The sequence below is a fragment of the Hymenobacter lucidus genome, assembly GCF_020447265.1.
GTDB classification, from domain to species: Bacteria; Bacteroidota; Bacteroidia; order Cytophagales; family Hymenobacteraceae; genus Hymenobacter; species Hymenobacter lucidus.
In genome coordinates this window covers 230,687-346,029 of record NZ_JAJADR010000004.1, presented here as the reverse complement: position 1 = coordinate 346,029, position 115,343 = coordinate 230,687, and the positions used below count along the sequence as shown (strand labels likewise).

Sequence of the window (115,343 nt, the reverse complement as noted above, 5' to 3'; positions counted from 1 at the left end):
GGGCGAAACTTTCCCGCTGGTGCTAAGCCAGAACCCCGAGGCCAGCGCCACCAACACGCTGACCATTAAGCCCAACCCGGGCGTAACGACTACCATTACGGGTAGCCTGGCGGCCGGTGCTATTCTGAAGCTCAACGGCGCTGACTACGTAACCATTGATGGCGCTAACACCGCCAGCGGCACCACCCAGAACCTGACCATTGAAAACACCGCTACCACCGGTGCCGGCAATGCCGTAGTGTGGCTGGCCGCCGCTGCCGCCGGCGACGGCGCCACGTTTAACACGGTGAAGAACACGATTATTCGCGGCAGCGCGGCTACGGGCACGCCCCAGTTTGTGGTGTTCGTGGGTGGCGGCGGCGTAGGCGTGGCTTCGCCCACCACCAGCACACCGGCCGCCAACTCGAATAACACCATTACCAACAACCAAATCCAGAAGGGCTACTACGGCCTGTTCATGTTTGGCCCCTCGGCTACGGCCGCCGACCAGAGCAACGTGGTAAGCAACAACCAGCTGGGCCAGGGCGCCGGCAATGGGTTCGGCCTGGAAGGTATCCGGGCAGTGTACCAGCAGAACATCCTCATTGAAGGCAATGAAGTGCAGAACGTCAGCAACGGCAATTCTACCAGCAACGTCTACGGCATCTTCCTGGCCGATTCGAAAGGTGCCACGCTGAGCCGCAACTCAGTGCACAACGTGAGCTACACCGGTACCAGCACCACCAAGGCCTGGGGTATTTTCACCTCGAACGTGGCCTTCAACACGGCGGCCAATGCCAGTGCTGTTACGGTAGTCAACAACCTGGTGTACAACATCAACTCGTCGGCTACCAGCAGCACCTGGAACACGGTAGGCATCAACAACGGTGGCGGCTACGGCGACAAGTACTACTACAACACGGTGTATCTGAGCGGCCAACTGAGCGCGGCGTCGGGTACGGCGGGTTCGGCCGCCTTTGCCAACGGTAACCCCAGCGTTACCACGTTTGCTGCTAACATTGATGTGCGCAACAACATCTTCAGCATCATCGGGGCCACAGCCGGCACGGCTACCACGCCGCTGTACGCCCACTATACCCAGGCCACTACCTACGCGGGCAGCACCCTCGACAACAACGACCTGTACGTAGTACCCGGCACTACCGGCGCCGCCCGCATCGGCCGCCTGAACGCCGTAGACGCCGCCGACCTGGCAGCCTGGCGCACGGCTACGACGCAGGAAGCCAACTCGGTAAGCGCTGACCCGGGCTTTGCCCAAACCACCACTGTGCCTTACCTGCTCAAGCCTTCGGTGACGGCGCTGAACGGCGCGGGTGTAGCCATTGCCGGCATCAGTGTCGACTACCTGGGCACCACCCGCACCAGCCCGCCTGATATCGGGGCCTATGAGTTTACCCCCATTGCTACGGATCTGGTTCCGGTGGCCCTGCTTACGCCTTCAGCTTCTACTACCTGCTACGGCTTTACAGAAGCAGTATCGGTCAGCATCCGCAACGCCGGGTCGGCGGCCATCGACTTCACTCAGAATCCCGCCACGGTAACGGTGGCCGTAACGCCGCCCGGCGGCACGGTGCAGACCCTGACGGCTACCATCACGACCGGTACGCTGGCCAGCGGCGCCACCCAAACCGTAGCCCTGACCGGCACGGTAGATATGACGACGGTAGGCGCTTACTCCTTTGTAATTACGGCCACCGTGCAGGGTGACGGCAACACCAGCAACGATGTGCTGGCCGCCGTAACCCGCACCGTGGTTAACGCCACACCTACCCAGAGCATCACGGCTCCGGCCGCAGCCTGCGTGGATGCGCCCTTTACCATTGCCGTAGCCAGCAACAGTGCCGCCGGTTCCATCCGCGGTACGCAGGCACCGGCCCTGGCCATTCCCGACAACGCGCTGACCGGCGCTTCATCGACTATTACCCTGAGCGGTGCGCCAGCTACGGCTACCATTTCGGCCGCCAGCACCGTGCGCGTTACCCTCAACATTACCCACACCTACGACGGTGACCTGGATATCTATCTGGTAGGCCCCGGCGACGCGGGCACCTTGGAACTGTCGACCGACAACGGGGCGGCTGGTGCCAACTACACCAACACGGTGCTGGCTACCGGCACTACGGGCGCTATTACGACCGGCACGGCGCCTTTCACGGGCACGTACGCTCCCGAAGGTGCCATTGCCACTGCTCCTACCTTAAACAGCGGCACCGGCAGCGGCACGTACACGCTGCCAGCTACGGCCCTAAACGGTGTGGCCATCAACGGCGACTGGAAGCTGTATGTGTATGACGACGCCACCGGCGACACCGGCACGCTGCTGAACTGGAGCCTGACCATTGCCGACCCGGCTATTCCATCGACTACCATCACCGGCCCGGGTACAGTTTCGGCCCCGGTGGTAAGCGGCGGCACCAGCACCTTCACGGTAACCGGCGCCCCGACTGGCAGCAATGCCTACGTGGTAACCACGGTAACCCCAGCTGGCTGCTCGACCAGCGCTACGCAGTCGGTGAACGTGACGGCCCTGCCCACGGCCAGCCTGACGGCGGCTACGGCGCAGGTGTGCGCGGGCACTACCTACCAGCTGGCTGGTACGGTGGGCGGCTCGGCTACGGGCGGCACCTATACCAGCAGCGGCACGGGCACGTTCTCGCCTAATGCCACTACGCTGAATGCCGTGTACACGCCTTCGGCCGCCGACATCACCGCCGGCTCGGTGGTGCTGACGCTGACCACGACCGGTCCGGCCGCCTGCTCGGCCGCTACGGCCAGCACCACGCTGACCATCAACCCGGCCACTACGGCCACGTTCAGCTACTCCGGTGGCACATTCTGCCTGAGCGGCATCAACCCCACGCCGACTATTACCGGCACGGCGGGCGGCACGTTCAGCTCGACTGCGGGCCTGAGCCTGGATGCCGCCACGGGTGCTATCAACTTGGCTTCTTCTTCGACCGGCACCTACGTGGTGACTTACAGCGTAGGCGGCTCCTGCCCTTCTTCGAGCACGGCTTCGGTTACGATTACGGCGGCTCCTTCGGCTTCCTTCTCCTACGCCACGGCCACGTATTGCGCGGGCAGCTCGGCCACTGTGGCTCCGGCCTTCGGTAGCGGCAGCAGCGCGGGCAGCTTCACGGTTTCACCGGCTACCGGCCTCACTATTAATGCCACGACTGGCGTTATCACGCTCTCGTCGAGTACGGCCGGCACCTATACCATTACGAATACCATTGCTGCTTCCGGCGGGTGTGCCTCAGCTACGGCCGCAGCTACCGTCACCATCACGGCGGCCCCAGTGGCGACGCTGACGGCTGGCGGCGCCACCACGTTCTGTCAGGGCGGCGCGGTAGTGCTGTCGGTACCAACGGCAACGGGCAGCACGTATCAGTTCCTGCTCAACGGCACCGCCATTACGGGTGCTACTTCGGCTACCTACACGGCTACGGCCAGCGGCAGCTACTCGGTGACCGTTACCAACGCGGGCGGCTGCTCGGCTACCTCGGCGGCCACTACCGTAACAGTAAACCCGACGCCGGCCACGCCAACGCTGACCCTCACCGGGCTGCCTAACGGTGCGGTGCAGCTGAACTCCAGCGCGGCTACCGGCAACCAGTTCTACCGCAACGGTGTGCTGATTCCCGGCGCTACGGGCCAGACCTACCTGCTGCTGTCGAGTGCCCAGAACGGTTCTTACACCGTCGTTACGACCGGTACCGGCGGCTGCGCATCAGCCCCGTCCAACACGTTGACCGTTGTGGTAACGGCTTCGGGCACTACCAGCCTGGCTGGGGTTAGCTCGCTGCTCTACCCCAACCCGTCGCAGGACGGCAACGTGACTCTGGAGCTGCGCGGCTACACCAAAGCTACCCAGCTCACGTTGTTCAACAGCCTGGGCCAGGTAGTACGCGCCACCACACTGCATCCCGAGAAGTCGGCGGGCGGCGTGAGCACGCTGCCGGTTGATTTGTCGGCGCTGCCGGCCGGTATGTACTGGCTGCGCTTGAGCAGCCCCGATACCGGACTGCAAACCCTGAAGCTGGTGCGCGAATAAGTCCACTGCGTTTTCAGCAATGAAAAGCCCCGCCGGTTATCCGGCGGGGCTTTTTTTATGGCAATGATATACGTGTGTACACCAGTTATTTTGTGATGTATTCGGCGTAAAGTGCCTTTGCTGCGTCTATCCTCGGCTGTTTCAGATTGTTTCGATCACCAACTGCTTGTACTGCTTGCTCCCAATAGGGTAGTGGGCAGTACTTTTTGTTTGTGGGCTTTTCAGGCTTTAAGCCTAGCGCGTGACGGGTCTTGGATACGATACAAGGGGATAACTCCTTGCCGTTGTGCATGAATGCCATAATGCCTGTTGTAAAATTTGGTGTAAATTTCCACTCAAAGTATAGCGTTTCTGAAAAATGAGCGTATATTTACACCAGATAACCACTGGCGCTATGCTCCCCCACTTCAAAAGCCTGCTCGACCTCGTAAAAGCCTTCCCAACGGATGAGGCTTGCTTGCTGCATCTTGAGGCGCTGCGCTGGAACGGTACGCCCGTTTCCCCGTTCGACCCTACTTCGCGGGTGTACAAGTGCGCTGGGCACCGCTACAAGTGCAAAAACACCGGCAAGTACTTCAACGTCAAGGTCGGCACTATCTTCGAGGACACCAAGATTCCGCTGCAAAAGTGGTTTATGGCCCTCTATATCTTCTCGTCGCACAAGAAGGGTATCTCGTCGCACCAGTTGGCCCGTGATATTGACGTGACGCAGAAAAGCGCGTGGTTCCTGCTGCACCGCCTGCGCTATGCTTTCGAGCATCCCAACTTCAAGGCTACGCTTTCGGGCACCGTGGAAGTAGATGAAACCTACTACGGCGGCGTTGAGGGCAACAAGCACGAGAGCCGCAAGACTCCCGGCACCCAGGGCCGCAGCACCAAGACGAAGAAGCCAATCATGGGCGCTATTGAGCGCAACGGCAACATCGTAGCCGCCGTGGTAGAAGATACCAAGACGGGTATCGTTCAGTCGTTCGTGGAAAGCACTGTAGCTGAGGGCACGGTAGTAATGACAGACGAGTACGCTTCTTACCGTGGCGTTGCCAAAGTCTACGAGCACCAGATTGTACGCCACAGCGCCAAGCAGTACGTGGACGGTCTGGCCCACACGAACAGCATAGAGTGCTTTTGGAGCCACTTCAAACGCGGCATCGAGGGCATCTACCATTGGGTTAGCTTCGAGCACCTACAAGCCTACGTAAACGAGTTTACGCTTCGCTACAACACCCGCCGCTTTCACACCGCAGACCGCTTCAACCTGATTTTGGGCAATATCGCCGGACGTCTTACCTATAATACCCTGATTAGCCATGAGTAAAAAGCCATCTAAGCGCTCAGAAGAGGGTGCACAGCCTATAACTACCCCCATTATAGTTGAAAAGGCAGAACCGGAAGCACAGTCTTTATCTAAGGCTTTAAAAGACAAGAAGTTACGCGCAACCTACGAAGGCAAATTCACCATCGGAGAGATGGATTTGAGTTGTGCTGTTCTTGAAGATGGCAGTCGAATAATAACGTACAGCGCTGTTTTTGAGGCTTTTGGCAGAACTAAACGAGGTGCACAGAAAGATGATAGCAGGGTGCACACAATGCCAGCCTTCTTGAACGCCCGAAACCTTCAAGCATTTGTCGATTACCAACTTCGAGAGTTGCTTGTTCCGATTGATTATCTCGATATGGGCGGCAATGAGAAGCGGGGCTATAATGCCATGATTCTCCCCAAGCTCTGCAAAGTCTACTTGGATGCTCGCAGTACCCTTGACCCTGATACGCGCAAGCCTATCCTAACCCGCCAGCAGGAGCCACTTGCACGGGCTAGCGAGATTCTGCTTCTCGGCCTGTCCAACATCGGTATCATTGCCTTGATTGACGAGGCAACCGGCTACCAATATGAGCGGGAGCGTGACGAACTGCAAAAGATTCTCCAACTCTATGTAGCTGAGGAATTGCGCCCGTGGGCTAAGACATTCCCCGATGGGTTCTACCAAGAAATCTTCCGCCTCAACGGCTGGGACTTCACAGTGGGGGAGATTAAGAAGCGTCCGCCGATTATCGGCAAGTGGACGAATGAGCTTATATACAACCAACTTCCCAAGGGGGTGCTGGCCGAGTTGAAGGAGAAGACGCCTAAGAGCGCCGCAGGAAACTATGTGGCTCGCTTCTTTCAAAGTCTTACCAGCGACATAGGTGTTCCTGGATTGCACGCTCAAATCAACTCGATATGGGCGCTTATGCAAGTGTCCGATACGTGGGCCGAGTTTATTGCCCGCTTCAATAAGCTGGTACAGCGCCGCGCTGGACAGTTAGAACTAGTGCTCACCAAAGAATTGCCGAAAGCAAAGCCAGTTGTAATTCAGGAGCCTAAGTTTGATGACCAATTGAAAGCCCTGCTAAGTGTCCCACCACCAAGGAAGGAGAACAAAACCCTATTCGAGGATGAAGAACCATCACCTAAGCCCAAGAAGCATAAGAAGAAATAGAAACGGCCCCTCAAGCGAGGGGCCGTTTCTATTCAGTGCTTGTAGAGGGTAAAACCCCTGTCAACCCAAAGGATATGAAAAACTTGGCCTCGTCTGTGCCCAACAAAGGGGGCCTTACCCAAGAAACGAAAAGCTAAGAAGAAATCAATGTCAGCAGTCGCCCAACCAGGTGCTGGTGACTTGATCGAAGTTCGTTCTATCTTTTCTGCCCCCATCCCATGCCGGTGGATTAGACGGATTTGCTCCCAGGTCATTTGGCTAAGAGCAGCTAACTGCTTTACTAATGCTGTTGCTTCGTCATTAGTGCAGTGTGAAAGGTCATATGACTTAACTAGATACCTAAAACAAAACACCGGATGGTCTACATCCGGTGTTTTGTGAACAAGTTCAGGGGTTTTTAGCTTTACACCCTTCGTTGCTTTGGGATCTTTGATACCCTTTTTGCCTATGCTCACCTATTCTTCAATTAGTTGCTCCTTGAAGTAGGACTGCATGGTATAGGGGTTGATTTGCTGAGCTTTGGTTTCTATTGCTTCTATCCACGGGCGCTCCTCATGAGTCATATTCATCAGCTTCATGCCTGAAAACTGGCCGTAAACTTCATTTACCTCGCTAAGCAATTCTTCTTGTTCCTTGGTGAATTTGTCAGAGAATTCGTAAGAATTGGTAGGAGTGATGATTTGACTCCCGTTTTGCTTGTATGCGTGGTATAGCTCGCTTACCACTGGGCCATATTGCCAAGCCTCAATCGGGTCAGCAAACAACGGCTTGTCATACATAGCCAGATGGAAGCCCTGCGCATAGTAAACCAGCTTTTGAAGCTTCAGATTCGTGATGTCATTAGTCTCTGTGTCAGAAAGCTGAAGCAAGTACTCGGCAACGTCTCTAGCCTTCATAATCTTGTGGGTTAAAATGGGAGTGCAAAGGTAACACCAATCTCCTTAGCAAACGTGCCGAAAAAGTTGGCAAAATCTTCTTTACGAGCGAAGGAGCGACTAGGGGCATCAATGTAGCCTTTTTTTCTCACCTCGTTAGCCAGCGAAGGCAAAAGTAAGGTTGCTGGCTTGACCATCTTTGAGTAGGCAAGAACCATACCTCAAGATACACCTTTTCAAACTGGTGTACACACGTATATCATTGCCTTTTTTATTGGGCAGCACTTACGAAATAACTCTCCGGACCGGCAAGCTACTTACTCGCCATCTTCGTCGGGCAGAATATTCACATCCTGCACAAGCACCATCTTCTCTATTTCGCGCCCCCGGGTGGTATTGGCCAGGCCGCCGAGGGCCGTTTCTTTGTAACGGGTTTCCATGCTCTGGCCCACTTCGCCCAGCGCCGCCACGCACTGATCCACGGGAATAACCGGGTCGACACCGGCAATGGCAATCTGGGCGGAGGAGAAGGCAATGGCGGCGGCCGAGGCGTTGCGCACTACGCAGGGCACTTCCACCAGCCCCGCTACCGGGTCGCAGACCAGGCCCAGCATGCACTGAATGGTAATGGCTACGGCGGCGAAAACCTCGTCGATGGAGCCGCCCAGGCAGTAGACGATAGCACCGGAGCCCATAGCGGCGGCGCTGCCGGTTTCGGCTTGGCAGCCACCCACAGCCCCGGCCAGGGAAGCATTCTGCTCGATGATAAGGGCAATACCGGCCGCCACGAGTAGACCTTCCAGAATCTTGTGGTCGTCGAGCTTATGCAAGTCCTGAATGGTGACCAGCACGCCGGGCAGAATGCCCGAGGCTCCGGCCGTGGGCGCGGCTACCACCCGGCCCATGCACGAATTCACCTCTTTAGCTCCCAAAGCACGGGTGATAAGCTGCTTGAACTCGGGCGAAAGCACGGTGACGGGCGAGGCCGCAATTTTCTTGGCCCCATTGTTAATCATACCCGAACGGGAGGTCATGTCCTCGGTCAGGCCGGTCTTTACCGCGTCGCGCATCACATCGTAGGCGCGCTGTAGGCCGGGCCAGATATCGGCTTCGGCCCGGCCCTTCTGCTCGATTTCGTAGTCGAGCACGGGCTGGAAAAGCGGCTCGCCGGTAGCCTCGCAATGGGCTTGCCAGGAAGCAAAATCAGTGAATAGGAGCGACATGGTGGGTGGGAAAATGGGCGGGTGGAGAAACGTGTATCAGTAACAAACGCAGCCGGTGCGGTGCGGGTGCAAAATTCGCACTATTTCCGCCCGAGTTGGCAGGTTGGGAAGCAAAAAGGTCGGGGGCGGGCCCACAAAAAAGGAACGACAGGCACCCAATAAAAAAGAACGTCATTCCTCGCTTCGCTCGGAATGACGTTCTTTTCGAGGTTCCTATTCTTTTTCTTTCAGCGGCTACTTACGCTTCCTGCTTTTCGCTCACCAGCTTGATAGAAGCCGAGTTGATGCAGAGCCGCAGGCCGGTGGGCGGGGGGCCATCGGGAAAGGCGTGGCCCTGGTGGGCGTCGCAGACGTTGCAGAGCACTTCCACGCGCACCATGCCGTAGCTGGTGTCCTTCTTGTACTTGATGGCGTTTTCCTGCACCGGCTGAGTGAAGCTGGGCCAGCCCGTGCCACTCTCGAACTTGGTGCGCGAATCGTAGAGCGGGGTTCCGCAGCACACGCAGGCGTAGAGGCCGGCTTCGTGGGCTTCGCAGTATTCGCCCGTGAAGGCCCGCTCGGTACCGTGCTGACGGGTTACGTGGTATTGCTCGGCGGTGAGCTGCTGCTTCCACTCGGCATCGGTCTTTTCCACGCGCCGCTCGGGGGCGGGGCTGCCGTTGTTGGCCAGGCGGATTACGTCGTTCCAGGTTTGCATATATCGTTGGTTTGGGGAAGTAAAGGCGTATTCAAACACAACGCTAAACTCAGGCGGTTAGTTTTCAGCCCTGCCCTGGTCTGCTACAAGCTCGGCTCCCGACTACCTGAAGCCGCACGGCGGTAACGTAGCCTGGTATTGTTTTGGTTGGTGGACCTTGCTGCGCGAAGCACGCGCGCCGAATGAGGCAGATGACTACCTGCCCGGCAAAGCACCGCTATGAGCAGGCAGTGGTGAGCAGCGTCGCCTTGCAGGGCATAGTCTATGTAGTCCACGCCCTAGCGTGCTAGTGGTTACGCTAGTGTCCGCTGGCCGAGACAATTCGACCGGTGGTATCGTATTCCACAAAGTCGACCAGCTTTTCCTGCCCATCTACCAGGGCATACTTTCCCCGAATATGGATTCGGTACGCCGGCCTTTTGAAAAACTCCAGGTAGCGTCCCTGCCGCTTGCCATCAACCAGGCTGTCAATAAAATCGGGCTGGTTTTCCGGGTAAAACTCATAACTCAGCCCATTCGGCTTGTTGTCGCGCATCTGTTGGATGCGTTTAACCGTTGCATCTGGATAAAACCACCGTTGTGGTCCTTCCTGTTTGCCGGCCCGGTAGTAGAATATTGCCGCAATACCGCCATCAGGGTACAAAACCAGGCTACGGCCTTCCAGTACGCCGTTCACCGTGCGGAGCCGCCGCCGGGTTCCGTCCGGTCGGACTGACTCTTCGGTCGTTACCGAATCGGGCTTACACGACCCCACCAGGGTACTGCCAAGGCAGAGAATACTTGCTAGAAGGAAAGGACGCGCCCTTATCATAGTGCCTACTTTATTTCGGACGAATCGTATCCTGCCGGGCCCCATCACGCACGACATAGATACTGTCGCCGTTGGCATCCAATGAAAATTGGCCGCCCAGCGACGCTCTTTTGTGACTTGGGGCCGCGTAGGCGCTGTCGATCTGCTGTTCTGAGGTTTTCCGGCCAGAGTAGGTGACGCGGGCCGGCACGATGGCCCGAACCGGCAGGCGGGCTACGGCCGCCGAATCCAGCTGCTGGGGCACCCAGCCGGCTTCCTGCAGCTTCTTGTAGGCGTCCTGGGTAGTGCTGACGGTACTCTCGCCCACGCTTTTGGCGCCTATGCAGTTTTTAAATTGCTTGACGGCCGTTTCGATCAGCTCGAAGATATACTTGTAGGTTCCGGGTTTGGTCTTGAAAGCATCCTGAGCGTTCTTGAGCCATTTCTCCCGCATTTGCTGGGAAGGGTGCGGAATGCCCAGCCCTCCGTCCCAAGACGACGTGGTGACATCCATGACCCGTAGCAGCATGGTGATGTCTAGTACGCCTACTACGTGGCCCTGGCGGGCGTGCGTAGGAACCGAGCCGGTGGAGTGCGCGTCGTCGCCGTAGAAAATATAGCCGTCCTTGGGCTGGGGAAAGCTGGCCAGAACACGCTGCCAAAGGCGCCCCCAATCGATAGAGGCGGTTGGGTCCTGGGGCCGCCCTTGCCGGAACACGGCTTGGCTGCCCTGCACAGAAGAAGCCGTGGGCGGTACCCAGACAACGTGGCGGGTAAAAACTCCTCGTGGGTCCAGGGGTGAGGCAAGCGGAGTGTACACGCCTAGCTGTCCTTGGGGCAACGTAACAACCATTGCAAAGTACCCCGCTGAGGGCGTAGCAGCCGGCCCCGTATTCATTACGCGCCTACTGGCCACCGCTTTTGCGCGCGCTCCAAGCACCCGGCCCGGAGCCGTATTATCTTGAATACCCCCACGCTTCAGCAGGCTCTGATTTGAGGTCAGAGAGCCATACTGGGCCCGGGCGCCCGCTGCCCGACTGTGAGGCGGCTGGCCGCTCAGGCCGGCGGCCTGCTTGGATCGGGAGCTGTTGGAAGGGTTTGGCATAGCGCTATAAAACGAATTTTATGGACTTGCTTAAGGTACGTAACAACCCGCTGCCTGTTCAACTTCGGCTATGGAATATAGCCCGCGGCAAGTGTTGTTCCGGCGAACATACCATAAACTTTTCTACCTTGGCGGGCTACCACGTTATTAATATCATCCTATGGCTCGTCAAGTTACCGCCTCCGTGCAGTGTGCCGGCAGTTTGCTCGCTCCGGCTCAGGACATCCAATACCTGGTCTTGCACCAGGATTTGTTCGGACATCACCACTTCGAAATAGTGGTGCCATTCGACAACGTGGAAGGACCACAGGTCGCCTTTTTCTCGCAGGCCCACAAGCGGTTACTGGGTCAGCCGCTAAGCATCGAGCTGAAGGCCGACTCCTTCCATTTCAATCAAGGGCAGGTCTTCAAGTTCAAGGGCTTGGTCACCAACATTGCCACCAGCAAAGACACGGACTACGTGGGCAGCATCATCGTGCGCGGCTACAGTCCCAACTTTCTGCTGACCGACGGCCTGCAGCGCCGCACCTTCGTGAAGCAGACGCTGAGCAGCATTTTTAATAAAGTGCTGCAAGCCTACCCCGGCAACCTGCTCAAGCACAGCATCAAGCCCCAGCACACGGCGCCCATTCCGTTCGTGGCCCAGTACGACGAAACCAACTTCGACTTCCTGAGCCGCCTAGCCACGGAGTACGGCGAGTGGTTTTACTACGACGGCGAAACGCTGCAGCTGGGGGCCCCGGCCGCCGGCGCCGAGGAAGAATTCGTGGCCGATGGGGCCTACAACAACTTCACCTTCGGCATGGCCCTCAAGCCGGCCAAGGTGAAGATGTACGAGTACAGCTACCAGAAAAACGAGAAGTTCAAGAGCTCTACCAGCAGCCAGCAGGTGCCCGGCATTTCCAGCCATCCGTTCGGCAGCTTCGCCCTGGAGCAGTCCGAAAAACTCTTCACCGACGAGCTGCACGTATCGGCCGAAATGGTTATTGCCAGCGCCAGTGAGCTGGACGAGGAAGCCAAGATGGTGAAGGCCAACACGGCCGCCGAGCTTATTACCTTCGAAGGCCACAGCGACAATCCTTCCCTGCAGGTGGGTGGCGTTATCAATGTGAGTGGCGAAGGCCTGGGCAGCCGCCACATCACCGCCGAAAGCTTCGGCAAGTACCGCATCATCAGTATTTCGCACCACCTGGACGCGGAAGGCAACTACAGCAACTCTTTCACGGCCATTCCGCACTTTCTGAACGTGCCGCCCGTGCGCCCTGGCTACAACCCGCCGGCCGGCACGCCCGAGCTGGCCGAGGTTATCGACGATGCTGACCCCCAGAAGCTGGGCCGCCTGAAGGTGCGCTACCACTGGCCCGTGAATAACCCCAGCGACGCCGAAACCGACTGGATCCGGCTGCTGACGCCCTACAGCGGCGACGGCAAAGGCCAGCTCTTCAAGCCCGAAGTAGGCTCTCAGGTGCTCATCGGCTACCAGAGCGGCCTGGCCGAGCAGCCATTTGTGCTGGGCAATATGTTTCATGCCAATAACAAGCAGGGAGCCAAATACTCGCCCGACAAAAACTCGATGAAGGGCATCCAGACTTCGGGCGGCAACAAGTTTGTGATGACCGACACGCCGGGGCAGCAAAAAATCCTGATTTCCAACTCCAACAACAAGAACACGGCCGTGGAAGTCGGCTTCAACGGCGACGGCAGCATCACCATCAAAAGCAACGGCCCGGTTACGGTGCTGGGCTCCACCATCACGCTGGAGGCCGGCAAGGAGGGCGAAATCATGCTGCACGCCAAGAATATCACGATGGAAGCCGAGGAGCTGGTCCGCATCAGCTCGGTGACCAAGGACGTGGAGGTAGTGGCCAAGGAGAAGATGGCGTACCAGGGCCGCGAGGTGAATGGCAAGGCTTTGGAAAAAATGAGCCTGGACGGAGGCACCAAGCTCACGACGGATTCCGCTGATTCGCAATACCTGTAACCCCTTGCGCTATGGCCGACGACGCTGACGAGTACGTAATAACCGGGGCCCTGATGCATTGCAGCCAGGGCACTGTACCGGGCCTGTTCACCGCCACGCCCCGCACCACCAAAATCATGGGACTGGTGGCGGGCAACGAGCTGGACAAAGCCCCCCTGCTCAATATTCCTACGTTTGGCATCTGCCAGAAGCTTACCCAGATGGCCGGGGGCACGCCCGTGCCTTGCGTGCCGGCCTGTGCCGCCTGGCAGAAAACCTACCCGGCAAAAGTAGGCGGCGCCAAGCCGCTGCTCAAAATGTCGTGTGCCCAGTGCTCGGCTGGGCAGGGTAAAGTCGAGTTCATGATGTCGGGGCAGATACCCCTGTCCCTGGGAGAGCTGCAGGATTTGAACGAAGCCCGGCAGGAACAGGATGAGACGCTTGAACAGGCTGAAAAGGAAAAGAACTCCGTAGGCGAGGCGAGCTTTGCCGAAGGCCTGATTCCGATCTGGGGTTCGGGCCGGGACCTGATTCACGCGGCCCAAACCGGCGACAAGCTGGGCGTGGCCCTGAACGCGGCTTTCCTGGTCTGGGACGTAGCCTCCGTAGCGGCCGGGGTGCTGAGCTTCGGTACGGCCACGGCGGGCATGATGGCCGGCAAAGCCGGAGTGCGGGCCGCTCTGAAGGCGGGCACCAAAGTGGCGGGCGGACTAGCCAAGAAAAAAGCGGCGCAGCTAATGGCCAAGGCCGCCGCTACCAAGGCGGCCTTCAAAGCCGGCGTGTTGGCCACGCGCAAAAAGGCCGCCAAGCTTTGTGCCCGCGCCTGCTTTGCCGCCGACACGCCCGTGCTTACCCGCGCCGGCTTACGGCCCATTGTCAACATCGGTATCGGCGACGAGGTCTGGGCCTGGGACGAAGCCACCCAGGCCATGGACTGGAAACCCGTTACGGAGGTATTCCGGACCGAAGCCGAGGAAATAACCGAGCTGCACCTGGCCGACGAGCCCGCGCCCCTGCGCGTGACGCCCGCCCACTGGCTCTATGCCGAAGCGCGGGGCTGGACGGCCGCCGGCGACTTGCAGTCCGGGGACCAAATCCGCCGCCGGCAGGGCGAGGCCGTGGCTGTAGTCAGCAAACGGATTCTGGTGCAGGCCGAACCCGTTTTCAACCTGGAAGTAGCCGACTGGCACACGTATTTTGCCGGCCCCTGGCAGGTGCTGGCCCACAACAAGTGCGACGCGCTGACCGAGCTGGTCGATATCGGGGCGGGCGTACTCAAGAAGCGCCTCAAGCCCAACACCACCTACGTGCGCAACGGCTACGAGTACGCCACCGATGCCTACGGCCGTATTAAGCGGGCCGCCGGTGAGCTACGCCAGAGCCCGGCCGCGCGCGACAACTACATGCAGCGCACGGTGGGCAAGAAAGACGGCCGCCAGGCCGGCGACGCGGGCGGACACCTGATTGGCTCCCAGTTCGGCGGACACGGCAACAACTCGAACATGGTGGCCATGATGCACGATGGGGTTAACGCCTACCCCAACGGCACCTGGGGCAGCATGGAAAAATCCTGGGCTGATGCATTGGCTGATGGGAAGAAAGTACACGTGGATATCAACCCTATCTATAAGGACGCTACAGCTCGACCCCATAGTTTTGAAATATTCGAAACTATTGATGGAGTGAAAAAGCAGCGCATCATCAACAACTTTTAATAAGGAGCTTCATGACTGACGAAATTCAAGACTTACTTCAGCATATCGGCCAACTTGCCTTTAGTAGTGTGCCCAAGGAAGATTGGACTACAATTACGTTAGCGGTTAGAGCCATTACCTCTTATGTGGAACTTGATGCCAGTTATGTACACGATGAAAAACAAATTTCGTCGCTTACTTTCTTTATGAATGACAGGCATTTAGAATATGATGAGCGGACCGCTCATAGCTTCGAAAAGCTGCGCCAGTTGATGTACGACGAAGCGCCGTTTCGCGGGGCGTGGTACACAGCCGTAATGACCATTACACAAGACGGCAAGTTCGACACCGAGTTTGAGTATCAGGAGAAACCCAAGTTCGACCACATGCCCGTGCCGGAAGCTTTTGCCCAGGACTTCGAGCACTTCCCGCGCAACGAGGAAAGTACCCCGGACTGGCTGAAAGAAATCGTGCAGCAGTTCGGCCTTACCTACCACGAGCCCGAGCCTCTAGCTTAATCACACGAAAAAGCCCCGGCTCCCACCGGGGCTTTTTCGTGAGCCTCTAGGTCCATGCTGCACGCGACTGGCACACGTATTTTGCCGGCCCCTGGCAAGTGCTGGCCCACAACAAGTGTGACGCACTCACCGAGCTGGTGGATATCGGTGCGGGCGTGCTCAAGAAGCGCCTCAAGCCCAACACCACCTACGTGCGCAACGGCTACGAGTACGCCACCGATGCCTACGGCCGCATTAAGCGGGCAAAAGGCACTTTGCGCATTGAGCCTAAAGCCACTCGGGCACGCACCCAAAATCCGTCCTCTGCTGAGTACATGCAGGGCTTGGCGGGCAAGGGAGATGGCCGGCAAGCTGGCGATGCAGGCGGCCATCTGATTGGCGACCAATTCGGTGGGGCAGGCACCAATGCCAACTTGGTGGCCATGAAGCACGAAGGTGTTAATGCGTACCATACAGGCAAATGGGGGCAAATGGAGAAAGCCTGGGCCAAAGCACTTAAAGAGGGTAAGACCGTGGAAGTAGATATTGAGACTATTTATAAGGATGCCAGTGCCCGACCACACAGCTTCGAAGTAACGGAATGGATTAATGGAGTAGAAAAAACACACACCATCAACAACTTCTAATGACCTTCTAATGACCGACGAAATTCAAGAGTTATTTCAACATATTGGCCAACTAGCTGTCGACAGTGTACCGACCGATGAGTGGGATACCATTACGATAGAAGTAAAGGCAATAAGGAGTTTTGTGGAGCGGACTGTCTCCTACAGCCATCGGGAAAAACAGCCGGCTCCAAAGACTTTCGGCATAAAAGACAAGGGGTTGGACTACGATTTGCGCACTACCCCCAGCTTCGAGCGACTGCGACAATTGATGTATGATGAAGCGCCCTTTCGCGGAGCTTGGTACACAGCCGTGATGCGCATCAGCGAAAATGGGGAGTTCGATACTGAATTTGATTATGAGCAAAAACCAGCTTTCGATTATGAGGCAAGTCCCGAGGAATACAGTGTAGACTTCGAGCATTTCCCGCGCAACGAGGAAAGTACGCCCGATTGGCTGAAAGACATTGTGCAGCAATTTGGCCTGCACTATCACGAGCCCGAGCCACTAGCTTAAAACATGAAAAAGCCCCGGCATCCACCGGGGCTTTTTCATGCACCTCCGGGTCCATGATGCACGACGGTGTCAATGGCATACACCAACGGCACCTGGGGCAGCATGGAAAAATCCTGGGCTGATGCATTGGCTGATGGGAAGAAAGTACACGTGGATATCGAGCCGATTTATGATGTCGGCAATGCTACGGCGCGGCCCAACAGCTTTAGTATCATTAAAACTATTGATGGCGTTGCAAACAAACGGACCATCAACAACTTCTAACTTATTGCCTCATGACAGACGAAATCCAAAACCTATTTCAGCATATCGGCCAATTAGCAGTTGATAGTGTGCCTGCCAGTGAGTGGGATATGGTCACAGTAACTATCAGAGCTATTCGCTCCTATGTTGAGGAAAATGTTGTTTATGTGCACAAGGAACAACAGCCAGTACCCAAAACCTTCATCATCAATGATCGGGGCTTAGAATACGCGGAGCGCACAACTCCAAGCTTCGAAAAGCTGCGCCAGTTGATGTACGATGAAGCACCGTTCCGCGGGGCGTGGTACACGGCCGTGATGACCATTACCCACGACGGCAAGTTCAACACCGAGTTTGAGTATGAGGAGAAACCTAAGTTCGACCACATGCCCGTGCCGGAGGCCTTTGCCCAGGACTTCGAACGTTTCCCGCGCAACGAGGAAAGTACGCCCGATTGGCTGAAAGACATTGTGCAGCAATCCGGCCTGCACTATCACAAGCCCGAGCCTCTGGCCTAATTGACCACACTAAAAAGCCCCAACTCCTACCGGGGCTTTTTCATGCGCCTTCGGGGACATGATGCACGAAGGGACAACTCCTACTGGTTATTTTAAATAAGTTTATTCTACTTTTTAACTAAGCTCAAAAGTCTTTATGACAATAGACAATAACCTTTCAGAACTGAGAAAACATTTAGGCAGCTTCACCATAATTAATGAATTGCCTGAGCACTTGTTTGTGCCGGTAGAATGGCACCCATTTATTAAAGCATCAGCTAAGGAAAGCATTAAGCATATCGTTGACATTTGGAGCAAGCACTACCGGCAGGAGTTCAGTGTATTGCTCGAAACATTCGAAAAACACCTGACCTCAGTCCAAGTCATCGAAGTCAACAAGAGTGTAGCTCTGCTGTACATCTTCAAAAATCCCAAAGGTCAGTACGTTAATTATATTGGACATGCGCCTTTAATGCCGTATCAAATTCCTGAGGCCATTCAGAAATTTCCGTTGCCGGACAATTTTCTGGGATTTTATACCCGTATTCATAACGGATGGTACGAAATAGAATCTGGTGCCATGGGCCCGATGCCGTTAGAAGAAATATTCCCCCTGTCGGATATGGAATGGGGCATCCTGGATGAAATATCCATCGACTATTCCTTGGATAAAGTTCTGGCGGTATTCTCGAATAGTGCGGGGGGTTATTTGTGCTGGAATTTCAATACCGACGAACCATCTGGATTGGTCTGGTGGGATGATGAGGAACCGGATTTTGTTGATTTTTGGGATATTCTGGATGAATGGGCAGCCATGGGAATAAATGAATACTAACCCTTTTCCTGGCCCATAAGAAATTAGTTTGTAAGCGGCTTTCTTATTTATGCTCTGAAGGCGCAGCACAAAAAAAGCCCCGGCAACTATTGTTGCCGGGGCTTTTCTATGCAGACTCAGATGGATTTACACCCACTTATTGTCCAGAACCGCGCCGTTGGCGTTGATCTTGTTGGCCGAAATGGTCAGGCTCAGCGTCATGGAAGTGTTGGTGTCGGCGCCGCGGGCGTCGAAGTGCTCAGCGTAGCTCACGCAGTAGGCTTCCTCGAAGGAAATCTCCTTCAGGGTCGAGTCCTGGTCGATGCGCTTGAACTGGATTTTGCCGCTCTCCCGCTTGTAAGGGTCCAGCATCCAGCTCGTCAGCGAAGCGCTGTCGGTAGAAACAATCGTCACTTTGATAGTGCCGCCCTGTACTTTCGACGAAGGACGACCTTTGTCGTCGATGGCTTGATCGAAGGAGTAGCTGCAGCTTACTACTTCGCAGTCACCGCTACCAGCGGCATTGAAGAATGCACTAAATGAGGCCATAATACAATTGTTAAGGGGTTAAAAAAATGGTGGAAAGGAAAGGTTACTGTACTCAATGTCAGGTTATCAACGCCTCCGTTACAGCTTTCTGCCTCTGCCCACTTCTCGTAACTATCTATTGCTGTTTGTACTCAGCGTTCCAGTCGCGGCCGGGGTCGTTCGGGTCATCACCCTTGGTGCCATCGAGCGAAACCAAGAAGGTTTTGGCCGGGAAGTAAGGCACCATGTGGATGTCGAGCAGAATCCGGTCTTTCTGGTTGGGGTCGCGCTCAAATTTCTTGATGGAGAACTTCTCAATCAGCTTGCCAGGGCCGGCAATTCCGTCCAGGAACCGCACCACTTGGCTCTGAATGTCCATGCGCATGTTGTGGTCCCAGTTTTCGAAGGCCCGGCGGTTGAGGAAGTCAATCAGCACCTTGGTCACGTAGTCGAACACGCGCACGACCGAGTAGGTCTGCAGGCCGATGTTGTCGCCGTTGAACAGCGTTTTGGCCGAGAAGGCCATGACGCGACCATACTCATTTACCATCGGTACCAGCCCGAGCTTTTCGAGGTTGGCAATTTCGCTTTTGCGCAGCGGAAACCGTACCCCGTCGACCTCGTTCAGGGTGCCGTGCTTGCGGCCAGCAGTTACCTGCGAGGCCAGCGTGCTGTAGATACGGCCGGCCAGAGCCGATGAAGGCGGCACGAAGAGGTCTTCCTCCTCGCCTACTTCCTCCAGCTTGCCCCTGCCCACGAGCCAGTTGCAGGCCATGATGACATTGGACTTATGTGCATCAGCCCCCGTAAGGTTGGCTTCCTCGAACAGCTCAATTACGTCGTCGGGCGAGTCGTAGTGCTCGAAGTCGGTGACCATCATCACCTTGTTCTTGTGGGCAATCTTGGCCCACTTGTCGATTACCTTGTTGGAGCCCAGGTAGCCGGGCACCACGAGCAGTGAGTAGTTGTCGCGCAGGTCGAGGCGGTCAAAGTTCTGCTCCAGCTCGCCCGAAACGGCATCAATGAAGGTGGTATTGTCCAGGTCCTGCAGCTGATCCTTGTCGGCGTTCAGAATGGAAATGTTCTTGACCTCGTCCTGGTCGGTGTTGCGGTAAAATAGGGCCACCGAGCGGTACGACTGCTCCATATCGTGCGTGGCCTCTATGGCTTTGCGCAGGTTGTCGGTCAGCTGGTTGTTCGACGATTCCACCTGGGCTTCGCACTGTTCCACGGCATCGGCTACCGATTCGGCTTTACTGAGCATTTCGTGCCAGAGAGCCAGCCGCTTCTTCAGCTGCTGCCGGTCGGCCTTCTTGCTGTCTTCGGTAAGGAAGATTTTTTTGCGGGCCTTTTTCTCGGGGTTCAGGTTGGAAGCGCCATCAATGGTCGTTTCCAGCAGGTCAAAACCACCGAATTTGGCCAGGGCCTGCGCATTTTCTTCTAGGCGGGGAGCCAACTCCCGCTCGCGGGAATTGGCGGAAGAGGGTTGTTGTTCGGTTGCCATATAGGGAAAACCTATCGGTTAGGAGCGGATAGTAGGAAAGAATGGAGCGGAAGGCCAGCTAGTCCAGCTCGCTGATCATGGCCTGAATAGCCGCCAGGAAAGCCGCCTTGGTTTCGGGCGTATCGAGAGCGGACTTCAGGATCTTGTTGGACTTGAGCTGGCGCAAAAGCTTCTGCAGATCATCAGCCTGCGTGTTCAGGTCTTGTAGGAAGGTGCTTTGGTTGATGATACCCTTCTTGCCAAAATCGCCGAGCGACTCAAAATGCAGGGTTTCGGGCATCACCGTGCCATCTTCCTTGGCAAACTCTACCTCAACGGCCGGCTTGAAATGGGCGAATACCGCCTCCGGGGTTTTGAGTCCTTCCACAATCTGAGCCCGCAGGGGCGCATCGGAAGTGAGCTTCTGCACCAGTAGGGTGCGGTTCAGTGGGATGTCGGAAATAGCCTCTGACGCGCCGTCTAGTTTACGCTCCTGACCCCCGATTCCGTAGTTAAACATAAGCAGAATTTTTTAGCTAAACCGACCACAATCAACCTGTTCGGATGAGCTCTATACGTCCCATCGAGGCCGTAAGGTACAGTAATTTAAAAAATCGACTAGGAAAAAAGCAGAAATCTTGGTTTAATAATATGCAAATTCCTATATACTAGAATGTTGCCAATAGCATACTTCATGACGAAAAAATTATGCAATAGGCATTTCGCCGGGGGCAAAAGGATATTATCCTACCTTACCGCCCCAATCCTACCATTTCAGGGGAGCCGACGCTTGTATCCCTGAGCGGCTCCGGGCCGTTCCTGCTTCATTCCCTATCTTATTCCCTTTATGGCCTACTCCGAAGAGTTAAAGCGCGCCCTGCATATTGCCCAGGCCGTAGCCCACGAATACCGCCACGAATACTACGCCGCTCCCCATCTGCTGACGGCCCTCTTGCACAACGAAATAGGGCTGGCCTCGTGGCTGGCCGTGGAGCTGGGCAAGGATGTGCACTACCTGCGGGAGTGGGCTGAAGTACGGCTCGAAGGCCTGCCCAAAGCAGTGCGCCCCCCCGAAATGCCGGCGGCTGACAAGGAGTTGAAGCCGATTCTGGAAGTGGCCGACCTGGTGGCGTTGCAGCTTTCCAAGGACCAGACCGACCCGCTCTGCGCGCTGGCGGCCCTGCTGCGGCCCGGGCTGGCCTACACTACCGAGCAGCTGAAATCGTTGCCCCTCACCCAGCGCGAGGTGATAGAAGCTACCGAGCCCGATGCCATGCAGCCCGTAGCCGTGGGTGCCGACGGGCAGGAATCGGCCCCGCTGACGGACCGCGCCGCGCCGGCCGGCAAAGCTGGGGCCCTGGCAACCTACTGCGTCAACAAAACGGCTCAGGCCGAAGCCGGCAAGCTCGACCCCATCGTGGGCCGCGACCGGGAAACGCGGCAGATGGCCGAGATTCTGGGGCGGCGCACCAAGCCTAACGTGCTGCTGGTGGGTGAGCCCGGCGTGGGTAAGTCGGCCTTGGTGGAAGGCTTTGCCCAGCAGATCGTGCAAAAGAAAGTACCCGGGCATTTGCAGCAAGTGGTGCTGTTTGAGCTGGATTTGGGCACGCTGGTAGCCGGTGCTTCCTACAAAGGCGAAGTGGAAGACCGTATCAAGAGCGTGCTGAGCGAAATCAAGCAGTATACCCGCGCTATCCTCTTCATCGACGAGATTCACGTGCTGCTCGACCCCAAAGGCTCGGCCGGGGCGGGCATTGCCCAGCTGCTGAAGCCCGAACTGGCCCGGGGCGAAATAACGGTTATCGGGGCCACGACCAACGATGAGTACCGCCAGTATATCGAGGCCGACGAAGCCTTCAACCGCCGCTTCGACGTGCTGCGGGTGGAAGAGCCCAGTGTGGTAGTGGCCGAGCGAATGGTGGACAGCGTGCTGCCCTACTACGCCGCTCACCACGGCCTGCAGGTGGGCGAAGGCACCGTGGGCGAAGCCGTGCGCTTGGCCAAGCGCTACATCAAAGACCGGCAGCTGCCCGACTCGGCCATCGACCTCGTGGACCGCACCATGGCCGCTATCCGCATGCTCGACGAGCATGCCAGCGCCGAATTGCTTGGGCTCCAGCAGGATTTTGAAGCCCTGGTGGCCCGCAAGCCCGAGCTGGCCGAAGCCGACTACCTCAAGGAGCTGCGCTGGTTTTTGTACCAGGTGCAGAATCAGGTGAGTCACCTCTGGCTCAACCAGCTCGACCAGGAGCAGCAGCCCGACACGCTAGAAACCGCCGAAGCCCTGGAAAGCTACATCCGAGAGCTACTGGCGGCAGTGGTAGTGCTGTCGGCCACTAAGAAAGACAGTGTGGAGCGCACCGACATTGCCGCCGTGGTATCGGGCAAAACCGGTATTCCGCTGGGCAAGCTGCAAAGCAACGAGCGGGACAAGCTGCTGAACATGCACCAGACGCTGCAGCAGCGGGTGGTAGGCCAGAACCACGCGGTGAAGGCCCTGTGCGAAGCCATTCTGGAGTCGCGCTCCGGCCTGACCAAAGCCGGGCAGCCCATCGGCTCGTTCTTTCTGCTGGGGCCCACCGGCACCGGCAAAACCGAGCTGGCCAAGTCCCTGGCCGACTTCCTGTTCAACGACGAGTCGTTCCTGATTCGCTTCGACATGTCGGAGTTCAAGGAAGAACACTCGGCCGCGCTGCTCTACGGCGCGCCTCCCGGCTACGTAGGCTACGAGGAGGGCGGCATGCTCGTGAACAAGATTCGGGAGAAGCCTTACTCGGTGGTGCTGTTCGATGAAATCGAAAAGGCCCACAGCTCCGTGTTCGACATCTTTCTGCAGATTCTGGACGAAGGCCGCCTGCACGACCGATTGGGCCGGGAAGGCGACTTTTCCAACGCCGTTATTCTCTTCACCTCCAATATCGGCAGTGAGCAGATCATCCAGGCCTTCGGGGCCGGCCAGATTCCGGCTACTAACACGCTGATGGAAACCATGAGCCGGCACTTCCGGCCCGAGTTTCTGGCCCGCCTCACCGAAATCGTGCCCTTCGCGCCTATTTCGGAGGAAAATGTGGTCCAGATCTTCGACATTCACCTACGGCCATTGCAGGAGCAGCTCAAGCGCCAGGGCATCACGCTGGAGCTGTCGGCGGCGGCCCGCGAGCATCTGGCCTTATCGGGCTTCACGCCGCGCTACGGGGCCCGGCCCATCAAGGGCGTGATTCGGCAGCAGCTGCGGCGGCCTATTTCCCGGATGATTATTGCCGGGGAAGCAGGCAAAGGCACGGTGATTTCGCTGAACAAAACGCCGGAAGCCGAGGAGCTAACCTGGCAGGTGCAGACCGGCGAGGAGCTGGCTGAGCCGGCCGCCACCGCCGCCGAAGCCGTTGGCTAGGTACGGTTTGGCGGGAGTTTTCAATTCGTGCTAGCTGCTACTCTATGACTTACATCAATGCTGAGCTACGGCTGGATGGCCAATCGTATCCGCTGGCGGCCTGCTCCTTCGGGTTTCGCCAGAGTACCGATGCGCGGGGCCGCCCCAACTCAAAAGTAGTGGGTGTGCCCCTGCAGCTGCTCCTCGATGGCGAAGAGGGCCCCGCGCTGGCCGAGTGGGCCAGCCTGCCCGACAGCCTGCGTAGCGGCGAAGTCGTGTTTTTCCCCGACGAGGCCACCTTGCCCCACCGCACGCTCACGTTTACCGACGCGCGCTGCATCCACCAGCACGTGCAGCTGCTGCCCGGCGCCGAAGAAGCAGCCCACCAGTGCCTGCTCGTGCTTTCGGCCCAGCAACTGGAAATAGACGGGCAGGTGCTGGAGCAGCGCTGGAACAAGCCGCCCAAAACGCAGGGCGCTGCCAAAAAGCCGGCGGCCAAAGCCGAAACGCCAACTCAAGCATTGGCCGCCGCCCAGCAGGCAGTAGCGGAGGCCAAGCCAGAACTTTCGAAAAAAGAGCGTTACACCGCCCGCCGTACCCTGATGCAAACGGCCAGCACCAAACTGGGCCTGGTACCGCCCGAGCTGGCCGGTGAGCCCGAGGCCAATGTGCAAAACGCGCTGACGCGCTTGGAACGCAATAACTGGGCCGTGGAGCGGGCCCGCCTGAGCCAGCACGTGTACGACAGCCACAAGATTCCGCCGGTGGAGGAGCCGCCGGGCTGGCACAAGCTCGACCCGCAGGAGCTGGCCCAGCTGGGCGTGTCGCCGGAAATGCTGCTCGACGACAAGTCGGGCTTCAAAGCGGCGCTTTATAACTCCTCCTTTGAGGACCCGCCCAAGATTGTTATTTCCTACGCTGGCACCGAAGACAAGCCCGATATTATGGCCGACCTCCGCCAAGGCATCGGGCTCCGGGAAAAGCAGTACGACCGGGCCATGGACCTAGCTAAAGCCGTGGTAAAAACCCTGGGCAAGGACGACGTGGAAACGACCGGCCACTCGTTGGGCGGCGGGCTGGCTTCGGCGGGCAGCGTGGTAACGGGTATGAAAAGCTACACCTTCAACGCGGCGGGGCTGCACGCCAACACCGTTAAACGGGCTCCTTACAGCATCTCTCGGCAGGCCATGCAGGAAAAGGCCGCGCTGATTGATGCTTACCGCTCTACCGCCGATCCGCTCAATAACTTCCAGAATGGCTTCAACTTCCCACGCGGCTATCTGGCCCCCAAAGCGCTGGGCGTTTCTCACCCCGTGCTGCCGGCTCAGCCATGGGTGCACCAATGGAAGGAGCTAGTAACCGGCAACCCCCTGAAGGCCACTAAAAGCATGCTGCTCGACGGCCACGGCATTTCGCCTCAGATGGTGGACCACATCGAAGCCGAAAAAGACCAGGACATTGGCGTTCTGACCAACTACATAGCCTCTTGAAGCGGCTATTTGTCTCATACCAAGCTGGGCAGCGCGCCTGTGCTCCCCACTGGGTGTGGGTGCTCTGGGCGCTGGCTCTCTTTACTCACTGCACCTCTATGGAATCTACGGCTAACCCGATTTACAAACACGCCCCGGAGGAATATTTTCTCACCGCGCCGGCGCTGGACGTGGCCAAAGCCATTCGCCGCGACGATGTGGCCGGGCTGGACCGGCTGTTTGCCGAACACCCCACTCTCGACCCCAATCTGGAAGGCAAGCAGGGAGTTACGTTTCTGTTTTGGGCCTATGCTCATCACCATGTAAAGTCGATGCGCGCCCTGGTAGCGCATAAGGCCGATGTGAACCGCCCCCTGCACCTGCCTGGCAACGACGGCGGCGTGGGCACTACTCACCTGATCAATATTGCCGCAGAAGGCCCTAAGGATGAGTTGCTGGTCGCGCTGCTTGATTTGGGCGCCGACCCCAATGCTCGGGATGAGCGCAAGGAGCCGGCGCTGCACAACGCTATGGCCGCCCATCAGTATCAGCGCATGAAACTGCTGCTGGACCGGGGAGCCACTATTGATGCTCCCAACAGTGCCGGCGCTACGGCCGCCGTCGTGCTGGCCCGGCTCAACTACTTTGAAATGGTGCACTACCTGCTGGAGCGGGGAGCCGACTGGCGCAAAACCGACGGCGAAATAGCCCTCTGGACCCAGGAAAACGACGTAGGTAATGCCGAAGCCGTGCAGTGGCAAATCAAGGTGAAGCACTGGCTGATGGCACACGGCGTGAAGTTTCCGGTGCCCTCGTCGGGTGCCAAGCGCTACGCCGCTATTCGGGAGCGGTGGGAGCAAACGCCCGAAGGCCGGACCTGGCGCGAAAAGCTCGATGCCCTGGGCGCCCGGCCCGACGTGGTAGGCAAGCCCTGGGTACAGCAGGAAGATGCTGCCCGGGCTGCTATGAAAGCCTGGATGAAGCAGCAGGGCATTCCCGAGCCGCCGTTCTTCACGCCTTCGCAGCCGGGCAGCAAGTAGCCCGCAATGCCGAGCGCTGCTTACAGCCACTCCTACCAGTTGCTCCTGCGAAAGGCCGGTGACCTTTATGAGGCCTTGCTGGCTCTGTACAAACCGGATATCCAAACGGAACACGACTTTGCCGCTCGTACCGTTCTGGCTACCGAGGCGCAGCGTACCGGAGTAGCTTGGCATTTGGCTCGCACCAACGAACTGTCGCCAGCCTCCACGGCTTTGCTCATTCAGTCTATGGGGCGTTACCTGGATAGTCATTGGGATGACTACCGCGAAATTCCCACTGCTGATCCGGAGAAGTTTGTGCGCCGAGAGCACCTGCACGCAGCCCTGGAGGGCGTGATAAGCAAGATCAGTGAGTTGCAGAATAAGCCCGAATCCTGAGTTTGCCGGCAACCTAGTGACTATACCAAACCGCTGAAGCTGGCAAGAATTGTGGTGCCCGTCGCCTGTAAGACTTGCCTACAAGGTTGCGCTAGCTACGCTCACCTCATAGGGCAGGTTCATGGCCGACTGGCTGGCCAGCAGCACCTGCAATTCCTGGGCCGTGCGCTGCCACTCCGGGGCCGACAGGCGGCTGCCGGAAGCGGGCGTGAGCACCACCCGAATGCAGCGTACGAAGCCCGCGGTGGGCGTGGTGCCGTTGCGGAAGCCCTTCTCGATGTGCACCTGACTAAGCTGGCTGCCCAGTTCGGCCCAGCACGCGGCCCGAATGTCTTCCAGCGTCACGATGCGGTTGCGGCTAAGCAGGTTTTTGCGCAGCGTATGCACCCGCTCTTCCGGGCGGGGCCGCTCCCGGCCGCCGGTGGTCGTCGTTACCAGCTGCACCCCATCGAGGTAGTGTCCGTCGTATACCTGCAGGCGGCTGCCGTTGGCAATGCGGTTGCCGGCCTCGCCGTCGCTCGACCAATACTCCAGGTACACGCTGTCGTTGGCGTCGCGGGGGCGCAGCATCACGTAAGGCGCCGGGTCGCCGGCCAGCTCGGGAGCCGTTTGGCTGAGGCGCTCCTCCAGGCGGGCCAGGTTCTGGTTCAGCTCGCGCAGGGTGTTGGCCACGAAGTCGGTGCCGGTGGCGGTGAAGGCCCGGCTTTCGTCGCGCAGCAGCTCCAGCAGCTCCAGCAGCGCCTCCTTGCCCGAGCGGGCATCGAAGCGGCCGGCTCCGTAGCGCAGCGTATAGGTGTCGGTTTCGTTTTCCTGCAGGCCGGTCAGCGTGGTCGAGCGGAACACCACGTTGCGCAGGCTGTACACGTCCCGGATGGCCAGAAAGGCCTCTTCTGAAGCCAGGGGAAAGATATTCAGCGCCGGCTGCAAACGAAACAGCTGCTTGTTGAGCCGCCGGTTGAGTACCGGAAAACAGTTGAGCGCGCAGGTAACCGAAGTCAGGGCTTCCGGGGGCAGCGCGTGCGAAAAGCGGACTTCCAGCCAGATCAGCGGCTGGGTAAACGTAGCCAGCACTTCCGGCGCGAAGCGCGGCGCCAGCGCCGCCGGAAAAGTTTCGCGCAGATAAAACTGTAGCTCCGTGCCGGGCGTGGGCAGCAGGCGCACGAAGCTAGGCGCGTAGAGGTGGCGCACGTGCTGCTCGACGCGCTGCAGAAAATCGTACTCCTGGTGCAGCAGTGGCACCGCATCGGACGAGGCACTGCCTAGGCCCTGCGTGATGGGCAGCACCCGGTCGGCGAGGCGCCAGGCTTCGCCGGGCAGGTAGGCTAGGTAGGCTTCCCGGTGCGGCTCATTGAGCCAGTCGAAGTAAAAGGTGAGGTCGGCTAGGGAAACTACTTCCGGATTTAGCTCCAAACCCAGCCAGAGGCGGCGGTACTCGGCGGGCTCGGCCCGGTTGGAAGCCGCCAGAGGGCGTTTTTGCCCCCCGGCCTCGGTGCGCCAGAGCTGGTCGTCGGTGGCCAGGTAGCGCACGGCCCCATCGGTGAGACGAGTAGCTTGCAGGGGCGAAAAAAAGGTAGCCGGACCGGCGGCGGCGCGCCCCACGGCAGCCCGCTGAAAGGCAAACTGCGCATCGGCGGGCAGCTGTAACTGGGGTTCCCGGGGCTGGGCCTGGGCAATGGCGTGGGCCGGGCGCGGAGCATCCACCACGTCGGGGTTGAGCAGGCTGGCTAGGCGCTCGACGAGCCGGTACTGGGTGTTGTTGATTTCCTGGCCGATTTTTTCCAGCTCCACGGCGCAGGCTTCCAGCAGCAGCTGCACCAACGGGTCGAAGCCTTCCATGTCGGCTTCGCTGTAGCCCCACATTTCGGCCGCCTTCTGGGTAAGGCGACTTTTAATACCGGCGCGGGTGAAATCTTCGGAAGCGTGCATCAACTAAGAATAAGGAAAAGAGAATAGAGAGCCTACACCACCGACAGCGGGGCCACAAACAGGCTGGCGCGGAAGGAAAAAGGCTCGTTGGTGCGGTGCAGTACGGCGCGCACCGTTACTTCCAGCCGCTTACGGATGCGCTGGTTTACGCCTTTCATCTCGAAGTCTTCGATGCCAACCAGCACTTTCACCTGCTCCAGGCGGGGCTCCCGGGCCGCAATGGTCAGCTCCACGGAACGCTGCACGTTGTCTTTCCAGCGCATGTTAGTCATGGCCTCAAAATCCTGCTGCCACACCACGCACCCAAAAGCCGGGTCGAAGCGCGACTCGCCGAAGTGGGTAGTCAGCATCAGGTAGAGGTGCTCAGCAATGGATTCCTGTACCGAGCAACGGGCCAGGGGCCGGCGCTGCAGCAGCTCCTCGAAGTTCAGGGGCAGGCGGTAGTATTCGTGGCTCATCGGGCGCGGGTTGGCACAGCAAAAATGACGCGGAACGCACTGGCGGCGCTACCCGCCAAACAGGCCCCGCTTGCGGCCCAGCTCTTTGTCGATGGAGTCAATCATCTTCTCCACGCTGGCCTTCATGTCTTCCGAGCTGGGATTCTGCAGAATAGCTACGAAGCCTTTGCGGGCCTGCTCCAGCATTTCCTTGCGCTGCTCCTTGCTCATATTCACGGCCCGCAGCCGCAGGCAGTCGGCATTCACGAAATTGACCTGATCGGAAAGCAAGGCCACCTGGTTGTTGCTTTCCTGCAAGCGGCGCTGCAAGTCAGCGGCGCGTGGGCTGCTGCTGCCACCGCCGCCTCCCCCACCGCCGTAGCCGCCACCACCGCCACCGCCAGAGGCAGGAGCGGGCCGGTTGGCGGCTGCGGCCTGGTAGGTAGCTAGCAGCTGCTTGGTTTGGGCCAGCTCGGCCGCAATCTGCTCTTTACCCGACACGTCGATGCCCCGCTTGTCGAGCGACTGGCGCAGGAAGTCCACGGTGCTGCGGTTGCTGCGGAACAGGTCGAAGTCGCGCAGCACGTTGTGGGCCAGGCGCTTGTTGGTCAAGAACTGCATCTGGGTTGAGTCACGGCGCAGCTCGCTGAGCGTCACGGCAATGGCGTTCAGGTAGTCCTGGCTGCGCTTGTTGAGCTCCCCTACTACCAGGTCGTTGCTTTCGGTGCGCAGCTGCCGGTCGGTTTGCTCGATGCGCTGCAGGTAGCCGGTCAGGGTGTCGAGCTGGGCCAGCAGCTTGTGCTGCTCGTCGCGGGTGCGGGCCAGCTCCCGCTTCAGGTTCTGGTTTTCATCGGCAATGGTGCCGTCGGAGAACAGGTAGTAAGAAGCCAGCAGCGGCAGGGCCAGCGCCAGCAGGTAAAAAAGCGTGAATTTCCACAGACGGGTGGTGCGTTCAGCGTGGTTGATAGGCTTCATGCGGGCGGGAAAGGAAACGGGCTAGAAGAAGGTTAGAAAGGATTCCACCGCGTAATGGGCTTTTCGGGGGCCGCGGCCGGGGCCACCGGATTCTCGTTGATAAAGGTTTTCCAGCCTTCCTTGTTCTTGCCGATGTACTCGAGCTGGGTGAGCTGACGAAATACGTTGGCCACCAGCTGCCACAGCGCCACCTGCTGCTCCAGGTGCTCGTGTACCCGGTGGTGGTCGTAGCGCAGCGTTACGGTGCTCTGCAGGGCGCCCAGCAGCGCGGCCGGGGCCGTTTCCGACCACTGCTCAAAGTATTTCAGCATTTCTTCCCGCTCTATTTCAGTCAGGCAATCCAAGGCCGTTTTTACCTGCTTGGCAATGCGCAGCAGGGTATCGAGCAGCTGAATGGGCGGCTGCTCGGCCGCACTCAGGTGCAGCGTGGTCAGGTGCTGGGCCAGGGCAAACACGGTGCGCTCGGCCAGAAACTGCACCTGCTCACTCAGGGCGCTTTTCTTATCGGCTCGCAGCTTCACCTTATGAATCACCTTAAAGGCATCCGTCTCGATTTCCTGGAGCAGGTGCTCAATCTGGTGCAGCCACCGCAGCAGGCTGGGGTGGCTCGACAAGGCCGTGCTAGGCGGAATAAACTGTGGCACGGGGCGCAGCGCGCCTTCGGCGTACAGCAGCTCGCCCACTACGAGGTGAAAGGAGCTAACGGCGGCCGTATTTACCTGTTGGGTAGGTACGATGCTCAGCTGATACTCGGGCCGGGTGTAGGGGTGGCGGGGCGGTATCTCCTCGGGGGCCGGCTGGCCCATGGGCACCCGCACGTAGGGGTTCACCGTAACGACCACGCTAAAGCGCAGCTGCTCGGTGGCCGTCAGGTTGAACTCGCTCAGGAGCTGGGCCAGACTGGTGCGCAAGGTGAGCGGCTCGCTGCCGCCGGTAATTTCGATGCGGGCTCCGCCGGCCGTAATGGCCCGGCAGTGCGTGAGACGGGCCTGCACGCTCTGCTGCTGATCAACGTTGAGCAGCAGCTCAAACGAGGAAAGGCCGTGCTCGTCAGTGGGGAGCAGGCCGTAGCGGTGGGCGCTCAGGCCTACGGCTACGGCGTCGCGCAGGTGCTCGGTGGTAAACTGTTCAAGCTCGGTGAAATGCCGGCGGGATATTTTCATCCCATCAACCCAATTCACGGGGTAATGCTTGATTTCGGGTAGCATAGACAAGGACAGAAAGGAAAGAATAGATGGGGCGGCAAGTTAGTCAAGGATGCCGGCGCGGCCCGGCCTAGCCAGCCACGCGCTGCGCCACGATAATGTCGCCCTGCTTGAGGAAATTGTCGCGGAAGCTGTAGTCGGGGTTGATGTAGCGCCGGGGCTTCCACCAGGCCTGCTTAGCGTAGAAAACCCAGCCGTAAGGCTGGCCCTGCTCGTTAAGGTACTGAATGGCCTGCTCGGGCTTGAGCACGTTATAGTCGGTCAGAAAGATGTGGAACAAGTCGCTGAAATGCATTTCGTAGGGCGCCTTGGAGGAAAAGTCGTGGTAGAGCGACTCGCCGAAGCGGCGCGACATCCAGAAGTGCACCACCATAAAGTTGCTCAGATCCATGCGGGCCAGGTCGGGGCCGGTGGCATTGGGCTGGTAGAACCACAGCTTATATTGCTTGCCCGGAATCTGGAGCCAGGAGCGGTAGGCCTCGTAGAAGAAGAAGGGAATGACGGCCGGCAGCGTGGCCATGATAAAGGCCGTGGGCGCTGTGCGCTCTTCCAGCTGCGGCAGCCACACCAGCAGGGCAATGCCGGCGGCCCCGGCCATCCAGCTCAGCCCGGTCATCACGGTACCATGCACCCAGCCTTCAGCGTCGAACCAGGGCAGCCACTGGCTTTGGGCATACAGGTGAAAGATGCCCAGCAGCAGCGCGGCGGCCTGCACCAGCAGAAACGTAACCTTGTAGGGAAGCGGGCTATAAACGGCCCCGGCCCCCAGCAGCGCAAACAGAAATAAGCTGGCTAATAAATATAGAAAAATACTGATGAAGGTTGGACTCTGCTGCAGCCCGGAGCGGGCATTGGAGACCATATTGCTGGCCGCGCTACGAGCGTGTGACTCCGGATTGAGGTTCAGCATAGGGGGCTAGGGTTAATAAATAAGACAGGAAAACCGATGCGGCCGGAACAGGAAATGGCTGTTTCTTAGTCCAGATTAGATAATATTGGCAGAACGGAAGCTGTTCAGCTGGCTCTGCGTTTACCCAAGTTGTGCCAATTGGGTTACTGCCTCAGCCTTGAGCACCGCCGCCAATCGGTCGTAAGTTGTCAGAAAAAACATAGTATGCCAAACCCAAGCGCGTATGGACGCTTCTTCGAAACGGTGCCGGTAGCCCCCGTCGCGGCGGCCTGGCCGGCTTCGGCTACCACGCCGCGCCAGTTGCTCGAGCAGCTGCGGCGCCGGCCATTCGACTTGCGGCTGGAAGTGGTGCTGGCCGATCTGCTGGCCCACGGCTACCGCTTCGACGACTTCATCGTCCGGCCCGTGGGCCTGTTTGCCCGCCGCTACCGCCGCGACATCGGGGTCGTGAGCGAAGAGCAGCCCGAGCGGTGGCTGGGCGTTAAAACGGCCATCGAAACCCACCGTGAAGGCCTCTACGATGCCCTGCCTCAGCAGCTGTTTCATCACCCCGGCGACCCGACGCAGCAGGGCGTCCGGTCCATGATTGAGGACATTCAGGCCCAGCGCCGCCGCGAAAAAGCCACCCGCCGCTTTTTTCTCCCCTTCGAGCAGGAGTTCTTCCGCTTCCGGGTGCTGCTCGAACAGGAGGAGCGCCGCTACATGACCAACCTGTCGGCGCAGTGGTACAACGAGGTGCTGGCCCGGTTCTGGGAGCTTTCGGGCTACCTGCCGCCCCGGCAAGTCACGACGTTGCTGTACCTGCTGCCGCTGGCCCACCGCATCGTCGGTGATTTGGAGCAGACCCAGCAGGTGTTTGAGAGCGTGCTGGAAGTGCCGGTGCAGCTGCGTACCGTGGCGCCCCTGCAATTTTCGCCCGCCGCTATGCAGACTGCCAGCGCTAGCGGGGGAGCCGTGCTGGGCCAGGGCGAGCTGGGCCGCGACTTCGTGCTGAGCGGAGCCTACCAGGAAACGCTACCGGCCCTGGAAATCAGGTTGCACTCCCTGTCGACGGCCGCGCTGGAGCTGTACCTGGCGCCCGGTACCTGGCAGGCCCGCGCCCTGGCCCTGCTGTGCCAGTATTTCGTGGCCTTCGAAACAGATGTGGTGCTGCACTATGAAGTAGCGGCCGGCAACCAGTCGTTCGTGCTGTCGGATGAGGGCGAAACCGCCGTACTAGGCTATACCACTTCGGGCCTGTAGCCGGCCGCAGCCTACTCGGGGCCGGGCTGCACGGCCCAGCGCCGCCACTCCTGCCGGGCAAAGCGCAGAAAGGCCGGCGGGGCCCCACGAAAATCCTTTTCGTTCTGGTAGCGCCCGTCGTAGGCCGTAAAGTTGCCGGTGGCTTCCACCCGCTTCTCATCCACGGTATCGAGGCAGCAGATGTCGGTGGGCATCCGCTGGCTGACGGGCACCGAGTCGTACTGTACCACATTGTTGCCGCGCAGCGCGTACTTGGCGGCGTCTTCGTGCAGGATGAGCTTGAGCTCCAGGGGGCTCACGTCGCCGCGGCAGCCCAGGGCGTAGATAAGCATCGTTTCGGTGTGCTGGTCGCCGTCGAGGTCGGTAATGGCCGTTGAGCCGGGCAGAATTCCCAGGCTGAGGTCAAACGGACAGTCAGTTACGTTATCCTGCAGCTTCCACAGCAGCTCATATTTCCCGTTGCGGCGCACGTACTGGCGGGCATACAGCTCCCGGTGGCTAGAGCCTTCGGTCTGGTCGGGGGTCGGCGGGTCGTCCTGCTCGTCGGTGCGGGTAATGACGAGCAGATTGGTACCGTTGGCGTCGGGCCACTCTTTGGCTTCCACAAACTTGCCCTTCGGCAGCACCACACCCTTTGGCAGTTGGGCCACCGTCAGGGCACGCACCTGGCTGGTTTCGAAGCCGGCCGTGGGCGGCTTTTGTGCCGGGGCAATTGCCGTTTCAGTGGGTTTATGTTGAGACTCGGAGCAGGCGGCCAGGGCCAGCAGGCCCGCCAGCCAGGAAAGTTGACGCATTGTGTATGCTTATGTATCCGGTAGATTCGGTTTCAAGTATAGTCAACCTATGCGCATTCTCACCGCCGCTCAGACCCGCCAGGCCGATCAGGCTACTCTTCAAGAACAAGGCCTCACCTCCACTGCCCTGATGGAGCGCGCCGCTACGGCCTTCTCTGAGTGGCTCATGGAGCGCCAGTCGCCCACCGAAGCCGGGGAAATCCTGGTGTTCTGCGGGCCGGGCAACAATGGCGGCGACGGACTGGCCGTGGCCCGGCTGCTGCATCGGGCCGGTTACGCGGTGCGGGTATTGGTGCTGCCAGCCGATAAATACTCCGCCGACTTTGAAGCCAACCGCGCTCGACTGCCCGCCGAAGTCTCGGCCGAGCTGTTGGCTGCCGCTGCCTTGCCGCAGGTCCGGGCAAATGCACTGGTTATCGACGCGCTATTTGGCACCGGCCTTTCCCGGCCCTTAGCTGGCCTGGCCGCCGCCGTGGTAGAGCATATCAACCAGGCGCGGGTGCGCGTCTTGGCCGTTGATATGCCCTCGGGTTTGTTTACTGATGCCCCGCAGCCCGCCAACAGCGCCATTATCCTGGCCCGGCACACGGTCAGCTTCGAATTGCCCAAATTGGCCTTTCTACTGCCCGGCAACGCGGAATATGTGGGCCGGTGGCATCTGGTGCCCATCGGGCTGAGCCGAGAGTTTCAGCAGCAGGCTAGCGGCAAGCTTTACTTCGTGGATGCCGCGCTGCTGGTGGGCCGCCTGCCCGCCCGGGCGCAGTTCGGGCACAAGGGCACCTACGGGCATGCGCTGCTACTGGTCGGGAGCCGGGGCAAGATGGGCGCGGCGGTGCTGGCTACTCAGGCCTGCCTACGCGGCGGCGTGGGCTTGCTCACGGTGCGCACTCCGGCCGTAGGCTACGATATTCTGCAAACCACTTGCCCCGAAGCCATGGCCCTCACCGACCCGACCCCCGACTTTCTCAGCGAATTGCCCGACCTGAAACCTTATTCGGCCGTCGGCATCGGGCCGGGCATGGACAAGGCCGCTACCACGAAGCAGGTGCTGGAAAAGCTGCTCCGCGAAGCCAAAGTGCCCCTGGTGCTCGATGCCGACGCGCTGAACCTGCTCGGGGCCGCGCCCGGGCTGCTGGCCCTGCTTCCACCCGATTCCATCCTGACGCCCCACCCCAAGGAGTTTGAGCGCCTGGCCGGACCCGCCCGCGACGATTACCACCGCCTGGAACTGCTCCGACAGTTCTGTCACGACCACCGCTGCTACGTAGTGTTGAAAGGAGCCCACACCTGCCTGGGCACGCCCACCGGCGACCTGTACTTCAACAGCACCGGCAACCCCGGCATGGCCACCGGCGGCAGCGGCGACGTGCTGACGGGCCTGCTCACTGCCCTGCGCGCCCAGCACCTTTCACCGCTCGATGCTGCCCTACTGGGCATCTACGCCCACGGCCGCGCTGGCGACCTAGCCGCTGTGCACACCGGCCAGGCCGGCCTCATTGCCGGCGACCTTACCCGGTTTATTGGCCCCGCCCTGCAGGAGTTAACAACCAAAGAAGAGTTCTAGCGCCAGCATCGTTGCGGGTAGAGACGCAACCCTTCGCACCCCCTCGTTGAACGAATTTGTTGCAGTGGTGCCGACGACGCGACGTGAATACGCGCCTCTACACCACCCAATATACCGCCAGAAACTGCACCACCATCACCCCATCGGCCAGCAGGGCGAAGTAGTAGTCAGGGCGGGTTTCATCGGCAAACCACACGATGAGGCCGGTGAGGACGATGGGAATGGTGAGTACCAGCAGGTGCACGGGCGTAATGCCGGCCGGAATCAGCAGGGCCGAGACGAGCAAGCAGAGTAGGGCCAGGGCTTTGGCGGCCTTCACCCCGAAGATGCCCGGAAAGGTGCGCGTGCCGCTGAGCCGGTCTTTGGTATAGTCGCGGATGTCGAAGACGAAGGCCAGGGCCAGAATAAAGAAGAAGCGCCGGCCGAAGAGCAGCAGCACGACCGGGGCCGTAAGCGCCTTGCCCAGATACAGCGCCGGCACCCACACCGTAATGGCGGCCCAGACGTAGGCAATGAGGAACACCTTGAGCAGGGGAAAGTCGCGCAGGGCCCGCCACCGCCCGTGGATTTTGGCTACCGGAAACGAATACAGCAGGGAAATAGCCGCCAGGTGGCCCAGAAACAGCATCAGGTGCCGCCAGCCGTCGAGCCAGAACAGCAGCGTGGCCACGGCCAGCGCCACCAGGGCCAGGGCAAACAGCTCCCGGCGGTGCTGCATCATCCAGAGCTTGCGGCCCGAAAGCACAGCCTGCTGCCGGAACTTGTAGGGCAGCACGCTGTCGATGTTGTAGAGAAAGAGCGTGGCGGCGAAGATAAGCCCAGCCAGCCGCCCCGGAATATGCACGCGCCAGAACAAAAACGTGGCCCAGGTGAGGCAGGTGGCGGCCACGGCCACCAGCGTACTGCTGTATAGCACGGCATCAACCCAGCGCCGCAGCCCGGTGGTGAAGGAAGAAACGGCTGCCGCTGGTTTGTCGCTGACTTCGCGCATAACTCCGGGCGTTTGGAGAAGAAGGAAAAAAGCCGGAACGCCGCGCTGCAAAGATAGGGTCCCGGCCGGGCCTTTTACTCGCCGGTTTCGTCGTGGCTGGCGTCCACGGGCTTCGACTGCGGCGAGCCTTGCTGGCGCAGGAATATGGACAGCCCCACAATCGACACAATCGACAGAAACTCGCTCTGCCAGTTTTGAAACGACTCGAACCAGAACCGCGACGTGCCCAAGTACTCCACCGTCGTCACCCGGGGCTTTCCCTGCTCCTGCTGCTCGATGCTGTATACCTCGGCTCCGCCCCGGGCGTGCAGCCACACCGAGGCGAAAAAGAGCAGAAAAAAGGCCAGACTCAACGACTGCTTGTACAGCCACAGGGCCAGGCCGCCGCGCTTCACGGGGCCGGGCGCGTCGGACTTGCTGGGGTCAGGCTCCCGGTCTACTTCCTCTTCCTCGTAGAGCTTCTTCGACTCCGACGAGCCTTTCTGGCGCAGCCAGATGGTGAGCATCACGTAGAGGCCCATCTGCAGAAACTCACTTTCCCAGTTTTCGAACGTGGCTTCCAAGAAGTGGCCCGAGCTGAGGTACTGGCCCAGGGAAAGCAGCGGCCGGTGCATTTCCTCCAGGTCGCTGTTGTACTCGTGCCAGCCGGTGAGGGCCTGGCCCACCATCGTAGTCAGCACCAGGGTTGTGCCCACGAGCAGCAGGCTGTTTTCGTAGAGGAAGCGGATAACCGGCGAATCAGAGGGTTGTTTCGGCATATGCGGCCCTACGTAGGCCGCGCCCTATTGGGTACGGACGAGCTTCCCAGCTTCCTACTGCTCAGTCCCCTACAGAAAAGCCCCGCCGACCAGGCTGGTCGGCGGGGCTTTGGAAAAAGCGGAGTGCGTACGGGTTTACAGCTCCACGCCGGTCGAGCGTTTCACCCCGGCTTCGTCGAAGGTTTCGTTGTAGAGCTTGATGCTGTCCTCGATGATGCGGTAAGCATCTTCGCGGCCCAGAAACTGCTCTACGGTCACCTGCTTGTGCTCCAGGGCCTTGTAGTCTTCAAAGAAGCGGCGCATTTCCAGCAGCGTATGCGGGGGCAGGTCGGCAATGTCGTTGTAGTGGTTCACCGAAATGTCGTTGGCGGCCACGGCAATGATTTTGTCGTCTTCCTCGTCGCCGTCAATCATTTGCATCACCCCGATTACCTTGGCATCAACCAGGCACATGGGCACGATGTCTACCGAGCAGATAACGAGAATGTCCAGGGGGTCTTTGTCGTCGCAGTACGTGCGGGGAATAAAGCCGTAGGCGGCGGGGTAATGCACGGCCGAGAACAGCACCCGGTCCAGCTTCAGCATGCCGCTGTCCTTGTCGAGCTCGTACTTGCCTTTCGAGCCTTTCGGAATTTCAATGATGCCGTTTACTACTGCGGGGGCGTTTTCGCCGCGCTCCACATCGTGCCAGGGGTTAAAATGAGCCATTTGTTCGTTGTTGGTTATTCGTTGTTGGTTGTTCGTTTGTTGGTTTGCCGCGCGGCGGGCGGCGCATTTGTCATCCTGAGCCCAGCGAAGGACCTTCCTGGCCTGAGTGCTATAGCTCAGTTCAAGGTACCAAAGCCCTGTAACGCGCCGCAAGAAAAGGCGTTGTCACGTTGGCAAAAGCTACTGTGGGCTAGGTAAGAAAGGTTCTTCGCCGGGCTCAGGATGACAGGTAAGAAAGACTCTACCGGCCCAGCACTTCCGGCAGCGGGGTGCCGGTGCAGCCGTTGGGCTCCTGAATGTGCAGCCACCGGGCCAGCGTGGGCGCAATATCCGTGATTTTGGCCGGCGCGTTGGATTCGCCGCGCTTCACGTGCCAGCCCCAGAACAGCAGCGGCACGTGGGTGTCGTAGTTGTTCAAGGAGCCGTGGGTAGTGCCTTTGTTTACCGGAAAAGAGTACGACTCCAGCCAGCCCGGTTCCAGCACCACCATTACGTCGCCGCTGCGCTTGGGGTAGTAGCCGTTTTCGAGGTACATCAGCATCCCGCTTTCCCAGTGCGACTTCTGCAAGTCATCGGCCGTAATGGCGCGGTTGACGCCGAACAGGCTGGTGGCAATATCGACCACCTCGTCCTGCACCTTGCGCAAGTCCAGCTTCTGCTGGGCAATGAGGGGGCGGTTGAGGTACACCTGCTGGTTTTCGTAGCTCAGCACCCATTTGCCTTCCCCATGCCGCCGCACCAGGGCCCGCTGAATAGAGTCGCGCATGATGCGCGGGCCCACCGAGCCGGCCGGCAGGTGGTGCTCCAGCATAAAGTTGGGCGACTGGGCCGCCGCGTGGTCAGCCGACAAAAACACGAGCACCTGGCCTTTGCCCACCGTCTTTTCGAGGGAGCTCAGTACGCGGGCAATGTCCTGGTCGAGGCGCAGGTAGGTGTCTTCGGTTTCGATGGCCGTGGTGCCGAACTGGTGGCCCACGTAGTCGGTCGAGCTGAAGCTGAGGGCCAGAAAGTCGGTTTGGCCGCGCTGGCCCAGCTGCTCGGCCCGCACGGCTTCCAGCGCGAAGTCGGCCGTGAGCGAGTTGCCGAAGGGCGTGGAGCGCACCAGGTCCAGGTTGCGCGGGGTGGCTACCGGCGCTTTTTCGCCTTCCGCCTTCAGCGCGCCCTGCACGGCGGCCGGCGCGGCGGCGCTCAGCGTGGGCAGGTCGTGCGGGAAAACGGGCTTGGCCTCGCCCCGGAACGCCGATTCCCAGGCCACGTCGTCGGGGGTGCTTTCGGTGTACTGACTGATGGGCAGCAGCGTTTCCCAGGGCTTGTCGAGGTACTTGGCGGCCCGCTGCTCGCTGTTAAACTTGCTTACCCACTCGGGCAGGGCGTTCTGGTAGAAGGTGCTGGTAATGAAGGCACCATTGGAGCCGTCGTACCAATAAGCCGCGTTGGCGGCGTGGCCCGCCGGCAAAATCGAGCCCCGGTCTTTGATGCAGACGCCGATGACCTTGGACTGGAAGTTGGTAGCCAGGCGCAGCTCGTCGGTGATGGTGGTCGTCTGCATGTGGCGCGGCGACATCTGCCCCTCCGGCCCGTTGCTGCCCACGCCCTTCACCGATTTATCTTCCGTGACGTAGGTGCCCTTACCTTCCTCGCGCACGTACCAGTTGTTGCCCACGATGCCGTGCATGGAGGGCGTGGTGCCGGTGTAGATGCTGGCGTGGCCCGGCCCGGTGTAGGTAGGCACGTAGTTGTAGTGCGTGTTTTCGTAGCTGAACCCCTCGCCCAGCAGCCGCTTGAACCCGCCGTTGCCGTACTTGTTCCAGTAGCGGTACAAATAGTCGTAGCGCATCTGGTCCACTACGATGCCCACCACCAGCTTGGGGCGCTCCAGGGGCTTGGCTTTTTTCTGGGCAAACGCGGGTACCGACAGCGCGGCGGCCCACAACAGGAACAGACTCTTTTTCAAATCAGTAACAGGTTTATTCAGCCGGGTGGCGGCCGTTACATTTCCGGACCAACAACAGGGGCCGCAAAGGTAACAGTCAGCGCCCGTAATCCTGGCGCGGCCAGCCAAAATAGCCGCGCGGGCGTAGAGCGGGTGTTGCTTTTATAAGAACGGCGGGCCAAACCCGTGACAGAAAGCAGACCGTCATACTGAGCGCAGCCGAAGCATGACGGTCGATGGTAGAACTCATTTTCTTCTCTAACCTATGCCTTCCAACCACCCTTCCTACGCCCTCATCTTCGACATGGACGGCGTGTTGATCGACAACACACCCGAGCAGGCCAAAGCCTTCCAACTGCTCTTCCGCGACCTGGGCCTGACCACCAACGCCCGCCAGCTGCTGCGCCGCCTGAACGGAATGCCCGCCACCAACATTCTCAAAACGGTTTTTACCAACCCTGTGCCGAAGAAAAAGCTAGAGGAGTACGCCGCTCAGCGCGAGTTGCTCTACCGGGTGCTTTACTGGAATAAGCGCCGGGAGCTGGCCGGCCTCACCCGCTTTCTGGAAGCGGCCCGCGCCGCCGGGCTTAAAATAGCGCTGGGCACCGGCTCGGCACCCGAAACCATCGGCTACATCATCGACCACCTGAATCTGCGCCGCTTCTTCGACGTGGTAGTGGGCAAGGCCGACGTGGAAAACGGCAAGCCCCACGCCGATACCTTCGCGGCGGCGGCCCGCAAGCTGGGCGTGCCGCCCGAGCGGTGCGTGGTCTTCGAAGATGCCATCCTGGGCGAGCAGGCCGCCTACAAGGCCGGCATGCGCTGCATTGCCGTGCTTTCGTCGCTGAAAGAAAAGGACTTCCAGGCCCCGCTCACCACCATTCAGGACTTTACCGGCATCACGCCCGCGCAGGTACTGGAGCTGCTAGCGCAACAGCCCGAAACCCCGAAGCCCAGCAAGGCAATGGCGCAGCGCAATTACATGAAGCTGTAGCATAAGCCATTCATTCTGCACTATGCCCCGGAAAGAAGGCCGGCCGCACAAGCGGCCGGCCTTCTTTCCGGGGCATAGTGCAGAAGCGCCCACTATTGCCGCACCAGGCGTATAGTCTGTGTACCGCTGCGCACCAGATACACGCCGGCTGGCTGGCTGGCCGACAGCGTGAGCTGGGCCGTGCCCACCGCATCGGCCGCAATTGTCAGTACCAGACGACCCAACGCGTCGAAGACCTGCACGACCGCCCCGGGCGTGGTGCCTACTAGTGTAGCCGTGGCGCGCGTGGGATTGGGGTACAGGTGCAGCACCGACGAGCCAGCCACTGCTACTACCCGTACGGGTGAGAGCGAGGCTGTGCCATCCTGGTCGAGCTGCCGCAAGCGGTAATAGAGCACCGAGGCGCCGGCGGGCAGTTGGGTGTCAACTACCGCGTAGCTGCGCCGGGCGGTGCTGGTGCCGGCGGCCGCTACCGTGCCGATGGGCGTGAAGAATTTACCATTCAGACTGCGCTGCACCTCGAACGAAGCGCTGTTGGTTTCCGAGGCCGTCGTCCAGGCCAGGCGAACGGCCGTGCCTCCTTCCAGCGCCGCCGTAAACTCGGTCAGTTCCACCGGTAGCGGCGTGGCGCTGCCGTAGATGCCGAGGCGCAAGGTGACCTTAGTTCCGTCGCCCACGGCAGTGAAGCTGCCGCCGGCCACGACGACCTGGTCGCTGGTGACGACTAGGGCCCGTACAATATTATTCAGGCCCGTGCCCAGCGTGCTCCAGCTCGTGCCGTCCCACTTGGCGATGCGAGTGGCTGCTACCGCGCCGCTGCTGGTGCGGGCACTGGTGAAGTTGCCCCCCACGTAGAGGGTGGTGCCTGCTACGGCCAGGGCAGAGACGGAACTATTCATGCCGTTGTTGGTGCTGGTGGCAGCGGCCGGGCCGTTGCCCAGCCCACTCCAGGCCGTGCCGTCCCACCTCGCTACCCGATTGGCCAACACGGCCCCGCTGGCACTATTGACGGTAGTAAAGTCGCCCCCCACATAAAGGTCTGCCCCTAGCATGGCCAAGGCAGATACTTGGTTGTTGACTCCATTGTTGGTGGTGGTTGCAGTAGCTGTGCCATTGCCCAGCCCGCTCCAACTCGTGCCGTCCCACTTCGCTATTCGGTTGGCCGCCACCAAGTCGCTGCCATTGCGGGCGCTGGTGAAGACACCACCCACGTAGAGGTCCGTGCCCAGCCCTACAAGGGCAAAAACCTGGCTATTGACTCCGTTGTTGGTGGCGGTGGCCACGGCCGGGCCGTTGCCCAGCGCGCTCCAGCTCGTGCCATCCCACTTCGCCACGTAGTTGGCCGCCGTTGGGCCGCTGGCACTGTTGACGGCCGTAAAATAGCCGCCCACGTAGAGGTCGGAGCCCACCACCGCCAGCGTAGTGGCGGTGCCATTCACGCCGTTGTTGGTAAAGGTGGCGGCAGCCGTGCCATTGCCCAGCCCACTCCAGACCGTGCCGTCCCACTTGGCTACGAAGTTGGCCGTCACGGAGCCGCTGGCGCTACTGGCAGAGAAGAAGCTACCACCCACATAGAGGTCAGTACCCAGCACGGCCAGGGCCTGGACTTGGCTACTGACTCCGTTGTTGGTGCTGGTGGCTACAGCCGTGCCATTGCCCAGCGCGCTCCACTTCGTGCCGTTCCACTTCGCTACCCGATTGGCCGTCACACTACCCACGCTCGTAAAATCGCCGCCTACGTACACGTCGCCGTTGCTGGCGCGCGCTACGGCGCGCACCACGCCATCTGTGCCGTTCTGGTCCGTGCCTAGCTGGCTCCAGGCCGTGCCGTCCCACTTCGCTACATAGTTGGTCGGCGTCATACCGCTGGCGCTGTAAGTGGCAAGGAACGCCCCACCCACGTAGAGGTCGGAGTCCATCACGGCCAGGGCCAGTATACCGTTGTCCACTCCGTTGCTACTGTTGTTACTGCTATTGCCCACTCCGCTCCAGGCAGTGCCGTCCCACTTCGCCAGGTTGGTAGTATACACGGAGCCGCTGGCGCTGTATGATGATCTGAAGAGACCTCCCACGTAGAGGTCGGTACCTATCACCGCCAGGGCTTCGGCAGTGGCGCTTAAACCGTTGTTGGTGCTGGTGGTCACGTCTGAGCCATTGCCTACTCCACCCCAGGCGGTGCCGTCCCACTTGGCTATTCGGTTGGCTAGCATGGGGCCACCGGCGCTATTGGTGGTAGTGAAGGCTCCAGCTATGTAAAGATCGGGACCCAGCACGGCCAGGGCCAGCACGGTGTAGTTTACCCCGTTGTTGGTACCGGTAACGGCAGCGGAGCCGTTGCCTAGCGCGCTCCAACTCGTGCCGTCCCACTTGGCTACGTAGCGGGCCAATATATCGCCGCTAGCGTTGTGGGCGGAGACGAAGAAGCCGCCCGCATAGAGGTCATTGCCGTATATGGCCAGGGCGTAGACTCGTCCGCCCAGTCCATTGTTGAAGTAAGTAGGGGCAGCGGAGCCGTTGCCCAACCCACTCCAGGCCGTGCCATCCCACTTGGCTATATCATTGGTATACATGCTGCCGGCGGCACTATAGACGGTGTCAAAGCTGCCGGCTACGTAGAGGTCGGTGCCGCGCACGGCCAGAGCATAGATTTCGCCGTGTGTTCCAACTCCACTGTTGGAGGTGGTAGCAGCAGCGGAGCCGTTGCCCAGCCCGCTCCAGGCCGTGCCGTCCCACTTGGCTATCCGATTGGCTAGCATGGTACCGCTGGTACTGTTGGCGTTGGTAAAAAAGCCGCCCACGTAGAGGTCGGTGCCCAGCACGGCCAGGGTACGCACTAGTGGGGAAAACCCACCCGTCACGCCATTGTTGGTGGCGGTGGCCAGGGCCGTGCCGTTGCCCAGCGCGCTCCAATTTGTGCCGTCCCACTTCGCCACATGGTTGGCCGCCACCTTGCCCACTTTGGTAAAATAGCCGCCTACGTACAGGTCGCCATTGCTGGCCAGCGCCACGGCACGTACCACATCATTGGGGCCGTTCTGGCCGAAGCCGTCCTGCCAGTTCTCATCCCCCGCCCCGGCGGGGCGGAAGGCAGGCTCCCCCGAGGCCGGATCTAGTATCATGCGGTAGCCTGTGGCATCGAAGGAGCCTGCCCCACCGGGGCGCAGCGTGCCATCGGCGTTGAGCATGGTCCCTAGCGCGGGAGCCGGGTCGCCGGCCGGGGCCTGCGCCCACGCCACCGCGGGCAGCAGGCTAAGCACTAGCCAGACACAGGCCAGTAGGTGCAGGCAGCGGGAGTAAGCCGTGCGCCCGGCAAAGGAGTAGGGATGTTGCATAGAAGGGAAGCGGAGTGCTACGCAAAAAGCCGGACGCACATAGCGTGTGCCGGGAGTCCGATAAGATACAGAGCAATAAGAGTAATGATTGAAAGTAACCTAACTCCGCTACCCTAGCACTATAGATGGATAATAATCTTCTACGCAAGCCCCAGCGCAGAATATGACCACCCTACCGCACCCAGGAGTGGAACGCCGCTATTGGCCACCGGACAAAGCCTACACCTCAGCCTTTTCTGGACAGCAACGATAGGTAGAAGGCTAAGTTTTTTTCTGCTGTACTTCTACCCAAACAGGTAGAAGGATATGCAAAAACCTTTAGACCTTCTACCTGTTTGGGTAGAAGGCGAAGACATATTTTACTTGCCTTCTACCTGTTGTTTATTTCTATCACGTTGTCTTGGTCGTCACCCTATGATTGATGCCACTTCCCCGCTCCTACTCAGCCTGACGGCTGCCGTGCGTGCGCACTTCGGCTTGTCATTGCCCCAATTGGCCCGCTACCTGGGCGTGTCCACGGGGTTCATCTCGCACGTAGAGGCCGGGCGCAAGGGCCTGCCGCCGGCTCTGGCCCCGCGCCTGCTGCAGCTCAGCCGCCTGTTGCCCCCGCCCCTGGGCCAGGGGCTACCAGCTGCTCCTGCGCCTGATTCTGCTGCTCACTACGACCCGCTGGCCCCGCTGCCCTCTCCCGATGCGCTGCTGGCCCCGATAATGTCGGCACTGGCGGCAGCCCCCGAAACACTACGCAGCCGCCTGCGCGACGTACGCCTGCGGCTGCTCACCCAGGGGCAGCGCCTGGCGCAACTGCAACGTAGCGCCGACGCGCTGGCCCACCGCCGCCGGGGCCTGGCTCAGTTGCAGGCCTCCCCCGCTCCCACCGAGCCCGCCGAAACGGCCCGCTACGCCCGCTGGCTGGGTGAGCTGGCCACCGACCTGGCCCGCGACGAGCCCGACCCTGCCGCCACGACGGCCGCCCGCCTGCTGCTGGCCGCCCGCGTAGCCGGGTTGCGCGCTGAAGCTGCCTCCCTAACGGGCATAAGCCCTGCTGCCTGAGGCCGCCGGTGTTGGGCACACCAGCCGCAACAAACGCCAAAGACCGGCCGCTTGCGCGGCCGGTCTTTGGCGTGCTCCCTACTATAATAGCAGTGTCGGTTATTGCCGCACCAAACGCGTGGTGTGCTGACCGGCCCGCACCACATACACGCCCGCGGGCAGGGCGGTCGGCAGCACTAGCAGTGCCTTGCCGGCCGCGTCAGCTACCGTCGTCAGCACGAGGCGGCCCCGTACATCCAGCACCTGCACTGCCGCGCCGGGTAGAGCGCCCGTGAGCGTGGCCGTGGCCGTGACTGGGTTGGGATATACACTCAGCATGGCTGGGCTCACGCTCACTGCCCGCACGGGCGAGAGCGTGGCCGTGCCGTCGATATCCACCTGGCGCAGGCGGTAGTAGAGTACCGGGGCGCCGGCCGGCAGCTGGTGGTCCAGCATCTCATAGGTGTGGCGGGTGCTGCTAGTGCCGGCGGCGGCCACCGTGCCGATGCCCCTGAACGTATGCCCGTCGGTGCTGCGCTGCACCTCAAACGAGGCGCTGTTTTTCTCCGAGGCGGTGGTCCAGGCCAGACGCACGGTGTGCGGGTTCTCGGCCGTGGCCGTGAAGGCCGTCAGCTCTACGGGCAGTGGGTTGGCGCTGCTGCCCAGTGTCCAGATGGAGAAGTGGTCCACGCCGGTGGCCGTAACGGTGTTGGCCGCCGCGTTGCGGGCACTGGCCGGCACGTTCTGCCAGGGGCCGCTGGTGCCGGTGGCCGAGCGGAACAGGCCCAGCTGGGCCTCGCTCAGGCCATTTAGCTCCGTTTCGAAGTAGCCGAACTCCAGCGTCACGTTCAGGCCTGCGTTGGTGGTGGGCACGATGTCGTAGTAGCGCTTGATGCTGACGCTGGTGCCCTGGCCGGTGAGGGCCGTGCCCGTGGTACGGCGCACGGTGGTGCTGCCCGGCAGCGTGGTGCTGCCCGCGGCTGGCGTCAGGGCCAGGCCCAGGTTGCCGAAGGCGTAGCGCGTGCCGGCTGTGGTCAGGCCGGCCCGGCTTACCACGTTGCCCAGCACGTAGCTATTTTCCCGCTCGTTGAGGGTAGCCCCGGTGGTGGTCAGGTCGTAGGGACCGGTGATGAGCAGGCCGTTGGTGGTCATGTTCAGGGTGCCCGTAACGGTGGTGGCCCGCTGGAGCGTGAGCGTGAACGAGGGGGTCTTGTCCACAGTCAGAGTGGAGAAGGTGGTCTGGCTGCCGCCGCCTAAGGTCTGGTTGGTATTGCCCCGGAAGTTGACGGGGCCGGCCAGGCTGGCCGTGCCGTTGTTTTCCCAGTTGCCATACACCTGTAATCCGGCGCTGCCCAACGTGAAGCTGGCCCCGTCGGCGATGGTCAGGTCTTGCACCGTGAAGGTGCCGGCGGTCAGTTCGGGGTAGCGGCTCAGGCCGGCCGGAATCACGGCGTTGGTGAAGGCATCGGGCACTTTGCCGAAGCTCCAGTTGGCGCAGTCAGTCCAGACAGTGCTGCTAGCCCCGTTCCAGGTGGTGGTGGGCGTGGCGGGCACGCTCACGGTTACCACGGCTGAAGCGGTGGCGGTGTTGCCGCCGGCATCGGTCACGGTCAGCGTCACGGGGGTGCCATTTGTCACGGGGGCAGCGTCGGTGGGGGTCCAGGTGGGGCCGTTGGTGAGCGTGCCCACGTTGGCGGCCGTGCCGGTGGCATCGGCCGTGGTCAGGCCGCTGCCTTCGTTGAGGCGATAGTAGACCATCAGGCCGGCCGTGCTGCCGGGCAGGCCCGCGCCTTTGGCGGCGCTGAGCTGGGCAGCCGTGCGGGCCACGCTCCACACGCGCACCTCGTCGATGCTGCCGGAGAAATACTCACCGGTGCCGGTTGGGTTGCCGGCACTGGCCAGGTTGGTGGAGCCAAGACGCAGGTTGCTGGCATTGGGCACGACGTGGCCGGCGCCGGGCGTGTTCGAGCCCATGGCTACGCCGTCGACGTACAGCGTCCGGGTGGTGCCGTCGAAGGTGGCCGCCACGTGGTGCCAGGCCCCGGCCAGGTTGGCCGTGGGCAGGTCCAGGTCGTTGCCCCACCAGTAGTTGACGAGGCCGGTGGTGGTGAGGCGCAGGGCATTCACCTGATTCGTGGTGCCATAGTTGCCCCAGCCGATGATGCCATAGTTGCCCATGCTGGTAGGCTTAATCCAGGCCTCGATGGTGTAGGCGCTATTGCCCACCGGCACGGTGGCCGTGCTGCCAATGGCCACGTACTGATTGGTTCCGTTGAAGCGCAGGGCATTGGTCACGGAGGCCGGCGTCACGTCGGTGCAGCTGAAGCTGGCCGGGCTCACGCTCAGGCTACCGGCCGCGGCCAGGCCGCAGTCGGCGGTGCTGCCGTTGTTCAGGGCCGTGGCCGCTACCGTGGCGTTGCCGTTCACGTCCAGCGTCACACTCACGTTTTGGGCCAGGGCCACGGGCAGGGCGCACACGGTGAAGGTCTGGGCGCTGGCGGCGCTGGTACCGCCGGGCGTGGTCACCGTCAGGGTGCCGGTGGTGGCCCCGGCCGGTACGCGCAGCACGATTTCGGTGGCGCTGTTGCTGATAAAGGTGGTCTGGGCCGTACCGTTGAAGCTCACGCTCGTGGCCCCGGCCAGGTCGGTGCCCGTGAGGGTGACGCGGGTGCCTACCGGCCCACGGTCGGGCGTGAAGCTGGTGATGGTGGGCGCCACCACCCCGTCGCGCAGCTCGCCCAGGAAGCTGGTGTTGCCGCCCACCGGGGTGGCGATGGTGAAGCTGCCAAAGGTGGCGCTGGGCACGGTGTAGCCCGCGGCATACACCCTCGGGCCGCTCACGGCAATGCCCAGGCCCCGGTCGTCGCCGGTGCCGCCACCCACCTGGGTCCAGTCCAGCGTGGAAATGGCCCCGTTATCGGTGTACTTGGCCACCAGCAGGTCCGGGCTGCTCGTGCCCGAGGCCCCGCTCACCTGCACGGCACCGCTGAACAGCACGGTGTTGGTGTTGGCCGTGGTGTTGGTGATATAGCCCGTCACGTACACGCTGCCCCCGCTCACGGCAATGCCCAAGCCCTGGTCGATGCTGGTGCCCCCGCCCCTCTGGATCCAGACCAGCGTGGCCGTGGGGCCGTTATCGGTGTACTTGGCCACCACCAGGTCCTGGCTGGCCGTGCCGCTGGCCCCGCTCACCTGCACGGTGCCGGGCGTGGTGCCCGTGCCGCCGAAGAGTACTCCATTGGTGTTGCCCGTGTTGTTGACGATAGAGCCCGTCACGTACACGCTGCCAGTGCCGCTCACGGCGATGCCCAGGCCCCGGTCGTCGCCGGTGCCGCCGCCCACCTGGGTCCAGCCCAGCGTGGCCGTGGGGCCGTTGTCGGTGTACTTGGCTACCACCAAGGTAGTGGAGGCCGTGCCCGAAGCCCCGTTGACTTGTACCGTGCCGGGCGTGGTGCCCGCGCCGCCGAAGAGCACCCCGCTGGCGTTGGCCGTGTTGTTGGTGATGTAGCCCGTCACGTACACGCGGCCGCCGCTCACGGCGATGCCCTGTCCCTGGTCGAGGTTGGTGCCGCCGCCCACCTGGGTCCAGCCCAGCGTGGCCGTGGCCCCGTTGTCGGTGTACTTGGCCACCACTAGATCTGAGCTGATTGTGCCGCTGGCCCCGTTCACCTGCACGGTGCCGGGCGTGGTATCCGTGCCGCCGAAGAGCACCCCGCTGGCGTTGGCCGTGGTGTTGGTGATATAGCCCGTTACGTACACGCTGCCGGTGCCGCTCACGGCAATGCCCAAGCCCTGGTCGTTGCTGGTGCCGCCGTTCACCTGGATCCAGCCCAGCGTGGCCGTGGTCCCGTTGTCGGTGTACTTGACTACCACCAGGTCCTGGCTGCTCGTGGCCGCGGCCCCATTCACCTGCACGGTGCCGGGCGTGGTGCCCGTGCCGCCGAAGAGCACCCCATTGGTGTTGGCCGTGGTGTTGGTGATATGACCCGTCACGTACACGCTGCCCCCGCTCACGGCAATGCCAGAGCCCAGATCGTTGTCGATGCCGCCCCCGCTCTGGGCCCAGGCCCAGGTGGCGGTGGCCGGCACGTACTTGGCCACAAACAGGTCGTTGTTGCCCACGGCGCTGAGCACGGTGCTGCCAAAGGCCACCGTGCCCGAGAAGTTGCCTGTTACAAACACGTTGCCCGCGGCATCTACCGCCGTGGCCCGCGTCTGGCTCGTGCCGCCGTTGGTGGCGGCCGCCAGCACCTGCCAGGGGCCGGTGCTGCCGTTGTCCGTCAGCGTGGCCAGCACGGCCCGGTTGCCGGTCGTGCCCAGCAGCGGAGAGCCCGCCGCCGTGCCAAACGTTGCCGCGCCAAGTGCCGCTACGTAGCCCGCCACGTGCACGCTGCTGCCGCTCACGGCGATGCCCAGGCCCTGGTCGTCGTTGATGCTACCGCCTACCTGGGTCCAGCCCAGCGTGGCCGTGGTCCCGTTGTCGGTGTACTTGGCCACTACCACATCCTGGGCGACCGAGCCCGAGGCCCCGTTCTGCGGCACCGTGCCGGGCGTGGTGCCCATGCCGCCGAAGAGTACAAATCTGGAGTTGCCCGTGTTGTTGGTGATATAGCCCGTCACGTACACGCTCGTACCGCTCACGGCGATGCCAGAGGCCCGATCGTTGCTGATGCCGCCGCCCACCTGGGTCCAGCCCAGCGTGGCCGTAGTCCCGTTGTCAGTGTACTTGGCCACCACCAGGTCATCGCCGATTGTGCCCGTGGCCCCGTTCTGCGGCACGGTGCCGGGCGTGGTGCCCGTGCCGCCGAAGAACACCGCGCTGGCGTTGGCCGTGTTGTTGGTGATGTAGCCCGTCACGTACACGCTCGTACCGCTCACGGCGATACCAAAGCTCTGGTCGCTGTTGACGCCGCCGCCCACCTGGGTCCAGCCCAGCGTGGCCGTAGTCCCGTTGTCAGTGTACTTGGCTACCACCAGGTCCTGGGTGGCCGAGCCCGAGGCACCGTTCTGCGGCACCGTGCCGGGCGTGGTGCCCGTGCCGCCGAAGAGCACCAATCTGATGTTGCTCGTGCTGTTGGTGATATAGCCCGTCACGTACACGCTGCCGGTACCGCTCACGGCGATGCCAGAGCCCACGTCGTTGCTGGTGCCGCCGCCCACCTGGGTCCAGCCCAGCGTGGCCGTGGGGCCGTTATCGGTGTACTTGGCTACCACCATGTCGGTGCTGCTCGTGGCCGAGGCCCCGTTCACCTGCACCGTGCCGGGCGTGGTGCCCGTGCCGCCGAACAGCACGGTGTTGGCGTTGGCTGTGGTGTTGGTGATGTAGCCCGTCACATACACGCTGCCCCCGCTCACGGCGATGCCAGAGGCCAGGTCGGTGCCGGCGCCGCCGCCCACCTGGGTCCAGCTCAGCGTGGCCGTGGGGCCGTTGTCGGTGTACTTGGCTACCACTAGGTCGGCGCTGTTCGTGCCGCTGGCCCCGTTGACCTGTACCGTGCCGGGCGTGGTGCCCGTGCCGCCGAAGAGCACCCCGCTGGCGTTGGCCGTGTTGTTTTGGATGTAGCCCGTCACATACACGCTGCCCCCGCTCACGGCGATGCCGTTACCCTGGTCGGCGTTGGCGCCGCCCCCGCTCTGGGCCCAGGCCCAGGTGGCGGTGGCCGGCACGTACTTGGCCACAAACAGGTCGCCACTGCCCACACTACTGAGCACGGTGCTGCCAAACGCCACCTGGCCCGTGAAGTTGCCCGTCACGAACACGTTGCCGCTGGCGTCCACCGCCGTGGCCCGCGTCTGGCTCGTGCCGCTGAGCTGGGTGCTGCTGCCGATGGTGGCCGCCGACCAGGCCGGGGCCTGGGCCCGGGCCGCCCAGGGCAGCAGCAGAGTCAGCAGCAGGAAGAGGTGGGCCGCTACGGTAACATAGCGGGAGTGGGCCGCGCGGGCGGCCAAAGGGTAGGGGTGTTGCATGCAGCGTGCGGAAGTGCCAGGTCCAGGGGTGAAGGCCAGGACGAGAGCAGTAGCTGCTAGAAGCCCAGTAGAAGATTGGTAGTGAGATAGTCGGACTACAAATGTACGCCCGCGAAGTGCCGTTTACCAAGCATTGTTGAGCTTAGCTGCTAAAAAGCTGGACTTCGCCGGGAATTGACGCGGGGCTGGCCCCTACCGGGCGGGTAGTAGCCCGCGCCAGCAGTGGAGCCGCCCGCTCGTAGGTAGGCACTTCGGGCAAAAGGGCGAGGGGTGCCTACCCAGTCAGATAGGCACCCCTCGCCCTTTTGCCCGAAGTGCCTACCTTACGGCCTATGGCTTCTTTCCCACTTTCCGCTACCACTGCCGATGTCAGCCTGACGGCTGCCGTGCGGGCGCACCTGGGCATATCGGTGCGGCAGCTGGCCCGCTACCTGGGCGTCTCGATGGGGTTTGTGACGCACGTAGAGGCGGGGCGCAAGGGCTTGCCACCCACGCGGGTGCCCCGCCTGCTGCACCTAGTTCTGCTGCTGCCCCCGCCGCTGGGCCAGGGGCCACCCACCCCGCCGCCCCCACCCGCCCCCTACGACCCGCTACGGCCCCTGCCCGCCCCCGACCCGGCCTTGCCCCCGGCGCCACCCGCCCCGCCGGCCCCCGAGCCCCTGCGCCGCCGCCTGCGCGACGTGCGCCTGCGCCTGCTGCTGGTGGGCCGGGAGCTGGTCCGGCAGCAGCGGCTGGCCGCGGCCCTGGCGCACCGCCACGCGGGCTTGCGGCAGCTGCAGGCCGCCGCTCCCCCGCCCGAGGCCGCCGAAGCGGCCCACTACGCCCGCTGGCTGCACGAGCTGGCCTCCGACCTGGCCCGCGACGAGCCCGACCCTGCCGCCACGGCCGCCGCCTACCTGCTACTGACAGCCCGCGTGGCCGGCCTGCGGGCCGAGGCGGCCCTGCTAGCCGCCCTGGCAGGCAGTGGCTCCGTGGGAGTGTAGTTCCCTGGCACTTGGGCCGGGGCTTGGGCTCGTCTCAAAATGGGGCTGAAATAGCCGAATATTCTCGAATCAAGATATTTATACACTGTACCTTACGCCCGGCAACTCCGCCACCTTTATCTATTTCACTTATATGCCGTTTCCAGTAGAATTACTCACTACCTGGGCCGAGTGCGACGCCGCTCTCACCGCCCTGAACCGCGAGCTGCGCGAGTTCACCCTCAACGACCAGGTGCTCGATCTGCGCGCCGATAAGTCGGCGGAGCGGGTCAGCGACCGGGCCGCCGCCCTGCAGCTGGCCAAGGATGAGGTGACGCGCCTCACTCCGCAGGTGGCCGCCATGACGGCCGGCACCCGGGAGCACCGCTTCCTCGACCGGCTGCTGATCCAGGCCACGCGCCGGGTGCAGGACCTCAGCCTGCCCCCCGCGCCCGGTACCCAAACGAAGGTAGATGTCTTCCTGCAAGCCGTAGATGTGCGCCAAGTAGCCGTGCAGGTGCCCGAGCTGGAGCAGGCCATTGTGGAAGTAACGGCCCACCGCCCCACGCTCACGGCCTAACTGCCCCGATGCCGTGCGGGCCGCACCAGGTGCCCGCCCCGGTATTATTAATACTCCTATTGCAACTAGAAGAAACGCCCCACCCGGCTCCGCGCCAGGTGGGGCGTTTCGATGCTACCCGGCTGGCAGTAGGGCCAGCAGCGCGGGCCAAAAGCCGAGTAGCACTACACTTTAGCGTCGAGCCGAAGCTGTTTTATCATTTCCTCGCCCAGCTTCCAGGCCTGGGGCCAGTCTTTTTCGGGACTCTCAAATACCAGCAGGTAAAAGGTATCGGTAACGGTGTTGGCAATGGCCCATTGCTGAATGATTTTGGAGCCAGCCGTGCCGCCCGTCACGCGGTAGCGCACGCCAAACAGCCGCAGCGGGCCCTGCGTCTTGCTTTCCTGACCCAGCACCTGCTGCCCAGCCTTTCGCCCGCTGCTGGCACTGAAAGCCTGGGCATATGCCGCCGCCGACTGCTTGGACTTGGCCTGCATTTGCCGCACCACGTTCAGCGACATGCCGGTCTGGAACTGGCCGCCGGCCACGATTCGCTCCCGCGTCAGGAAGTAGGCCTGGGCGTCGCGGCTGGTTTCGGCCTTGTAGTTCCAGGTGTAGGGCAGCAGCATGGCCGCTTTCACCTCCGGCAGCAGCTGCCACTTAAATCCCATGGGGGCGGCAACCTGGCCGGTAGCCGGGGCGGGCGTTTGGGCAGCGGCCGGGCCAGCCAACAGCAAACCGCAGAGAATGAGCAAAGAGGAACGGACCATAAGGCGTTGAGCAATGGTGGAACACTTCTTATACGGGGCGGCCCGGCAGTAGTGGTTACCCGCGTATGCCACTGCAGCCCGGTATAGGGGAATACGTAGTGCTACTTATCTGTAGTACCTCCGCGCCCAGTATTAGTTGCCCATCGAATTTCGCCCAACAAACACGGCCCGCCTCCTTGCGGAAGCGGACCGTATATCCTCCTTAGAAAGGCAGCTCTAGCTACAACGATTCCCTTAATTTGCACCGTTCGGCGGGTACATCTCAGGCTATTCTACTACCAGCCGCTGCACTCTTCCCTCCGACTGCACCACGTATACGCCCGGTGCCCAAGCGGCCGATAAGGTAAGTTGGGCTGTACCGGTAGCATTAGCCGTAGCCGTAGCTACAAGGCGGCCGAGTGCATCCAGTACTTCAAGTGTTGCCCGGGGTGCCACACCTGACACTGTTACCACATCACGAGCCGGATTAGGATACATTGAGAAGGCAGGAGCAGCATTGGCCGCAGCCGAGGCTAGCGTTATGGGTTGGTTCACGCAAGTGGTAATATAGCCAACTGCGTAGCCCACAAAATCGAGGTCCCCATCGGCATCCAAGTCACCCGAGGTTACCGCCACGTGACTGAAGCCGGCACTTACCATCACAGTGGCAGCGGGAGATGAAAACATGCCGGCTCCATTGTTGAGCATAACACTTACCCGGTCGTTGAGGGGTAAAAGCAGATCCAAGTCCCCATCAGCATCTAGGTCGCCCAGTGCCAGGTTACGATTAGACCAAAAGGGACTGCCCAATAGTATTACCCGTTCATTTCCGAACACCCCAGTGCCGTTATTCAAAAACAGACTTACGTTATTGCCAGTCCTTGTCATGTAGATTACCAGCAGGTCCAGATCACCGTCACCATCTACGTCACCCAGAGTTGTTGCGTAGGGGCCTACAGCCGGGCTAGGTACCGTGGGTCGCACCGCAAACACGGCGGCGCCGTTGTTGAACAGAATATTCACCTTTCCGCTGGTATTGGTAAAGTCGGTAATGGTCATATCCAAGTCGCCGTCACCGTCTACGTCACCTACCGCAAAGCCCGATGCGTCGCGTGCTACACCGGTGATTTCAGCATTAGCGACGGGGGCAGTAAAGAGGCCAGCCCCATTATTAAGGCGAATGCTGCCACCGGTCAGCAAGTCCAGGTCGCCGTCACCATCCAGGTCAGCCAGCACCAAGGTGCGCTGAAAGACTGGAACAGGCACTTCAGCACCTACCGTGGGAGCAGTAAATACCCCGCTGCCGTTGTTGAACCGGACGCTGGAGCTGCCGCCGGTACTGGTCTGGCTAGCGTTAGCCGTCACGCAATCAAGGTCTCCATCCCCATCAATGTCGCCCAGAGCCAGACCATAGGGCGACCCGCCTGTTGCCACAGTGGCATTGGTCGGCGGAGCAGCGAAGTTGCCCATTCCGTCGTTGAGAAGAATAGTAGCCGCATTTAACTCGTTGGGGCCCACAGCATCGAGGTCTCCGTCTCCGTCTATGTCCCCCAACACGATGTTGGACGCTGCTGCCGGCACTCGGCTGCGCATTTCGAAGTTGCCGCTTCCGGTGCCACCTACGGCCGTCGTAAACTGCAGCACGCGGGGCGTGGCCAAAGCTCCCTCAGCACTGGCAGCGGCCGTTGTTATGGTAGCGTGCACCGTTTCGCCGGGTAGAAATGCGTAGGGTGCGGGCATGAAGCTGAGCGTATTGCCGCTAACCACGGCGGGCGCTGCCGTGGTACGCAAGCCCCCACGCTGGTTGCTGAACACTTTAAGCGCCGCAGCTGAGGCTGACGTCAGTGGCTGGCTGAAGGTGGCCATAACTAGTCCCGTGCGGGCGGCAGCACGGGCATTGGCAGCGGGAATTACGTTAGTCACCAGTGGGGCCTGGGCCAGCACAGCTCCTGAGGGTATCAGCAAGATGAGAGCCGACAGATTGTGGTAAAAAGATTTCATTCGCGTGTATACAATAGAGATGAATAGCACTCACGCATGATACCATTACCTGATATTGAGAGCTAGGTAAAGCTACATAAATCACTTCCACAAATTTTAGTGTAAAGCAAAAAGGCCCGCCTCCTTGCGGAAGCGGGCCCTTCAGGTTTAGCGGAAACCAGGTAGTTACTGCACCACCAACCGCCCCACGGCCTGCCCGGCCCGCACCAGATACACGCCGGCCGGCAGCCCGGCCAGCGGCACCAGTACCTCGGCCTGACCTGCGCCTACGGGCTGGGTGCGCACTACCTGCCCCAGCGGGCTGATAAGCTGCACCTGCGCCGTACCGGCTGGCACCTGCACGCGGGTGGTCTGGTAGGCGGGATTGGGAACCAGCTGTAGGCGGGCCGCGGGTGCCCCGCCTGCCGTGCTCGACGTGGGCACCCCGGCGTTGGAAAGCCAAGTACTCACGATGTTGCTGCCGATGTTGGCCACCAGAATATCTAGGGTGCCGTTGGCATCGATATCGCCGGTGGCTACGCCAATGGGTTCGAGGGCCGTGGAGAGGAAGTTGGTGCGCGAAAGCTGGCCGAGGCCGTTGTTGACGGCCACTATCACCTGCTCCCGGCCCTGGCTACTGGTTACCACATCGGGGGCGCCGTCGCCGTTCATATCGGCGGGCACTGCCATGCGGGGCTGCCCCATGTTTGGCAGCGTACTGGCCACCGCGAATGCGCCCTGGCCGTTGTTGCGGGCCATAACCAGCGTGTTGCTACCAATATTGGTGATGAGCAGGTCCTGGTCGCCGTCGGCATCCATATCGGCCGTGCTCACGCTGCTTAAAGCGCCGCTCAGGCGCAGTACCACGGTGCGAGTGAAGGTGCCAAAGCCGTCGTTGCGCAGCAGGTCCACGGTGCCATCGGCGTCGTTGTTAGCCACCAGCGCATCTTGGTCGCCGTCGTTGTCTACGTCGGCGGCAGCTACAAACCACGGGACGCTGCCCACGGCCAGGGCCACCGGGGCCGCGAAGGAGCCCGCGCCGATGTTGCGCAGCACGTTCAGCCCCGGATTGCTCCCTTCGCCTACACCCAGAATATCCAGGTCACCGTCGCCGTCGATGTCGGTTAGGGCCAGGTGGCGGACCTGGATGCTTACCGGCAGGTTGCTGCCCGCCCCAAACTGGCCCAGCCCATCGTTGGGCCGGATGCTGATAGTGCTATTGCCGAGGTTGGCGGTAAGAATATCCAGGTCGCCGTCGCCGTCGATGTCGCCCAGCTGCACCCAGAACGGCACCGGCCCCACTCCTACCAGACCTGTGCCGCCAAACGTGCCTTGGCCGTTGTTGAGGCGCACACTCACGTCGCCACTACCCAGGTTGGCGGTTACCAGGTCGAGGGAGCCGTCGTTGTTTAGGTCGCCGGTGGCCACGTTGAAGGGAGCATTGCCCACGCCCACCGTCACGCTGGGCGGGAATGGACCGCTGCTGCCCAGCGCGGCGGCCGTCAGCTCGTACACCCGGGCTCGGGCCAGGGCAGTACCGGTGCTGCTGCGCACGGTAGTGGGCACGCTCACCAGCACTTTCTCACCGGGCCGGAAGCCGCTGGTGGGCCGGAACGTGAGGGTATTGCCGGCCACGGCGGTAGCACCGGACAGCCGGCCCGCATACTGGCTGCTGAATACCGTCAGCCCGCCGGCCGTGCCGGCATCGGCGGCCAACGGCAGCGAAAATGCAACCTGCAGGCTGCCAGTGCGCGGTATAGCGGTAGAATTGGCGGCGGGTTGCAAGCCCGTTATGGCAAAGCTCTGAGCCGAAACAGCGGCGGCCGGCAATAGCAGAGCCAGAGGCCCCAGGAAGTAACGCTTCATCAATAGCGAAGAATAAAAAGATGGTTAAGGATACCAAAGGTACTGTGGCCACCGCAATTGGGTAGCCAAATTTGGAGCGGGCAGCACCGGGTTTCGGCGGGCCGTTATACGCCACCCCGCTCACAGCACGCATAAGAAAAGGCCCGCCTCCTTGCGGAAGCGGGCCTTTTACAGATTCATTCAGCGTATCCTTAGCCGCGGCTGGCCGCCAGGGCTTCGGCCCCACCCACGATTTCGAGAATCTCGGTGGTAATAGCCGCCTGACGCGTGCGGTTGTAGGTCAGCTTGAGCGACTTGAGCAGCTCGCCGGCGTTTTCCGTGGCTTTGTCCATGGCCGTCATGCGGGCGCCGTGCTCCGAAGCGTTGCTTTCCAGTACGGCCTTGTAGAGCTGCACCTTCAGCGACTGGGGAATCAGGGTCTGCACGATTTCCTCTTTCGAGGGTTCGAAGATGTAGTCCACGTTCGAGGTAGCGGCGGCAGCAGCCGGAGCCTCAGCGGCTACCAGTGGCAGCAGCTGCTCGGCCCGTACCACCTGCGTGGCCACGTTCTTGAACTCGTTGTACACCATTGTCACCTCGTCGAACTGACCGGTGCGGAAACCTTCCATTGCCTGCTCGGCCGCCACGCGCACCGTATCGAACGAGAGTTGTCCGAATACGTGGGTGTAGTTGCCCAACACCGGACCGCGCTTCGAGAAGTACTCGTGGGCGCGCTTGCCGATGGCCATTACCGTAATGGTGCCGGCAGCAGCCTGAGCAGCATAACGCTCCGCAATCAGGGCATTCACCCCTTTGAAGATGTTGCTGTTGAAAGCTCCGGCCAGGCCCCGGTCGGAAGTAACGGCGATGATGAGCACGCGGCGCACGTCGCGCTGCACCCCATACTCGCTCACTACGTCGTCGCCGGCCAAGCTGGTGAGGTTGCTCAGAATGCTGTTGAGCCGCTGGGCGTAGGGGCGCATGCGCAGGATGTTGTCCTGAGCGCGCCGCAGCTTAGCCGCCGCCACCATCTTCATGGCTTTGGTGATTTGCTGCGTACTTTGCACCGATACAATGCGGTTGCGGACTTCTTTTAAGCTAGCCATTTAGTTGAATGTTGATTGTCAGTTGCTGATTGTTGATTGTTGAACGACCCGGCCTGTGGCGCGACTCATTTAACAATCAACAACCAACAATCAACCAATTACTTAGAAGCGTAAACCGCCGACAGGTCTTTGGCAACCTGACGGATGGCGTTGGTGATGTTGTCATCCAACTTACCGGCTTTCAGCGCCTTGAGCTCCTCGGGGTGGCGCGACTGCATCACCTGGCGGAACTCGGTTTCGAAGGCCCGAACCTTGTCTACGGGCACCAGGTCAAGCAGACCGTTGGTAGCAGCGTAGATGATAGCCACTTGGTCTTCCACCTTTACGGGCGAGAACTGAGGCTGCTTCAGGATTTCGAGGTTACGACGGCCCCGCTCGATGGTGAGCTTGGTGGAGGCGTCGAGGTCGGAGCCGAACTTGGCGAAGGCTTCCAGCTCGCGGAACTGGGCCTGGTCGAGCTTCAGCGTACCGGCCACCTTCTTCATCGACTTGATCTGGGCGTTACCACCTACGCGCGATACCGAGATACCTACGTTAATAGCGGGACGCACACCCGAGTTGAAGAGGTTGGTCTCAAGGAAGATCTGACCGTCCGTAATCGAAATTACGTTCGTTGGGATGTAAGCCGAAACGTCACCAGCCTGGGTTTCGATGATCGGCAGAGCCGTCAGCGAGCCACCACCTTTCACCAGGTGCTTGATGCTAGCGGGCAGGTCGTTCATGTCGGCCGCAATAGTGTCGGAAGCGTTGATCTTCGCGGCACGCTCCAAGAGGCGGCTGTGCAGGTAGAATACGTCACCGGGATACGCCTCACGTCCGGGAGGACGACGCAGCAGCAGCGACACTTCGCGGTAGGCCACAGCCTGCTTCGACAAGTCATCATAGACAACCAGAGCAGGACGACCCGTATCACGGAAGAATTCGCCGATGGCGGCACCAGTGAAGGGAGCAAAGAACTGCATTGGAGCCGGGTCGCCGGCGGTAGCGGCCACTACTACAGTGTAGTCCATAGCACCGCCCTTGGTCAGGGCCTGCACGATCTGGGCTACGGTCGAGGCTTTCTGACCTACGGCAACGTAGATGCAGAAAACCGGCTCGCCACGCTCAAAGAATTCGCGCTGGTTCAGGATGGCGTCAAGCGCAACCGTCGACTTACCCGTCTGACGGTCGCCGATGATGAGCTCCCGCTGGCCCCGGCCAATTGGAATCATGGCGTCGATAGCCTTGATACCGGTCTGCATGGGCTCGTTTACGGGCTGACGATAGATTACACCGGGGGCCTTACGCTCCAGGGGCATGTCGAACGTTTCGCCGGCAATAGGACCACGGCCGTCGATAGGCTGACCGAGCGTGTTCACAACACGACCGATGATGCCTTCGCCAACCTGGATCGAAGCAATTTTGTTGGTCCGCTTCACGGTAGCACCTTCCCGGATGTCGCTGTAGTCGCCGAGCATTACGGCACCTACGTTGTCTTCTTCCAGGTTGAGAACCAGCGCTTGCAGGCCGTTTTCAAATTCAATCAATTCCCCCGCCTGGGCATTGCCCAGACCGTAGATACGGGCTACACCGTCACCAACCTGGAGAACCGTACCAACCTCTTCGAGTTCGGCTTCGGTCTTGAAGTTGGACAGCTGCTCCCGCAGAATGGCGGATACTTCATCCGGACGCACGTCTGCCATGTTATTAGTTAATATGGTGTTGGTAGGGGTTCTCTTTAAAGGAATTGCGCAGCTTGCGCAGGCTGTTGCGCACCGACTCGTCGAGCTGACGGTCGCCGACGCGCAGGATGAAGCCGCCGATCAGCGACTCATCAACCGATTCCTGAAGCGTAACGTTCTGCAGGCCCGACTGCTCACGCACAATCGTGTTGAGCTGCTCGCGCAGGGCCGGGGCCAGCGGCTGGGCCGTGGTAACCTGGGCTACCTGCATACCGCGCAGCAAATCGTACTGGCTTTGGAACTCGGTAGCTACCCATTCGAGGGCACTTTCGCGGTTGTGCTGGGTCACGATGGAGAAAAACTTCTCCGTGATATCCGACACCTTGCCGCCGAAGATTGCCTTCAGAATAGCCAGCTTCTTATCGTGCTTCACGATGGGATTGCGCAAGAGCAGGCGCAGGTCACGGTTTTGCTCCAGCGTTTTGCGGAACAGATCCATGTCGAGCTTTACTTGCTCCAGCGTTCCGCGCTCCTCGGCCAGATCCAGCAGGGACTTGGCGTAGCGGGAGGCAACTCGTTGTTCAGACATACTTGTAGAAGTTAAGGAGCCAGGAGGTAGGAGCCGGCCACGACACAGGTCATGGCCGGCTGCTAGCCACTAACTTCTAGTTCAGTTTAACATCCTTCAGGTACGAGTCCACGAGTTGCTGCTGGGAGCCAGCATCCGCCAGCTCACGGCGCAGGATGCGCTCAGCAATATCGATGGAAAGCTTGGCGGCCGTGTTTTTCACCTCGGTCAGCGCAGCGTGTTTCTCGTTCTGGATGGCTTCGCGGGCCTGCATAATCATGCGGCTGCCTTCCTCGGTAGCTTTGTTCTTCGCCTGCTCGATGAGCTGGTTGGCCATTTGGGTGGCTTCCTGCATCATCTTGTCGCGCTCCATACGAGCTTCGGCGATGAGTTTTTCGTTACCGGCTTTCAGCTGCTGCATTTCCAGCTTGGCCTGATCGGCCATGCGCAGGGCGCTTTCAATCGAATCCTCACGCTCCTTAAGGGAGCCAAGAATGGGTTTCCAGGCAAATTTGGCCAGCAGGAACAGCACGATGAGGAAAATCACCAGCTGCCAGAAAATCAGGCCAATATTGGGGGTTATCAATTCCATATACTCAGAGTAGGAAGTGGGAGTATCGAGGAGAAGAAAGGCCGCGTACGAGCCTTTCCAGCAACCCAAAAAAGCCAAGTCAGCCCGCCGCGCCGTGCGCCGAAGCGATGCGCAGCGGGCTGCTTAGGCATTGCCCCTAGCTCTAGAGGTTGAACGAAATCAGCAAGCAGACTACTACTGCGAACAGACCCAGACCTTCGATCAGAGCCGCTACGATCAGCATAGCCGTTTGAATTTTGCCGGAAGCTTCTGGCTGGCGGCCGATGGCCTCCATAGCGCTACCACCGATACGGCCGATACCCAGACCAACGCCCAGAGCAACCAGACCAGCACCGATACCGGCACCCATTACAGCCAGACCAACAGAATTCGCAACCTGCAACAACAGAGAAAGAAGCATAAAACAGAAATTAGAGAGAAGTGAAAAACGAAAAATTCAGGGGTGAGAAAACTTAGTGAGCCGCGTGGGCTACGTGGGCCTCATCGGCACCATCGCCGCCGCCCATCTGGTAGTCGGCATCGTGGTGCTCCTCTACCGCGCCGCCGATGTACATGGCGGTGAGCAGGGTGAAGATGTAGGCCTGCAGAATAGCAACCAGCAGCTCGAGCACGTTAATAAACAGGCCGAAAGCCAGAGTAACGGGGCTGATGAAGATACTCTTGAAGATGAAGATGAGCGAAATGAAGCTCAGCACCACGATGTGACCGGCCGTGATGTTGGCAAACAGTCGGATCATCAGGGAGAAAGGCTTTACCACTACGCCAATCAGTTCCACCGGAATCATGATGAGCAGCAGGGGCTTCGGTACGCCGGGCGTAGCAAAGATGTGAGCCCAGTAGTTTTTGTTGGAGCTGGCCAGGGTGATGAGCAGCGTCATCAAGGCCAGGGTCATGGTAACGGCGATGTTACCGGTGAGGTTGGCGGCACCCGGCATCAGGCCCAGCAGGTTGTTGAACCAGATAAAGAAGAAGATAGTCAGCAGGTACGGCATGTAGCGCTCGTACTTCGGACCGATAGACTTCTTGGCTACTTCGTCGCGGATAAAGATGACGATGGGCTCGAAGAACGACTGGATGCCGCGGGGGGCACCGCCGTGGTTGCGGCGGTAGCCGCGGGCCACGGCCGTAAACACGAGCAGCAGGATGGCGGCGCTCAGCAGAAGCGAGGCCACATTTTTAGTAATCGAAAAATCGTATACCTTGCTGCCGTCTTCGGCTACGAGGTGCTCGTGCTCCAGCTTCAGGCCGTTGTAGGCTTCACCGTGGGCCAGCTTGGACGAGGAGAAAACACTCAGCCCTTTGGCAGGTTGGTAGGCAATGACGGGCAGCGGAATGGTGAAGTGCGTGCCGTGTTCTTCGTCGCCGAGCGTGGCGAAATGCCATTCGTGCGAATCCCCGATGTGGTGCAGAATCATCTCGCCGGGGCTGAAAGCCTCCTTGTCGGTTGCTTCGGCCTGTGTTGCGGTGGGTTCGTTGGCAAACACGGGAAGCGAAAGAATGCAGAAGAGAGCTATCAGTAAACGCTTCATTCAAAGAGGGTTAGGGTGGTGCTCACAAAACCTTCACAATTGGCTTTCACCCGGTTTTGAAAACGGGCGCAAGTTACTCAGGATGCTCCAGATTTCAAACCCGGCAAACAAGAAATACAGGAGGAAGAAGCTTCCGAGGAAGGTCCAAGTGCCGTGACCTTCCTTCGCGCCTCCTTTATATAGGTATATCATCACCATAGCGACCGACAAGAGCAGGCGCACCACCATGCCCCCAAAGAAAGCCACCATAAACCCGTCGGGGTTGGCTTTGAGCAGCACGGCCGTGAGCCAGTAGGTAATGGCGGTCAGCACGGCGAAGAAGGCCAGCACGTAGTAAGCCAGCGGGTGAATGACGGCCGCGCCGAACTGCATCTGCAGGCCATACATGATGGCCCAGACGATGACGCAGAAAATCAAAAAGTTGCGAAGGAAAAGCACTGGGCAGTAATTAGTCGTTGCGGGAAAGGGAGCGGATAACCTGGTAGGTGGCGGCAATCAGGCCGAAAACCATCAGGCTGATGGTGTACCAGGGCTTGTCGTTGTGCACATATTCGTCCAGCTTCAGCCCACCCCAGGTGCAGACGCCGATGATGGCCAGCATCTGAAAGGCCAGCCCGGAGTATTTGGCAAAGGCCCGCAGCCGGTCCGAGTCGTTGGAGTCTGGGGGTTGGGGAGCAGCGGCGGCCATGGCAGGTGAAGGTTTGGGGGTGCGAAAGTATTGATTTTCCGGCCACTGACCGGTGCTTCGGTTGCCAGATACGCAGGCAAACCGCTACGGCTACGGAAAAACCGTAATTTTACCCAAAGTGCTGCGTTGTAGATACCGTGCCCCGCTGCCGAACGAACGAATCGGCGCGGGATGCGCGTTAAAACCTGTACTGCGTGGCCCCGACCCTACTATCTGCTTTGACGAAGTATCCGCTTTTCCGCCTGCTTTTCGCTTCCGCTGCCCTGCTGCCCGTGCTGCTGGGAGTGGGCGCCTGCTCCTCGGAACGTAAGTCCGTGCTGGGCCATGCCTACGAAAACGTGGTAGCCCGCGACAACGGTTTCTTTCTGGCTCGCGAGAAGCTGCGGGCCACGGAGGAAACCCTCTACAAATCCCGCGTGAGCGACTACAACCGGATTCTGCCCCTGTTTCCGACCCTGGACGATGCCACGGTAGGCCGCATCACGGCCGACCTCGACGACATTATTAAAAAAGCCTCGCTGCCGATTCAGCACCGGCCGGGCTCCGACTGGACCGATGACAGCTACTTGCTGATCGGGAAGGCCCGCTACTATAAGAAGGAGTATGAAGACGCGGGCAAGACCTTTAAGTACGTGAATACGACCAGCAAGGACCTCAACGCCAAGCACGAGGCGCTGATCTGGCTGATGCGCACGTTTTTGGCGCTGAAGGAGTACGAAAACGCCGCCGCCGTATCGGACCTGCTGGACAAGGAAAAAGGGACAGAGCCCAATGCCCGGGAGCTATTTTTGGTGCGGGCCGAGTATTTTTTGCTAACTGGCGACCAGAAAATGGCTATTACTAACCTGGAAAAGGCCATTCCCTATATCACGCCCAAGAACGAACAGTCGCGTACCCGCTACATTCTGGCCCAGCTCTACCAAGCCAACGGCGACGACAAGCAGGCATATGCGCAGCTCAATAAGATTCTGAAGAAAAACCCACCCTATGAGTTGGATTTCTTTTCCAAGCTGATGCTGGGTCAGGTATCGGATTTGAATGCCAACGACCGGGCACGGCTGGATAAGTACTTTGCCAAGCTGCTCAAGGACACCAAGAACAAGGAGTATACCGACAAGATATACTACGAAATGGCGCGGCTGGAATACCGGCAGCAGCACTACGAAAACGCCCTTCCCCTGCTGCGCAAAGCCGCCCAAGCCAACAAGAACAATGCCGCCCAACGGTCTTATACTTACTTGCTGGCCGGCCGCATCTACTACGAAAATCTGCAGCGCTACCGCCTGGCCGCGGCTTACTACGACAGTACCGTGCAGAACATGGCCCGGGAAGCACCCGAGTACGCGGCTACGGCCGAGCGGAGTGAGATTCTGAAGGAGTTTGCCAAGCAGATTACCACCGTCGAAACCCAGGACAGCCTCCAAACCCTGGCCCGCCTCGACTCGGCCGCCCTGCGCACCCAACTGCTCGCCTTTGCCAATACGGAGCTGGCGGCCCGTCGCAAGGAAGCTGACCGGCAGGCCGCCCAGCAAGCGCTGGCCGCCCGCCGGGAGCAGCAGGCTACCAATGGCAGCGTAAGTGCCCTGCGGCCCGGCGACTCGCAAATAGACCCACTGGCGCTGGCCAATGGGGCCGGCGGCGCCCTATTTTACTTCGACAACCCCACGGCCCTAAGCACGGCTAAGTCCGACTTCATTCGGAAATGGGGCGACCGGCAATTGCAGGATAATTGGCGCATCAGCAGTCAGGCTTCGGCTTCGCCCACTACGGCGCAGGGCGGCAATGTGCCACTGTCTATTGCCGGCAATGGCAGTACGAGTGTGAATCCGGCGTCGGATGCCACGCTGGCTCCGGCGGTAGACCCGGCCGTGCAGGCTCAGGAACTGGTGAAGCAATACCGGCAGAACATTCCCTTGACCGACGCCCAGATGCAGGCCTCGGAAAAGCAGGTGGAAGAGGCACTGTTTGCGTTGGGCGCCATCTACAGCCAGCAGCTGAAAGAGCCGGCGCGGGCTGCCGAAACCTACGAGAAGTTGGTAACGCGCTTTCCGAAAAGCAGCCACTCGCCTGAGGTTTTCTACAGCCTCTACCTCCTGTACAAGGAGCAGAATGACCCGAGAGGCGAGGCGTATGCCCAGCGGCTGCGGCAGGAGTACCCGAACTCCTCATATGCCCGCCTGGTAGCCGACCCCGAATACTTGCGCCGCACCTCCATTGCCAACGAGCAGGTAGCCGTGCAGCTTGATTCGGCTTTTGCCTTCTACAAAAAGCAGGAGTTTAAAAAGGCCACCGCCGTGCTAACCCGCACCCGGAAGCAAAATCCAATCAGTGATTTGAACGACCGAGTGGCTTATCTCAGCACGCTGCTCGTGATTCGGACCCAGCCGCCGCTGGTAGCCAAGGCAGCGGTGGAGAAGTTTCAGAAGGAATATCCGGAAAGCGCATTAGTGGGGCAGGCCCGCGAACTGCTGGCCAGCTACAAGCGCTACGAGGAAGGCCAAGTGGCCGGAGCCCTGGCTTCGACTGAGAAACCGTCGGTATCGATGTTCCGGCCGGGCGAAGTAGACAACCGGCTGCGGATTTTCTACGGGGAGAATGAATCCCCGGCCGCCCCGGTACCTGTGATGCCCGCCCCTACCGCGCCGGCTACGCCTACTACGCCAGTTCCGACCCTGACTAATCCTGGTCCTAAGACCACGCCGACCAATAAAGCACCGACCAAAACGAAAGCCGGCAAACAATCCAAAACTACCGAGGCCCCGGTAACTCCGGCTCCGGTGTTACCCCCACCGACTGAGCCGAGTACGACGGCTCCAGCTACTACTGTTCCCGCCCCGGCCCCGGCCAAGCCCGCTACTGCGTATGCTTCCAACCTAAACGCCAACCACGTTGTAGTGCTGGCTTTTCCCAAAGGTGCCGCGCCGGTAGAAGCTATGCCCGCCCAGTTGACGGCCTACAACAACCGCTTCTTCCGGGCCAACAACTTGCAGGTATTGCGTATGCTGTTAGGCGACTCGCTCGACTTAGTGGTGGTACAATCATTGCCGGGGGCCAAAGTGGCTCAGAACTACGCCCTGAAGCTGCGTGGGCCCCAGTCGCCGATCAGCAAATTGCGCGGCGCGGGTTACCAAACCCTCATTATTGGTATTGATAATCTGCCGCTGTTGCTCCAAAGCAAGGATGTAGAAGAGTATCAGCGCTTCTACCAGCAAACTTACCGCCCGTAGTCCACCTTCATGGCTTATCCCGCCACCAAGTCCAAAACCGCGCCCCGCAAACCCCAGCGTCCGGGTCGTTTTAGTGCTTTCACTCGCCTGCTCTGGGTTCTCTTCGGCGGCGGCGTGCTGGTTGCTATTCTCTATACCCTGGCCGTAAGCGTCAATTTTCTGAACCTGTTTGGGCGCATGCCCAACCTGAAGACGCTGGAAAATCCCAAAAGTGAGCTGGCCTCCGAAGTCTACTCGGCCGATGGAGTCCTGATGGGCAAATACTTTCGGGAAAACCGCACGCCCGTCGACTACGAAGACCTGCCCCAGACGCTGGTAGATGCCCTGATTGCCACCGAAGACGTGCGCTTCGAGGGCCACTCCGGCATCGACTTCAAGGGCTTGGCCGCTATTCCTTACTACATGGTGAAGGGCAACGTGCGGCGCGGCTCCAGTACGCTCACCCAGCAGCTGGCCAAAATGCTGTTCCGCACCCGTGAAGACCTCAACGACGGCAGCCTGAGCCATGTACCGGGCCTGCGTACTCTCATTATCAAGACCAAGGAGTGGATTGTGGCCGTGCAGCTGGAGCGCAACTACACCAAGCGCGAGATTCTGCGGATGTACCTCAACACCGCCGAGTTTGGCTCCAATGCATTCGGGGTGAACGTAGCTGCCAAAACCTTCTTCAACAAGCCGCCCCGTACCCTTACGCTGGAAGAATCGGCGCTGCTGGTGGGTTTGGTCAACGGGCCGTCGTGGTTTAACCCAGTGCGCAACCCCGAACGCTCGAAGCGCCGCCGCGACTGGGTGCTGAGCCAGATGAACAAGTATGCCTTCATCGACCAGCCCGCCTACGCCGCTGCCGTAGCCAAGCCCATTGTGCTGCACTACAGCGTGGAGAACTCGAGCAAGGGCATTGCGCCCTACTTCCGCACGGAGGTCAGCAAGTCGTTGCTGCAGTGGGCCAAGGAAACCGACCACGACCTGTACGCCGACGGCCTGAAAATCTACACCACGATTGACTCGCGGATGCAGAAGTACGCCGAGTCGGCCATTGCCGAGCACATGCAGCAACAGCAGAAGATGTTCGACGCCCACTGGAAAGGCCAGCTGCCCTGGCGCGACGAGAACGGCAAGCTCATTCCCAACTTCCTGCAAACGGCCATCAAGCGCACCGAGCGGTACCGCTCCCTCGACAACCGCTTCGATGGCAACAAGGACTCCATCAACTACTACTTGAAGAAGAAGTACAAAATGATGGTTTTCTCGTGGAAGGGCGAGAAGGAAGTCATGATGTCGCCGCTCGATTCGCTGGCCTATTACAAGCGCTACCTGCACGCCGGCTTTATGGCCATGAACCCGCTCAACGGGCAGATCAAGGCCTGGGTGGGCGGCACCAACTTCAAGTACTTCAAGTATGACCACGTAAAGCAGGGCAAACGCCAGCCGGGTTCCACGTTCAAGCCAATCGTGTACACCGCCGCCATCGACCAAGGCTACTCGCCCTGCTACCAGCGGCCCGACGTGGCTACTACTTTCCCCGCCGTCGCCGGCCGGGCCCCTTATACACCTAAGAACTTTGAGGGCGGCTTCTCAGGCCGCACTTTCACGATTCGGCAGGCCCTGGCCCGCTCCATGAACTCGATTACGGCATGGCTGGTGCAGAAGCTCGGTCCCGAAACCGTGGTTTCCTACGCCAAGCGCCTCGGCATTACCTCGCCCATTGAAGCCGTGCCCTCGGTCGGTTTTGGCTCCAGCGACGTGAGCATCTACGAATTGAGCGGGGCATACAGCACATTCGTCAATAAAGGCGTGTGGACGGCCCCGATGATGGTAACGCGCATCGAGGACAAGAATGGCAACGTGCTGCGCGAGTTTGTGCCCCAGACGCGGGAAGCTCTCAGCGAAGAAACCGCCTACCTGATGACCTATATGCTGCAGGCTTCCACCACGGAGAAAGGCGGCACCTCGGTTATCCTGAAAACCGGCTTCAAATTCCCCTACGAAATCGGAGCCAAGACTGGTACCACCTCCAACTATTCCGACGCCTGGTTTATGGGCATGACGCCGGACCTGGTATGTGGCATGTGGGTGGGTGGGGAAGACCGCAGCATCCACTTCCGCTCGGGTTCCTTCGGCCAGGGTGCCCGCGCCGCGCTGCCCATCTACGGCATATTTATGCGCAAAGTATACGCCGATAAGAGCATTGGCGTCAGCACCGCGCCCTTCCCCAAGCCGGCCCAGCCCCTATCCATCGAAATCGACTGCAGCCGCTACTACGGCGGCCAGCGCGACACGATTCCCTACGACCAGAAGCTCAACCAGACGGATCTGCAGGATATTGACGACGAGGATATTTAAATCGGTCGGTAGCTGGTGCTAACCGCTAAAATATAGTGGCAGGTGAGTTTCACCTGCCACTTTTTGTTTGTTTGCAGAATAGTTGCGAGTTGCTTCGGCTCGAATTATCCTAACCTCCGCTCTGTTTTAGGAGTTAAACCTACCTCCGCTCTTGCCTCATTTCCTATGGCTGCCAAAGACCATTTAGTAGAACAAATCCGCCACCTGCCCCACCGGCCGGGAATCTATAAATTCTTCGACGACGAGGGCATCATCTACGTCGGCAAGGCCATTGATATCCGTAAGCGCGTCAGCAGCTACTTCAACAAGCAGGACCACAATAAGAAGACCCAGCAACTGGTGCGCAACATCAAGCGCATTGAATTTACCATCGTGGATAGTGAGTCGGACGCCTTTCTGCTGGAAAACAACCTCATCAAGGAGAACCAGCCCAAATACAACATCCTGCTCAAAGACGGCAAAACCTACCCCTACCTCTGCCTGACCAATGAGCGGTTTCCGAGGCTGCTGCCCACGCGCAAGAAGATCAACGACGGCTCGCGCTACTACGGCCCCTACGCCAACCTGACGGCCATGAACATCCTGCTGGAGCTGATCCGGGCCCTCTACCCGCTGCGCACCTGCACTTACAACCTGTCGCCCGAGAACGTAGCCGCTGGCAAGTTCAAAGTCTGTCTGGAGTATCACCTGGGCAACTGCAAAGGCCCTTGTGAAGGGCTGGTAGATGAGGACAGCTACAACCAGAACATCCAGCAGATCCGCAACATCCTCAGCGGCAACCTGAGCGTACCGAAAGCCTACTTCAAGGAGAAGATGATGACCGCCGCCCAGGATCAACAGTTCGAGCTGGCCCACAGCTTCAAGCAAAAGCTCGACCGGCTCGACGACTTCCAGGCCAAGTCCACGGTTGTCAATGCTTCCCTGTCCAACATCGACGTATTCAGTATTGCCGCCAACGAGAAAAACGCCTTTATAAACTACCTGAAGGTGATGAACGGCTCTATTATCCTCACCCAATCGGTGGAAGTGGTGAAGAAGCTCGACGAAACCGACGCCGAAATTCTGGCTCCGATGGTGATGCAGATGCGGGAGGAGTTCGAAAGCCAGTCCCGCGAAATCCTGGTCAACGTGGCACTCCCAGAGCTGCCCATTCCCAACGCGGTGGTCACCGTGCCCCAGATTGGCGACAAGCGCAAGCTGCTGGAGTTGTCCATCAAAAATGTGATGTACCTGCGCAAGGAGAAGGAAAGCATGACCGACCGGTCTAAGGACCTGAACGAGGTGCGCATCATGGAAACCATTAAGAAGGATTTGCGCCTTACGGAGCTGCCCAAGCACATCGAGTGTTTCGACAACTCCAACTTCCAGGGCGACAACCCGGTGGCCGCTATGGTATGTTTCCGCAACGCCAAACCCAGCAAGAAGGACTACCGCCACTACCACATCAAAACCGTAGTCGGCCCCAACGACTTCGACTCGATGTACGAAGTCGTCACGCGCCGTTACCGCCGCTTGGTCGACGAAGGTGCTTCCCTACCCCAGCTCGTCATCGTCGACGGTGGTAAAGGCCAGCTTAGCATGGCCGTCAAAGCCCTGAAAGACCTCAACCTCTGGGGCCAGATTCCAGTTATCGGCATTGCTAAGCGCTTGGAGGAAATATACGTCCCCAACGACCCGCTGCCGCTCTACATCGACAAGAAAAGCGAGTCGCTACGTCTGTTTCAGCGCATGCGCGACGAAGTACACCGTTTCGGCATCACCTTCCACCGTAACCGCCGCGACGCGGCCACGCTCAAAACTGAGCTGACCGACGTCAAAGGTCTGGGCCCTGCTACTGCCGAGAAGCTGCTTAGCAAGTTTAAGTCGGTGAAGAAAATTCGTGAGCTGTCGGAAGCCGAGTTGGTAGCGGAGATTGGCAAGGCTAAGTCGCGGGTACTGCTTTCCTACTTTCAGCAGCAAGAAGAGCCCACCGAGTAAAGCCAGGAAGGATAGGTATTCTGTAGCCCGGATAAAACAAAAAAGGCCCTGCTCGTGAGCAGGGCCTTTTTTGTTACTGTCAGGAGACGCTAAATGCTTAGAAGCTCCAGAGATTGTATTCATACTCAATCAGGTCGGAAGCAGCTTGCTGAGCAGCCAGAACGCCTTGCTGCGGCCCGCCATATACTTCGTCCAGACGCGAGTCGTTCGGGTTCGAAACCTTTACGATGTACGAGTTGAACAACCAGAGCTCAAAAGCATCAGCAAGGTTCTTATGCTGAGCATCGTTCTGGGAGTTGAACCAGATGGCTTTGTCCGGATTAGCACGGAATACCCGTACCAAGTCGCTGTACTTGAACGTACCAATGGGTGATTCAATACCCGAAACGTTGGTGCTGAGCGTTGAAGGAACCAGCAGCGTAACGGTTTTGATGTCGTGATACATTCTCGACCGTTTCTTGTCGAAGATCATATCCTCTTTCAATTCCATCTGGTACAAGTCCTTGTAGCGGTACTCGTAGCTTGGTGGCGCGGCGGGTGCTTTCGGCTTGGCCTTAGCGGTAGACTTGCCCTTCTTCTTGGGAGTGCCCCAGTCATCGTCCGAAGTCTGCTCACTGAAACCAGCAGCTTTTTCCTCTTCGCTCAGACCGGCGCTGGCTTCTACGTACGACATCCGACCGGAAACTTCGGCGGGCGTGTACGTCGTCGTCAGCGAGTCATTGCGGTAGGCCTGCAGCTCACCACGCTTCACCGCCTCCATAATAACGCGGCTGATTTCTTTGCCTTCGGAGAACATCGGCTTGTTCTGCTTCTCGCGAAGGTCAACAGCACGCCAAATCGTTTTCCGGAACATAATGTCCGAGTTAGGAATCGGGCGATACGAGCCGTTGCTGCTGGCGGTCGTAGCTTGCTCCTGAGCCGATGCAGAGACCGACAGCGTCAGGCTGGCCGCCAAAGCGGCGAAGGAAAAGAATTTGTTCATACCGTGGTAATCAAAAAAGCGCTGCGGTTAGTTCAGAAGAGTAACGCTTACAGCAACGGAATATTGAACTGCTTCGCAACGTTTACTTCTTCCTGCTGATCCTGGAAGTTCAAGCGCCGAACTTCTTTCACTTCGATGTAAAGACGGTCGCCTTCGCGGGCCGAGTTAACTACATCGTTCAGGTTGGCTTCCGGACCGTTGATGGTGCGGGTTGGCAAAGCAGGGCGCTTGCCACGTACCAGCGTCACTTCGTAGCGAGTTACGCGGTAGCGGGCGTCATCGGGTAGGAAAGTAGCAAAACCAGCATCCGGCACTGCCTTCAGGCTCATGTTACGTACTGCCGTGATGGGCGTACCCTGCTTCTCATTAGCCTCGCGGCCACCTACGATGCATTTGATTTCGGGCTTAGGAATCGGACGAACCTGGAAGGTTTGTGAACCGATGGCGTTGCCACTGCTGCTTACGTTCAGGGTTACTTCACGCGAGTTAGGCACCAGCGTTACGTCGCCCGTTTTGGCACCGGAGATAACCGAAGCACCCGAGGCCGAGAAAGCCGGCTTGTATTGGGCACCCAGAGCAGGAACCTGTACGCTGAGTTTGTTGCCGCACTTGAAATACAGAGCTTGTACCGAAGCCGACTGAATCTGCATTACTGGCTTGGTAACCGTGTAAGGAACCGTAACCTTGAAGGTCGTATCGCGGCCGTTCTGCTTGAAGCGAATGGTACCGGTCCACTGAGCTTTGGCATTGCCGGCAGCATCAAACGAGCCGGGACGAGCCGTAAACTCAACTTTGCCTTTACCGTCAGGGCCAACTGTGAGTGGGCTGCCGTTCAGAGTCATCGAAGGCTTAAGACCCGTAGCCGAAGCCGTCAGGAACAGCTCAGCCTTATACTTAGTACCAGCAGCTACCGTGTTCGACTCAGCACTTGCGAAAGCACCTACTTTATCAAATACGATAATGCTGCCACCTACTTTAGCAGCCTGAGCAGCCAAAGCATCCGACTCATATTTCAGCACTTCTGCTTCTTTCTGAGCCAGTGTAGCCAGAGCAGCTACTACCGGGGTGTTTTCAAAGTTCAACTCAGCAAAGTTCTTGTTGCGCTGCTCTTTGTCGGTAACCATTGGATCATCCTTGGCATCGAGTGCCAACGGAGGAATACCGGGAACGTATTTCTGGATGTATGAGGAATAAGCATTCAGCTTGTTCTTCATGTCGTAAGCAACGCCGTCTTTCTTGCCGCCGAGCATTGTGCTGGCAACCTTGTCTTCGGCACTCATGTTTTTGAACTCGTTCTTGCCCTTGTTTTCAGTGGCAGCCAAGAGCTTCTCACGAACAGTACCCAAGTAGGTTACCATTTCCTGAGTTGTCTTACGAATATCTTCGCTTTGCTGCAGAACTGCTAAGTCGGAAGCCTGATTACGGTTCTTTTCAACCTGAGCCTTAATTCCTTTTACTGCGCCATCGTTCGACTTCGACACCTTGTTGTTGATAGCCGAAAGGCTGTCGTCGAGGAACTTGAACTTGAGCAGTATTGCTGAGTTTACCTGAAGGGCCAGAAGTGCAGTCAGTACTAGGTACATCATGCCAATCATCTTCTGCCTTGGAGTTTCTTTTCCTCCCGCCATCGTGTCTTGCCTAATCTATATGTATTGGACGGAAAATTAGTAGTGCTGTTCCAGACTTAGCTGGTAGCACGCATGGCGTTCAGCATATTACCGTACACCCGGTTCAACGAACCCAGGTTGCTGGTCAGCTGCGTCACCTCCTGCTTGAACTGGTCGGTTTCTTTGCCAGCCTCGGTCAGGTTTTCCATAGCCTGGCTCAGCGTGCCATAGAACTTGTTCATAGATTTCAGGTGCGTGTTAGCATCCTGCAACTCCATTTCGTACACTGCATTCAGAGCACCAAGGTTTTTGGTTACATTCTGAACTTGCAGATGATACTCTTTAGCGTCAGCCGTAGCGCTCGACATAGCCGTGATGGCCTCTACCGTGTTCGAGTAAGCGCTGTTGATCTTCTCCAGCGACTGAGCAGCCGAACGAACCTTGGTGGTGTACTCCTCGGTAGCGTTGGTAGCGTCACCCAGCGAAGAAAGCTGCTGCGTGGTTGTCGACAGACGGTTCAGGCCGGCACCCAGCGAAGAAATTGCCTCGGGAGTTACGTTGGCATCCTTCAGCATGTCGTCCAATTTCTTGGTCAGGCCTTTGCTGTTGGTGTCAGCGGCAAAGCTGTTGCTGTTAGTGGAAGGATCGTATCCTTCGCTCAATTCTGGGTAAACCAGCGACCAATCCGGCTCGTGCGAAGCAGGCTGGAATGCGCTGAGCAAGAAAATAAGTGCTTCAGTACCGAGACCTACGATGAGCATTTCGCTAGCGCCATCCCAGTGCTGAATTTTAAACAAAGCCCCGACGATTACGACTGCGGCCCCGATGCCGTACACCTTGGGCATAACCACGTCATACAGGAAACTACCGCCTTTTGCTGCCATTTGAGTTGTAAATTGAAAGAATGTGTTGTGTGATGAAGTAAACGGGGGGGATGCTTGAATTGCGTATTCTAGAGTGCCGAGCCAATCTGGATCATAGCAGTCCGGAAACCAATGTAAGAGCGGGCTGAATCCTGGTATTCGAAGTTGCGAGTACCGGTTTCGAGGAAATAGGAGATGTCCTTCCACGAACCGCCACGCACTACTTTGCGGGGCTCGTTGTCATCCGGGTTAGTTGGGTTCATGTCCCAAACAACCGGCACAGAAGCTTCCATGTAGGCATCGTCGCACCACTCGGAAACGTTACCCGACATATCGTACAGGCCAAAGTCGTTGGGGAAGAAAGCACCAACTGGGGCGGTGTAAGCATATCCGTCGCTGGCGTAGTCGCCACGACCAGGCTTGAAATTAGCCAGCATGCAGCCTTTCGAATTGCGCAGGTAAGGGCCGCCCCAAGGATAGGTAGCAAGGTCACGGCCGCCACGGGCAGCATATTCCCACTCAGCTTCGGAAGGCAAGCGGAAGTTTGGCGTTGGGGCCAAACCAGCTTCGGCATTGGCCGCGTTCTTGTTTTTGGTACGCCAGTTGCAGAAGTACTTGGCCGCAAACCAATCGACACCAACTACCGGGTAGTCATCAAAAGCTGGGTGGGTGTAGTAGTACTCCATCAGAGGGTCGCCCATGTGATAGGTAAAGTCACGCACCCATACCGTGGTATCGGGGTAGAGCTCAGTCATCACATACTCTTCGCCCAGCACATCGATAGAGTCCTGGCGAATAGCGTTCATAAACTGACGGTATTCGTTGTTGGTAATCTCCGTCTCATCCATGTAGAAGCCGGCAATAGTTACCTGCTTGTTCATGTTGACCATGGAGGCCGATATATCCTGGTCGGTCTGGCCCATGTGGAAGGTACCACCGGGGCAAGGAACCATACCAAAGGGCACCTCCTGGGGATTGAACTCGGGGCGGTCCTCCGCTCCGACCAAATCGCCTTGCGGTCCTTTGCCGAAACCACAGCCTCCCAAAAACAGCGCCGACAGGGCTACGAGAGGCAATACGAGAAACTTGTTCATGTTAAGGAAAAAAAGACTGTTCAGGCGGCGATACCCTAAGATTACAATTTAACGATCCGGCAAATCTAGCGAATATTACATTCGTTCGCAAGCCTGTCGCTCAATGCTTACCTTTTGTCTACGAACCGGTACGGATACCGGTTAAACGATGGAAAGCAGTGAGTTAGTGTAAATGCCCTGTAAATTCAGCATACATACATCCAACCACCAAACAATCTTTGTTACACCCCCTAAAATCAGAAGCTGTAACGGGGAGTGCGGATAGCTGGACGGGTGGCCGGCCCAGGCTTGGGCAGGCGGTAGGAGAGCATAATTTCGTGGGAGCTGAATGCACGCGCAGCTTGGTTAAATGCAATAAAGTCGAATGCATAACCGAACCGCAGGGCATTGTCCTTAGCAAAGCTCATGCCTAATAAGCCCGTGATGGACTCATCGTACCGATAACTTACGCCACCCCAGAACTTATCGTTCAGCGTAGCCCGAACACCACCTTCGTAAGAGTTGTTCTTGAAAGAGAGTTTATTATTGTCGCCGAATTTGCCGGGCAATACCATCTTCACGAGCACCGTGGGGGTAACTATAACGGAAGAAGACGCTTCGATATTGTAGCCAGCCGTCAGATACGCGTGATTTTCGCCGATTACCTTCGCGCTGTTGGTACCGCCTTCGCTCTTGAACTGGTATTCGGAACGCAAGAGGTTGTTGAAGCTCAGCCCGCCATACAGCTTGTCCGATTCGTACCAAACCCCGATTCCGGCGTCAATTTTCTGATCAGAACCATCCCGGGGTACGCTGTTGTCGCCAGCTTCTGCGGGGCGGTATACACCTTTGCTCAAGTGGTTGAAAATACCCTGCACGCCCAGACCAAGCCGTCCTTCGCCAACTTGGATATGCTTGGAATACGACAACTGCACGTTGGTGATACTGGACTCAGCAATTTTGTCGCGGAAGACGCTGATACCCACACCACCACCAATAGCAGCTACTGGCAGCGAAGCACTAAGGCTATAAGTTTGGGGCGAGCCGCCGTCATCAAACGAAGCCTTATAGCCCAAATACTGGTAGCGGCCCAGCGTAGTTATCTCTCCCTGACCTTTAATTCCCGCATAGGCTGGGTTCAGATACATCCCATTGAAGCCATAATGGCTAAACTGGGGCTGTTGCTGAGCAAGAGCAGTGGCGGAAATTGCTGAAGTCAGCAATAAAGAAAGTAGAGTTCTCTTCATGGAACTGGTTGATTTGTGGTCTGTTAGGGCTTGGGTGGGCCAACGTAGGGGTTTCCAAATGTATGCAAAAAACCCTCCCTAACAAACCACCGCAAAAAAACAAACGGAAGAGCATTTGATTGCTCTTCCGTTTGTTTTACGCGTTAGGCGCTTTGTTTGCCACTTTTATTTTTCTCCTTGCCTACATCCGGGCCATGATGTAGCCGGATGTAAGCCTCGATGGCTCCGGTCATGGAAGGAGCATTGGGATGAGGAGCTTCAATATCTAATTCCAGTCCGGCGTCAATAACGGCCTTAGCCGTCGTGGGGCCGAAAGCGGCTATACGAGTGCCGTTTTGCTCGAAATCAGGGAAGTTGATGAACAGCGAGCTAATGCCGGAGGGACTGAAGAAGGCAATGCAGTCATACTTCACATCGGAGAGGTCCGACAGGTCGCTCGCGACGGTATGGTAGATAACGGCTTCGCTAAACTTGAAGCCATTGGCCCGCATAAACTCCGGAATGTCATCCTTACGAATATCAGAGCAGGGGTACAGAAATTTCTCTCCCTTGTGCTTCTTGATTACGTCGAACAGATCGGCAGCAGTGCGCTGACCAACGAAGAGCTTGCGCTTGCGCAGCACAATGTACTTCTGCAGATAGTTAGCCGTCTGCTCGGAGATGCAGAAATACTTCATTTCGGCCGGCATCTCCAGCTTAGCTTCCTGGCAAATTCGAAAGAAATGGTCTACTGCATTGCGGCTGGTGAAAATGACAGCTGTATGCTCCGCAATATTGACCTTCTCTTTGCGGAAATCCTTATACGAAACAGGGTCGACCTGGATAAACTCGCGGAAATCGACTTTAATCCCGTACTTCTCAGCAATTGAAAAGTAGGGGGAAACGTCGTTTGCGGGCTTAGGCTGGGTAACCAGAATACTGGAAATACGCTTAGCGTGACGGCCCGTCCCCGGTTTGTCTGTGCTCTCGGCCATAGGGTAAAAAAAAGGGGGTAAATCTAAGGCAATAAGGGGGCGTTGGGAGTAATAGAAGAGCTTCTGCTACAGGTCGATTAATAAGTGAATACAATCAACTTAAGCAGAATGATTAAGGGAATCACTTCTGTGGCGCAAAGGTACGAAAACAAATGCAGATTTAGTAAGGACGCGCGTCTGTGCAATGTGCGGGCGATGCGAACAACGGTACCAATCAACATCAAGGAAACCACTCCATTGGACACCCATAGGACTGTTTCAGGCAAGGTCTGATTCAGCCCGAGATAGAGTAACATTACTCCCGGAAGAAAAAGACCCATAAACAGAATGGTGCGCATAAACTCTCGGTACTGCACCATAACCAGTTGAGCTACGTCGAAGATATAGCCCATGACCTCCAAGAAGATGTATTTACCCAGGACGAAAACCGCTATAAGCACGGCATAGAACAGTACCCGTACAATGATGGCTGACTCCGGAACATCAAACAGGCGCCGCAAAATGACGATGCTCTGAATATTGGTATGAATTGCTACCAGCAACAAGGCAAATGAAAGCGAGAAAACCATGACCAACAGCAAGTTGAGCCAGGTAACAGTGGGTTTAGTCAGGAAGTCTTGATCATTGGAAGGCTTGCCCCACAAGCCTTCCAAATGATAGATACGGGCGAAGCCAGGTTGGTATGCTGATCGGATGCTACCGTATAACAAGCCAATCAGCAGCAGAAAGCACAAGAATACGTTCTGTCCTTGGTGACCACGCGGTAAGGGCTGCACGGCTACCGGCTTTACCGGGGCTTTGTTGGCCTGCACGGCGGGCAGGGAGTTAGTAAAGGTAGCGAGGTTAGGGGGCGTAGTAGGATGCCACACGCATAGCAGATGCAGCCCAGGAACCGATCCTGCGGGCAACAGCTTTGCCAGATCTAGCGTGTAGGAAGCAGAGGTAGCCGCCGTAAATGCTAGTCGGTTGTCTAAAAAAATACTCAGGCCCTTGGGGGCAGCAAAGGTAACCGGGAAAGCGCGGCCGGTTCGAACCGACACCCACTGGTAATAGGCCAATGCCGGAGTGTGGTAATCAGGCAAGTAAAGCACGAGCCGATTGTGCGGGGCATCATGGATAAGCCAATCGGCTGACAGACCGCCTTTGGTGGCAGGTGGCAAGGGCCGATACTCGGCAGCGGAGGCCACTGATAAAGGCAAAAGGCACAGCAGTAGCAGTAGCCATTTTATCTGCTGCCAACTACTTGTGTCTTTCTTCCCTGCCCGTTTAAGCACTTTTAGGAGGCTACGCGCTGCTGAGCACTTCGGCTCTGATAAACGCCTAGGAATATGCTAATCAGAACGGAAAAGGCCACCAGAGCCCCGATCAGCAGGGTATTGCCCAGTGCCGCGAAGTTGATGACAAACAGAATAACTACCAGATTGAGCAGGCCCAGCAGCATGACAGTGCTGATCTGCTGAAAGCCCATAGCCAGAATGCGGTGATGCACATGGTTTTTGTCTGGAGAGAAGGGCGAGCGGCCAGCCATCATGCGCACGATGAACACCCGAAGCGTATCGAAGAGGGGCACGAAGAGGATACCAATAGCTACAGCGGGCGACGAAGCAGCGAAAGGGCCACCAACTTTGAGGCCCATTTCAATGAACTGAATAGTCAGAATGGAAACGATGAACCCACAGACCAAGGAACCGGTGTCGCCCATGAAGATACTGGCCCGGTGGAAGTTATAGCGTAAAAAGCCCAGCATACCGCCAATGAGGCAGACCGAGACGAAGACGTAGTTGCCGTAGCCAGTACCACCGTAGCGGGCAAAGTAATAACCGTAGGTGCTGGTAATAATCAGAACGATGGTACCGGCCAGGCCATCGAGCCCATCAATGAGGTTGATGGCATTGGTGATGCCTACAATAGCCAGGAACGTGAAGGCGTAGCTGATACCGATGGGCAGTTCGTGAATGCCAAGAATACCCTGAAAGCTGGTAACACGGATATCGGCCATAATCATGACCACACCGGTGGCCAACAGCTGGCCCACAAACTTCTTGGAGACGGAAATGCTGACCAAGTCGTCTTTCAGGCCCACGAAGAACAGTACGATACAGCCGGCTAGCAGCTGCTGGATACCATTGCTGAGGTCAGCGAAAATGGTGAGAGCCGACATAAAGCCGGCAAAAACCGCCACCCCGCCCAGGCGAGGCGTGAGAGATTCATGCACAGTACGCACATTGGGCGTATCCAGCATGTTCTTCAGATGGGCAATGTAGATAATGGAAGGCACCGCGAAGAGTGCCACCAAAAATGCCCATAGGAAGGACAAACCCAACTGAATTCCGAGTGCATTCATCACGTATCGGCTCAAAATTAAGCAAATAGCCCGAAAATATTATTCTCCAGGCGGTCTGCAAATTGGTAGTTAGCTATGCAACACACCTTCACGGTCGAGCAGAGCAATGTGGATCAGATTGGCGGCAACAATGGAATCGGGGACGAAGATGAACTTCTTATCGAATATCTGCGAGCCCCGGTAGTAGCTTACCCAATATTGGTTGTTGAGGTGAAATAAATCGGGGTCAATGGGTTCGATTGGAACGGCCGTTTGGGGGGCTACTTCCAGTATGACGTGGCGCAGTGTGGAGGTTCGGACACTTTCCCCGCTGCTCTGCACACCGTAACCGTTGGAGCTGACAATGACATTGTCGAGGGGAAAAGGGTTATGATTCAGCAAATATACCATCCACCCTGCTTTTCCGTCTTGCGTCACGGCAGCCTCATCCGGCACGATGGCAACGGAAACGCCCTCTACAGGGTCGAAGGTGATGTGCTCTTTCATAGTTACTCAACGATAAAATCGGCCGCAAACAAGTCGGCCAGATGAGGTAACAGTCGCTGCTCTACTTCGGCTACTGGTACGGCGTGGCCCAGCTCCTGCTGGAGCGAAGTAACGGCCTTATCAGTGATGCCGCAGGGTACGATATGCCCGAAATACGTCAGATCGGAGTTGATGTTGAAGGCAAAGCCGTGCATGGTGACCCAGCGGCTGCACTTCACTCCTAAGGCACAGATTTTACGCGGATTAGGGGCACCCTCCTCAAAATCGAGCCATACCCCGGTGAGCCCGGCAATGCGCCCGGCCGCGAGGCCATAGTCGGCCAGGGTGCGAATAACAGCTTCTTCGAGCAGCCGCAGGTAGCGGTGAATGTCGGTGAAGAAGTTGTCGAGGTCGAGAATGGGGTAGCCGACAAGCTGGCCGGGACCGTGGTAGGTGATGTCGCCGCCGCGGTTGATGCGGTGAAACGTGGCACTGTGCCGGGCCAAGCCTTCGGCATCAAGCAGCAGGTGCTCGGGCTTGCCGCTTTTGCCCAGCGTATACACGTGCGGATGCTGGCAGAGCAGTAGGTAGTTGGGAGTAGCTTCGGGCAGGCGGCCCTCATCGGCAGCCTGGCGGTTGCGGACTTTCACGGCCAGCGTAGCCGCCAGCAACTCTTCCTGCAGGGCCCAGGTAGCTTCGTAGTCGGCCAGTCCTAGCTTCCTGACGATAATCTGTCGGTTGTGGCCCGCCGCCCCGGCAGCGGGAGCTACGGCAGAAGCCGGAGCGGGGTCGGGAGTGGCGCAGGAGCTGTATAAAGACATGGCAAACTCGTTGAAAAACCGATTCGCGGAACACCTTCGCCGCATACGTATATATAGGCAACAAAGCAGACTGCGGCAGCTTCTGGTATATTCCGGACCAACAGTCTGGATTGAGCATTCCGGCGGCGCAATCCGGATAATTCCAAAAGCCGCCGGGCAATCCAAATACTTTTCAGGAGTATACGGAAAGTCCGCAAAGGTACTAGATTTAGTCCCAACCCCAATTCTGACAAGGTTACGGTTCAGCTTATGGCATACGCAGCACACGAGCTAGGACAAGCCGGAGAACAAGCCGCCGGGGCATTTCTGACCAATCTGGGCTTCACGGTAGTACGGCAGGGCTACCGCTACCGCCGGGCTGAAGTAGACCTTATCGTGCAGCGCGGCCAGGAGTTGCTGGTGTTTGTGGAAGTCAAGACCCGCTCCTCAGCCCAGTTCGGCTTTCCGGAGAAATTCGTGACGGAACGCAAGCGGCAGCTGTTTCTGCTGGCCGCCGAGCAGTACCAGCTGGAAACCGACTGGCAGGGTGACATCCGCTTCGACATCTTGGCCTTAAGTCAGATCAGTACCGGGTTCCGAATCGAGCATTTTGAGGATGCTTTCTATTAGGCTAGTCACAAAAAAACCCATCCGGCGAAGAATGGGCTTTTCTATATTGCTGCGGTAAAACGACGAGCTATTTTTTCGTGCCGGGCCGGTCTGTTACGGCGTCGCGCTTGTCGATGCCCTTCTCCTTATCATATATCAGCACGGAGTTGCGGTTGTATTCCCGCACCAGCTCGGGCTCAGCTACTTCCGGGTCGTAGCCCGACTCACCGTACTGGTACTCGTAGTGGCGACGGTTGCGGAAACCCCAGTACTTGGTCCAGGTACCGATTTTGCGGCCATTCTCAAACTGCCCGTCCCAGTCGCGCTGGCCGTTTTCGAGGTAGCGCACGTAGTCGCCTTCCACCTTGCCGGCCACGTAGGGAATGACCTCCTTTATCTTCTTCTTCTCGGCATCATAGTAGCTCACGGCCGCGTCGCGCGGGAAGCCCATTTCGTAGTGGGTTTTGGTAAGCAGCACGTTGTCCTTGTTCGACCGTTCCCAGCGTAGGTGGCGCGTGCCGAGGGCGAAGTAGCCGGTTTCTATCACCTTGCCGCCCTGCAGCTTCTTGTAGGGCCCGTGCAGAATCTTGTCGGTGGCCGGGTTCAACTCAGCCGTCGATTTGAAGATCTTGCGCTTCTTAGGGTTGAAGTAATACAGCGCCGGCGCGTACTCGTTGGGCTGCCGGAAGGTTTTGAGGTAGTAGAACTGCTCAATAACCTGGTTGCGGCCCTTGGGCCCCGATTTAGTGAAGCTCTTCTTGATTCGCTCCCCCAGAAAAACGTTTTTCTTCTTTTTGGGCTTGCGCTGGTCAGCCTTCTCCTTTTCCTTGGCGGCCCGCTCCTGCTCCTTGGTCATGGCCAGCCGCTTGGTATCCAACGACGGCGCGTTGGTAGTGTCGCGGGCTGTGGTGAGCGAATCCGAGAAAAGCGTGGATAGCCCCGGCTGCTCGGGCTTGCTATTAAAGGAAATCGTCTTTTTGCTGCACGCTCCTACCAGGAACAGCACTAGCAAAAGAGGAAGAACGGTAAACCGGAGTGGGCGCATCAACGAAACAGGCAGAATTCGTAGGGTCGAACGTAAAGATATAGGGAATTAGTGCCGGGCGGTGAGATAGTGAAGTTGTGAAAGGTGAAGTTGCGGGTTCGACGGGCTCTAAAAACACAAAACGGCTCCGGCAGCAAATGCCACCGAAGCCGTTTATTCGTCAGCTCAGCTGCAAGAAGAGGCCGCAGCCCAACTTCTTCACAACTTCACCTGGCACAATTTCACCACTAAGCCGTGAGCAAGTCGGCGCTGCGCTTCACGAAAGCCGTCAGTGCCTCGCCTTTCAGCAGGCCCTGGGCCAGCAGCGCTAGGTCGAAGGCCTGGCGGGCCAGCTTCTGGCTGCCTTCGTCGTCGGCGCTGAGCACGCGCTGGGCCACGGGGTGGTTGGCATTCACGCTCACGGTGTAGCTGTCGGGCAAAGAGCCAAACATTTGCATACCACCTCCCCCACCGGCGCGCTGCATATCCTTCATGCGACGCATAAACTCGGGCACTGTGATGATAACCGGCGCATCCTGGGGCGACAAAGCCTCCACCTGCACCTGCATCTGCGGGTTGCTGATAGCCTTGCTGAACAGTTCCTGCAATTTGGTCTTGTCGTCGTCGCTTAGTACGCTTTCGGTGGTTTCGTCCTTCTCGATGAGCTTACCAATGGTGTCGGCGTCCACGCGCTTGAAGGTTACCTTCTCCAGCTTCTGCTCCAGCTGCCCGATGAAGTGGGAGTCGAGTACCGCGTCGAGCTTCAGCACGTCGTATCCGCGGTCCTGGGCAGCCACCACGAAGCTGTGCTGAGCTTCGGCATCGGTGGTGTAAAGCACCACGGTCTGCTCGTTCTTATCCTTCTGGTTGGCCTGCACAAACTCCTGGTATTCGCTCAAGGTAAAGAACTTACCGGCGGTGTTTTGCAGCAGCACAAAGTCCTTGGCCTTCTCGTAGAACTTGTCGTCGGAGAGCATGCCATACTTCACGAACAGGCCCACATCCGACCATTTTTCCTCGAAGCCCGTGCGGTCTTTGCGGTAGAGCTCGGCCAGCTTGTCGGCTACCTTCTTGGTAATGTAAGTGTTGATTTTCTTCACCGCCGCATCGGCCTGCAGGAAGCTGCGCGACACGTTCAGCGGAATATCGGGCGAGTCAATCACGCCGTGGAGCAGCATCAGGAACTCGGGCACAATGTCCTTCACCTCATCGGTAATAAACACCTGGCGTGAGTAGAGCTGGATTTTGTTGCGCGAGAATTGCAGCTCGTCCTTCACCTTGGGGAAGTACAGAATACCCGTCAGGTTGAACGGATAATCGACATTCAGATGAATCCAGAACAGCGGCGCCTCCGAAAACGGGTACAGCTCCTGGTAGAACTTCACGTAGTCCTCGTCGGTCAGCTCGGCCGGCTGCTTGGTCCAGATGGGCTGGGTCTGGTTGATGACCTCGCCCTCGAACTCGATTTCGATGGGCAGGAATTTGCAGTACTTATTGAGGATAGTGCGCAGGCGGGCCGGCTCCAAGAACTCGTCGGAATCAGCGGCTACGTGTAGCACGATGTCGGTGCCCCGGTCGGCCTTCTCAGCAGTTTCAAGCGTGAATTCGGTACTGCCGTCGCAGGTCCAGTGGGCGGCTTCGGTGCCTTCCTGGTAGCTTTTGGAGAAGATTTCGACGTTGTCGGCCACCATAAAGGCCGAGTAGAAGCCCATGCCGAACTTACCGATAATCTGGTCTTTGGTGGCCGCGTCCTGCTCCTTGTACTTCTCCACAAACTCGGAGGCGCCGGAGAAGGCAATCTGGTTGATATACTTCTTGATTTCCTCGGCCGTCATGCCCAGGCCGCGGTCCGAGATGGTGATAGTGCGGGCTTCTTTGTCCACGCTCACCTTCACTTTCAAATCGCCCAGCTCCCCTTTGAACTCACCGAGCTGACCCAGGCTTTTCAGCTTTTGGGTGGCGTCTACCGCGTTGGAAACCAGTTCCCGCAGGAAGATTTCGTGGTCGGAGTAGAGAAATTTCTTGATGATGGGGAAGATATTCTCGGTATGAATCGAGATGCTACCTTTCTCTTGCATAGCGCGTTGGCAAAAGGGTTTGAAATAAGAATCCGGACGAAACGCCAGCTTTTTACAGCGGCTTTTCGCAACCCAGCCCGTCTCAAAACCTGTTCCACGACTGCTTAGCTGTCAGTTTGGCAGCACCTGGGCTATTCCTGCCCATGATGAAGCACCACTACCAAGAATGAAAAAACCGCCCTTTATAGGGCGGCTAGAAGCCATAAAGCTATTGTCTACAATTAGAACGTATGCGAGAATCCACCCACGATAGTGCGGCCACCTAACCCACTGACAGTATTAGACTTTTTCACTTCACCGGCGTATTGCTGCTGCCATTCCAGCTCCAGTTCCGGTCCGCGCCCCGAGGAATTGGTCAGCCAATCGAGCGAGCTTGTTATATCCGAAAAAAATTGAATTTCTCCACACTCATACCGCTGCCCATCCGCCAGTACCGTCTCGATTACCAACTGGTTGTGCATGTTGGCCGGCAGGATAATAGCCACGTCCGTCACCTGCAGTTTGGCAAACCGCGGCAACCAAGTCTCGCTTAGCCAAGTTTGCTCATCAATACCCACCACCGGCATGGTAGTGGTGTCCACCAACCAGCGTCTAATTTTCTGTTTATCTGATATTTCCAGCAGATAGTAGAAAGCTGTCCGGAACTGCTCCGAGCTCATGGAGCCATGCCACTGCCAGCGCAGCAGGCGTAGGCCCTGGTCGTGATGCAGAAAAAGAGAATCCGGTTTGTTCATACTGTACTCCGGCAACCGTACTTATGATTGCCCAAAGTACAAAGATAGTTTTTTAGCACACCAATTCTATAACTTTTCGACTATAACGCCTTACTGCCTGCTTAACCTTCTTTTGCTCAAGTTCAAGACTATGCAGTTATAAAAGCATGAATAGCAGCGCATTCATGAGCTTCTCACTACACCAAGATGAATTTGAACAAAACAAAGCAACAACAAATATTCAGCAGCCAAGAATCAATATCAATTATTGTACTACCCGGTGATAATCAGTATTTACCACTGCCTGCTCAAGGACCTGTCAACCGTTCTTATCGTAATGACAGAGGAACGACAGTCACTTCGGGCGTCTTGTAGCGGAGCAGAGGCCTTTTACCCGCGCAGAATCCGATTCCTCAGCTGGTAATTAGCCTATCGTCTTAGCGGATGGTCGCAATAGGGTGCCTTGCTGCGCAGTTCATCCAAATCAGCGGGACTACTTATTTTGACGGTTCATAATTTGTTTTACCTTTGAGTCAGCTTCTGACACATTGTTGCAAATGCATACTCTCCGGTCCCGTTTAGCCATCCTGCTGCTGCTCTGCTTTACGCGGGTGCTGCTGCCGGACGCGTGGGTATTGGCCTTGCACGCGCATGAGCACACTCTTGAGGAAGCAGCACCGGCTTCGAGCACGCAGAAAGCCAAGGCCGTGTTATCGGCCAAGCACCAACACTGCGCCGTCGACCATTTCTACGATGTGCCCTTCCAGCCGGCATTGCCGCTGGAATTCACGCTGTTTACGAATTATGAGGCCCCAACTACGACGTTGGGCACTTCCGTGTGGCTGGCAGCGCGCCAGTTTACAGCCGACCTGCGCGGCCCGCCCATCCAGGCCTAACGTATCGGCCGGCCGCCGAGCCCGGCGCCGGAAGCTCCTGCTTAGCGTCTTGCTCAATAGCTAGACCGGCAATTACCTGTTACTGCCGGCTCCCGTTTGCGTACTTCTCCCCTCTTGGCAGGCCAAATCTGACCTGTGCACGGCCAGGGACGCACCGGCAAACAAACTGGGCCTATGGGCCCGCGTAGCTGCTTTGCGGCTACTCCCTCACTACATATCATGGATTTTGCATGGGCCCTGGCCCGTGCTGCACTCTCTCCGGGTTTGGTTTGGAGAAATCGGGAAGGCGTTGGCCTTTGGCCGATGCTTTCTTCCCGGTTCCCTGCATTCCCTTCAGGCATTCAGCGGCCCTGGCGCTGCTACGCTCCACTTCCTTTATGAATCATTTTCTGACCACTTCGGCTCTGCTGCTACTTACGACTGGCACACAGGCCCAAACTGTAACACCTGCCCCCAGCCGCCCCGCCCGGGCTACGGCCCTAGCACAGCCCCTGACCGGGCGTGTAGTAGATGAAACCACCAAAGAGCCGCTGCCAGGTGCTACGGTGGTGTTTCCGGATTTGAAACAGGCTACCAGCACCGGCCCCGACGGCGCTTTCCGGTTTACCAACTTACCCCGGGGCCGCTTTTTGGTGCAAATCCGGTTTGTAGGCTACAATACGGTCGTCAAAACCGTGGATACCGGCGCGGGCCAGCCGCTGGATATTACCCTGACCACGGCCACTACCGAAATCGGGCAGGTGGTAGTAACCGGCGTTTCGGCGTCCACGGAAATGCGCCGTTCCCCGGTGCCCACTACCGTAGTCGACCGGAACCAGCTCAACCAGGCGGCCGCCAGCAATGCCGTGGATGCCATTGCCCACACGCCCGGTATTTCGCAAATAACGACGGGCGCGGCCATCAGCAAGCCCGTTATTCGAGGCCTGGGCTCCAACCGCGTCATTACCCTGAACAACGGCGCAAAGCAAGAAGGCCAGCAATGGGGTGATGAGCACGGCATCGAAATCGACGAGTACGCCATCGACCGGGCCGAGATTATCAAAGGCCCCGGCAGCCTGCTCTACGGCTCCGACGGCATGGCCGGGGTGGTCAACTTTCTGGCGCCGGACCCGGTGGAGGAAGGCAAAGTACTGGCTTCGGTAGCAGCCAATTACCAGACCAACAACCGCCTGCAGGGCTATTCGGTGATGAATGCCGGCAATAAGAACGGGTTCAACTGGCTGGTGCGGGGTAGCAGCAAGCTGGCCAGCAGCTACCGGAACCGCTACGACGGCTATGTATACAACTCCGGCTTTCGGGAGCTGGACGGCAACGGCTACGTGGGGCTGAACAAAAGCTGGGGCTATTCGCACCTCACGTTCAACTCGTTCAATCAGAAGCTGGGGCTGGTGGAGGGCGACCGGGACGAAACGACTGGCCGCTTCCTGCTGCAGGCCAACGCGGGCAACGGCGTGGTAGAAAGTGTGCCCGTAGCGGATGATTACATGCGCACATACTATCTAAATGTGCCCCAGCAGCAGATAAACCACCTGCGCATTGGCTCCGACAACAGCTTTATTTTGGGCCAGAGCCGCCTGACGCTGAACGTGGGCTGGCAGCAGAACCTGCGCCGTGAGTTTGGCGACGTGCTGGCCCCCGACGACCCGTCGCTGTACTTCCAGCTGCGCACCCTCGACTACGCGGCCCGCTACTTCCTGCCCGAAATGAACGGCTGGAGCACCACCGTGGGCCTGAGCGGTATGCGCCAGGAAAACATGAACAAGGGCATTGAATTCCTGATTCCGGCTTACCGGCTGCTCGACGGCGGCATATTTGCCGTGACCAAGAAAACCTTCGGCAACCTCGACCTCAGCGGTGGCCTGCGCTACGACCTGCGCCGCATTACGGCCGACGCCCTCTACCTCGACCCCGACACGGAACAGCCCGTGACGAGCGGGGAAGGCGAAGAGAAATTTGGCGGCTTTACCAGCAACTTCCGCAACGTGTCGGGCAGTATCGGGGGCGCGTACAACGTGACGGAGAAGCTGCTGCTCAAGGCCAACGTGTCGCGGGGCTTCCGGGCGCCGAACATTGCCGAGCTGGGCTCCAATGGCATTCACGAAGGCACTATCCGCTACGAAATCGGGGACCCGGGCCTGAAGGCCGAAACCAGCCTGCAGCTCGATGGCGGTGTGAGCTACATTACCGAGCACATCAGCCTGAGCGTGGATGCTTTCCGCAACCAGATTCAGAACTACATCTTCCCCGAGCGCCGCGCCGACGAGGTGAGTGAGGATGGGGACCCGATATTCCAGTACGGGCAGGGCAATGCCCGGCTGGCCGGTGGGGAAGTCACGCTCGACATTCACCCCCACCCGCTCGATTGGCTGCACTTCGAAAACTCCTTTTCGATAGTGCGCGCCCTGCAACTCAACCAGCCCGAGGGACAGAAATATTTACCCTTCATTCCTGCCGACCGGCTGCAGTCGACGCTACGCGTGAACTTCCATAAGGCGGGCAACTCGCGCCTGGCCAACCTCTACGCCCGGGCCGGCGTGGAGCACACCTTCGCCCAAGACCGGTTCTTCTCGGCTTTCGACACCGAAACCGGTACGCCCGGCTACACGCTCGTAAACCTGGGTCTGGGCTCCGACATTACGAATGCCAAGGCCAAAACCCTGTTTTCACTCTACCTAAGCGGCAACAACATCTTCGACGTGGGCTACCAAAGCCATTTGAGCCGCCTGAAATACGCCGCCTACAACGTCAGCAACGGCCGGACCGGCGTGTTCAACATGGGCCGTAATGTGAGTTTGAAGCTGGTGGTACCGGTGGCGTTTAACTAGCCGCAGCTGGAAAGGCCCGTTCCAAAGCAACTTTCGCAACCCGACGGCGGTTGGCAGCAAGTGGTAACTTGCTGCCAACTGCTTTTTTTATTCTGTTGCACCGTATGGCTTCTTCGCACGCTCACGACCATTCCGGCCACGACCATCACCACCACGCACCGACTGAGTTTGGGCGTGCATTTGCGGTGGGCATCGTGCTGAACATTGCCTTTGTAATAGCTGAAGTCATTGGCGGGCTGTGGGCCAACTCCTCGGCCCTGCTCTCCGACGCGGGCCACAACCTGAGCGACGTACTGAGCCTAGCCTTAGCCTGGGGCGCGGCCACGCTGGCCAAGCGCCGCTCGTCGGCCCGCTATACCTACGGCTTCAAGGGCATTACCATTCAGGCCGCGCTGGTAAACGCGGCCTTGCTGTACGGGGCCCTGGGCGCTATTCTCTGGGAAACTATTGACCACCTGCGCCACCCCGAGCCGGTGAATGGCAAAATGGTAATGCTGCTGGCGGGCCTGGGCATTGTCGTCAACGGCTTCACGGCCTGGCTGTTTAGCAGCGGGCAGAAAGGCGACGTGAACGTGCGCGGGGCGTATCTGCATATGCTCACCGACGCGCTGGTTTCGGCGGGCGTGGTGGTGGGCGGTGGCCTCGTGCTCTGGACCGGCTGGCTCTGGCTCGACCCAGCTATCAGCTTCGGCATTCTGGCCCTCATTGCCTATAGCTCCTGGGGCCTGCTGCGCGAAACGGTGCAGCTCAGCCTGCAGGCCGTGCCGGCGGGTATCGACCTGGACAAGGTGCGGGCTTTCCTGCTGGCTCAGCCCGGCGTCACGGATGTGCACGACTTGCACGTGTGGCCCCTCAGCACCCAGGATACCGCCCTCACGGCCCACCTCGTGCGCCCCAGCGGCACCGCCAATGCCAACGACTTTTTGCAAAAGCTCCAGCACGACCTCGTGCACGAGTTCCAGATTGGCCACTGCACCGTCCAGATTGAGCACGACACCGCCGTAGACGGCCACCACGGCTGCTGCGACCTGGAAACGACGCTGGTTCCAACATCAGGGAAATCTGCCTAATATGCGTTGTTAATCCGCTCTTTTGCTCTTCCCCATCTTCATGGCCGTTACTACGCCTCCCACCACCCCGCCCAAAACCGCTACCCTGTTCAGCGCCATCGTCATTGTGGCGTCGCTGGGCTACTTCGTCGATATCTACGACCTGATTCTGTTTAGCATCGTGCGGGTGAAAAGCCTCAACGACCTGGGCATTACCGACGCGGCCGCCGTAACGGACCAGGGCCTGTTCCTGATCAATATGCAGATGGGCGGCATGCTGCTCGGCGGCATCCTGTGGGGAATATTGGGGGATAAGCGCGGCCGGCTGTCGGTGCTCTTCGGCTCCATTCTGCTGTATTCGGTGGCAAATCTGGCCAACGGCTTCGTGCAAACCATCGACCAGTATGCCTGGCTGCGCCTGATTGCGGGCGTGGGACTGGCCGGGGAGCTGGGGGCGGGCATCACGCTGGTTTCCGAAACCTTGCCCAAGGAAAAGCGCGGCTACGGCACCATGATTGTGGCCACCGTGGGCGTGTCGGGCGCTATGCTGGCGTACTGGGTGGGTGAGGCCCTAGGCTGGCGCAACGCCTACTTCGTGGGTGGCGGCCTGGGTCTGGCGCTGCTGGCGTTGCGGGTGGGCGTCTACGAGTCGGGTATGTTTGAGCAGGCCAAAACCTCAGAGGCGGAGCGGGGCAACTTCCTGAGCCTCTTCACCAACGGTCCGCGGCTGGCCCGCTACCTCAAGTGCCTGCTTATCGGGGTGCCGCTGTGGTTCGTGGTCGGCATCCTGATTACGCTGGCCCCCGAGTTTGGCCGGGAGCTGGGCATTACCGGACCGGTTTCGGCGGGCCTGGGCGTATTCTGGTGCTACTTCGGCCTCGTCTTCGGCGACTTTGCCAGCGGTACGCTTAGCCAGCTGCTGCGCAGCCGCAACCGGGCACTGCAGCTGTTTCTGGTACTGTGCGGTGCTTTGTGCGCGGTGTATCTGTTTGCCATTCGCGGGGCTTCGCCCACGGCTTTCTACGCCGTCTGCTTCGTGTTGGGCTTCACGGTGGGCTTCTGGGCGCTGTTCGTGACGGTGGCCGCCGAGCAGTTTGGCACCAACCTGCGCGCTACGGTGGCCACCACGGCCCCCAACTTTGCCCGTGGCTCGGTGGTGATGCTGGTGCCGCTGTTCAAAGGGCTTTCCTCGCTCCAGGTAGGCGGGCAGCCGCTGGGCATCATCGGCAGTGCCGCTATTATTGGCGTGGTGTCGTTGCTCGTAGCCTTCTGGGCAGTAAGCTCCTTACCCGAGAGCTACGGCAAAGACCTTGATTATCTGGAAGAATAACGCCGGAATTTACCACCACCGGCAGCCGAGGGCCGTTACAAGAGAAACCAGTAACCCTCCCCTCGTCATGAAAAAGTTCGTCGCCATACTTGCCTTTGCCGTGCTGTGTATCAGCTCCGCCCAGGCCCAAACCCAGACTGCGCCTACCGATACTACCCAGGCCCGGCTGCAGATGCAGCAACAGCGCACCGCCGATGCCAAAGCCACGCTGGAAGCGCAGAAAAACCAGTCCTCGGCCAGCAGCAGTGCCGTCCAGGACAGCAAGTCGCAGCTGAAGGCCCAGCAGCAGCAGATGCGCGACCAGAAGCGCCAGCTCAAAGAGCAGCAGGCTGTGGCCAAGCAGGCGCGTCAGCAGGAAAAAGCCGCCCAGCAGGCCTTGCGCGAGGAAAAGAAACGTACCCGCGCCGCTAAACAGGCCACTAAAGGCGCGTAACGGCTTTACTTCGCTTCACCAGCGCGTATAACATTGCCACACTCCGGCCCTTGGGTCGGAGTGTTTTTTATGTTCCTTGCTTCATCCTTCACTTCTTACCCCGCTTTGCTATGGCCGACCAGCCCACCAAAAACAAGCCCATGTATTACCCCTGGCACCATTTCGTGCTCGTACCCGCCGCTTTGGTGCTGGCCGGCTACGGCATCCGGCGCTATCTGAACGTGGCCGGCAACGACGATGAGATTTCCCGGCTGTGGTTTACCGTCATGCTGCTGGCCGTGGTGGGGCTGGGCGTGCTCATTATGTTGCGCCAGCACTATGCCCTGGCTTTGCAAGACCGCCTGATTCGGTTGGAGGTGCGCCAGCGCTACTTCGAGCTGACCGGTAAAAGCCTGCGGGCCTTTGAGCCCCAGCTCCAGATGAGCCAGATCCTGGCCCTGCGCTTCGCCGGTGATGGTGAACTGCCCGCGCTGGTGGCCGCTGCTGCCCAAGAAAAACTCAGCTCCAAAGACATTCAGGCCCGCATTCAGGACTTCCAGTTCGACCACCTGCGGGTGTGATGCAGCCAACTCCCGTGCCCAAAAGCGGCAATGCTTGGATTTTTCCCCCGACTTTTGTGTTAGCGTAGGCGGCTGCCGGCTTTCAGGGCCGCCGGCCTACCCACAAATCCAGGGCCTGTAGGGCCCCGAAGACCCCGTAATTCATATGATTCTCTACAACGTTACCACCAGCCTCGACCCGGAAATTGCAGAAGAGTGGCTTGCCTACATGCGCGACACGCACATGCCCGACGTAATGGCTACCGGCTTTTTCCTGAAAAGCCAGCTCTGCCGCATGCTCAACGAGGAAGACGGCGGCGTCACCTACGCCTCGCAGTACTACTGCGTGAGCCTTGAGCAGCTCGAAGAATACCAGCAGCTGGCCGCCCCGGCCCTGTTCCAGGAAATGGAAAAGCACTTTGGCGGCCGCTACGCCTCTTTCCGCACCATGCTGGAAGTAGTGGACTAATGCGCTCAGGTACTACTGTGTCTTAATGTGCTACTGCCGGCCAGGTGAGACACTAGCTCAGTTACCAAAAGGGCCGCTCCAATCAGGAGCGGCCCTTTTTTGTGTAGAAAAACTCCGGCCTGCGGTTACGAAAATCCCAAGGCTATGACGCAACCCACTAAAGCATGGACGCAGTGCTTTAAGGTTATGCCTCAATGCTCCAAGGCTTGGCCTCGATGCTCTAAGCCTCGGACGCAACCTCTCAAGACGTCGCCGCAATGCTCCAAGGCTCGGCCCCAATGCGTCAAGCCTTCGACGCAGTTCCTCAAGGCTTGGCCACAACAGACTCCCCAACTGCCGCACCAAAGCGGGTCTGGAGCAGACTAGCCGAACAAATAGTATATTTCTATTTCCAACTACTCCTCTCCCACCCCAGCTACTCCCACCCATGAGCCTGAACCCTATCGTCTTATCAATTCCGATTTACTTCACGCTCATCGGCGTTGAGCTGCTCGTTGAGCGGCTGCAGCACACCGAGCGGTACCGCTTCCACGACGCCATTACCAACATCAGCTGCGGCATGACGTCCCAGATTTCGGGCGTCCTGCTCAAAGTCGGCGTCATTGGCATGTACGAGCTGCTCTACACCCATTTTGCCCTCTTCCACATTCCCCAAACCTGGGCCTGGGGCATAGTGCTCTTCATCCTAGCCGACCTCTGCTACTACTTTGCCCACCGCTACTCTCACGAAATCAACTTCTTCTGGGGCGGCCACGTGGTGCACCACCAGAGCGAAGATTACAACCTGTCGGTAGCCCTGCGGCAAAGCTCGCTCCAGGGTTTTTTCACTTTCCTCTTTTACCTGCCGCTGGCCATTCTGGGCTTCGAAACCGAGTTTTTTGTCTACGTCTCGGCCCTCGTCACGCTCTACCAGTTCTGGATTCACACCGAGTTTATCGGTAAGCTGGGCCCGCTCGAATGGGTCTTCAACACGCCTTCTCACCACCGCGTGCACCACGGCCGCAACCCCAAGTACATCGACAAGAACTACGCGGGCACCTTTATTATCTGGGACCGGCTGTTCGGCACTTTTCAGCAGGAGGAGGAAACGCCGGTCTACGGCATCACCACGCCCGTGCGCTCCTGGAACCCGCTGTGGGTCAATTTCGGGCACTACTTCCAGATGCGCGAGCAGCTGCGCGAAACGCCCGGCACCTGGAACAAGCTGCGCGTCATGTTCGGGCGGCCCGGCTGGCGGCCTGCTTCCCTGGGCGGCCCCTACCAGATTCCGGAAGTAGATGCGGCCACCTTGCAGAAGTACACCACCAGCGCCCCCCGTACCGTCAATTTCTACGTGCTGCTCCAGTACGTGGTGCTGTTGGGCGTAGCGGCCGTGTTCATGTTCACGCAGAAAGACATGGAGCCCGCCGTGCGCTATATGGTAGCCGGCTGGTGCATGTGGACGGCCGTAGCCTGCGGGGCATTATTTGAAGCCAAACGTACCGGCTACTTGCTCGAGCCGGTGCGCCTGGCCGCTTCGCTGGCGCTTCTGCTGTTTGCCCTGCGCAGCTCCGACCTGTTTATAATGGCCGCCGCTACTGGCACCGCGTGGCTGGCATTGTCGCTGGTGTGGGCCTACTCGTTCCGCAGGGTGTTTGCTTCCACGGCTTCCACTACGGCCGCGTCGCACGCGTATGCCTGAAGCTGGTCAGCCGTCATGTTGCCGTTGAACCACTCCGGGTCGAGGTTGGCCCCGATGCGCTTGTAGAAGCCGATGGCCGGCTCGTTCCACTCCAGCACCTGCCACTTGAGGCGGTAGGCGCCCGTGCGGCGGGCCTCGGCCACCACGGCGTCAAATAGCTTCTTGCCGATGCCCGTGCCGCGGGCGGCTTCCGTCACTACCAGGTCTTCGAGGTAGAGCATCCGGCCTTTCCAGGTAGAATAGGCCGTGTAGAACAGCGCAATGCCCAGAATGCCCTGCTCGGGCGTTTCGGCCACGAAAAAGCCGAAGATGGGCTCGGGCCCGAATCCGTCGCGGTGCATATCCACCAGCGTATTGGTAACTTCCTCGGGGGCGCGCTCATAAATAGCCAGCTCCACAATAAGCTCGTGCACGCGGGCCAAATCCTCGGGCCGGCCCCGCCGGATGGTGATGGTGGTCATGGGAAGTGGGTAGGTTGGGTTGGAATCAAGAACGTCATGTTTCGCTTTGCTCGACATGACATACTATTTTGACACGCAATAAATGAAGCGAAAACACCAACGCCCATCTGCTCAGAGCTGGGCAGATGGGCGTTGGCTGGAAAGCCCGAAGGCAGAAATTACATCTGCGGCTGCATCTTTTTGATGTCCTCGATGGCGTTAGTCGAGTTTATTTCGCGGGTAGCCGGAGTTTCTACAGCAGTTTTGCCGCCCGTCGTGTCGGGCGCAGCCGGAATGGGAGGCAGCGCCTCGGTGGCTACATCATCACTGGTTTCGTAATCGGGGTTTTTGCACGAGGTAACAGACAGCGTCAGCAGCGAAGCGCCGGTCAGCAGACCGAGCAGGAACTTTTTGTTCATAGTAAGCCGAAATAAGACAGGCGTTTGGGACTTTGGGGCCGCAAGATACGAAGCGACGCTTGAAACCTACCTACGTACTTAGCGCCCCATCGGGTACGGGTTGACGCCCATGTTCTGGAAAGCAAACGACCACACGTCGGCCCACTCCTGAATCTGCAGGGCCGTGCTCTTGCCCGCACCGTGCCCGGCATTCACATCCACCCGAATCAGCTGGGGGTTGGGGCCGGCATTAGCTTCCTGCAAAGTAGCCGCAAACTTAAACGAGTGCGCGGGCACTACCCGGTCGTCGTGGTCGGCGGTGGTAATCATGGTAGCCGGGTAAGTGGTGCCGGCGCGCAGGTTGTGCAGGGGCGAGAATTTGTAGAGGTTCTTGAACTGCTCGAAGTTGTCGGAAGTACCGTACTCGGGCGCCCAGTTCCAGCCGATGGTGAACTTCTGGTAGCGCAGCATGTCCATCACGCCCACCGCCGGAAAGGCCACGTGGGCCAGCTCGGGGCGCTGCGTCATGATGGCGCCCACCAGCAGGCCGCCGTTGGAGCCGCCGGCAATGGCCAAGTGGCGTGAGTCGGTGTAGTTCTGCACCGTGAGGTACTCGGCGGCGGCAATGAAATCGTCGAACACGTTCTGCTTGTTGGGCGTCATGCCGGCCTGGTGCCAGGCTTCGCCGTATTCGCCGCCGCCGCGCAGGTTAGGAATAGCCAGAATGCCGCCGTTTTCGAGCCACAGCATGCGGGCCACGCTAAAGCCCGGCGTCAGGGAAATGTTGAAGCCGCCGTAGGCATACAGGTAGGTCGGGTTCTGGCCGTTGAGCTTCACACCCTTCTTATGCACGATGAACATCGGAATCTTCGTGCCGTCTTTGCTGGCATAGAACACCTGCGTGGTCACGTAGTCCTGCGGGTTCACATCCACTTTCGGGGCCCGGAACACGGTGCTTTGCTTCGACTCAAGGTCGTAGCGGTAGATGGTGGTGGGGTAGGCAAACGAGGTGAAGGCGTAGTACACGCTCTTCGCGTCGCGGCGGCCGCCGAAGCCCGAGGCCGTGCCAATGGCGGGCAGTTCCACGTCGTTCTGGAATTCGCCCTTCTCCGAGTACACCTTCACCTGGCTGCTGGCATCCTTGAGGTAGGTCACAATGAGGCGGCCGCCCACGTGCTCCACGTTTTCGAGCTTGTTTTCGCCTTCCTTAATTACCTCTTTCCAGTTGGCTTCCTGAGGCTTTTTGGGGTCGATGAGTACGATGCGGTAGCGCGGTGCTTTATAGTTGGTGAGCACCAGTAGCTGCCCGCCCACGTTGCCCACCACTGAGTTGTTGTACTCGTAGCTCGAAATCAGCGGGGTAAATTTGGTAGCCTGCTTGGCATCGGTCAGGTCACGCACTGCCAGACGGTTGCCGTCGGCCTTACCATCAGTGGTGTAGAGCACCAGAAACCGCTCATCCTCGGTGGTGCCCACCGTGCGGAAGCCCAGGGGCATCGTTTTGTCTTCGTACACCAGCCGGTCGGCACTCTGCGGCGTGCCCAGCTTGTGGTAGTACACTTTGTGGAACTCGTTTTTGCCCGACAGCTGGTTTTGGCCCGCTTTAGGCGCATCGTACCGGCTATAATAGAAGCCGTCCTTGGCCCAGGCCGCTCCCGACACTTTCACCCACTGCAACTCATCTTTCAGCGGCTGGCGAGTTTTAAGGTCCAGCACTTTCATCTTCTGCCAGTCGGAGCCGCCGCCCGAAGTGGCATAGGCCAGGTAGCGGTGGTCGTTGGAGAAGTAGCTGCCGGCCAGAGCCGTGGTGCCGTCTTTGGAAAACTTATTGGGGTCGAGTAGCACGTCGGGCTGGCCTTCCTGGCCGTTGGCCTGCACGTACAGCACGGCCTGGTTTTGCAGGCCGTCGTTTTTGGAGTAGTACAGATATTCGCCCTCAATCTGAGGCACTCCAAACCGCTCGTAGTTCCAGAGCTTGGTGAGGCGGTCTTTGATCTGGTCGCGGAACGGAATCTTCTCCAGGTACCCAAATGAAACCTTGTTCTGCGCCTCTACCCAAGCTTTGGTTTCGGGCGAGTCAAGGTCTTCGAGCCAGCGGTACGGGTCCGTAACGGGCGTGCCGTGGTAATCGTCGGTATGGTTGGATTTGCGGGTTTTGGGGTATTGCACGTCGAGTTGGGGCAAAGCGGCCACGGCCGTTGTGCCACGGCGGCCAGGGTTGTTGGTTTCAGCGGTAGGCACTTCCGTCACGGGCCGGCGGCCGGCTACGTCGTTGGCCGGCTGGGTCGAGCGACACGCCGCCAGGGCCGTCAGCGCCAGCAAGGGGTAGGATAATTTGCGCATACGATACAGAGCGAAGAAAGGAGGATGGGGCCGAATATAAACCCATAACCCGCAAACCGCGCAGTTTGCGGGTTTTTGTTTGGTTTTAATGCGCCCCAAAATGCTTTTCCGAAACCTGCTGGCCGCTATTCCAGGTCCTGATGATAGTTGTAGATATTATGGGCAACAAGCTCCGACTTGGTAGCGGGCCGTAAGCTGGCATTGCCAGAATATTCCTCGCCGCTCAGGTCCCAGCACCGCCCTACGCCACAGATAATAATCATGGCATCCGGCTCTGAATACCAAGCCTCCCGGGGTTGAAGCTGAATTTCCTCCGACCAGCCCGTGGTGTAAACGACCAATTGATACAAGGTATCGTTTACGGTTTCCAGAAACGGGCGCAAATCCCGTCCGGCAAACGGTGGCAGGTCTTTGCTGGCATTCCAAACCAAGGCCAAGTAATTGATTCGACGCCTGAACTCGGCTAATGAGTAGGCCGAAACCGGCAGCTCATCCACTTGCGCTTCAATAAAAAGGTGAATCCCGACGTAGTCTCGAAGTGCATTCGTGCTGTGGTGGTCAATCAGGCTCTGTATTTCCGTAGCTGCACAGTGCTGTAATTCTACCAGCATTGCCCATTCCTGCTCTGCTGGCATAGCAGCTATCCTCTCCAAGTGAGCTACTGCCTGGCATATGCGGGTTCTGAAATGCATGACTAGTTTACCGCCCCGTGCTACTGGTTATCCGCCCGATCTTAGGAATCACCTGAATCAGGAAGCGCTTGTTCTGGCCTTCCTGGGCGCCCCGGTAGCGGCCGGTACCGAAGAAGCCGCTGCCGCCGATAATGAGCTCTACGCCGCTGTCCTGGCTGAAGTCGAGGCCGTTCTGCTTCCAGAAGTTGAGCAGGTTTAGGGCCCGGCGGTAGCTGAGCTGGTAGGTGAGCTGCTCCTCGGCGCGGTTGCGGGCGTCGTTGCCGGCGTAGCGGGCGGCCATGCCTTCCACAATGACGAGGTAGCGCACCGGCTGCTCGGTTTTGATGGTTTTGAGCACCGAGCGCAGCGTACGGCCCGCCTGTAGCAAGGCCGGTTTGTAGGCGTCCTGAATTTCGTCGCGGCCGGCCTTGAACTGCACCGGCACCAGCAGCTCATGCCGCTCCAGCGCCGGGTCGTACTTGAAGTAGCGGCCTTCGAGGCGCTTGAGTGAGTTGCGGATCTTGGTAATCTGCTCCAGCTCCTCGGCCTTGGCCTTCAGCTCTCCGTTGGCCTGCTTGAGCTCGTGCTCCCGGTCTTTGAACAGCTTGAAGCTGTAGACGAACAAGACCAGCATCACCACGAAGAGCGACGTCATCAGGTCCACGTAGCTGGGCCAGAAAAAGTCGTTGGAAGAGCGGTTTTGCGGGTCGTTCATGATGTCAGTAGCGCGAACTGTGTAGTTCGCGTAAATGAACGATAATCGTTCTGGTGATAGTTCTGGAGCGCGAACTACAAAGTTCGCGCTACTTTACTGCGGCTTCACGCCGCCAAACAAGCTGTCCATAAACCGCTGAAACCGGTTCTTGGACGTGGCCTTCACCAGCACCGTGTTCAGGTTGGCTAGTTCGGAAAGCAGCTTGGCCTGAATCTGGGAGTCCAGCTCGATTTTGCGCAGCAGCTCGCGCTGGGTGGCCGTTACGTCGCGGCTGAGCACGTCCTGCTGGGCGTTGAGGTTCTTGAAGGGCTCCAGATACTGGCGGATTCGGTCGAAAACGTTATCCTTGTTGAGCTCCTGGAAGTGCTGGCTCCACTTTTCGTAGGCCTGCTGAGCATCCCGCTCGTGGAAGCTCAGGCGCTGCTGCATCAAATCGGTGAGGCGGCCGGTGGCTTCGTCGAAATACTGCTCGGTGCGGGCCGCCACGTTGCTCATTTCCTTCTGGTGGCGCTGGAAAAAGTCGAGCTGGGCCTGCACCAGGTTGTCGTGCTGGCCAATATACTGGCCCACGTTGTTGATGCCCCGCTCGAAGCCCACGAGCCGATCCAGGATGCTGCTCACGGCCTGGGCGGTGGCGGTGCCATCCTCTAACATCTCATTGAGCCGCTGCTGGTAGCCGATAAACTGCTGGAACATCTCGGCCGACTGACTCACCTTCTCAAACACGGCCACGTTGGCGTTGGCCATCTTATCGAACCCGATTTCGTTGAGGCGCATCAGGAAGTCACGCTGCACTTTCACGTTTTCGGTGAGCGTGCCGATGACGGGCTCAAAGATGGTGACCTTGCTGACGAAATCCTGGTTGAAAGCATCCAGCACGGCTTTCAGGTTCGACAGGCTGCCGGCCATATCCGAGTGCAGAATCGGCAGCAGGCGGGCCTGCAAAAAGGTGTAGTAGTTGTTCTGGGCCTGGTCGAGCTTCTGGTGGGCGTTGCGCACGAGGCCGTTGCCGAGCAGCGTGAGCAGCAAGCCTACGAAGGAGCCGGTCATGGCAATGAGTACGCCAGTCAGGAAGGGCGTCAGGGCCTCATCGTCCGACACGCCGTTGCGGGCAATGCCCACGAGGCCCAGAATAACGCCCAGAAACGTACCGAGCAAGCCCAGATAGAGCGGAGTGGCCACGTTGGCCTGCACCGCGTTTTCCATCACCTGGCTTTGCCGCTCCGAAATGTCTTTCAGAATGCTGAAGTCGGCCGCGCCCTTGTTATAGCGCAGGTAGCCGTTGGTGTCGTCGATGATTTCGCGGAAACCCTCCGATACGGTATCGGCTTTGATGATATCGACCAGAAAGGAGCCCTCCGGCGCGTCGGCGGCATAGTCGGGCAGGTCGATGCCGGCGGGCGTTACGAGGCGGCGCTCCACGCGCAGCGCGTCGCGGGCCGGATACAGTTGGCTGAGCCGCAGAGCCTGGGCGCGGGTCTGGAGAAAGGCACGAATCTGCAGACCGACTACAATGGCAACGACAACGACTTCGAGAATTATTTCGAGCATGAAACTTCAAACGGGAACGAAGCACAAAGGTCAGCGCAAATACGCTGACCTGGGAGTGAAGATGCAAAAAAGCACGTCATGCTGAGCTTGCCGAAGTATCTCTACTACTTCATTGCATTACCATCAACTGGCATTGCGGGATAGATGCCTCGGCAAGTTCAGCATGACGCTCTATAATGGGGGTTGATTCTACTCAAAGTGAATAGCCGCCTTCTGCTCGATCTGCCAGGCGCCGTTGCTCTTAATCAGCGTACCGTCCTTATCCGTCACGATGCGGGAAACGGGGCCGCTAGGCTGCTGGTAAGCGCAGGCTTCACGCAACGAATACTGGGCGCTCTGGATGGCATAGGCGTGCACCCCCACGTTGGAAGTCACCCGGAACGTGGCCCGCTCGGGCACGCGCGGGTCAGGCGTTATTTCGTAGATGCTGTCGTGCTGGGGCTGGTCCTGCAAGTCGTAGTCGCTGAACCCGCCGTTGACGGGTACTTTCACATAATAACGCATCGGCTGGGGCGCGGCAGGCTGTGGTACTGCCGGCTGAGGCACGGGCGGCACCTCAGCCGTAGCGGCCGACCAATCGGTGGCGGGCAGCTGCACCGGCGGAATCAGGCTGTCGAATTCGTCGCGGGGTGTGCTGGCAGGCGGGCCAGCTGGTACTACTGGCGGCAGTGGAGCGGCTTCCTGCAGCGAAACCGGGGCGGCTACGGGACGCACCACTGGCGGCACGGGTGCCGGGGCCTGAGCTACCGGCGGGGACTGAGGTTGCGGAGTGGGAACTGCTACTGGCGGAGCCTGCCGCGGTGGATTGCTTTGCTGTTGATTGCTCTGATTGCGCTGCTGCTGTTGCGGCTGCTTACCCTGGCTCTGACTTTGCGGCTGCCCGCTACCCTGCCGCTTGCTTAGCTCCTCGGCCACGCGCTGCTGCACCAGCTTCTCAATGTCACGCTGCAGCTCCGGCGTCAGGCGCAAGGCGGCTCCGGAGGCTGTGCCGGTAGCCGGACTGCTTTGCAAGGAGGCTATTTCCTCCCGGCGCTTGTCGATACGGCTGCTGAGTTCCTTCTGAAACTTGCCTAGGCTGCTGCGCAGCATCACGTAGAGAAAGATGCTCAGCAGAGACAGGATGAGGGCTAGCGGGGCGAAAAACTTGCTCATCAGGCTTTCACTGCTGGCAGCACGGGGTGCGGTGGTAGTTGCTTCCGCTGCGCCTTGGCCCACACCCGCATCAGTAGCGGCCAATGCAGCTTCATCAGCTACTGAGGTGTCTTCTGTTTCTTCTTGACCGGCGGTTACGTCGTTGTTCAGGTCGGCGGGTGGCGTGCCATTACTCAGGTAGGTAGCCAGTTGGCTTTTCAGCGTGTTGAGCTTAGCCATGCGGGCGGCATCGGCCTTGCGCGCCGGCGACGCCTGCAGCTTGTTGATGATTTCCGTGGTTAGCTTTTGCAACCGCGAAGCATCAGAGCCCAGCCCCTTGTACATCGTGCCTTTGCCTTCGAGCGGCTGATACAGCATGCTATACACCTTCTGGCTGTCGGCCTTGATGCTGCTCACAAACTCCGACAACGTCCCGTCGCAGTTCAGGCCGCTTTTTAGATTGGGGCGGTTGTTGTCGTCGTACACGTAGCGCACCGTAGCGCACCAGATCTGCACCTTCTGCTCATCGAGCGTGGGTTGGCCGAGGGGCGTTTGGGCGTGCGTAGCCGTCGAAGACAACAGCCCGGCAAGCAGCAAGGCGCAGGAAAGAAGGAAACGATTCATGGGCAGGAATGTCGGCATGCAGTGGCGCGGCTATTGGCAGTCAGCTAGTAGTTGATTGAAAGTCACAAGCGAATCTTCTTCTATTGCTGCCAGGTTTTTATTGAAGGTTGCTCTGGTAAATGGGCCCAGCATTTTCCGTCGGATATCTCCCTGGACGTTGTTGTATATGCCCGTTTCCATTTCATCATGTTGGATGCTTTTCAGCGGAATGATGTAGTACCCAGCGCATGACTTAATAATGACAACCCGCTCGTTGTAACCAGCAGCCGCTACTCTGCTTTGAATCAAAGAAGACCCGAACTCACCCTGGTTGTCATAATACAGGTGATAGTCATTGGCGTCGTCATCAGCCCGAAGCCAGTAATTACCGGCTATATTTTTCTCGCTCCGGTCTGCACCCCAAAAGCAGGAATTTAAAGGCAGCAGGCTGGTGAGCACAATAAGTCCGCAACGGGAAAGAGTCATAAAGCGAGCAAGAGACAAGGACGCTGGTTGCCGTTGTTTACTGCGGCTGTCATGCTGAGCACTCTACGCTTCAAGCATAGTCCGAGGAATCTGGCGTGCTGACGTTGAGTTATTAATCATACATCAGCCCGCCAGATTCCTCAGCTTCGCTCGGAATGACGTTTTGGGTTGCTATTACCTACTACCCGTTCGTCATCAGCTCCCGGCTCAGGTTGTAGAGAGCCTGCTTGAGCGGGTAAAAGAACAGCGTTTCGGGTAGGGTTTCGCCCTGACCCAGGTTGCGGCCAATCTGGTGCAGACCCAGGTTGAGGCTGTCCTCGATTTCGCGCAGCAGCATTTCCTTGATGCGGGTGCGGTCCACGTCCACGCCGACTTCGCGCATAAGCGGGGCCACATCGTCGTTGTCGAGCACGATTTCCAGGAAGCGCCGGGTGTTGTCGATAACGCTCTGCTTAAGGTCGGCATCCACCTGGGGCATTTTCAGGCGGGCTGTGTCGATGTCCTGGCCTTCGGTGGCGCCGTTGAGCTTCACGGTCCGGATCTGGTCGAAGTCGGCGGCGCTGGTGGCGCTTTCCTCGAACAATACGCCGCCGTTGGTGGTGGCTTCCTTGGGGTTGTCGGCCAGAATTACGCGGAAGTTCTGGGGCGCTTCCTGGCCCGTAGCAGCCTTGAATACGGCTTTGCTGATCTTTTCAATGGCCGCCATGCTGGCTCCGCCGCTGAGCAGGCGTAGGTACAAGCTGCCCTTACCCGAGAAGCAGAGGTAGCGCGGGGGCTTGAGGCCGAGGTGCTGCACAAGCTGGGCCACGTGGTAGACGATGGCCGTGTAGTGGAGGTAGAACAGCACCCGTAGCTGCCGCCCCTTGCCCAGGCCGAGGCTCTGGGTGAAGCGCAGCGCGTCGTTGTACGTAAACAGCAGGCTGGTCACGTCGGCCGAGCCGAAGTCGGGGTTTTGCAGCGCGGCGCGCAGGTAGCCCTTGTACTCCTGGTTTTCCTCCGAATCAGGCAGGCTTTCCACGTACTGCACGCCGAGGCGAAGCAGGCCGTTCTGCTTGGGCGCGCCCTGCACCCGGGCGTAGCCGTCGCCCCACAGGTCGTCGCCGGCAAAGCGGAACGACGAGCTGAAGGCGGGCTTCTGCTCGGCGAAAATCAGCAGGTCGGTGGTACCGCCGCCGATGTCGATGTTGATGACGTTTTCGTCGCGGTTGGGCACCACCTGGTTCGTGGCCGTGAGGTAGTAATACGGCGCCACCGACTCCGAAATGCACTGGGTGGGGCGGCGGGCCCGGAAAATCTGCTGGAAGGCCTCGTCCCAGACCTGCTGGAACTGGTTGCGCAGGAACATATCGAAGCTCAGCGGGGCAAACCACACCACGCGGGTGTCTTCCAGAATGCCACCCTGCATGGCCGCCTTGTGCTTCATCAGCAGCAGAATTTCCTTGAAGAAGGCCGCAATGCGGTTTACGCCCTGGGGGTCCAGCTCAGCGCTCCACTTCAGGTTGGTCACGAAGCGGTTCTGGGGCGGCTGCCCGGTTTCGGTGTTGATGCTGAAGCCGATGTTGATGTTGCTGAGCACTTTGCTCGGCTCGTTGGCGTAGGAGTTCGTTTCGCACACGGCCGTCCGAATCGGGAATTCATACACCGAGCCGGCTTCGCCGATGATGCTGGGCACGAATTCGCGGTTCTGAATCAGCGGAATGTCGAACAGCTGGCCGGGGCCGCGCATGTAGCGCTGGTAGGCCGAGTAGCCGGTGTCGGGCAGCGGGGCATTAAGCAGCTCCATCTGCAGGTCGTTTTCGCCGATGGTGAACGGGCGCGGGTGAGCGGAAGGGCCGTCGGCGTAGGCCACGTGGGTGTTGCTGGTACCGAAGTCGACGGCGAAGGTGAAGCGGCGAGTGCCGCGGTCCAGCTCCCGCCAGCGCGGCACGATGAGGCCCCGGGCCGGGGGTGCGCCGTGGAAAGCGGGCGGGCAGGTCAGCTCGGCGAGGTCGAAGTGGGTGCCGGTGATTTCGTAGTAGGTGCTGCCGGCCGTCGACACGCTTTTCTGGGTGCGCTCAAACTTAGTGGCTTTTTTGGCCGCGCCCTGGTCGGTGAGCCGCTCCCCGTTCACGAAGAAGGTGAGGTCGTAGCGGCGCTGCAGCATAGTGGGCGAGTTGTCGGCATCCACGAGCATGACCTTGTAGAAGTCGTTGTACTCGGGCTGGGCGCGCATCTTGTAGAATGGGAACACGCCCATTCCGATATTGGCCTTCACAATGCGGCCCTTCTCGGGAATCTCCCGGCCCTGCGCATCCTTGGGGTTCTGGGGGTTCTGGTAGTAGCTCCGCTCGAAGGTGATAAAGCGGCCGCCCTGCACCGGAATCCGCAGCGCGATGCGCACGTGGTTCAAATCGATGGTGAAGGTGAGCAGCTCGGCCAAGTCGTGGTCGGAGAAGTACTCGAAGAAGGTCTGGCGCAAGGGCAGCAGGTACGGAAACCGCGCCCGGCCTTGCGTATCAGCCCCGTACTGGAACGTGACCTTGCCGGTGTGAAAGCGCTGGGCGTTCAGCTCGTAGGGCAGCTCCACCAGGGCATCTTCCAGGAAGTCGCCGACGGTCAGGTACGGATACTTGAAGCCTTTGCCGGGCAGCACGCGGTTTTCCAAAGTCAACTCGTCGGCGTAGGGCACCGGCGTACGGTCGTCCCAGGGCTGGCCGTTGAGGTAGTTGGCGCCCTGCATGGTCAGGTTGGGGCGCAGCACCAGCGGCGTAGGCCGACTCTGGTTGGTCTGCCGCGTCGGCGCAATAAACAGGTCCGAGCTGGTCACGGCCGACTGGTCGGCGCGGCTGGGCAGGGGCACGTGCTTTACGCTGGCCAAGTTGCCCTGGAAGTCGGCAATGGCGGGGTACTTGGTGGCAAACTGCTGGGCCGTGTGGTCGCCCCGCATCTGCATCTGGTTGATGAGGTTGCGGTCCAGACCGGCAAACACGCTGCCGGCAAAGTCGCGGCGCTGCAGCTGCGGGTAGGCCAGGAACAGCTCGTAGACAAACTCCCGGAAGGCCGGCGAACGGTCTTCGAGCAGCACGACCTGGTTGTCGAAGTAGTGGCCGCGGGCCTGGGCGCGCTCCAAGTCGAGCTGACGCACCGCGGGGGCCGTGAACAGCATCGTCAAGGGCGAGGTGCCGCCGAGCAGCTGGGGCCCGCCGGGCAGGTTTGGCGACTCGTAGAAGACGAGGTACATGTCCGAGAAGTCGCGAAACCGGTCGTCCTGCAAAAACAAACGTAGGGTTTCGCCCAGCAGGCGGGTGCCTTCGTCCGACTGCATCTTGCGCAGCTCCGACTCCACGTTCCAGCGGCGCAGCGTGATTTTGCGGCCGGCCTGGGTGTAGAGGTTATAGTTGTAGAGGATTTCAAACAAATCCCAGAAGTGCGACACCAGCTCATGGTACACCGAGCCGGGGTTGCGCTGTCCTTCCCGAGCCAGGAAGTCGAAGGCCGTTTCAAAGAGGTGCATCCGCGCAAAGGGCGTCGGGATGCTGACCGCCACGTTCTTAGCCCGCCCGCCCGTGGGGTCGGTTACGGTATTGATTTCGGTGCTGGTGATGGGAGCAGTTTTCTGCCAGCCCTGCACCTGCTGGGAACCGTTGTTATGAAGACGAAGAACTTTGGGCATTGCGTGGACCCCACCCCCGGCCCCTCCCCTCCGGGAGAGGGGAGCCAGACGAAGGCTGTCGGGGAGTTTGTTTTTAAACTAAAAACTAGAAACTACTGCTAAAGCCCCTCTCCCAGAGGGGAGGGGTTGGGGTGGGGTTACACCACTTTCACCTTTTCCTCGAAGGCCTTGTCGGTCACCTGGTCGAAGAGGGCGACGAGCTTGCGGAAGCTGTCGGGCTCGTGGATGGACTTGGCGGCGTCGTTGAGCTGGTTGAGGAAGTAGTTCTGACTGAGGCCCTTGTTGAAGAAGTCGTTCCACTTCTTTTCCACCGGCTTGCCCGCAATCATGGCGTTGAAGTCGTCGGTGGTCAGATCGAAGGGGCGGAAGGAGCGGCGGTTCTGGCTGAGCTCCTTGAGCCACTCGTCAACGCCGTACTCGGGGCTGTGCAGGAAGTTGTTGAGCTCCTTGAAGATGGGCTCGTTGCGCAGGGCGTGGGTCAGGTTCAGATTGTCGTGGTAAGGCGCCTTGTCGGTGGGCAGGTGCTGCTTGTGGTAGCGCGAGAAGTAGAGCAGCTGGGTCAGGTGCTTGGCAATCAGCTCCCGGCTTTCGTCGGGCAGGTGGCTGAAGTTCAGATCCTGGGTGTCGGTGCCGAGGCCGTACTCGTGGAAGTGGGGCGCGCCGTTGCGCAGCTCGGCGTCGGAGTACTGCATGAAGTCGACCACGCTCAGGGCCGCCAGCAGCTCGATAAGGTGGGCTTTGTTGCGCTGGGCCGTGCCGCCAGGCTGGTTTTCGTAGGGCGTGTCAGGCGTGTCGGCCAGGTAATACAGCGCGTCGAGGCCCTGCAGGTTGTGCTCGTAGTAGCTGAGGGCGGCCTTGGTTTTGGTCAGAAACGAGTTGGAGTCGATAACCGAATTATCCTCCGATTGCAGCGCGAAGTAGGGCATTACCGTCACGGCGCCGGTCAGGGCGTTGCGCAGGTAGCCGGCGTTGCTGAGACGGGTGTTGGGGTCCTTCAAGTTTTTGAGCAGCAGCGGGAAGCCGGCCGCGCCGGTGCCGCCGAAGATGCTGGAGATAAAGAATACCCGGTCGCCAGCCTGGAAGTTGTCGGCGAAAAACCGGATTTCCGGCGACTCCACTACTTTGTTCAACACGATGCTTCCCACGTTGGGCGAGCCCCGGAAACCGATGGTGAGCGGGCTTTCCAGGTTGTCCTGGGTGAAAAGCAGCTCGACGAGGCCTTTGGAATCCACCGACAGCTGGTCGTAGCTCAGATACTGGCGGAAGCTTTGATTGATGCCGCCGAAGTCGAACACGAAGGTGTCTTTGACGCCACCGTTGGTATCGGCCGAGATGCTGCTGAGCGTACTCATATCCGTCTGGAAGAAACCGTCTTCGCGGGGGCCGAGGTGCTGGTAGATCTGCTGGTAGCTTTTGAGCATGTCCACCGTGCGGTTCATGTCGCCGTTGTGGGCGTCGGGGTCGATGATGATGGGCACCACCCGGTCGCAGTTGGCGAGCTTCACGCCCGAGGCCAGCAGCATGGTCAAGGACCGAATCACGCGGGAGCCGGTGCCGCCAATGCCGAAAATGAACAGTTTAGCCATGTCTTTTTTGAAGTTTGACGAAACTCCCCTCCTCAGCTGAGGAGGGGACGCGCTGCCGAAGGCGGCGCTGGGGTGGTTGGCTCGTTGTTGATGTTGTTTAGCGGGAACGACTCTCAGCTATAGCTCTAATAATCGTTCTGCCACTTCAACCGCCCCTAACCCCTTCTCATTTGAGGAGGGAAACTAGTTTTCTGGCTCTAAAAAGGAGTCGTGCTGGCGTTGGTCGAGCCACGCTTGAGCAGCACAGAGAACAGGAAAAACCAGAACAGGCCCAGAATAGCGTTCCAGGTCGACATCCAGTACACGTAGGAGTGCGAGGCTACTTCCTGGGAGCTGGTTTGCCAGATGCCGATAATGAAAGCCAACAGGGCGTTGATTATCAGAAAAATAACCCAGTGGCGCACCTTATTAAAGGTGGCCACGCCCATGGCCTTGTTGATGAGGTAGTAGAAAATCAGGACCATTGCCAACGACAGGCCGATGGTGAGCAAACCCACGTTGGGGAAAATTACCTCCCGGTACACGGGCGTTTCGGAAGGTGGCTGGGGCGTGCCGATGAGTTCGTACAGAAAGCGGAAGAAACCTTTCATAGTGCGGAATGTAGCGCAAACGGTGGTTTGCAGGGCGTGGAACGAGGTTGGGAGGAATTAAAGCAAGTGCGGATGATACGGGAAACGGTGGTTCACGTTACCGGGCTTAGTCGGCGGGCTGCAGGGTGAGCGGAATGGTGAAAACCGGCGCTTTCTCCTGATCCGTAGCCGTTACGGCCTCTACCCCGTCGAGCAGGCTGCTCAGGGCAAACGTCTTGGCCCCGGCCTGATTGATGTTGCTGTCGTTTTTGGTGGTCCATTGGCTGATCCAGGCCGGGCGCTGGTTTTTCAGCACCAGTTGGAGCGGCCGGGCTGCCTTGCCGAGCTTGGTAACGCGCACTTTCACGAAATGCGTGTACTGATTTTCGGCCCCGCTGCTGTTTTTTGTCTGGTCGTTGGCGGCAAACACGTCGATAATCTTCGCGTCGGTGTCCTGAGCCTGCAGCTGCAAGTTGGGCTTTAGATACTTAACATCCCGGTACAGGCCGGGCAGGGTTTTCAGATCCAGGCCCACCACAAACTCCACCGGCCCTTTGGCCGATACGCTGCTCACGGCCACGGTGTGGTAGGAAGCGCCGGCGGCCCGCTTGCTCGCGTCTTTTTCACCGTAGTACCAGGAGCCCACATTCTGGAAGCGGCTCAGCAGCGACGAAGCCGGCACCGGATATTTCACTCCGAAGTGGACTTGCTGGGCGGGCTGCTTTTCCAGCAGCGCGGCGTCAAAGCGCCGCACGGCATCGGCCGGCCCAATAACCCAGAAGTAGTAGGGAATATCGGTGTCGCAGCAGCTGTTGATTTTCCTGACAGCCGTTTTCAGCGCCGGATAGTAGGCCCCGCGAAAATCTGAGGCGTAGCCGTACACCGACACGGCCAGATCCGGGCGCTGGGCGCGGTTGAGGGCATCGGTAATGTCGGTGCTGATGTAGGGAATGGCCCCGGCGTTTTTCGGCGAGTAGATGAAGTCCGAAATCAACACGTTTACCGTGTTGGGCGCGTAGTAGCCGCTCACCAGCGTATCGAGCACCGTGGGGATGTCGGTGCTGCTGGCCGGCTGCTGAATCCCGCCGCGCACGGTTTGGGAGAGTTGCTGGTAGGAGTCGCGGTAGGGTTTCTCCTTGATGCGGAAGAAGGTTTTGCGGGCCGCGCTGCTGCGGTTTACTTCCGACAAAAATTGCGCTACGTGCTGCTGAAAGCGGGTATTGGAGCCGCTGCCTCCGGTTTTGGGCATGAAGCCTTCCATCGAACCCGATACTTCCAGAAATACATTGATGGCCTGCAGCGGGCCAGCCGCCCCCGCATCGGCCGCAACTGCCGGGGCCGCAGTTTCCTTGGGCGCTACCGCGCCGGGCACTTCGGTGGGTGGCACCTCCGCCGGGGTTTCGGTGCCGGCCTGGCCCTTGATATCATCACGGGAGTAGCAGCCGGTGAGCAGCAGCCCAAGGGCCACAGCCGGAAGCAGACGGAAAGAACTAGTCAAATGCATTCGAACAAATTAAGAGCCGTCGACGGAGCGCCGCCCTCTGCGTACTGCCAGCACGGCCGGCAGGTTGTGGGTGGAACGTACGTAAGGCTATAAAATTTTACGGCAAAAACCGCACGCCGGCCCGGTGCAGTGAGCAAGCCGGTGCTCATCAGTTGGTTAAAACTATTCCAAAGGGCCGCTACCGGATCAAATGAGGTAACTTATCAGTTACTGGCCGCTTTGGGCAGACTGGATTATTTGCGGGTAGTTACTCATCTTGTATCGCCCAACTTGGGGCTCGTCGGTGGGCTTGGCTGGTTGTGTTATACTTATGGTCAAATCCTTTTTAGCGGCCTTGCTGCTTTGTGCCGCGCTGATGAGCTGCGAATCGCGCCAGCCCACGGCTACCTCGGCTCCTGCCACCCCCGCGGAGGCTGCCACTCCCGCCGCTGTGGTGCGCCACCCGGGGCCCGCCATAGCCGATACGGCTGCGGCCTTCGTTACGCTCCATTCCCTGACCGATTCGACACACCGGCCGCCACTTGTCAGCATCGGAAGCCAGCAGTACCGGGTGCTAACCAGCGCCGCCACTGACTCCCACCACCGCCTGCCTGTACCCAAAGACCCAACCGATTCGGCCGAGGTAGTAACGGCCAAATCGGAAGCCATGGCGCTGGAGGGCAGCTACGGCTACGAGGTGGAGTACACCGTGCGCCTGATGGATGCCAAGGGCAAGCCGAAATTTACCACGACACTGCACAAAGCCGATTTTGCCGCCACTATGGGCCCCGACCACGTCAACATGTCATTTGCCGCGCCCCCCGACTTCTATGGCTATCTGCCCAAATTCAATGCCCTGGCCTTTGTCGTGCCTTTTTACCTGCACGACACGGACGACGGTGGTGAGGCGCTACTACTGCTGGACGCAGCTACCGGCAAGGTGCGTCACATTGGTATGCAGGGCTGGGCCTTTGGAGCCAAAGACGATATAACCCTGACCCCCGACGGCCGCACCCTGCTCACCTCCTACGAAATCGTGCATGCCGATGGTCGGCACGTAAAGTTGGCCCGCAAAAATGAAGAAGTGGCCGGTGCCTTACTCGTAGACGACAATACGGTACTAGCGGTGGCTGAGGGCGAAACCTACATTGATGCGGATGGCGGAATGACCAACCGGGAGATAAAAGGCCCCAACGCCCGCCTGCTCGACCTGAACGGACGCGAAACAGGCATCCTCAACTTTCACGGAACTCAGGCAGAAATGGGCTACGGCTTCATTCACCAATATTTGGCCCAGACCCGCTCCCACTATTTGTTCGACGCGGGCAATAATATTTTACTCGTACTCTCCCGCGACAACCCGAAGGCACACCGCCCCATTAGTCTGAGTCGGCTGCGCAAGTTTGCGGCGCCGCAGCGCCCTACCGAAGTCCGGTTTCACCTTGCCTCTGGCTTAGGCAGCAAGCTCACCCTCTACGTCGATACGCTGAGCAGCAGTGCGGTACGCTACTCGCTCGTTGCGCCTACCTACGAGTAGCAGCCGCTTACGTGCTCATTTCTACGTCATCCCAGTCCTGGGCCCGGCTGAACACCCACTCCAGGGCCTTGCGCCGCTCATACACCAGACTCTCCGACACCAGTGCTTCCCGACCGTTCAGGCGCTCATCCACGCAGTACCAGTGTAGGCGGTAATAATAGTCGAGCATCTGGTACAGCTCTGCCTCGGGCCGGAGCGTGCGGGGCTGCGTCAGCTTGGTGTTGTCTTCGTTAGCTTCCAGATTGGGCAGCAACGACGCCATATCGTCGCCGCACCACTCGGTGGGCGCCAGCTCGTCGGTCATGCCGGTAGCCCACATCAGGGCCCACAGGCTTTCCAGGCTCCAGCGCAGATTAATCAATTGCTGCTCGGTCAGTTCGTCGTTGTCTTTGGCCAATAGGGATTCTTCCTCGGGCGAGAGAAACACTAGCAAATCATGCTGGGTCAGCCAGTTACGAATAACGTCGACCGGGGCTTGGAAGGAAATGTTGATTAATGCATTCAGCACGCTCATGCGGCCCTGTACTTCTACTGCCGCGCGAATGGCCGGCGTATCCAGCACCGGCAACCAGTCGCAGATCCGACCGCCCAGGGCCAGCACCTTGCCTTCCGATTCCGCTTTGGTTTGAAACTTGAATTCTTCGCTCATGGCCAGGCCAGATGGAGGTTGCAGGAGAAAAATGGCTTAGCTGTAGTCGATTTCAGTGTTGTCGCCGATGTTCAGGCTATGGTTCAGGCCCCGAAACGACGCGTCGGAGCCCACGATGCAGTCGTGCATCACGGCCGAGCGCAACTCGGAGTAGGAGCCGATGATGGAGTCGCTCAGAATCGTGTTTTTGACGATGGTCCGGTCGCCGATAGCCACGTTGGGCCCGATAATGGAATGCGAAATTGTGCAGTCCTTGCCGATGCTGACAGGCGGAATGATGATGGTATCAGGAAACTCGGGGTACTTGTTGCTCAGAAACTCGGGGCGGTTCAGCAGCTTGGCATTGGCTTCGAGCAAGGAGTCTTTCCGGCCGCAGTCAAACCAGTGGTCCACGGGCGCGGTAGTCATCTGGGCGCCGTCCTGAATCATAAGCATGAGCGCATCGGTGAGTTGAAACTCGTTGTGCGTGCGCAAATCCTGCTCAATCATGCGCTCCAGGGCCGAGGCCAGCCAGGCCGGATCAGCAATTTTGTAGAGGCCTACCAGCGCGTAGTTCGACTTTGGGATGCGCGGCTTCTCAATTACTTTCGTCACCTTCCCATTATTGCTGGTTTCGACCACGCCGAAGATGGAAGGTGTTTTCACCTCCTTCACGGCCAGCACGTTGCCGCTAGTGCGCAGCAGCTCGGGCAGGTCCACGTCTACTATCGTGTCGCCGAGCATGATGAGCACGCCGTCCTGGTCGTGGCGAAACGTGTCGCGGGCCAGCCACAGGGCGTGACCAATACCTTCGCGCGGCTCCTGCACCACAAACGTGGAGCGCAGGTGCGGATACTGGCGCCGGACGTAGCTCTCGATTTTCTCACCCAGGTAGCCGATGATAAAGACAAACTCCTCAATACCGGCACCTTGCAAACGGTCGATGATGTGGCCCAAAATGGTATTGCCGGCCACCGGCACCAGCGACTTAGGCTGGGTGTGGGTGTGGGGGCGCAACCGGGAACCGATACCAGCGACGGGGATAACAGCTTTCATGCGTTATGAAACAGGCGTAAGTCCGCAAAATAGTGAATCATTGCGGGAGCGGACCATAGTACAACCGCAATGAGTTGAATTCGTACTGCAAACCCAGCCGTAGCACCCGGTTTGTAGTACCGAACTGCTACCTTAACCCGCTTCTTCCCCTTTTTCCTTTCAACTCCCTATTCTTTTTTCACATGAAACGTCTTCTTCTCTACCTGCTCGGGCTGGTCGTACTTCTCTCCCAGTCGTCGTGCGGCTACAACACGATGGTGTCGAAGGACCAGGCCGTAAAAAGCCAGTGGGCCAACGTGCAGAGCGCCTACCAGCGCCGCTCCGACCTGATTCCGAACCTGGTGAATACCGTGAAAGGAGCCGCTAACTTCGAAAAGTCGACGCTGACCGACGTCATCAACGCCCGCGCCAAGGCTACCAGCGTGCAGCTCTCGGGCGACAACCTGACGCCCGAAAACATCAAGCAGTTTCAGGAAGCCCAAAGCCAGGTTAGCTCCGGCCTGGGCCGCCTGCTGGCCGTATCGGAAAACTACCCCGAGCTGAAAGCCAATGCCAACTTCCAGGAGTTGCAGGCTCAGATTGAGGGCACCGAAAACCGCATCAACGTGGAGCGCAACAAGTTCAACACCGTTACCAACGATTATAACGGCACGGTTAAGTCGTTCCCCAACAACATTTTTGCCGGCATCTTCGGCTTTAAGGAGAAACCGTACTTTGAGGCCGATGCGGCTTCGCAAAAAGCGCCTACCGTTCAGTTCTAGGTTCGTTTTTGGTTTCTGGTTTTTGGTTTTTGGCACCACCCTGCCAAAAACCAAAAACCAAAAACGAATAGCCAAAAACACGCAACATGACCAATCCTATTACCCCGGAGCAGGAAGCCGCGTTGGTGGCCGCCATCCGGCAAGCCGAAATCACGACTTCCGGTGAAATTCGGGTTCATCTGGAAGATACCTGCCCCACGCCCGAGCCCCTGGACCGCGCCGCCCAGGTGTTTGCCGAGTTGGGTATGCACAAAACGGCCCAGCGCAACGGCGTGCTGTTTTACCTAGCCTGGGAAACCCGGCAGTTCGCCGTCATCGGCGACTCAGGCATCAACGCGGCCGTATCCGACGACTTCTGGGAAACCACGAAGGAAACCGTGCTCGAAAATTTCCGGGCCGGCAAGTACGTGGTGGGCCTGGAGCGCGGGGTACGCATGGTAGGCGAGCAGCTCAAGCGCTACTTCCCCTACGACGCGAAAACCGACAAAAACGAGCTCGACGACTCTATTTCATATGGCGACCCTGCGCCGCCTCGCGTATGAGCAACCTCTCCCCTGTTCTGCAGCACCTGCGCCGCAGATTCCTCCTGATCCTGCTCCTCATCGGGCTGGTGCTGAGCACCGGCCTGAGCTGGGCCCAGCAGGTGCCGCCCCGCCCCAATCCGCCGAGGCTGGTCAACGACCTGGCCAATATGCTGCAGCCCGACGAAGAGCAGGCGCTGGAGCAGAAGCTGGTGGCCTACAACGACTCGACTTCGTCCCAGATTTCGGTGGTAACCGTGCCCACGCTCGGCGACGATGAAATTGCCGACTACGCTCAGAAGCTCTACGAAACTTGGGGT

96 protein-coding genes (2 of these 96 running past the window's edge) are annotated in these 115,343 nt (G+C 59.1%); 37 read left to right on the top strand and 59 right to left on the bottom strand.

Going from position 1 to position 115,343, the window contains the following annotated elements:
- The 3 genes from LGH74_RS15540 to LGH74_RS15530 form a co-directional block, all read left to right on the top strand.
- Window positions 1-4,054: the 3' portion of a proprotein convertase P-domain-containing protein gene (locus tag LGH74_RS15540; RefSeq protein ID WP_226177047.1), read on the top strand. It extends 2,879 nt beyond the left edge of the window; only the last 4,054 of its 6,933 coding nucleotides appear in the window; the start codon falls outside the window, past its left edge; its stop codon occupies window positions 4,052-4,054.
- Window positions 4,055-4,448: 394 nt separating this feature from the next.
- A complete protein-coding gene (locus LGH74_RS15535) occupies window positions 4,449-5,369 on the top strand; it encodes an IS1595 family transposase (RefSeq protein ID WP_226177046.1) in 921 nt (306 codons plus the stop codon).
- Entirely contained in the window at window positions 5,362-6,531 is a 1,170-nt protein-coding gene (locus LGH74_RS15530; RefSeq protein WP_226177045.1) for a P63C domain-containing protein, read from the top strand. The genes LGH74_RS15535 and LGH74_RS15530 overlap by 8 nt, the downstream gene beginning before the upstream one ends.
- Window positions 6,532-6,986: 455 nt before the next feature.
- On the opposite strand, the gene LGH74_RS15525 is transcribed toward LGH74_RS15530, so the two are convergent.
- The 6 genes from LGH74_RS15525 to LGH74_RS15500 all read right to left on the bottom strand — a co-directional run bounded on the left by LGH74_RS15525 (window position 6,987) and on the right by LGH74_RS15500 (window position 10,936).
- Complete coding sequence (locus tag LGH74_RS15525; protein WP_226177044.1) at window positions 6,987-7,427, bottom strand: Panacea domain-containing protein; 441 nt, start codon at window positions 7,425-7,427, stop codon at window positions 6,987-6,989.
- Window positions 7,428-7,438: 11 nt separating this feature from the next.
- A complete protein-coding gene (locus tag LGH74_RS15520) occupies window positions 7,439-7,624 on the bottom strand; it encodes a hypothetical protein (protein WP_226177043.1) in 186 nt (61 codons plus the stop codon).
- 99 nt (window positions 7,625-7,723) lie between these two features.
- Complete coding sequence (sdaAA, locus tag LGH74_RS15515) at window positions 7,724-8,629, bottom strand: L-serine ammonia-lyase, iron-sulfur-dependent, subunit alpha (RefSeq protein WP_226177042.1); 906 nt, start codon at window positions 8,627-8,629, stop codon at window positions 7,724-7,726.
- 238 nt (window positions 8,630-8,867) lie between these two features.
- Window positions 8,868-9,326 carry a peptide-methionine (R)-S-oxide reductase MsrB gene (msrB, locus tag LGH74_RS15510; protein ID WP_226177041.1) on the bottom strand — a complete coding sequence of 153 codons (459 nt, stop codon included), beginning with the start codon at window positions 9,324-9,326 and terminating at the stop codon, window positions 8,868-8,870.
- 298 nt (window positions 9,327-9,624) lie between these two features.
- A complete protein-coding gene (locus LGH74_RS15505) occupies window positions 9,625-9,969 on the bottom strand; it encodes a toxin-antitoxin system YwqK family antitoxin (protein WP_226177039.1) in 345 nt (114 codons plus the stop codon).
- 178 nt (window positions 9,970-10,147) lie between these two features.
- Window positions 10,148-10,936, bottom strand: a complete 789-nt coding sequence (locus LGH74_RS15500; protein WP_226177037.1) for a hypothetical protein — start codon at window positions 10,934-10,936, stop codon at window positions 10,148-10,150.
- 445 nt (window positions 10,937-11,381) lie between these two features.
- On the opposite strand from LGH74_RS15500, the gene LGH74_RS15495 reads away from it, so the two are divergent.
- The 8 genes from LGH74_RS15495 (at window position 11,382) to LGH74_RS15460 (ending at window position 18,090) form a co-directional block, all read left to right on the top strand.
- Window positions 11,382-13,202, top strand: coding sequence for a type VI secretion system Vgr family protein (locus LGH74_RS15495; protein ID WP_226177036.1), 1,821 nt, complete (start codon window positions 11,382-11,384; stop codon window positions 13,200-13,202).
- 11 nt (window positions 13,203-13,213) lie between these two features.
- A complete protein-coding gene (locus LGH74_RS15490; protein WP_226177035.1) occupies window positions 13,214-14,896 on the top strand; it encodes a DNA/RNA non-specific endonuclease in 1,683 nt (560 codons plus the stop codon).
- A 185-nt stretch (window positions 14,897-15,081) separates the two neighbouring features.
- Window positions 15,082-15,393, top strand: coding sequence for a hypothetical protein (locus LGH74_RS15485; protein ID WP_226177033.1), 312 nt, complete (start codon window positions 15,082-15,084; stop codon window positions 15,391-15,393).
- 98 nt (window positions 15,394-15,491) lie between these two features.
- Window positions 15,492-16,019 (top strand): DNA/RNA non-specific endonuclease, encoded by a 528-nt coding sequence (locus tag LGH74_RS15480; protein WP_226177031.1) that lies wholly within the window; start codon window positions 15,492-15,494, stop codon window positions 16,017-16,019.
- A 10-nt stretch (window positions 16,020-16,029) separates the two neighbouring features.
- A complete protein-coding gene (locus tag LGH74_RS15475; protein ID WP_226177029.1) occupies window positions 16,030-16,515 on the top strand; it encodes a hypothetical protein in 486 nt (161 codons plus the stop codon).
- A gap of 72 nt (window positions 16,516-16,587) precedes the next feature.
- On the top strand, window positions 16,588-16,779 hold the full coding sequence (locus tag LGH74_RS15470; protein ID WP_226177028.1) for a DNA/RNA non-specific endonuclease: 192 nt from the start codon (window positions 16,588-16,590) through the stop codon (window positions 16,777-16,779).
- A gap of 11 nt (window positions 16,780-16,790) precedes the next feature.
- A complete protein-coding gene (locus LGH74_RS15465; RefSeq protein WP_226177027.1) occupies window positions 16,791-17,276 on the top strand; it encodes an immunity protein YezG family protein in 486 nt (161 codons plus the stop codon).
- Between the two features lie 136 nt (window positions 17,277-17,412).
- On the top strand, window positions 17,413-18,090 hold the full coding sequence (locus tag LGH74_RS15460; RefSeq protein WP_226177026.1) for an SMI1/KNR4 family protein: 678 nt from the start codon (window positions 17,413-17,415) through the stop codon (window positions 18,088-18,090).
- Window positions 18,091-18,216: 126 nt separating this feature from the next.
- On the opposite strand, the gene tssD (LGH74_RS15455) is transcribed toward LGH74_RS15460, so the two are convergent.
- The 3 genes from tssD (LGH74_RS15455) to LGH74_RS15445 all read right to left on the bottom strand — a co-directional run bounded on the left by tssD (LGH74_RS15455) (window position 18,217) and on the right by LGH74_RS15445 (window position 20,600).
- On the bottom strand, window positions 18,217-18,618 hold the full coding sequence (tssD, locus tag LGH74_RS15455; protein WP_226177025.1) for a type VI secretion system tube protein TssD: 402 nt from the start codon (window positions 18,616-18,618) through the stop codon (window positions 18,217-18,219).
- Window positions 18,619-18,733: 115 nt separating this feature from the next.
- Window positions 18,734-20,101 carry a DUF5458 family protein gene (locus tag LGH74_RS15450; RefSeq protein WP_226177024.1) on the bottom strand — a complete coding sequence of 456 codons (1,368 nt, stop codon included), beginning with the start codon at window positions 20,099-20,101 and terminating at the stop codon, window positions 18,734-18,736.
- Window positions 20,102-20,159: 58 nt separating this feature from the next.
- A complete protein-coding gene (locus LGH74_RS15445) occupies window positions 20,160-20,600 on the bottom strand; it encodes a hypothetical protein (protein ID WP_226177023.1) in 441 nt (146 codons plus the stop codon).
- Window positions 20,601-20,927: 327 nt separating this feature from the next.
- Between LGH74_RS15445 and LGH74_RS15440 the strand changes: the two genes are divergently transcribed.
- The 4 genes from LGH74_RS15440 (at window position 20,928) to LGH74_RS15425 (ending at window position 26,337) form a co-directional block, all read left to right on the top strand.
- On the top strand, window positions 20,928-23,471 hold the full coding sequence (locus LGH74_RS15440; protein ID WP_226177022.1) for an ATP-dependent Clp protease ATP-binding subunit: 2,544 nt from the start codon (window positions 20,928-20,930) through the stop codon (window positions 23,469-23,471).
- Between the two features lie 44 nt (window positions 23,472-23,515).
- Window positions 23,516-24,940, top strand: coding sequence for a type VI secretion system tube protein TssD (gene tssD, locus LGH74_RS15435; protein WP_226177021.1), 1,425 nt, complete (start codon window positions 23,516-23,518; stop codon window positions 24,938-24,940).
- A 98-nt stretch (window positions 24,941-25,038) separates the two neighbouring features.
- Entirely contained in the window at window positions 25,039-25,959 is a 921-nt protein-coding gene (locus LGH74_RS15430; RefSeq protein ID WP_226177019.1) for an ankyrin repeat domain-containing protein, read from the top strand.
- Window positions 25,960-25,965: 6 nt separating this feature from the next.
- On the top strand, window positions 25,966-26,337 hold the full coding sequence (locus LGH74_RS15425) for a hypothetical protein (protein ID WP_226177018.1): 372 nt from the start codon (window positions 25,966-25,968) through the stop codon (window positions 26,335-26,337).
- Between the two features lie 78 nt (window positions 26,338-26,415).
- On the opposite strand, the gene LGH74_RS15420 is transcribed toward LGH74_RS15425, so the two are convergent.
- From LGH74_RS15420 to LGH74_RS15400, 5 genes are all read right to left on the bottom strand, one after another.
- Window positions 26,416-28,263, bottom strand: a complete 1,848-nt coding sequence (locus tag LGH74_RS15420) for a type VI secretion system baseplate subunit TssF (RefSeq protein ID WP_226177017.1) — start codon at window positions 28,261-28,263, stop codon at window positions 26,416-26,418.
- Window positions 28,264-28,295: 32 nt separating this feature from the next.
- Window positions 28,296-28,721: a GPW/gp25 family protein gene (locus LGH74_RS15415; protein WP_226177016.1), complete on the bottom strand. Its 426-nt coding sequence runs from the start codon at window positions 28,719-28,721 to the stop codon at window positions 28,296-28,298.
- A gap of 48 nt (window positions 28,722-28,769) precedes the next feature.
- Window positions 28,770-29,675 (bottom strand): hypothetical protein, encoded by a 906-nt coding sequence (locus LGH74_RS15410; protein ID WP_226177015.1) that lies wholly within the window; start codon window positions 29,673-29,675, stop codon window positions 28,770-28,772.
- Window positions 29,676-29,707: 32 nt separating this feature from the next.
- On the bottom strand, window positions 29,708-30,883 hold the full coding sequence (locus LGH74_RS15405) for a hypothetical protein (protein WP_226177014.1): 1,176 nt from the start codon (window positions 30,881-30,883) through the stop codon (window positions 29,708-29,710).
- Between the two features lie 67 nt (window positions 30,884-30,950).
- Window positions 30,951-31,790, bottom strand: coding sequence for a TssN family type VI secretion system protein (locus LGH74_RS15400; protein ID WP_226177013.1), 840 nt, complete (start codon window positions 31,788-31,790; stop codon window positions 30,951-30,953).
- A gap of 204 nt (window positions 31,791-31,994) precedes the next feature.
- Between LGH74_RS15400 and LGH74_RS15395 the strand changes: the two genes are divergently transcribed.
- Window positions 31,995-33,032, top strand: coding sequence for a type VI secretion system baseplate subunit TssG (locus LGH74_RS15395; RefSeq protein ID WP_226177011.1), 1,038 nt, complete (start codon window positions 31,995-31,997; stop codon window positions 33,030-33,032).
- A gap of 11 nt (window positions 33,033-33,043) precedes the next feature.
- On the opposite strand, the gene LGH74_RS15390 is transcribed toward LGH74_RS15395, so the two are convergent.
- Window positions 33,044-33,826 (bottom strand): M949_RS01915 family surface polysaccharide biosynthesis protein, encoded by a 783-nt coding sequence (locus LGH74_RS15390; protein WP_226177009.1) that lies wholly within the window; start codon window positions 33,824-33,826, stop codon window positions 33,044-33,046.
- Window positions 33,827-33,875: 49 nt separating this feature from the next.
- Here LGH74_RS15390 and LGH74_RS15385 point away from each other — a divergent pair, with 49 nt between their 5' ends.
- The gene (locus tag LGH74_RS15385; protein ID WP_226177007.1) at window positions 33,876-35,390 is read left to right on the top strand and encodes an NAD(P)H-hydrate dehydratase; all 1,515 of its coding nucleotides are present in this window, start codon (window positions 33,876-33,878) and stop codon (window positions 35,388-35,390) included.
- A gap of 97 nt (window positions 35,391-35,487) precedes the next feature.
- Here LGH74_RS15385 and LGH74_RS15380 read toward each other — a convergent pair whose 3' ends face one another.
- The 4 genes from LGH74_RS15380 to pafA all read right to left on the bottom strand — a co-directional run bounded on the left by LGH74_RS15380 (window position 35,488) and on the right by pafA (window position 39,801).
- The gene (locus LGH74_RS15380; protein WP_226177006.1) at window positions 35,488-36,381 is read right to left on the bottom strand and encodes a UbiA family prenyltransferase; all 894 of its coding nucleotides are present in this window, start codon (window positions 36,379-36,381) and stop codon (window positions 35,488-35,490) included.
- A 74-nt stretch (window positions 36,382-36,455) separates the two neighbouring features.
- Window positions 36,456-37,139: a DUF6766 family protein gene (locus tag LGH74_RS15375; protein WP_226177005.1), complete on the bottom strand. Its 684-nt coding sequence runs from the start codon at window positions 37,137-37,139 to the stop codon at window positions 36,456-36,458.
- A 135-nt stretch (window positions 37,140-37,274) separates the two neighbouring features.
- Complete coding sequence (locus tag LGH74_RS15370) at window positions 37,275-37,847, bottom strand: inorganic diphosphatase (RefSeq protein WP_226177004.1); 573 nt, start codon at window positions 37,845-37,847, stop codon at window positions 37,275-37,277.
- 241 nt (window positions 37,848-38,088) lie between these two features.
- On the bottom strand, window positions 38,089-39,801 hold the full coding sequence (gene pafA / locus LGH74_RS15365) for an alkaline phosphatase PafA (RefSeq protein ID WP_226177003.1): 1,713 nt from the start codon (window positions 39,799-39,801) through the stop codon (window positions 38,089-38,091).
- Between the two features lie 244 nt (window positions 39,802-40,045).
- Between pafA and LGH74_RS15360 the strand changes: the two genes are divergently transcribed.
- Entirely contained in the window at window positions 40,046-40,774 is a 729-nt protein-coding gene (locus LGH74_RS15360; protein WP_226177002.1) for an HAD family hydrolase, read from the top strand.
- A 92-nt stretch (window positions 40,775-40,866) separates the two neighbouring features.
- Here LGH74_RS15360 and LGH74_RS15355 read toward each other — a convergent pair whose 3' ends face one another.
- Window positions 40,867-44,106: a T9SS type A sorting domain-containing protein gene (locus tag LGH74_RS15355; RefSeq protein ID WP_226177001.1), complete on the bottom strand. Its 3,240-nt coding sequence runs from the start codon at window positions 44,104-44,106 to the stop codon at window positions 40,867-40,869.
- A 414-nt stretch (window positions 44,107-44,520) separates the two neighbouring features.
- Here LGH74_RS15355 and LGH74_RS15350 point away from each other — a divergent pair, with 414 nt between their 5' ends.
- Window positions 44,521-45,159, top strand: a complete 639-nt coding sequence (locus LGH74_RS15350; RefSeq protein WP_226177000.1) for a helix-turn-helix domain-containing protein — start codon at window positions 44,521-44,523, stop codon at window positions 45,157-45,159.
- Window positions 45,160-45,258: 99 nt separating this feature from the next.
- Here the strand turns inward: LGH74_RS15350 and LGH74_RS15345 are convergent, their stop codons facing one another.
- On the bottom strand, window positions 45,259-51,105 hold the full coding sequence (locus LGH74_RS15345; protein ID WP_226176999.1) for a LamG-like jellyroll fold domain-containing protein: 5,847 nt from the start codon (window positions 51,103-51,105) through the stop codon (window positions 45,259-45,261).
- 332 nt (window positions 51,106-51,437) lie between these two features.
- On the opposite strand from LGH74_RS15345, the gene LGH74_RS15340 reads away from it, so the two are divergent.
- Both LGH74_RS15340 and LGH74_RS15335 read left to right on the top strand, forming a co-directional pair.
- Window positions 51,438-52,088: a helix-turn-helix domain-containing protein gene (locus LGH74_RS15340; RefSeq protein ID WP_226176998.1), complete on the top strand. Its 651-nt coding sequence runs from the start codon at window positions 51,438-51,440 to the stop codon at window positions 52,086-52,088.
- 133 nt (window positions 52,089-52,221) lie between these two features.
- Window positions 52,222-52,647: a hypothetical protein gene (locus LGH74_RS15335; RefSeq protein WP_226176997.1), complete on the top strand. Its 426-nt coding sequence runs from the start codon at window positions 52,222-52,224 to the stop codon at window positions 52,645-52,647.
- A gap of 164 nt (window positions 52,648-52,811) precedes the next feature.
- Here LGH74_RS15335 and LGH74_RS15330 read toward each other — a convergent pair whose 3' ends face one another.
- The 11 genes from LGH74_RS15330 to LGH74_RS15280 all read right to left on the bottom strand — a co-directional run bounded on the left by LGH74_RS15330 (window position 52,812) and on the right by LGH74_RS15280 (window position 63,344).
- Window positions 52,812-53,396, bottom strand: coding sequence for a hypothetical protein (locus tag LGH74_RS15330; protein WP_226176996.1), 585 nt, complete (start codon window positions 53,394-53,396; stop codon window positions 52,812-52,814).
- Between the two features lie 267 nt (window positions 53,397-53,663).
- Window positions 53,664-55,376 carry an FG-GAP-like repeat-containing protein gene (locus tag LGH74_RS15325; protein ID WP_226176995.1) on the bottom strand — a complete coding sequence of 571 codons (1,713 nt, stop codon included), beginning with the start codon at window positions 55,374-55,376 and terminating at the stop codon, window positions 53,664-53,666.
- Window positions 55,377-55,541: 165 nt separating this feature from the next.
- Window positions 55,542-57,221, bottom strand: a complete 1,680-nt coding sequence (locus LGH74_RS15320; RefSeq protein ID WP_226176994.1) for an FG-GAP-like repeat-containing protein — start codon at window positions 57,219-57,221, stop codon at window positions 55,542-55,544.
- 191 nt (window positions 57,222-57,412) lie between these two features.
- Window positions 57,413-58,306 carry an ATP synthase F1 subunit gamma gene (gene atpG, locus LGH74_RS15315; protein ID WP_226176993.1) on the bottom strand — a complete coding sequence of 298 codons (894 nt, stop codon included), beginning with the start codon at window positions 58,304-58,306 and terminating at the stop codon, window positions 57,413-57,415.
- A gap of 98 nt (window positions 58,307-58,404) precedes the next feature.
- On the bottom strand, window positions 58,405-59,988 hold the full coding sequence (atpA, locus tag LGH74_RS15310) for a F0F1 ATP synthase subunit alpha (protein ID WP_226176991.1): 1,584 nt from the start codon (window positions 59,986-59,988) through the stop codon (window positions 58,405-58,407).
- Window positions 59,989-59,992: 4 nt separating this feature from the next.
- Window positions 59,993-60,556 (bottom strand): ATP synthase F1 subunit delta, encoded by a 564-nt coding sequence (atpH, locus tag LGH74_RS15305; protein ID WP_226176989.1) that lies wholly within the window; start codon window positions 60,554-60,556, stop codon window positions 59,993-59,995.
- Window positions 60,557-60,632: 76 nt separating this feature from the next.
- Window positions 60,633-61,127: a F0F1 ATP synthase subunit B gene (locus LGH74_RS15300; protein ID WP_226176988.1), complete on the bottom strand. Its 495-nt coding sequence runs from the start codon at window positions 61,125-61,127 to the stop codon at window positions 60,633-60,635.
- Between the two features lie 142 nt (window positions 61,128-61,269).
- Window positions 61,270-61,527 (bottom strand): ATP synthase F0 subunit C, encoded by a 258-nt coding sequence (gene atpE / locus LGH74_RS15295; protein WP_100338570.1) that lies wholly within the window; start codon window positions 61,525-61,527, stop codon window positions 61,270-61,272.
- Between the two features lie 52 nt (window positions 61,528-61,579).
- Complete coding sequence (gene atpB, locus LGH74_RS15290; protein ID WP_226176987.1) at window positions 61,580-62,656, bottom strand: F0F1 ATP synthase subunit A; 1,077 nt, start codon at window positions 62,654-62,656, stop codon at window positions 61,580-61,582.
- Between the two features lie 33 nt (window positions 62,657-62,689).
- Window positions 62,690-63,094, bottom strand: coding sequence for a hypothetical protein (locus LGH74_RS15285; RefSeq protein ID WP_226176986.1), 405 nt, complete (start codon window positions 63,092-63,094; stop codon window positions 62,690-62,692).
- A gap of 10 nt (window positions 63,095-63,104) precedes the next feature.
- The gene (locus tag LGH74_RS15280; protein WP_226176985.1) at window positions 63,105-63,344 is read right to left on the bottom strand and encodes an AtpZ/AtpI family protein; all 240 of its coding nucleotides are present in this window, start codon (window positions 63,342-63,344) and stop codon (window positions 63,105-63,107) included.
- A gap of 218 nt (window positions 63,345-63,562) precedes the next feature.
- Between LGH74_RS15280 and porW the strand changes: the two genes are divergently transcribed.
- From porW to uvrC, 3 genes are all read left to right on the top strand, one after another.
- Window positions 63,563-66,571 carry a type IX secretion system periplasmic lipoprotein PorW/SprE gene (gene porW, locus LGH74_RS15275; RefSeq protein ID WP_226176984.1) on the top strand — a complete coding sequence of 1,003 codons (3,009 nt, stop codon included), beginning with the start codon at window positions 63,563-63,565 and terminating at the stop codon, window positions 66,569-66,571.
- Window positions 66,572-66,580: 9 nt separating this feature from the next.
- Entirely contained in the window at window positions 66,581-68,914 is a 2,334-nt protein-coding gene (locus tag LGH74_RS15270) for a penicillin-binding protein 1A (RefSeq protein WP_226176983.1), read from the top strand.
- A gap of 165 nt (window positions 68,915-69,079) precedes the next feature.
- Complete coding sequence (gene uvrC / locus LGH74_RS15265) at window positions 69,080-70,891, top strand: excinuclease ABC subunit UvrC (RefSeq protein WP_226176982.1); 1,812 nt, start codon at window positions 69,080-69,082, stop codon at window positions 70,889-70,891.
- Between the two features lie 97 nt (window positions 70,892-70,988).
- On the opposite strand, the gene porN is transcribed toward uvrC, so the two are convergent.
- The 10 genes from porN to lipB all read right to left on the bottom strand — a co-directional run bounded on the left by porN (window position 70,989) and on the right by lipB (window position 81,267).
- Window positions 70,989-71,873, bottom strand: a complete 885-nt coding sequence (gene porN / locus LGH74_RS15260) for a type IX secretion system ring subunit PorN/GldN (RefSeq protein WP_226176980.1) — start codon at window positions 71,871-71,873, stop codon at window positions 70,989-70,991.
- Window positions 71,874-71,920: 47 nt separating this feature from the next.
- Window positions 71,921-73,459 (bottom strand): type IX secretion system motor protein PorM/GldM, encoded by a 1,539-nt coding sequence (porM, locus tag LGH74_RS15255; RefSeq protein WP_431357453.1) that lies wholly within the window; start codon window positions 73,457-73,459, stop codon window positions 71,921-71,923.
- Window positions 73,460-73,557: 98 nt separating this feature from the next.
- On the bottom strand, window positions 73,558-74,364 hold the full coding sequence (gene porL / locus LGH74_RS15250; RefSeq protein ID WP_226176976.1) for a type IX secretion system motor protein PorL/GldL: 807 nt from the start codon (window positions 74,362-74,364) through the stop codon (window positions 73,558-73,560).
- A gap of 68 nt (window positions 74,365-74,432) precedes the next feature.
- Window positions 74,433-75,437, bottom strand: a complete 1,005-nt coding sequence (porK, locus tag LGH74_RS15245) for a T9SS ring complex lipoprotein PorK/GldK (RefSeq protein ID WP_135396255.1) — start codon at window positions 75,435-75,437, stop codon at window positions 74,433-74,435.
- 236 nt (window positions 75,438-75,673) lie between these two features.
- Window positions 75,674-76,663, bottom strand: a complete 990-nt coding sequence (locus LGH74_RS15240; RefSeq protein WP_226176975.1) for a PorP/SprF family type IX secretion system membrane protein — start codon at window positions 76,661-76,663, stop codon at window positions 75,674-75,676.
- 143 nt (window positions 76,664-76,806) lie between these two features.
- Window positions 76,807-77,637 (bottom strand): uroporphyrinogen-III synthase, encoded by an 831-nt coding sequence (locus LGH74_RS15235; protein ID WP_226176973.1) that lies wholly within the window; start codon window positions 77,635-77,637, stop codon window positions 76,807-76,809.
- Window positions 77,638-77,714: 77 nt separating this feature from the next.
- Window positions 77,715-78,824: a DUF4271 domain-containing protein gene (locus tag LGH74_RS25125; RefSeq protein ID WP_226176971.1), complete on the bottom strand. Its 1,110-nt coding sequence runs from the start codon at window positions 78,822-78,824 to the stop codon at window positions 77,715-77,717.
- Window positions 78,825-78,913: 89 nt separating this feature from the next.
- Entirely contained in the window at window positions 78,914-79,981 is a 1,068-nt protein-coding gene (locus tag LGH74_RS15225; protein ID WP_226176970.1) for an MraY family glycosyltransferase, read from the bottom strand.
- Window positions 79,982-80,050: 69 nt separating this feature from the next.
- A complete protein-coding gene (locus tag LGH74_RS15220) occupies window positions 80,051-80,467 on the bottom strand; it encodes a hypothetical protein (RefSeq protein WP_226176969.1) in 417 nt (138 codons plus the stop codon).
- 2 nt (window positions 80,468-80,469) lie between these two features.
- Window positions 80,470-81,267, bottom strand: a complete 798-nt coding sequence (lipB, locus tag LGH74_RS15215) for a lipoyl(octanoyl) transferase LipB (RefSeq protein ID WP_226176968.1) — start codon at window positions 81,265-81,267, stop codon at window positions 80,470-80,472.
- A gap of 249 nt (window positions 81,268-81,516) precedes the next feature.
- Here lipB and LGH74_RS15210 point away from each other — a divergent pair, with 249 nt between their 5' ends.
- Window positions 81,517-81,876, top strand: a complete 360-nt coding sequence (locus tag LGH74_RS15210) for a YraN family protein (protein WP_226176967.1) — start codon at window positions 81,517-81,519, stop codon at window positions 81,874-81,876.
- 67 nt (window positions 81,877-81,943) lie between these two features.
- Here LGH74_RS15210 and LGH74_RS15205 read toward each other — a convergent pair whose 3' ends face one another.
- The 3 genes from LGH74_RS15205 to LGH74_RS15195 form a co-directional block, all read right to left on the bottom strand.
- Window positions 81,944-82,867 (bottom strand): toxin-antitoxin system YwqK family antitoxin, encoded by a 924-nt coding sequence (locus tag LGH74_RS15205; protein WP_226176966.1) that lies wholly within the window; start codon window positions 82,865-82,867, stop codon window positions 81,944-81,946.
- A 260-nt stretch (window positions 82,868-83,127) separates the two neighbouring features.
- Window positions 83,128-84,957, bottom strand: coding sequence for a molecular chaperone HtpG (gene htpG, locus LGH74_RS15200; RefSeq protein ID WP_226176965.1), 1,830 nt, complete (start codon window positions 84,955-84,957; stop codon window positions 83,128-83,130).
- Window positions 84,958-85,178: 221 nt separating this feature from the next.
- Window positions 85,179-85,691: a hypothetical protein gene (locus LGH74_RS15195; RefSeq protein ID WP_226176964.1), complete on the bottom strand. Its 513-nt coding sequence runs from the start codon at window positions 85,689-85,691 to the stop codon at window positions 85,179-85,181.
- A gap of 536 nt (window positions 85,692-86,227) precedes the next feature.
- On the opposite strand from LGH74_RS15195, the gene LGH74_RS15190 reads away from it, so the two are divergent.
- From LGH74_RS15190 to LGH74_RS15155, 8 genes are all read left to right on the top strand, one after another.
- Entirely contained in the window at window positions 86,228-86,566 is a 339-nt protein-coding gene (locus tag LGH74_RS15190; RefSeq protein ID WP_226176963.1) for a hypothetical protein, read from the top strand.
- A 377-nt stretch (window positions 86,567-86,943) separates the two neighbouring features.
- A complete protein-coding gene (locus LGH74_RS15185) occupies window positions 86,944-89,391 on the top strand; it encodes a TonB-dependent receptor (RefSeq protein ID WP_226176962.1) in 2,448 nt (815 codons plus the stop codon).
- 104 nt (window positions 89,392-89,495) lie between these two features.
- Window positions 89,496-90,461: a cation diffusion facilitator family transporter gene (locus tag LGH74_RS15180; protein WP_226176960.1), complete on the top strand. Its 966-nt coding sequence runs from the start codon at window positions 89,496-89,498 to the stop codon at window positions 90,459-90,461.
- Window positions 90,462-90,501: 40 nt separating this feature from the next.
- Window positions 90,502-91,770 carry an MFS transporter gene (locus LGH74_RS15175; RefSeq protein ID WP_226176959.1) on the top strand — a complete coding sequence of 423 codons (1,269 nt, stop codon included), beginning with the start codon at window positions 90,502-90,504 and terminating at the stop codon, window positions 91,768-91,770.
- 67 nt (window positions 91,771-91,837) lie between these two features.
- Entirely contained in the window at window positions 91,838-92,203 is a 366-nt protein-coding gene (locus tag LGH74_RS15170) for a hypothetical protein (protein WP_226176958.1), read from the top strand.
- A 110-nt stretch (window positions 92,204-92,313) separates the two neighbouring features.
- The gene (locus tag LGH74_RS15165) at window positions 92,314-92,763 is read left to right on the top strand and encodes a DUF6526 family protein (RefSeq protein ID WP_226176957.1); all 450 of its coding nucleotides are present in this window, start codon (window positions 92,314-92,316) and stop codon (window positions 92,761-92,763) included.
- Between the two features lie 145 nt (window positions 92,764-92,908).
- Window positions 92,909-93,211, top strand: coding sequence for a DUF4286 family protein (locus tag LGH74_RS15160; RefSeq protein WP_226176956.1), 303 nt, complete (start codon window positions 92,909-92,911; stop codon window positions 93,209-93,211).
- 427 nt (window positions 93,212-93,638) lie between these two features.
- Window positions 93,639-94,892: a sterol desaturase family protein gene (locus LGH74_RS15155; protein WP_226176955.1), complete on the top strand. Its 1,254-nt coding sequence runs from the start codon at window positions 93,639-93,641 to the stop codon at window positions 94,890-94,892.
- Here the strand turns inward: LGH74_RS15155 and LGH74_RS15150 are convergent.
- From LGH74_RS15150 to LGH74_RS15095, 12 genes are all read right to left on the bottom strand, one after another.
- On the bottom strand, window positions 94,826-95,353 hold the full coding sequence (locus LGH74_RS15150) for a GNAT family N-acetyltransferase (protein WP_226176953.1): 528 nt from the start codon (window positions 95,351-95,353) through the stop codon (window positions 94,826-94,828). The genes LGH74_RS15155 and LGH74_RS15150 overlap by 67 nt on opposite strands.
- A 158-nt stretch (window positions 95,354-95,511) precedes the next feature.
- Window positions 95,512-95,751 (bottom strand): hypothetical protein, encoded by a 240-nt coding sequence (locus LGH74_RS15145; RefSeq protein WP_226176951.1) that lies wholly within the window; start codon window positions 95,749-95,751, stop codon window positions 95,512-95,514.
- A 78-nt stretch (window positions 95,752-95,829) separates the two neighbouring features.
- A complete protein-coding gene (locus tag LGH74_RS15140; protein WP_226176949.1) occupies window positions 95,830-98,073 on the bottom strand; it encodes a prolyl oligopeptidase family serine peptidase in 2,244 nt (747 codons plus the stop codon).
- Window positions 98,074-98,198: 125 nt separating this feature from the next.
- Window positions 98,199-98,708, bottom strand: a complete 510-nt coding sequence (locus LGH74_RS15135) for a hypothetical protein (RefSeq protein ID WP_226176948.1) — start codon at window positions 98,706-98,708, stop codon at window positions 98,199-98,201.
- A gap of 64 nt (window positions 98,709-98,772) precedes the next feature.
- Window positions 98,773-99,459, bottom strand: a complete 687-nt coding sequence (locus LGH74_RS15130; RefSeq protein ID WP_226176946.1) for a hypothetical protein — start codon at window positions 99,457-99,459, stop codon at window positions 98,773-98,775.
- A 93-nt stretch (window positions 99,460-99,552) separates the two neighbouring features.
- Window positions 99,553-101,010 (bottom strand): hypothetical protein, encoded by a 1,458-nt coding sequence (locus LGH74_RS15125; protein WP_226176945.1) that lies wholly within the window; start codon window positions 101,008-101,010, stop codon window positions 99,553-99,555.
- A 189-nt stretch (window positions 101,011-101,199) separates the two neighbouring features.
- Window positions 101,200-102,765 (bottom strand): hypothetical protein, encoded by a 1,566-nt coding sequence (locus LGH74_RS15120; protein WP_226176944.1) that lies wholly within the window; start codon window positions 102,763-102,765, stop codon window positions 101,200-101,202.
- A 30-nt stretch (window positions 102,766-102,795) separates the two neighbouring features.
- On the bottom strand, window positions 102,796-103,230 hold the full coding sequence (locus tag LGH74_RS15115) for a hypothetical protein (protein WP_226176943.1): 435 nt from the start codon (window positions 103,228-103,230) through the stop codon (window positions 102,796-102,798).
- 181 nt (window positions 103,231-103,411) lie between these two features.
- Window positions 103,412-106,882: a hypothetical protein gene (locus tag LGH74_RS15110; RefSeq protein WP_226176942.1), complete on the bottom strand. Its 3,471-nt coding sequence runs from the start codon at window positions 106,880-106,882 to the stop codon at window positions 103,412-103,414.
- Between the two features lie 137 nt (window positions 106,883-107,019).
- The gene (locus LGH74_RS15105; protein WP_226176941.1) at window positions 107,020-108,468 is read right to left on the bottom strand and encodes an FtsZ/tubulin family protein; all 1,449 of its coding nucleotides are present in this window, start codon (window positions 108,466-108,468) and stop codon (window positions 107,020-107,022) included.
- A gap of 197 nt (window positions 108,469-108,665) precedes the next feature.
- Window positions 108,666-109,058, bottom strand: a complete 393-nt coding sequence (locus LGH74_RS15100) for a hypothetical protein (RefSeq protein ID WP_226176940.1) — start codon at window positions 109,056-109,058, stop codon at window positions 108,666-108,668.
- Between the two features lie 106 nt (window positions 109,059-109,164).
- A complete protein-coding gene (locus LGH74_RS15095; RefSeq protein ID WP_226176938.1) occupies window positions 109,165-110,535 on the bottom strand; it encodes a hypothetical protein in 1,371 nt (456 codons plus the stop codon).
- Between the two features lie 316 nt (window positions 110,536-110,851).
- Here LGH74_RS15095 and LGH74_RS15090 point away from each other — a divergent pair, with 316 nt between their 5' ends.
- On the top strand, window positions 110,852-112,057 hold the full coding sequence (locus LGH74_RS15090) for a hypothetical protein (protein WP_226176936.1): 1,206 nt from the start codon (window positions 110,852-110,854) through the stop codon (window positions 112,055-112,057).
- A 7-nt stretch (window positions 112,058-112,064) separates the two neighbouring features.
- Here LGH74_RS15090 and LGH74_RS15085 read toward each other — a convergent pair whose 3' ends face one another.
- Together LGH74_RS15085 and LGH74_RS15080 are read right to left on the bottom strand one after the other, a co-directional pair.
- Entirely contained in the window at window positions 112,065-112,706 is a 642-nt protein-coding gene (locus LGH74_RS15085; protein ID WP_226176935.1) for a DUF4272 domain-containing protein, read from the bottom strand.
- Window positions 112,707-112,742: 36 nt separating this feature from the next.
- Window positions 112,743-113,741: a sugar phosphate nucleotidyltransferase gene (locus LGH74_RS15080; RefSeq protein WP_226176934.1), complete on the bottom strand. Its 999-nt coding sequence runs from the start codon at window positions 113,739-113,741 to the stop codon at window positions 112,743-112,745.
- A gap of 182 nt (window positions 113,742-113,923) precedes the next feature.
- On the opposite strand from LGH74_RS15080, the gene LGH74_RS15075 reads away from it, so the two are divergent.
- The 3 genes from LGH74_RS15075 to LGH74_RS15065 all read left to right on the top strand — a co-directional run.
- Window positions 113,924-114,502, top strand: a complete 579-nt coding sequence (locus tag LGH74_RS15075) for a LemA family protein (RefSeq protein WP_226176933.1) — start codon at window positions 113,924-113,926, stop codon at window positions 114,500-114,502.
- Window positions 114,503-114,588: 86 nt separating this feature from the next.
- The gene (locus LGH74_RS15070) at window positions 114,589-115,044 is read left to right on the top strand and encodes a TPM domain-containing protein (RefSeq protein ID WP_226176932.1); all 456 of its coding nucleotides are present in this window, start codon (window positions 114,589-114,591) and stop codon (window positions 115,042-115,044) included.
- A protein-coding gene (locus LGH74_RS15065) for a TPM domain-containing protein (protein WP_226176931.1) crosses the window boundary here: on the top strand, window positions 115,041-115,343 show its 5' portion. 519 nt of this gene lie beyond the right edge of the window; the window shows 303 of its 822 coding nt (coding positions 1-303); it begins with the start codon at window positions 115,041-115,043; its stop codon lies beyond the right edge, outside the window. Before LGH74_RS15070 ends, LGH74_RS15065 begins: the two co-directional genes overlap by 4 nt.

Coding starts and splice junctions, on each gene's coding strand:
- LGH74_RS15535 (WP_226177046.1), top strand. CDS start 4,449: ATGCTCCCCCACTTCAAAAGCCTGCTCGACCTCGTAAAAGCCTTCCCA.
- LGH74_RS15530 (WP_226177045.1), top strand. CDS start 5,362: ATGAGTAAAAAGCCATCTAAGCGCTCAGAAGAGGGTGCACAGCCTATA.
- LGH74_RS15525 (WP_226177044.1), bottom strand. CDS start 7,427: ATGAAGGCTAGAGACGTTGCCGAGTACTTGCTTCAGCTTTCTGACACA.
- LGH74_RS15520 (WP_226177043.1), bottom strand. CDS start 7,624: ATGGTTCTTGCCTACTCAAAGATGGTCAAGCCAGCAACCTTACTTTTG.
- sdaAA (WP_226177042.1), bottom strand. CDS start 8,629: ATGTCGCTCCTATTCACTGATTTTGCTTCCTGGCAAGCCCATTGCGAG.
- msrB (WP_226177041.1), bottom strand. CDS start 9,326: ATGCAAACCTGGAACGACGTAATCCGCCTGGCCAACAACGGCAGCCCC.
- LGH74_RS15495 (WP_226177036.1), top strand. CDS start 11,382: ATGGCTCGTCAAGTTACCGCCTCCGTGCAGTGTGCCGGCAGTTTGCTC.
- LGH74_RS15490 (WP_226177035.1), top strand. CDS start 13,214: ATGGCCGACGACGCTGACGAGTACGTAATAACCGGGGCCCTGATGCAT.
- LGH74_RS15485 (WP_226177033.1), top strand. CDS start 15,082: ATGAATGACAGGCATTTAGAATATGATGAGCGGACCGCTCATAGCTTC.
- LGH74_RS15475 (WP_226177029.1), top strand. CDS start 16,030: ATGACCGACGAAATTCAAGAGTTATTTCAACATATTGGCCAACTAGCT.
- LGH74_RS15470 (WP_226177028.1), top strand. CDS start 16,588: ATGGCATACACCAACGGCACCTGGGGCAGCATGGAAAAATCCTGGGCT.
- LGH74_RS15465 (WP_226177027.1), top strand. CDS start 16,791: ATGACAGACGAAATCCAAAACCTATTTCAGCATATCGGCCAATTAGCA.
- LGH74_RS15460 (WP_226177026.1), top strand. CDS start 17,413: ATGACAATAGACAATAACCTTTCAGAACTGAGAAAACATTTAGGCAGC.
- tssD (WP_226177025.1), bottom strand. CDS start 18,618: ATGGCCTCATTTAGTGCATTCTTCAATGCCGCTGGTAGCGGTGACTGC.
- LGH74_RS15450 (WP_226177024.1), bottom strand. CDS start 20,101: ATGGCAACCGAACAACAACCCTCTTCCGCCAATTCCCGCGAGCGGGAG.
- LGH74_RS15445 (WP_226177023.1), bottom strand. CDS start 20,600: ATGTTTAACTACGGAATCGGGGGTCAGGAGCGTAAACTAGACGGCGCG.
- LGH74_RS15440 (WP_226177022.1), top strand. CDS start 20,928: ATGGCCTACTCCGAAGAGTTAAAGCGCGCCCTGCATATTGCCCAGGCC.
- tssD (WP_226177021.1), top strand. CDS start 23,516: ATGACTTACATCAATGCTGAGCTACGGCTGGATGGCCAATCGTATCCG.
- LGH74_RS15430 (WP_226177019.1), top strand. CDS start 25,039: ATGGAATCTACGGCTAACCCGATTTACAAACACGCCCCGGAGGAATAT.
- LGH74_RS15425 (WP_226177018.1), top strand. CDS start 25,966: ATGCCGAGCGCTGCTTACAGCCACTCCTACCAGTTGCTCCTGCGAAAG.
- LGH74_RS15420 (WP_226177017.1), bottom strand. CDS start 28,263: ATGCACGCTTCCGAAGATTTCACCCGCGCCGGTATTAAAAGTCGCCTT.
- LGH74_RS15415 (WP_226177016.1), bottom strand. CDS start 28,721: ATGAGCCACGAATACTACCGCCTGCCCCTGAACTTCGAGGAGCTGCTG.
- LGH74_RS15410 (WP_226177015.1), bottom strand. CDS start 29,675: ATGAAGCCTATCAACCACGCTGAACGCACCACCCGTCTGTGGAAATTC.
- LGH74_RS15405 (WP_226177014.1), bottom strand. CDS start 30,883: ATGCTACCCGAAATCAAGCATTACCCCGTGAATTGGGTTGATGGGATG.
- LGH74_RS15400 (WP_226177013.1), bottom strand. CDS start 31,790: ATGCTGAACCTCAATCCGGAGTCACACGCTCGTAGCGCGGCCAGCAAT.
- LGH74_RS15395 (WP_226177011.1), top strand. CDS start 31,995: ATGCCAAACCCAAGCGCGTATGGACGCTTCTTCGAAACGGTGCCGGTA.
- LGH74_RS15390 (WP_226177009.1), bottom strand. CDS start 33,826: ATGCGTCAACTTTCCTGGCTGGCGGGCCTGCTGGCCCTGGCCGCCTGC.
- LGH74_RS15385 (WP_226177007.1), top strand. CDS start 33,876: ATGCGCATTCTCACCGCCGCTCAGACCCGCCAGGCCGATCAGGCTACT.
- LGH74_RS15380 (WP_226177006.1), bottom strand. CDS start 36,381: ATGCGCGAAGTCAGCGACAAACCAGCGGCAGCCGTTTCTTCCTTCACC.
- LGH74_RS15375 (WP_226177005.1), bottom strand. CDS start 37,139: ATGCCGAAACAACCCTCTGATTCGCCGGTTATCCGCTTCCTCTACGAA.
- LGH74_RS15370 (WP_226177004.1), bottom strand. CDS start 37,847: ATGGCTCATTTTAACCCCTGGCACGATGTGGAGCGCGGCGAAAACGCC.
- LGH74_RS15360 (WP_226177002.1), top strand. CDS start 40,046: ATGCCTTCCAACCACCCTTCCTACGCCCTCATCTTCGACATGGACGGC.
- LGH74_RS15355 (WP_226177001.1), bottom strand. CDS start 44,106: ATGCAACATCCCTACTCCTTTGCCGGGCGCACGGCTTACTCCCGCTGC.
- LGH74_RS15350 (WP_226177000.1), top strand. CDS start 44,521: ATGATTGATGCCACTTCCCCGCTCCTACTCAGCCTGACGGCTGCCGTG.
- LGH74_RS15345 (WP_226176999.1), bottom strand. CDS start 51,105: ATGCAACACCCCTACCCTTTGGCCGCCCGCGCGGCCCACTCCCGCTAT.
- LGH74_RS15340 (WP_226176998.1), top strand. CDS start 51,438: ATGGCTTCTTTCCCACTTTCCGCTACCACTGCCGATGTCAGCCTGACG.
- LGH74_RS15335 (WP_226176997.1), top strand. CDS start 52,222: ATGCCGTTTCCAGTAGAATTACTCACTACCTGGGCCGAGTGCGACGCC.
- LGH74_RS15330 (WP_226176996.1), bottom strand. CDS start 53,396: ATGGTCCGTTCCTCTTTGCTCATTCTCTGCGGTTTGCTGTTGGCTGGC.
- LGH74_RS15325 (WP_226176995.1), bottom strand. CDS start 55,376: ATGAAATCTTTTTACCACAATCTGTCGGCTCTCATCTTGCTGATACCC.
- LGH74_RS15320 (WP_226176994.1), bottom strand. CDS start 57,221: ATGAAGCGTTACTTCCTGGGGCCTCTGGCTCTGCTATTGCCGGCCGCC.
- atpG (WP_226176993.1), bottom strand. CDS start 58,306: ATGGCTAGCTTAAAAGAAGTCCGCAACCGCATTGTATCGGTGCAAAGT.
- atpA (WP_226176991.1), bottom strand. CDS start 59,988: ATGGCAGACGTGCGTCCGGATGAAGTATCCGCCATTCTGCGGGAGCAG.
- atpH (WP_226176989.1), bottom strand. CDS start 60,556: ATGTCTGAACAACGAGTTGCCTCCCGCTACGCCAAGTCCCTGCTGGAT.
- LGH74_RS15300 (WP_226176988.1), bottom strand. CDS start 61,127: ATGGAATTGATAACCCCCAATATTGGCCTGATTTTCTGGCAGCTGGTG.
- atpE (WP_100338570.1), bottom strand. CDS start 61,527: ATGCTTCTTTCTCTGTTGTTGCAGGTTGCGAATTCTGTTGGTCTGGCT.
- atpB (WP_226176987.1), bottom strand. CDS start 62,656: ATGAAGCGTTTACTGATAGCTCTCTTCTGCATTCTTTCGCTTCCCGTG.
- LGH74_RS15280 (WP_226176985.1), bottom strand. CDS start 63,344: ATGGCCGCCGCTGCTCCCCAACCCCCAGACTCCAACGACTCGGACCGG.
- LGH74_RS15270 (WP_226176983.1), top strand. CDS start 66,581: ATGGCTTATCCCGCCACCAAGTCCAAAACCGCGCCCCGCAAACCCCAG.
- uvrC (WP_226176982.1), top strand. CDS start 69,080: ATGGCTGCCAAAGACCATTTAGTAGAACAAATCCGCCACCTGCCCCAC.
- porN (WP_226176980.1), bottom strand. CDS start 71,873: ATGAACAAATTCTTTTCCTTCGCCGCTTTGGCGGCCAGCCTGACGCTG.
- porM (WP_431357453.1), bottom strand. CDS start 73,459: ATGATGTACCTAGTACTGACTGCACTTCTGGCCCTTCAGGTAAACTCA.
- porL (WP_226176976.1), bottom strand. CDS start 74,364: ATGGCAGCAAAAGGCGGTAGTTTCCTGTATGACGTGGTTATGCCCAAG.
- porK (WP_135396255.1), bottom strand. CDS start 75,437: ATGAACAAGTTTCTCGTATTGCCTCTCGTAGCCCTGTCGGCGCTGTTT.
- LGH74_RS15240 (WP_226176975.1), bottom strand. CDS start 76,663: ATGAAGAGAACTCTACTTTCTTTATTGCTGACTTCAGCAATTTCCGCC.
- LGH74_RS15235 (WP_226176973.1), bottom strand. CDS start 77,637: ATGGCCGAGAGCACAGACAAACCGGGGACGGGCCGTCACGCTAAGCGT.
- LGH74_RS15225 (WP_226176970.1), bottom strand. CDS start 79,981: ATGAATGCACTCGGAATTCAGTTGGGTTTGTCCTTCCTATGGGCATTT.
- LGH74_RS15220 (WP_226176969.1), bottom strand. CDS start 80,467: ATGAAAGAGCACATCACCTTCGACCCTGTAGAGGGCGTTTCCGTTGCC.
- lipB (WP_226176968.1), bottom strand. CDS start 81,267: ATGTCTTTATACAGCTCCTGCGCCACTCCCGACCCCGCTCCGGCTTCT.
- LGH74_RS15210 (WP_226176967.1), top strand. CDS start 81,517: ATGGCATACGCAGCACACGAGCTAGGACAAGCCGGAGAACAAGCCGCC.
- htpG (WP_226176965.1), bottom strand. CDS start 84,957: ATGCAAGAGAAAGGTAGCATCTCGATTCATACCGAGAATATCTTCCCC.
- LGH74_RS15195 (WP_226176964.1), bottom strand. CDS start 85,691: ATGAACAAACCGGATTCTCTTTTTCTGCATCACGACCAGGGCCTACGC.
- LGH74_RS15190 (WP_226176963.1), top strand. CDS start 86,228: ATGCATACTCTCCGGTCCCGTTTAGCCATCCTGCTGCTGCTCTGCTTT.
- LGH74_RS15185 (WP_226176962.1), top strand. CDS start 86,944: ATGAATCATTTTCTGACCACTTCGGCTCTGCTGCTACTTACGACTGGC.
- LGH74_RS15180 (WP_226176960.1), top strand. CDS start 89,496: ATGGCTTCTTCGCACGCTCACGACCATTCCGGCCACGACCATCACCAC.
- LGH74_RS15175 (WP_226176959.1), top strand. CDS start 90,502: ATGGCCGTTACTACGCCTCCCACCACCCCGCCCAAAACCGCTACCCTG.
- LGH74_RS15170 (WP_226176958.1), top strand. CDS start 91,838: ATGAAAAAGTTCGTCGCCATACTTGCCTTTGCCGTGCTGTGTATCAGC.
- LGH74_RS15165 (WP_226176957.1), top strand. CDS start 92,314: ATGGCCGACCAGCCCACCAAAAACAAGCCCATGTATTACCCCTGGCAC.
- LGH74_RS15160 (WP_226176956.1), top strand. CDS start 92,909: ATGATTCTCTACAACGTTACCACCAGCCTCGACCCGGAAATTGCAGAA.
- LGH74_RS15155 (WP_226176955.1), top strand. CDS start 93,639: ATGAGCCTGAACCCTATCGTCTTATCAATTCCGATTTACTTCACGCTC.
- LGH74_RS15150 (WP_226176953.1), bottom strand. CDS start 95,353: ATGACCACCATCACCATCCGGCGGGGCCGGCCCGAGGATTTGGCCCGC.
- LGH74_RS15145 (WP_226176951.1), bottom strand. CDS start 95,751: ATGAACAAAAAGTTCCTGCTCGGTCTGCTGACCGGCGCTTCGCTGCTG.
- LGH74_RS15140 (WP_226176949.1), bottom strand. CDS start 98,073: ATGCGCAAATTATCCTACCCCTTGCTGGCGCTGACGGCCCTGGCGGCG.
- LGH74_RS15135 (WP_226176948.1), bottom strand. CDS start 98,708: ATGCCAGCAGAGCAGGAATGGGCAATGCTGGTAGAATTACAGCACTGT.
- LGH74_RS15130 (WP_226176946.1), bottom strand. CDS start 99,459: ATGAACGACCCGCAAAACCGCTCTTCCAACGACTTTTTCTGGCCCAGC.
- LGH74_RS15125 (WP_226176945.1), bottom strand. CDS start 101,010: ATGCTCGAAATAATTCTCGAAGTCGTTGTCGTTGCCATTGTAGTCGGT.
- LGH74_RS15120 (WP_226176944.1), bottom strand. CDS start 102,765: ATGAATCGTTTCCTTCTTTCCTGCGCCTTGCTGCTTGCCGGGCTGTTG.
- LGH74_RS15115 (WP_226176943.1), bottom strand. CDS start 103,230: ATGACTCTTTCCCGTTGCGGACTTATTGTGCTCACCAGCCTGCTGCCT.
- LGH74_RS15110 (WP_226176942.1), bottom strand. CDS start 106,882: ATGCCCAAAGTTCTTCGTCTTCATAACAACGGTTCCCAGCAGGTGCAG.
- LGH74_RS15105 (WP_226176941.1), bottom strand. CDS start 108,468: ATGGCTAAACTGTTCATTTTCGGCATTGGCGGCACCGGCTCCCGCGTG.
- LGH74_RS15100 (WP_226176940.1), bottom strand. CDS start 109,058: ATGAAAGGTTTCTTCCGCTTTCTGTACGAACTCATCGGCACGCCCCAG.
- LGH74_RS15090 (WP_226176936.1), top strand. CDS start 110,852: ATGGTCAAATCCTTTTTAGCGGCCTTGCTGCTTTGTGCCGCGCTGATG.
- LGH74_RS15085 (WP_226176935.1), bottom strand. CDS start 112,706: ATGAGCGAAGAATTCAAGTTTCAAACCAAAGCGGAATCGGAAGGCAAG.
- LGH74_RS15080 (WP_226176934.1), bottom strand. CDS start 113,741: ATGAAAGCTGTTATCCCCGTCGCTGGTATCGGTTCCCGGTTGCGCCCC.
- LGH74_RS15075 (WP_226176933.1), top strand. CDS start 113,924: ATGAAACGTCTTCTTCTCTACCTGCTCGGGCTGGTCGTACTTCTCTCC.
- LGH74_RS15070 (WP_226176932.1), top strand. CDS start 114,589: ATGACCAATCCTATTACCCCGGAGCAGGAAGCCGCGTTGGTGGCCGCC.